The organism is Roseivirga sp. (genome assembly GCF_034669765.1).
GTDB lineage: Bacteria > Bacteroidota > Bacteroidia > Cytophagales > Cyclobacteriaceae > Roseivirga.
This window is the reverse complement of the sequence record NZ_JAXMOQ010000005.1, coordinates 230,687-346,029: the sequence shown is the minus strand read 5'-3', so window position 1 is coordinate 346,029 and position 115,343 is coordinate 230,687. Positions and strand designations below refer to the sequence as shown.

Here is a 115,343-nt window from a genome sequence, read left to right as displayed (position 1 = left end):
AATTCCGAAGCCATGGTAGCACAAAGTCTGGCGACTTCTCTTGAATGCTGAAGTAAGTTTTGGCCATAAGAAGACCTAAATCTCATTCGACCTACCAGTTTGATGAGTTCTGGGTGGAGGCCATGAATACCTAAGTCAATCACTGTTCTTTCACCAATCTCTACGATTTCTTCCTCAATATTTTGAGTGGTTTTGGTTACGATTTCTTCAATTCTTGCTGGGTGAATTCTGCCATCAGTTACAAGCCTATGCAAAGAAAGTCGAGCGACTTCTCTTCTTACCGGATCGAAGCCAGAAATGATGATCGCTTCAGGAGTATCATCAACAATGATTTCTACCCCAGTAGCGGCCTCTAGCGCACGAATATTTCTACCTTCTCTACCAATAATTTTACCTTTTACATCATCGCTTTCAATGTGGAAAATGGATACACAGTTTTCAACTGCATGTTCCGTGGCGGTTCTTTGAATGGATTCAATGACAATCTTTTTGGCTTCTTTCGCTCCTGTGAGCTTGGCCTCATCAATAATGTCTTTAATGAGCACAGATGCCTTTGATTCAGCTTCAACCTTCAAGGTTTCCATCAGTTGTTCACGCGCCTCATCAGCTGAAAGTTGAGCAACTTTTTCTAGCGCTCTCACTTTTTCATCAACCTTTTTTTCAAGGTCTTCTTTACGTTTTCTGACAATCTCTAGCTGTGCTTCTACATTCTCTTTTGTGCTATCAACTTCAGCTTCTTTTCGCTTTACCTTTTCGAGCTGAGTATTGAGTGTAGCTTCTTTTTGCTTTAGCTTGTTTTCGTTGGTGATGATTTGATTTTTCTTGCGATTAACCTCTTCTTCAAACTCAGATTTAAGCTGTAGGTACTTTTCTTTGGCCTCAAGAATTTTATCTTTTTTGAGGGTTTCGGCTGTAAGTTCAGCCTCTTTCATGATTAATTTGCCTTTTTCTGCAAGTTCTTGAGCAGCCTTCGTGTTAACCTTTTGTAACAGAAGTCTTCCTATGAACACCCCTATAGCCAACGCTCCGATGGCCGTAATGAGGATTGTAACTGTTTCTCCCATATGTGAATCTATAGGTAGAATTGGAAGTGTACTGAAACGTAATCTAAATCGGTATTTAAAGAATTAGGAGAGGGCTGTTTTAATTATGTTTTCAAGCTGATCCAACTGGCCAGAAGTTGTAGAATCTATTGACGCTACTTCACTTTCCACTTTCATCTTTGCGATCATACTATCGAATGCTACCATGGCTAAGAGATCTTCTTTGTCATCTATGCCAAACTGGTCTTTAAAAGATCGTAATTTCTCATTTATTAACTTGCCTGCATTACGTACCCTTTGCTCCTCTTCAGGTTTAACTTTCATAGGGTACTCCCGGTCCCCAATTTTGATTTTTATTGATAGAATGTCTACCATATGATCATACTACTCACTTAAATGAGTAATACATTTATCTATTTCCTTAATATACTCGTTTAACTTATGTTTCAACGCTGTAGACTCTTCCTTTTCTACGGTTGTGTTTGATACAATTTTAGTGATTTTATCCTGATTTTTAAAATCAGCAATTTGAGTTCGAAGATCAATTACTTGCCCTTTTAGCTCAGAGTTTTGGTTTGTTAGCGCTTTGTTTTCCTGTTTCAATACTTCATGCTTGCTCACCAGTTGTTTTAACTGCTGTTGCACACGGTCTAGACGTTCAAAAAGCGATAATTCTGCCATCTTATTTTCTTATTACTGCCCCAAGCTCGCGCTCAAAACCTTGCATTAATCGGCTCATACTTTTGTCAATGACTTTGTCAGTCAATGTCTTTTCTTGGTCTTGAAGATAGAAACTAATGGCATAGGCTTTTTTACCCGCATCAATTTTGCCGCCTTCATACACATCAAAAACAGTGATTCGATTGATCAATGATCGCTCAAGCTTTTCTGCTAACTTCCTAATGTCATCAAAATTTATGGCTTTATCAACAACTAATGACAAGTCTCTTTTTACCTCAGGGTATTTAGAGATTGGCTGGAAGGTAAATTCAGAAGTATAAAATTTTTGAATATAGTCCCAATCGAAATCTGCAAAGAATACTTCGGTAGAAACATCCGTTAATTTGGCCACCTCAGCGTTCACCTTTCCCAAGTGTACGATTGGTTTTTGATTGGTGGAAATTGTTAATCCATATCCGAATAACTCACTTTCAATTTCTTGGTTTTCAATTTTATGAATACCGAATTTGGCTAATAATTTAAGCACAATGGCGGATAAATCATGAAAGTTCACCTTTCGGTTTGGTGATAGCCAGCTCTCAGGGGTGGTATTTCCTGTTACAAACAACGAAAGCCTAGAGCGCTCTACATATTTTTCTTTTATGAAATGATAAGTGGTTCCAAACTCGAAAAGTTTTAAGTCACCGTTTTTACGTTTTACATTTCTGTCGATAACCTCAAGGCCATGGAATAAAAGTGTTTGACGCATCACGTTTAAATCTTCACTCAAATAGTTAAGTATTTTAACGTTGTCGTTTTCATCAATGGCAGCAGTAGCATTCGAATAACCATCTTTAGTAAGTGAGTTGGTTACGATTTCGTGAAACCCTGCGCCAGCTAACAAACGAGAGGTTTCTTTTTTGATTCCATCGGCATCTTTAGCTGGAAATTCTGAAAGGAAAGAGCTGCTTAAATGCTCATCAATCTCAATATTGTTGTAGCCGTAAATTCTCAATACTTCTTCCACAATGTCGGCTTCGCGCTGAACATCTACACGGAAAGGAGGAACAATAGCGGTAAAGCCAGTTTCAGTTTCATTCTGAATCTGAATGTCTAAGCTTTCAAGAATAGACTTGATTCTGTCATTTCCAATTGCCTTGCCTATTAAGCGGTCGATATTCGCAAACTTAACCTCTACTTCGAAGTCCTTAATCGGGGCTGGGTAGAAGTCCGCTATTGGTGACGAAATTTCGCCTCCAGCGAGCTCTTTAATAAGCAATGCAGCATACTTTAAAGCATGAACTGTAATGTTTGGGTCAGTTCCACGCTCGTATCGGAAAGAGGCATCGGTTTTTAACTGATGCTTCTGTGCACTTCTTCGAATGTAGTCAGGAGAGAAATAAGCACTTTCTAAAAATACGTTTTGAGTGGTTTTCTTAACACCTGATTTTATACCACCAAATACACCAGCGATACACATTCCACCAGCCTCATTACAAATCATCAGGTCCGTATCGGCTAGTTTTCTTTCTTTCTCATCTAGGCTTGTGAATGCCGTTCCTTCTGGAAGTGTTTTTACAGTTACTTTATCTCCTACAATTTCATCCGCATCAAAAGCATGCATTGGTTGACCAAGACTATGAAGTATATAATTGGTAATGTCGACCACATTATTCGTGGGCTTGATTCCAATTGAATTCAATCTAGTCTTTAACCAATCGGGCGAATCGGTTACGGTAACCCCTGTAATCGTAAGGGAAGAATACCTTGGGCAGGCTTCCGTATTTTCAACAGTTACTGGAATGACTCTTTTCTCATTGTCTACTTTGAAATTTTCAACGGAAGGAAATTCAACTTTTCTATTCAGAAGTGCCTTTAGGTCTCTGGCCACACCAATATGCGAAGCACCATCTGCTCTGTTTGGTGTTAATCCAATTTCAAAAACAAAGTCAGATTCTAAATTGAAATAGTCTGCGGCAGGAGTGCCGTTGGGTAAATCTGTATCAAGCACTAAAATGCCATCATGCGATTGACCAAGTCCTATTTCATCTTCGGCACAAATCATACCTTCCGAAACTTCGCCTCTAATCTTGGCCTTTTTTATTTGAAATGAATCGCCAGAGCTTGGGTATAAAGCTGCACCTACGGTAGCAACAATTACTTTCTGACCTGCTTTTACATTTGGAGCGCCACAGACAATTGGAGAAAGCTGTTCTCCTCCAATATCAACGGTGGTTACACTTAGTTTATCTGCGTTGGGATGTTTTGCACAAGTGATGACTTCACCAATGACCAAGCCTTTCAGGCCACCTTTTACAGATTCTACTTCCTCCCAAGTTTCTACTTCGAGTCCAGAGCCAGTTAAAAGTGCTGCAATTTCTTCTGCAGATTCAGTGATTTGAATATATTCTTTAAGCCAGTTAAGGGAAATCTTCATGCTGATAATTTACTTGTTCCACCAAATTTAGGTGAAAGAGCAAAATTAATGATTTAAGCTTTCCAACAATGTGCTTAATGGTTTTTGTAGAGCTTTTCGCCTGCTTTAATTGGAACTTTCATCAAATTTTCGGCAGGAGGGATAGGGCAGCTGTAGTCTGGGTTGAAGTGGCAATACGGATTGTAGGCTGTGTTGAAGTCTACAATGATGGAATTGGTGCCGTTTTCCGTCAAATCGATGTATCTACCGCCACCATAAGTTTCGTCTCCGCTGGTGTCATCGGCAAACATTAAAAATAAGCGGTTTGGGTTTACATCGTCCCAGTCTTTGTATAGTAATAGCTTTTGTTGCTTGCCTTCTAGTTCGAATTGTGCGTGTGCGTATGGAATATACTTTTCTTGTTCGCCAGTAGTAGTGGTAATGAAGACAGGTACCTTCTTTTTTATTTCAACCAAACGCGCTAAGATTTTATAATCTTCATTTACGGGGTAATAGTTGAGCTTAGTGAAGATTTTCTTCTCTTCATCCAGTAGGGGAGAACTTGAAGCGAGCATGCGCTTGTCTTTGTCTTTTCGTTCTGTTTCAATTCGTGTGGTATAATCCTCAGAACTTTCTCCGATGGCAAGAAAGTTGAATACCGTGACACCCAATAGCAAAACAATCAAAATAACGAAAATGGTGCTCCTTTTCATGCTGCAAAGTAAGGTTGAAAAGGCTGAAACTCAAATGTAAAGTTGATTTAAGTGTGGGTTAGATTAAGCTCTCATCTGTGAAGCTATAGTAACCGTCATCGGTAAAGATGAGATGGTCTAAAACGGGTATTTCAAGTAATTCTCCGGCATTCTTAAGTTTTTCAGTGAGTTTAATGTCTGCTTGGCTTGGCTTTAGGTTACCTGAGGGGTGGTTGTGAACAAGGATAATTCCACTTGCCAAATCTTCTAATGCCTTTTTGAAGATCACTTTAGGGTCTGCCACTGTGCCTGAAACTCCACCTAGGCTAATTACCCTTTTCTGAATAACCTCATTATTTCTTTTGAGCATAATTACCCAAAATTGTTCAACAGGCTGATCCGTCAATTCGGGCTTCATAAGCTCGTACGCGTCTTTTGAATTGGAAATTTTTAGTTTTTTAGCCGATTGAAACACTTTTCTTCTTCTGCCTAATTCTAAAGCACTCACAATAGAAATAGCCTTGGCTTCACCAATCCCTTTGAATTGCTGTAGGTCAGTGACCGATTCTTTGGCCAATGTGTTGAGGTCATTGTTGGAGTTGGAGAGAATTTTTTTCGAAAGATCAACGGCACTTAACTCACGAGATCCTGAACCAATAAGAATGGCTATTAATTCGGCATCGGATAATGCAGACTTGCCTTTCAGTAGGAGTTTTTCACGCGGGCGATCTTCTTCAGCCCATTTAAGAATATTCAGACCTTTTTCCATTTTATATTAGAATGGGAAGACTGAATATAATAAAAATGGATGAATATTAAATATTGGGCAACAAAAAAAACCGAACCCTGAAGAGTTCGGTTTCAAGTATTTTTATTAATTAACCCTTAAAGGCTGTTTACCAGCTTGGTTAATTTTGATTTGTTATTGGCAGCTTTGTTTTTATGGATGATATTGGTTTTAGCCAATTTATCCACCATTCCAATAACCTTCTTCAATAACTCTTGAGCCTCAGCTTTATCAGAGGTATCTCTCAATCTCTTGATGTAAGTACGAGTGGTTTTGTGCTGATAACGGTTTCTCAATCGTTTAGCCTCGTTCGAACGTATTCTTTTTAATGCAGACTTATGATTTGCCATGTATTTATTACTTACAATTTCTCAAATTCGGGACGCAAAGATAAGTCTTATAATAATATTTGCAAACACTAATGTTGAAATTTACCAAAGAGCCAAACAATAATTATTCTCAATGATTGAGCTGCTTACTATTTGTCAATGCGAGTGCAATTTTACCGATTTGTTCTGCCAGGAACAAGTAGAATGTTGAATTCAGAAGTTCTTTTCTCTAAACCCATTTTCTTTTTGGCACGATAATGGAAATGTGAGCCTGTAATGCATTAATAAAATGGTCGACCCTTGTTGAAAACTTAAATATCAAGGTTATGAAAAGAGTAATACTGTTTGTAGGAATTATGGTGGTTGGGCTTTTTGCCGAAGGAGAGATACAGGCTCAGAGGCGAAGTAATGATAGCCGAAACAACCGAGGTAAAAGTAAAGTTGAAAAACGAGATGATAATCGTGGAAGAAACGATGATCGTAAGAAAGTTTACAACACTAGAACTACCCGAAACGGGAGGACAGAAACTGTAGTGAAAAAAGTGGTGGTTCGAAATAACGGCTACCGTTACACAGATTCAAGAAGAGACAATAGTTGGAAAAGAGTTAACAACTCATATTACGACTATGATTTTAGAAATGGAAGACGGAATGTAGTTTATAGAAGTGCTGCCCCTAGCAGCAGACATATTTGGGTAAATGGCTACTGGGAATACAATAGAAGGCTGAGAAGGGATGTTTGGGTTTCTGGTCACTGGACTATGAAACGTGACTATCACCGATGGCAAGATGGTCGCTACAGCGTTATAGGTGGTATTCGAGTTTGGATACCTGGTGTGTGGATTCGAGTTTTCTAAAAGCCGACAATTGATAAATGAAAAGAGGCGCCATTGGCGCCTCTTTTCTTATACGTGAACGTGTCTTTCTGCGTGATACGATGACCTGACCAATGCGCCAGATTCTACATATTTGATTCCTCGCTTCAGTCCTTCTTCTTTAAAGAATTCAAACTTATCAGGGTGAACGTATTCAATTACTTCATGGTGCATTTTGGTAGGCTGCAAATATTGACCTAAAGTCAGAATATCAAGCTTCACTTCCGCCAAGTCGTCCATCAATCTGAACACTTGTTCATCAGTTTCACCTAAACCTAGCATAGCGCCTGATTTGGAGCGTTTGCCGTATTCCTTAATGCGTTTTAATTCTTCTAAGCTTCTAGCGTATTTGGCCTGTGGGCGAACTCTTCTGTAAAGTTCTTCAACAGTTTCCATGTTGTGCGAAACCACTTCCTGACCCGCATCGATCATTCTGTATAATGCATCCCAGTTCCCTTTAACATCAGGAATAAGTGTTTCTATGGTTGTTTCAGGGCTTAGTTTTTTTGTTTCTACTACCGTTTGGTACCAGATTTCTGCGCCTCTGTCTTTAAGTTCATCTCTATTAACAGAGGTAAGTACTGCGTGCTTAACTCCCATCAACTTAATCGCTTCAGCTACCCTTTTAGGTTCTTCAGTATCATATTCTGGCGGACGGCCTGTGGCTACCGCGCAAAATGAACAGCTTCGAGTACACACGTTACCTAAAATCATAAAGGTGGCTGTGCCTGCGCCCCAACATTCACCCATATTTGGGCAATTACCGCTTTCGCAAATGGTATGAAGCTTATATTGATCAACCAGTTTACGGACTTTGGCGTATTCTTCCCCAATAGGAAGTTTTACACGCAACCAATCCGGTTTTTTTCTTCTGGTTTCTTTTTCTTTGGAAATTACTGGTAGTTCAATCATCCTTTTCTCCTCTGACTAACAATACCACAAAGGTAAGGCAAAGGTTCCGAAATGGTATAAAAGTAGCTTATCTTCTTTTTCCAAAATAAACGGCAATGAATGCGGCAGAGTAAACATTCTTATTTTCGGCCTCTGGAAGGATGTTGATTTTACGTGTGAAGGCCTCTACAATAAAGCCTGCCTGAATGCCAAAAACCCTGTTTTTTGTAGAGTTGGTTTCGAAGGTCATTGAGGTTTTGAAATGAAGCCCTGGTACAAACTTTGATTGAAAGAGCCCTTTTAATATCCCAGTTGTTCCATTAATATTATTCACAGAGTGTATGTTTGGGTCATACTGTTCCTTCTTTCCTCTATAATTTACATAGTAAGGCGTTTCTAAGCCAAGTGTGGGGCCTGCAGAAGCCATAGCCGATATTCTTACCCCTTGTTGCTGTGATTTTTGAAATAGCACTTTCTCTCTTCCGTAATAAGGACGTATTGAAATAAGGTAATTAGATTTTCCGATCACAAAACTATTTCCAGTAATAGTGGTTTGTCGCGATTCTCTTGAGTGTCGTGTATTAGCCAGCTCAACACCGTAATGTGCTAAATTCTTTTTGTCAAATGAATTTGAGTGTCGCCAGAATAGGGAGCTTATAAGGCCGCTGTTGGAAGCATGAGAGGCTCCAAACACATTTTCAATTTCATACTCCTCGTCTTCAAGTCTTGCGTCAAAGCCAAAGCTTGACTGACCAAAACTAGCGTTATACATAAATGATAACAAGACGACTATAAAAACTTTGGCACTAATTTGCATACTTGGCGTTGTAGCTCTGTTTGAGATTGCTAAATTAACGAAAAAAAATACTGCTTAGTTTATGATCACTGTGAAATCAAAGTATACGGGAAACTTAAGTACCGAAGCTGTTCATGTAAAATCTGGGAATGGTATTGTTACCGATGCCCCTGTAGATAACAATGGGAAAGGCGAGGCTTTTTCTCCAACCGACCTTGTGGCGGCCGCATTGGGTAGCTGTATGATGACTGTAATGGCCATCGCGGGCGAAAAGAAAGGCCTTAACATGAAAGGAATGAATGTAGAGTCAACAAAAATAATGAGTGCGAATCCTCGCAGAATCTCAGAAATTATACTTGACTTTTTTTGGGAAGACTGCCAACTGAATCAAGAGGACAGAGATTGGGTAAAGAATATTGGTTTGACTTGTCCCGTAGCACAAAGTTTACGAGAGGATTTAAAACAGACTATTGAGTTTCATTTCTAAGTTTAAGCTACTTGGATAGAAACAAAAATGCCTCATTGATTATCAATGAGGCATTTTTTATTATAATTGAAGCTGATTAGTTAAGCTTCTTATACTTAATTCTGGTTGGCCCTGTATCTCCTAAGCGTTTCTTGCGGTTTTCTTCATACTCTGAATAACCACCTTCAAACCAATAAACTTGAGAGTTACCTTCAAAGGCTAGAATGTGCGTACAAACTCTATCTAAGAACCACCTATCGTGAGAAATGATTACTGCGCAACCACCAAAGTTGTCTAAACCTTCCTCTAATGCTCTTAGTGTGTTTACATCAAGGTCGTTGGTAGGTTCATCGAGTAATAGGAGGTTTGCACCTTGTTTCAAGGTAAGTGCCAAATGCACTCGGTTTCTTTCTCCACCCGATAACTGACCTACTTTTTTGTTTTGGTCAGTTCCGTTAAAGTTGAACTTGCTTACATAAGCCCGAGAGTTCATTTCTTTTCCTCCGAGCGTAATCAATTCATTTCCTCCGGTGATTACTTCCCAAACCGATTTGTTAGGATCGAGATTGTCGTGCTCTTGGTCAACATAGGCAATGTCTACTGTTGGTCCAACAATAAATTCCCCTTGGTCTGGCGTTTCTTTTCCAGTAATCATGTTAAAAAGGGTGGTTTTACCAGCACCATTTGGTCCAATAATTCCAACAATACCGCCTTGAGGAAGTGAGAATTCTAGGTTCTCATATAAAAGTTTATCTCCGAAAGCCTTGGCTACATTATGTGCTTCAATCACTTTCGAGCCTAACCTTTCCCCTGGTGGAATGTAAAGCTCCAATTTGGCTTCTTTTTCCTTACCCTCCTGACCCAATAGTTTGTCATAAGCGCTCAAACGGGCTTTGGCTTTGGCTTGTCTGCCTTTAGGCGACATTCTCACCCATTCCAACTCGCGCTGTAAGGTTTTCTGTCTTTTCGATTCAGTTTTTTCTTCACCAGCCAGTCTTGTTTGCTTCTGATCTAACCAAGAAGAGTAATTCCCTTTCCAAGGAATTCCTTCGCCTCGGTCTAGTTCAAGAATCCATCCTGCCACATTATCAAGGAAGTAGCGATCGTGAGTTACTGCAATTACGGTTCCTTTATAGCGCTGTAAGTACTGCTCAAGCCAATGCACAGATTCTGCATCCAAGTGGTTGGTAGGCTCATCGAGTAATAATACATCTGGCTCTTGAATCAACAAGCGGCACAAAGCAACTCTTCTTTTTTCTCCTCCAGAAAGGTTTTTGATTGAAGCATCTGATGGAGGCGTTCTTAGTGCGTCCATTGCCCTTTCCAGCCTGCTGTCTAAATCCCAAGCGTTGATGTGATCTAGTTTTTCCTGAACCTTTCCTTGCTCTTCAATAAGCTTGTTCATTTTGTCTGGATCATCAAGAATTTCGGGGTCAGCAAATTTTGCGTTGATCTCTTCAAACTTGTTCAGCAAATCAACTGTTTCTTTTGCGCCTTCTTCTACTACCTGTTTTACCGTTTTATTTGGATCAAGCTGAGGCTCTTGTTCTAGCATGCCTACGCTATACCCAGGTGAGAAAACCACTTCGCCTTGGTATTCTGTGTCTACACCAGCAATAATCCGAAGGAGAGAGGATTTACCCGAACCGTTAAGTCCAAGCACACCAATCTTTGCTCCGTAAAAAAACGAGAGGTAGATATTTTTTAAGACTTGCTTCTGTGGGGGGTAAATTTTATTGACCCCAGCCATTGAAAAAATAATTTTTTCGTCACTCATAGTCTATATCGTTCTATTTTGACGCAAATATGCTAAAAATTATGTTTGGGAATTTCTTGCTGAGGTTATTTAGCTAATTTCGGGCAAAATTCAATCTTAGCGTTTTGGAAGAAAAGGAATACGGATTTATCAAAGAAGGCAAGGTTTTCAGAAAAGCATTTCTCGATTATGCTGATAAAGAGATAGGGGAAGTGAAGGAAACTGAAGAGGCCGCAGTGCTTTATTATACCGAACGTTTTGCATTGGCACAGACCAAAGTGAATGAGGTAGAAGAGAAAATCAACGGGACTGAAAACAAGGGTTCTTACCTTATGAAGGTACTTCATCTGAAAGAAACCTTGTATGATTTTGACGCGATCGGTGATTTTGAAGAGCTCTATCGCAAATTGGATTTGTTGGAAGAACAATTGAATAGCTTTATTCATCAGAATCGATTGAAGAATCTGGAAATAAAAACCGCCTTACTGGCTGAGTTAGAGGAAGCCGTGAAAAGCAGTGAGTGGAAATCTGCAACTGTCGAAGTAAAGGAAGTACAGCGCAGATGGATTAAAACGGGTGCTGTTGACGATGCTGAGAAAGAACGAATAGAAGGAGGCTTCAAAGCAATGTTGGATGGCTTTTTCGAGCGTAGGGCTGCATTTTATGCTGATCTCGAAAAGATGATGAAGGAGAAGGAAGCCAACTATGAGGAGTTTCTTGATGGGGCCGAAAAGCTCAAAGAGATTGAAAGTTATGCTGTTCTGGTTGAGAAAATCAGAACACTGAAAGAAGAGTGGAAAGACTTAGGTAGAATCAAGGCCGAAGTTCGTACTGAGTTTTGGAATAAGTTTCAGGCCATCATTAAGTCGGCTTTAGCGAAAGCAAAAAAAGAAGGGAAGGCCAAGGTTGGAAACAAGAAGGAAAACCTAGAAAGCCGCACCGAGTTTTTGAAAGAATTGGCGGTGCTGAATGAGAAAATAGCGCCAGTGGCCAATGTAAAAGAGCTGAGAGATAAATGGAAGCATTTGGGGCCTGTAAGTAGGTCTGAAATGGATAAACTTCAGGGAGAATTCCTATTCTTGATCGACCAAATAGCCGAAAAGCAGTTCATTGAAAGCTTGATGTATAAGAAACTCAAAGGCAAGCAAAACGAGGCTGATAAAGAAAGAGTTAGATTGAAAATTGCTTATGATTTACTTCATAGAGACAGGGCTGAGCTTTCTACTTTTCAAGAAAATTTAGAAAAATTTAACACGAGTTCGGGTTTAGATAAGCTGATTGGTGGCAAGCTTGAACTCCAAGAAAGGAAGGTAAAAGTAAAAGAGGAGATTTTGCGACAGTTTAAAGCTGGCGCATAGCTTTAAAAGTCAGGTAGTTGTCTTTTTGAAAGGGCCTCTTTTTTAATAATAAAATAATTGGGTACATAGGTTTGATTTTTAAGGTTTAATTCATTCTTTTGCACGCCATTAAAAAAGATAAGAAATGTATTGGACACTTGAACTAGCTTCTTACTTGGAAGACGCCCCTTGGCCTGCGACTAAAGATGAGTTAATTGACTTTTCTATTAGATCGGGAGCCCCACTTGAGGTGGTTGAAAACCTCCAGGAATTAGAAGACGATGGTCAGCCTTATGAAAGTATCGAAGAGATATGGCCTGACTATCCCACAAAAGACGATTTCTTTTTTAACGAAGATGAATATTGAAAAGCAACCCCGGTAATTCGGGGTTTTTTTTGCTTCATACTTTTTTGCCTCTTAAAAATTAAGTCGGCAATTTCCTTCTGGATCATTACCGCTAAGATTACGATTGATATTTCTTATATTTCTAGTCGGTCAGTAAAACCTTCATCGGTTTTACTGCGCTATTTTTTGAAATAAAATGGAATTGAATGAATCTAAACCTAAAGTCTAAAGAACAACGAACCTATGATGCAATAGTCGTTGGCTCTGGTGTAAGTGGTGGCTGGGCTGCAAAAGAACTCAGTGAAAAAGGCCTCAAAACCGTGGTGATTGAACGTGGTCGTAAAATTGAACACATCAAAGATTATCACACCGCCAACATGGACACTTGGGATTTGCCCAACCGCGGCAGAACCAATCCAGAAATAATCGAAAAAGATTATCCGAAACAGGATAGGACAGGATACACCACCAATGTAGCCCATCGTCATTTCTTTGTAAAAGATTCTGAACACCCTTATCAGGAAGAAAATACACGCTTCGACTGGATGCGCGGTTACCATTTGGGTGGCCGATCCCTTACCTGGGGACGCCAAAGTTACCGGCTCAGTGATATTGACTTTGAAGCCAATAGTAAAGATGGTTTTGGGGTGGATTGGCCCGTTCGGTACAAAGACATTAAGCCTTGGTACGACTATGTTGAGCGTTACATTGGTGTTAGTGGTGAAAAACGTGGCTTTAAGCAACTGCCTGATGGAGAGTTTCTCCCTGCTATGGAAATGAACTGCGTTGAAAAGGATTTTCAGAAGGCGGTAGAAAGCAAATGGAATAACCGTTGGGTGACTGTGGGGCGAACAGCTCACCTTACTGAAGCTTTAAACGTAAATCAGCCTGACCACAAAAATCCAGGCGCTCGAAGCCAATGCCTCATGCGAAATCGCTGTATGCGTGGCTGTCCGTATGGAGGCTATTTTTCCAGCCTTTCTTCTACCTTACCTGCCGGTGTGGCCTCTGGAAACTTGACTGTGATAACAGATCAGATTGTAAGTGAGGTCATTTACGATGATAAAACAGGAAAAGCCACAGGAGTAAGAGTCATCGATCAGAACACCAAGGAGCAAACGGAATTCTACGCAAAAGTAATTTTCTTATGTGCTTCGGCCATTGCTTCTGCAGCCATCTTAATGCAGTCTAAAAGTGAGCGTTTCCCGAATGGAATGGGTAACGATAGTGGTGAATTAGGGCATAATATTATGGACCATCACCTTGGCGTTGGTGCCAGTGCGAGAGTAGACGGTTATGAAGATAAATATTACAAAGGCAGAAGACCGAATGGTCTTTACATTCCTCGCTTTAGAAACTTAGGAGGGGGTTCCGATGTCAAAAACTTCGTCAGAGGTTATGGTTATCAGGGCAGTGCTTCCCGCCAAGGTTGGGGTAGAAATATTGCCGAAATGAATAATAAACGCGTTGGGGGAGCCGTGAAAGATGCTTGGATGACACCCGGAGGATGGACCATTGGCTTCATGGGTTTTGGTGAAACACTTCCGCAGCATAAAAACCATATGCGACTTGACTATGAAAACTTGGATGCTTGGGGAATGCCACAAGTGATTTTTGATGCTGGGAATTTTCACGAGAATGAATATGAAATGCGGAAAGATATGGCCGCCTCGGGAAAAGAAATGTTAGAAGCAGCAGGTTTTAAGAATGTGGGGAGTTATGACAATGGGCCAAATATGGGCTTGGGTATTCATGAAATGGGAACGGCCAGAATGGGGCACGACCCAAAAACTTCGGTACTGAACAAGTGGAACCAAGTTCATGCTTGTAAGAATGTGTTCGTCACCGATGGTTCTTTCATGACCTCATCGGCATGCCATAATCCATCTTTGGGTTATATGGCCTTTACCGCGAGGGCTGCAAATTACGCTGTAGATCAAATTGAAAAAGGAAATTTATAAACCATGGAAAGAAGAGAAGCATTAAAAAACTTAGGATTCGGATCGATGGCTTTATTTACCTCGACAGTTTTTTTTGGCGCATTACAGGGTTGTTCTTCTGCCACCGAAATGGATTGGGAGCCAGCCTATTTAAGCTCAGAGGAGGTAAGTCAACTGGGGAAAATTTGTGAAGGAATTATGCCCAAAACAAGTACACCGGGGGCAATTGAAGCAGGTGTACCTAGTCATTTGGATTCCGCGCTAGCGAATATCTATAGAGACCGAGAGTCAGAATATTTTAAAAAAGGACTCGATGTTTTCGTAGCTAATTTTAACACAAATCAGGACGTAAGTTTTGATAAGGCTACGACTGAACAAATGACTGATGTAATTAATAGTTACTTTGATAATTATCAAGCAGATCCAGAAATTCTCAGAAACTATCGCGCTGAATTTAGAAAGGAAGGAGATAAAAATGATGCCTTTGTGGAAACCTATTTCGTGACTAATGTGGTGGATTCCACCATTTGGAGTTATTTTTCTTCAGAGTTGGTAGGAAAAGAGGTGATGGCATATGATCCTATTCCTATGAAGTATGAGGGGTGTTTACCTTATGAGCCTGGGCAAAAAGCTTGGTCGAATGTTTAAGAATTTAATTCCGCTCCGAAAAGTGCGGAATTTTTTTTGTTCAATTAAAGCTCAATCACTTCGTTTTGAATGGCCCATTTTACGAGTCCAACAGAGTTTTTGAGTTCTAGTTTGAGCATAATATTTCCTCGGTGACTTTCAACTGTATGCGTGCTGATGGAAAGTTCGTCTGCGATTTCAGCGGTGGTTTTTTCTTGACAGATCAGCTGAATGATCTGAATTTCGCGTTTGGTCAGCAAGTCCTTTTTTGAAAAACTGCTCGATGATTTTTTATTGTCCGCATCAAAGAAGGTAGACATCAGCATGGGGTCGAAGAAATTCCGTCCTTGCATTACTTCCGAAATAGCTGTTAGAATATTGGCTTTGCTCGAGTTTTTAAGGAGAAAACCGAATGCCCCATTTTTGATCATGCGTTTAGCAAGCCTAGGGTTATCATGCATGCTCAAGGCAATCACTCGAATATTTGGGTAGTGTTTATTGAGGTATGCTGTACACTCTAAACCATCCATTTCAGGCATATTGATGTCCATCAATACTAAGTCAATAGCTTGAGATTCTACTTTGGTAATTACTTCTTTCCCGTTTGATGCTCCTCCTTTAAACTCAAGGTGGTCAGTGGTGCTGATGATGGCCTCTAAGCCATCAATAATTACTTGATGGTCGTCTGCTACTAAAACTTTAACCTTATCCATGCTGCAATGGGATGTTTATTTTGAAGCTTACACCTTTTCCTTCTATGCTATCAAATGTGAGCTTACCCTTCAATATATCGATTCGCGAAGCGATGCTTTTGAGGCCCAATCCATTCTTAACTTTCGTTTTGTCAAAGCCAATTCCATTGTCTTTGTATTCAATTATATATTCTTCCTTCAGTTTCCCCATTTTAACTTGAATGCTCGAAGCTTTGGCATATTTGAGGGTGTTGTTTACTAATTCCTGGATCACTCGATAAATAAGTACCTCACTGGATTCTTCAAAATCGCCTTCTTCATAACTTAGTTTTTCCTGAATTTCAATTTGAGTTGAAGCAGTTACATTATCAAAAAGGTCTAACATGGCTTCTTCTAGGCCTAATTTGCTTAAACTGGCGGGTACCATGTTATGCGAAATTCTGCGTACTTCGGAACAGGCATTATCAATTTGACCCAACGAACTTTGAAAAGCTACTTTGTCCTCTATTTTGTCTTCAAAATTACTCAAGCGCATTTTTACACTGGTAAGTAGAACACCAATTCCGTCATGCAAATCTTTGGCTACTCGCTTTCTTTCATTTTCTTCACCCAAAATCATAGCCCTTAAGTTTTCTAACTTTTTGCGTTGGATGGTTCTTGAGAAAAGGAGGTAGCTAATGATCAAAAGCATAATTAAGCCAACCGCAATTCCTCCAAAAATTTTAGCCCTTTGGGTAGCGTAGAAAGCAACTTCCTCAGCCTCATCTAGCTGCTTGTCGGTTCGGTAGTCTTCAGTAATCTTAGCTACAGATTGGGTTCTTTGTTTCGCTAAAAAACCTACTACCGTGTCGTAACGAAGTTTTTGATAGGCCAATGCATTTTTATAATCCTCCAGCCCTTCGTAAGCTTTAGAGAGTTGGGAGTAGGCCGCCATATATTTTTGCCAATCTCCATTAGACTCTAGCAGCTTGATATTATTCTCCAAGAGCGGAATGGCTTCAGAAAAACGTTGTTCACTTATCATGGCTTGGGCCATGGAGTTAGCTGTATTGATTTGGGAAATTACCTGATGAGTCTGGTCATACATAACTTTAGCTTTTTGTAAAAAGTATAATGAGCTATCATTCTGTTTCAATATGTTATAGGCCGTGCCCATCATGTAGTTCAGGTTTGCCAGAAATGAAGTGTCGGTTTTATTGGTGAGGAGAGACAAGCCTTTACGGTAATTATTCACGGCCTCCCTGCTTTTCCCAGTTCTGAATAAGAAGTTTCCTAATGAATAATAAGACTTATGTATTTCGGACTTTAGGCCATTTACTTCTCTGATTTTTTTTGCCCGATTTATAAAATCAAGCGATTGGTCATTTTCTCTGAGGGTGAGGTAAATTCCTCCTACGTTGTCTAAAATATCAGCCTCTAGCTTTAAGTATTCTGATTTTCCTTCCAGTATTCTCAATAAGTCGGTATAAACCAGAACAGCACTATCATACTGATTGGTTACTGTTAATAATCGCCCTTTTACCTTGTCAAATTGGATTCTACCTTCTTCTGAGAGCGAGTTTTTTTCTACCTGTTTTAGAAAGTAAATCGCAGAATCGGTATTTGAAAGCGTAAGGATTTCTGCCAGTTCAATAGCTGTACTTGGTTGGCTATTTTGAGCATATGTTTGCTTTAGGCTATCGATTTTTAGAGACTGCCCAAAAATAAAAAGAGGTGTAATCACGGTTAAAGCGATTACACCTAACAATATCCTATTTATGTACTTAGACATTAGGCTGTTGGTGGAGGAATGTTGACATCACATTCTTCAGTAAAGAACTCGGGCATAAATTCCAATGAAGAGTTTCCTGTTAAGGCAAGTCTATTATCTCTATTGGCAAGGTTGTATTTAATTTTATCCGATTCACTAATGTTCATTTTAAATTTAAGGGTTTCACGTCCAAGGTTCACGTTAAAATAATAGGTTGCCCTAATTACAGAATATCCAACATCTTCCTTGAAATTTGATTTAAAACTCAAAGTTGAATTAGGTGGCATTTGGTCAAAAACATGACCATTTTTATACCCTTCTTCGCTGAATACGTCTAGATTTTTAAAGATGTATAGAAAGTGCATTGGCACATATACTTCACCAGCAATCACGGGTCGTTTTGGTGCGAAAATAATAAAAGGCATATGCGTAATAACGTCCTTGGGTAGATCTCTGAACGTTTCCATTTCATAGCCCATTGGGATCTTTTTTATTTTTCCATCTTTCATCTTGAATTTATTTATTGAATTTATATGCTTCAGTGAATATTTCTTACAAAATATGTATCCATACACTTGGTCACAGAAATAAGAGAAAACGATTTCTGATTACAATATAAACTTCGTCTAGCGGAAAACCACTAGTTTTTTTTTCAGTCTAAAACCTTGAGAGAACTGGGCGGTGGTTTGATGTACTTTGACTTGACTAAAAACAGAGACTTATGCATCACCTAGAACTACGTCTGGATTTCACGGCTAGGGAATTCGAGATCATCAACCTTCTGGCTGAAGGGAATAGCGCAAAAGAAATTGCTGATGAGTTGTTTGTATCTATTGATACAGTGAAAACTCACAGAAAGAATATTTTAAGAAAATCAGAAGCACGAAACACAACGGATTTAGTTGTGAGGTGCATTCGCACAGGAATAATTCAATAATTATATCATGACAGAATCACATACAATTTTGGTAGCCAAGAAAGATGGAAGTCGTCAAGGTGTAAAGGAGTTAAACAGACAGCATTTTCCATTTGGGAGTTTGCTAAAAACCATTAATACCCATTTTGAATTGCTTTTATTTATTACCGTTCTCGTCTCAATCTTGGTGAAATCAATTTTTTAAAGGTAACTATTCTTAGTAGTGTGAGAGTAGGGAGTCGAGGTGTTTGACAGGACAACCTCAACCAGTCAACCAGAGGGCATTTTCTACCGAAGATGCCCTCAATTTTTACAACTCCCTCAGCCAAATGTTTCTGAATCTTACTGGATTTCCATGGTCTTGTAGAATGATGGCGCCATCTCCATGGGCTGGGTTTTTAGGGAAACCGATGTACTCTGTGGTACCTAAAAGTTGCTGGTGGTTTTGAATCACCACACCATTGTGGATTACCGTAACATAACCATCGGATACTTTAATCCCGTCTTTGTTGAATTGAGGGGCTTTATAGATGATGTCATACACATTCCATTCACCTGGGGCGGCTGTAGCATTCACCAACGGAATGCTTTGCTTGTAGATAGAGCCTGCTTGTCCGTTTGAATAGGTTTTGCTTACATAGCTGTCTAAAACTTGCACTTCGTAGCGCTCTTGTAAGAAAATGCCAGAGTTTCCTCGGCCTTGGCCTTCGCCTACAATTTCTGTAGGTGCACTCCACTCAATGTGTAACTGAATATCGCCAAAAGCTTTTTTAGTCATGATGTCACCAGCTCCTTTGGCTACTTCCATGTAACCGTTTTCCACTTTCCAGCCTGCGGGCTTGTCTTCGTTACGAGACTTCCATTCATTGAGGTTTGAACCGTCAAAAAGAACAACAGCATCGGATGGTGCACCTCCATTTTTTGAAGGATTAACTTTTTGAGGAACGGGCTCCCATACTTCTGTCGCTTTAGGGTCGGTGATTTGCGCAGAAGCCGACATTTGTGCCAATAAAAAGATGATCACCGCAAGGGCATGTGTTCCTATAAATGCTTTGGTAATCCATTTTTGAGAAAAAGCCAAAATAGGAAAAGGAGTATTGGTTTGGGTTATTTTCATGTTAGTCTAGGCCTAAAAGTTTTTTAAATTCTTCATCGTTAATTCCGGAATCAGCGAAATCATCAAAGTTCTTTTCTGTAGCTTCAATAATGAACTGGTCAATGTATTGAGCGCCTTCTCTTGCGCCTTGCTCAGGCGATTTTATGCAGCACTCCCACTCTAATACTGCCCAGCCATCATAGCCATGTTGGGTAAGTTTTGAGAAAATGCTTTGGAAATCTACTTGGCCATCACCAATAGAGCGGAACCGTCCTGGGCGTTCTCTCCAATCTTGATAACCTCCATATACTCCCGATTTTCCTGTTGGGTTAAACTCGGCATCTTTCACATGGAACATACCAATAAACTCATGGTAATGGTCGATGTATGTCAAGTAATCCAATTGCTGAAGTACAAAATGGGAGGGATCATAAAGCATTTTTACACGGTTGTGTTTGCCAGTAGCCTCATAAAACATTTCGAAGCTGATGCCATCGTGAAGATCTTCGCCAGCATGTACTTCATAGCAAAGATCTACTCCGTTTTCGTCAAAATGATTGAGGATAGGCAGCCATCTGTTGGCGAGTTCAGCAAACCCTTTTTCGATTAAACCAGCGGGACGTTGCGGCCAATTGTAGAAATAAGGCCAAAGCAATGCGCCTGAAAATGAGGCATGAACTTTTAAACCCAAATTCTTAGAAGCGACAGCCGCTTTTTTAACCTGGTCTATTGCCCAAAGATTCCGCTGTTTGGCGTTCATTCCTTTTGGTGCAAAACCCTTAAAGAGTTCTTCATAAGCAGGGTGGACGGCCACTAATTGCCCTTGCAAGTGAGTAGAAAGTTCACTGACTTCTAAACCATGGTTGGCCAAAGTGCCTTTAAGTTCATCGCAGTAGGTTTTGCTTTCGGCTGCTTTGTCAAGGTCAATCAAGCGGGCATCCCAAGTTGGAATTTGAACGGCTTTATAACCCAAATCACTTGCCCATTTCGCAATGCTATCTAAAGAATTGAAGGGGGCTTTATCGTCTGCAAACTGCGCCAAGAAAATGGCTGGTCCTTTAATTGTCTTCATGCTCATCCACTATTTCTGTCCAACTATTTCCGTTTTGGGTAGATGCCAAAACCGCCTCAATAAATTTCATTCCCCTTACGCCATCATGAATGGTAGGGAAAGCGCCTTTCTTGTATTCTTCACCTCGAATGGCTTTTGCCGCCCCGTTGTAGATATTGGCCATGGAATCAAAAATTCCTTCTGGATGGCCAGGTGCCATTTTTGTGCTTTCTTTGGCAAAATCGCTGTTATAAACATGGCCCGGTTTGAAAACCTGCACCGGCTTATCTTCTTGTAAAAAGTAAAGGAAGTTAGGGTTTTCTTGTTCCCATTTCAGCGCTCCTGTTCTACCATAAACCGCTATTTTGAGATTGTTTTCTTCCCCCGTAGCAATTTGACTAGCCCTTACCATGCCTCGAACCCCATTTTCAAAACGCAATAAAGCCGTTCCGTCAATATCTAATGCGTTGTCATCGTATAAGGTGTTTAAGTCTGAGAGTACTTTCGTGGTTTTCAAACCGGTGGTGTACTCTATCATGTTAAAGGCATGCACGCCAATGTCACCCATACAACAGCTTTGCCCTGCTTTTTCGGGGTCTAACCGCCACACGCCTTTACGCTTTTCTTTATCATGAATAACTGGGTTAATCCAGCCTTGGTAATATTGCGCATCTACTTTTTGAATGTCGCCAATCATGCCTTCAGCAATCATGGTTTTCATTTGGCGTACCATTGGGTAGCCTGTATAAGTATGCGTTAAGGCAAAAACTACTTTATGTTTGGTTACTAATTGCTCTAACTCAATAGCTTCATCAGCAGTATTGGTAATAGGCTTTTCACAAATGACATGGAAGCCTGCTTCAATTAATTGCTTGGCCATAGCATAGTGAAGAAAATTGGGTGTGACAATTACTACCACTTCAATTCTCTCCGGCTTTGGTAAGTCATTTTCGCCATCAATAAAAGCATCAATATTCGCATAGCACCTAGAAAGATCGAGGTCTAATGTACTAGCGAAATCCAACGCTTTTTGATGATCGGTGTCGAAGGCACCACCCACTAAGCTGTACTTTTCACCCATATAGGCGGCAATTCGGTGTACTACGCCAATAAAGGAGCTGCTGCCGCCCCCAATCATTCCTAACTTAATTTTGTTTTGACTCATTTTTCTTCGTAGTGTATTTCTTCATTTTTGAAGGTGGCTGCAAAAAGCAAGAATACCAATACTGCGAAACCAGCAGGGAGTAACCAAATGTTCTTCCACTCATGAACATCGCCAACGGTATAGAATTCTGAGATTTGGCCAGCGACCCAAAAACCGATGAGCATACCTACACCATAGGTGGCCAAGGTAATTAGACCTTGTGCAGAACTCTTGAATTTCTCACCTGCTTTTGAGTCGGTATAAATTTGACCTGAAACAAAGAAGAAATCGTAGCAAATACCATGTAAGGCAATTCCTGTAATCAGCATAACAACGAGTTCGTCCGAGTTGCCAAAAGCAAACAGCACATAACGTAAGGCCCAGGCTAACATTCCGAAAAGGAGGGTCTTTTTGATTCCGTATTTTTTAAGGAAAAGAGGAAGTAAGAGCATAAACAACACCTCCGAAATTTGTCCAATTGTCATTTTTCCAGTTGGATTACTTACACCAATTTCAGCCAAAAATGGATTGGCGTTTTGATAATAGAAGGCCAATGGAATACAGATAAGCACTGAAGAAAAGAAGAATACAGCGAAGTTCTTATTCGTTAAAAGCTTGAGTGCATCCAGCCCTAGAATTTCTTTTAAAGTTATTTTTTCACCTTTGACTACACGCGGAGGAGTTTTAGGCAACGTGAAGCTGAATACCCCCAAAATGCCCGATGCGATTGCGGTCATTAAAAAAGTGTTTTTCAACATGCCTGAAGCGATCGATTCTTGTGAGTCCCATGAGAACACAAAACTGATCACGAGACCTGCAAGTATCCACCCAATTGTTCCCCAAACTCTAATTCTTGAAAACTGCTTTGAAGGGTCGCTCATGGTTCTGAATGCCACTGAGTTTACCAAAGCTAGGGTAGGCATATATAATACCATATAGCCAAGCACATAAGGATAGAAAACTTCGAACTCTGTGGTTTCTGCCATTAAATACATCAATACAGCTCCGGCAAGATGGAGAATGCCCAGAATTTTTTCAGCATTAAAATAACGGTCTGCTATTAAACCAATAATGAAAGGGGCAATGATGGCACCCCAAGATTGAGTGGAAAAAGCTTGGGCAATTTGGCCATCTGTGGCATTGATATTATTACCTAAAAAAGTGCCAAGGGTAACAAACCATCCTCCCCAAATAAAAAATTGCAGAAACATCATTACGCTGAGGCGCGTGGTAATGCCAGAGTTGCTTGCATTCATAGTCAGTATATTAGATTGAGTAGTACAAGGTATTAATCTTTCGATAAATCTTTGATGCGCACTTTCCTGAATTGAATAGGGTGACTTTCACTTTGAAGTGCGATATAACCCTTGGTCAGTGGAGTGTCATTTACTTTCGCTTCGGGTTTAAAGCCAGTTACCATTCCATCGCCCACAACAGGTTTGGCGTAATGAATTACGGTGTCACCTTCCACAATATGCGCGATGTATTCATCGCCCATCACCAATAAATCTATGTTTACCCATTGGTCGCCATCAAAAGTAGGCCCGTCAATGGTTTGGCAATGTTGTGTAATCAGTTTTCCGTCCATTTCTACATGCGTGCCAGGGGTACATAAGTTACCAGTTGGACGAGGGCCATCACCTAAGCCGCCTAAAAACTGAGCTTCTAGTGAAATCGGGAAGTCTTGGTTGAGACCCATGCTTTCTGCAGACTGAGAATGCAGCATCACCCCGCTATTCCGGGTGGCCCAGCCTTGTCCGCCATTGGCTTGATCACCAATAAATCGGTATTCAATATGTAATAGATATTTTGAAAAGGGTTTTTCGAAAAAAAGCACGCCAAAACGATTATCGAAGGACTCATATGCATCGTAGGCCACGGTAATCATCCCGTCTTCTACCCTGAAAGTGTTCCCGAAATTGTCGCCAGCTTCGTAGCCCCGTATTTTGGGTGTCCAGCCTGTTAGGTCTTTACCGTTGAATAAGTCTATCCATTCGTCTTCCTTTTGGCAAGAAGATGCAATGAAAATAATGGCCAGTAGTAGTGTTAGTTTGGAATGCTTCACATCAAAAAATTAAGCCAATAAGTTAATGATTTTCCACACCAATTCAACCGCAAATTATGCGTTCAGAATGGCATTGGCCATAATTAAATCTTCTGCGGTGGTGATTTTTATGTTCTTGTAGTCTCCGGGAATCAAGTTGATTTTTTCTCCCATGTGCTCTAGCACTGATGCGTCATCGGTAAAGGCATGATCTTCTTTTATTTCGAATGCCTTCTTAATCAATTGAATTTGAAAAGTTTGTGGGGTTTGAATGAGTTGATATTGGTTTCTGTCCACCACCTTATTGGTGTCCCCTTCAATAAATCGAATGGAGTCTTTGAGCGGAACGCTGGTTACCGCATTCCCTTTGTCAGCCGCTACTTTAAAAGATTCTTTAATAATTTCCGTGGTAACAAATGGACGGACTCCATCATGAATAGCCACCAAACCATTTCCGTGAATGGCGTTGAGGCCATTTTTTACTGATTGAAAACGGCTATTGCCACCATTGACGATTTGGTGCTTGATGGTGAATTTATGCTTTTCACAAAGCCCTCTCCAAAAGGGAACTTGAATTTCGGGCAGTACTAAAATTAGCTTTAAACTTGCAAAGGCCGAAACGTATGCTTCTATGGTGTGCATCAGAATGGGCTTGTCGCCAATTTCAATAAACTGCTTAGGAATATCAGACTTCATTCGGGTACCACTCCCTCCAGCTACTATGATGGCGTATTTTTGCATATTCTAAATTTACGAAAACGAATTAATTGCTCATTACCTCAGAAATGTTTATCTCTGTATCAATGGGTTTATTCAAGGGCAGAATTTAGTGAATATGATTACAGATAAAAAACTTCGACAATTACTTTTAGAGAAAAGCCAAAAGAGCAAATGGCCTTTGCAATTGGCGATGTTCACCATTGTGTTTGCGTTTATATTGGCGTTTATAGAATTTGCCACATATGGATTTACTATGGAAGGGCACACGAGTAACGATTTGTTGAAGGTTATGGCTAGGGGAGCAGTTGTGGCTTTTCTTATGACAGTGGTTCGCTTTGCCAGAACCAATTACCTACTCAAGAAATACAAAGTTGAGTTGGACGCCTTTGAAAAAAAGCAAGCCGAAGTCGACAAGCTCTTCTAATAACAGAAAAGCCTTCCCCAGTATAATACCAGAGAAGGCCTTTGTCTAAAGTCTATTATCTAAACTCTAATTTCTACACATTAGATAATCAACATGGCATCGCCATAGCTGAAGAATCTGTATCCTTCTTTTTGAGCTACTTTATAAGCATTCATTATTTTATCATAACCAGCAAAAGCGGCTGCTTGCATTAACAAAGTAGATTCTGGCAAATGGAAGTTTGTAATCAAAGAGTTACAGATTTTGAATTCATATTCAGGGAAAATGAATTTGTCAGTCCAAGCTTCGTTGGCTTTTAAACGGCCACCAGCAGAAACAGACGATTCCAAAGCACGCATTGAAGTTGTTCCAACTGAACATACTCTTTTCTTATTGTCTAAGGCCTTGTTTACAGCATCGGCAGTAGGTTGAAGAATAGCGTAGTTTTCAGAATCCATTTTGTGCTTTGTTAGGTCTTCAACATCAACCTGACGGAAAGTACCTAAACCAATATGGAGTGTTATTGAAGCAATGTCAACACCTTTAATCTCTAAGCGTTTCATTACTTGTTTTGTAAAATGCAAGCCTGCTACTGGGGCGGCTACGGCACCTATGTTCTTCGCATAAATGGTTTGAAAACGCTCTCTATCTTCTGGCTCGGTTTCTCTCGTAATTGTACGCGGAAGTGGGGTTTCGCCTAAAGTGTCGATAGTTTTGTAAAATTCTTCGTCAGTTCCATCAAAAAGAAAACGGATCGTTCTACCTCTTGAAGTTGTGTTGTCGATTACTTCGGCCACCAATTCGCCTTCTCCAAAATAGAGTTTATTACCTACTCTAATTTTTCTAGCGGGGTCTACAAGAACATCCCAAAGGTGCATTTCTGGGTTGAGTTCTCTTAACAAGAAAACCTCGATTTTAGCGCCTGTCTTTTCCTTCTGGCCATAAAGACGAGCAGGGAAAACTTTGGTATCGTTGTTCACCAGCACATCGCCTTCTTCAAAATAGTCTACAATATCCTTGAACATCTTGTGCTCGATCTCTCCGGTATCGCGATGCAAAACCATTAATTTTGACTCGTCTCTGTTTTCGGTAGGATACTTTGCAATCTTATCTTCAGAAAGCTCGAATTTAAATGCTGATAACTTCATTCTTTATTTACTAGCGTTAATTGCGTTTTTTCAAATAGCTGGCAAAGATAATAATAAATGACTGAGTGTCATAGACGAGGGGAGTATATAATTGTCGAATCGTCAATAGCTTTTGATAATCTCATTTTAGAGATAAAAGGTCTGGCCATTCAGGCGGACAAAAACCCGATCAAGAACAAGAATGATCTTTTTAACCAAAATGCATTGATAGCTGTTTACTTTTTTCGATTCTTTGCGTTTGTAAAGAAACTACAGAAGTCACTAATTTAAAATACGCAACACGTGGGAATGTTTTTAAAGCTACTTGGAGAAAGCATTAGGTTTGCTTGGCAAGTACTGTCAACCAACTTACTTAGAACGATGCTCTCCTTATTGGGGGTAACTATTGGTATCATGCTGATTATAGCGGTGTTTACGGTAGTGGATTCCTTAGAGAAAAACATTAAGGATAGTTTTTCCTTTTTGGGCTCTAATGTAGTGACTGTTGATAAAATGAATTTTGTACAGCGCGATCCCAATGTTCCTTTTTATATCTATTTCAGAAGGCCTTCAAATACTTATGATGAGTTCGAATTCTTAAAGTCGAACTTAAAGAATGCCAGTAATGTCGCTTTTTTTGGTATTCGAAGCAGTACCATGAAGTATAAAAGCAGTAGCATTAATAGTATTAACATCTATGGAGTAAGTAATGAGTACAAGGATGTATATGAGGTTGATATCCTTAATGGGCGCTATTTTACTACACAAGAGATTGAAGGAGGTCGAAATGTGGCCATTATTGGTGATGAGGTAGCCAATTCTTTATTCCCGTTCGAATCTCCAATTGGCAAAAGTATTACGAGCCGAGGTCAGAAATTAGTAGTGATTGGTGTATTGGCTAAAGAAGGTAAAAGCCTTTTGGGAACGCCAAGTAGTGATGAAAGAATCTATATTCCCTATAAAATGTTCACCAAGATGTTTTACGTGGGAAGGTTTGGTGTGAGTCCTTCGATTGCGGCTAAAGGTTATGTTGAAGATATTGGCTTGGTAGAACTTCAGAATGAAATGGAGGGAATGCTAAGAAAAGTAAGAGGACTAAAGCCAAAAGAAGAATCAAACTTTGCTCTGAACCGACCTGAAGCCATTGCAGATGCCATCGGACAAGTATTTGATATTGTTGGCTATGCAGGTTGGATTATCGGTGGTTTTTCAATTCTAGTAGGAGGTTTTGGTATTATGAACATTATGTTTGTTTCGGTACAGGAGCGGACCAAAATCATCGGAATTCAAAAATCATTGGGTGCAAAAAACTACTTTATCCTTTTTCAGTTTCTGTTCGAGGCCATTTTCCTATGCCTTATTGGAGGAGCAACGGGAGTTCTGATTGTGTATTTTCTTACATTCATTCCAGCGGGCGGACTTGAAATTTCGCTTAGTATGAAAAACATATTACTTGGTGTTGTGGTGTCATCAGTGATTGGTGTGGTGTCTGGAATAGTGCCATCTGCTAAGGCGGCTCGATTAGATCCAGTGGAAGCCATGAGGGCGGGTTAATTACCCTAAACTATAAGACATAAAAAAGGCCGAATTGCATAATGCAATTCGGCCTTTTTACTTTTTTCTAGTCGTTATTTTTTTTCTGGTTTTTCATCAGCTACATCTTCACCATTAATTCTGGCTTTGATTTTTCTTTCCAGCTCGTCCATTAATTCTGGATTATCCTCTATTAAGGATTTAACAGAATCACGACCCTGTCCAAGCTTTTCTCCATTGTAGGAGAACCAAGAGCCTGCCTTTTTCACAATCTCCATTTCAACACCAATATCGATTATTTCACCAGCCTTAGAAATTCCTTGGCCATACATGATATCGAACTCAACTACTTTGAACGGAGGTGCTACTTTGTTCTTCACTACCTTAACCCTGGTTCTGTTACCTAGAATATTGTCGGCACTTTCTTTAATCTGCCCAATTCTTCTAATATCAAGTCGCACAGAAGCGTAGAATTTTAGTGCGTTACCACCAGTAGTCGTTTCTGGGTTTCCGAACATTACACCAATTTTCTCTCTCAATTGGTTAATGAAAATACAGCAACAACCTGTTTTGTTGATTGCTCCTGTTAATTTTCTCAAAGCTTGAGACATCAACCTGGCTTGTAGCCCCATTTTGCTATCACCCATTTCTCCTTCTAGCTCCGCCTTAGGGACCAAGGCAGCCACGGAGTCAATAACAATAATATCTATGGCCCCAGAACGAATAAGGTGCTCAGCGATCTCTAAGGCCTGCTCACCGTTGTCTGGTTGAGATATGAGTAAGTTTTCAGTGTCAATACCTAGTTTTTCAGCGTAACCTTTGTCAAATGCATGTTCTGCATCAATAAAAGCCGCAAGACCTCCCTTTTTTTGTGCTTCTGCAATACAATGCATAGAAAGGGTGGTTTTACCAGAAGATTCTGGTCCATATATTTCAACGACTCTTCCGCGAGGGATTCCGCCAATTCCTAAGGCGATATCTAATCCCAAAGAACCGGTTGAGATAGAAGGCAAATCAACCACCTTATCATCGCTTAGTTTCATTACAGCACCCTTGCCGTATGATTTTTCGAGTTTATCTATGGTTAATTGTAATGCTTTTAATTTTTCAGACTTATCACTCATTATTGATTGGGTATTTTGTTCAGAATAGTTTGTGAAGATAGTGGGAATGGTTTCAATTCACAACTCAACTTTTCAATAAATAAGGCTTATTTTCGTGTGAATATTTGGTATGAAGAAGTGGTTAAAAAGGATTGGTTTAGGTGTGATCGCATTGATCATCATCTTTTGTGTATGGAACTTTCAGTTGATCAGATATGGCTTATTTCAACTGAGAGGGCAATTACATGTAGTGAATAATACTATTCCGCTTGATGAGTACATCGCCAATCCATCTACTCCAGATTCACTTCGGCAAAAGGCACTTTTAGTAGATCAAATCAGATCTTTTGCTTTCGATTCGCTGGCAATTAATTACTCTGATAATTACACCGAAATATTTGATCAGCAAGGCAAAGCATCCATGTATGTAGTGACGGCCTGCGATCCCTACAGTTTCACGCCTAAAACCTGGAAGTTCCCAATTGTAGGCAATTTCCCTTATAAAGGATTTTTCGATCGACAAAAGGCGGTGGACTTGGCCAATGAAATTAAAGCGAAAGATAGTTTAGATGTAGGGCTAAGAACTGCTGGGGGCTGGTCTACCTTGGGATGGTTCAAAGACCCTATTCTTTCCAATATGCTAAATCGCTCTGAAGGAGATTTGGCAAGTTTACTTATCCATGAGCTTACACACGGCACCTTATTCGTGAAAGACTCGGTTACCTTCAATGAAAATTTAGCTTCGTTTATTGGCGACAGGGGAGCTATTATGTACCTCAGTTCAAAATATGGAGAAGGTGCTCCAGAGGTACTTCAATATCAAAGTGAAATTGTAGACGAAGAACTCTTCAAGGCATATATTCTGGAGGCCGCTAAATCGTTGGATTCACTTTACACTTCCATGAAAGATTTGCCAATAGTGGAGAAAAAGGAATTGAAGAAAAATAAAATTGATCAGATCAGAACAAACTTTGGTAGGCTTGGTTTTAAGTCAGAAGTGTACAAAGGTTTTTTTGAGACTTATGTACCTAATAACACGTTTTTTATGTCCTATTTGAGGTATAATTCGCAGCAACAAGTGTTGAGAGACGAATTAAATTTAAAGTATCAAGGTGATTTAAAACGTTACCTTGAGTACCTTAAATCAAAGTATCCTTCACTATAATCTAAGTTTTTGGTATGGCGTTTGTCAATGGGAGTATAAAAAATGGAATGAAGCACTTACTCCTAATACTTTTTCTTTCTATATTTTCTTTACAATTGACCGCCCAAGGCTATCCGTTGGCCAAAGAAAGACCCTTTAATTCGGGTGAAGAAATTGAGCTAAAAGCAACCGTTGGTTTTATAAAAGCCGCAGAAGCTCAGTTGAAGATTAGCGACATTATCTATACCATGAAAGGAAGGCCTACTTTCAAAATAGATGTCTTTGCAAACACATCAGGACTTTTTGATTTCTTTTCGCCAGTGAGAGATAACTGGGGTACTTATTTTGATACAACCCGTAATGTGCCTCATCAATTCTATCGCTTTATTTCTGAAGGTCGATTCCGCAAAAATGAAATCCTTTATTTCGATCAGACCGATAAGAGAGTGACTGTTGCCAAACTTGAGAAAGAGAACAGGCAGCTCAAAGAAAAAATTGAGCATGATATGACCACCAATGAAATGCAGGACATGGTGAGTGGATACTATTATTTACGGATGATTGATTTTGATAAAATTAAGGTAGGTGAGATCATCACCATCAACACCTTTTTTGATGACAAAGAAAAGCCCTTTAGTATCAAATTCATGGGTAGGGAAGTAGTGAAAACTAAACTGGGAAAGGTGAATGCTTTGATTCTAGTTCCGATTATGAAAAAAGACGGTCTTTTTGAAGAAGATAACACGTTAAAGGTGTGGTTGTCGGACGACCTCAATAAAATTCCTTTAAAGTTTCAAGCAAAAATATTTGTCGGCTATTTAGAAGTTGACGTCAAGAGTGTAAAGAACTTGCGACATCCTTTATCGATTGTTCAGTAAAACTTGTTTTTTTTAAGATTGGGCACTTAATTTTTAGATATATTTGCTCATATCGAACTGAGGTAAATACTAATTTTTTGAATTATGGGTGCTAAGCAAAACCACCGAGTACTAGTGGTAGACGATGATCCGGATATCCTTGAGCTATTAAAATACAACCTTGTAAAAGAGGGCTACGAAGTGAAAGTAGCCGAAGACGGTAAAAAGGGAGTACAAATCGCAAAGACATTTCAACCGGAATTGGTTTTGTTAGACATTATGATGCCCCATCAAGATGGAGTAGAAACTTGTCGACAAATCAGGGAACTCCCTGAGATGGTGAATGCCCATATTACTTTCCTAACCGCTAGGGCTGAAGAGTATTCTGAGGTTGCTGCATTTGATGCTGGAGCTGATGATTACATCACCAAACCAATTAAGCCCCGCGCTTTAATGAGTCGTATTAGCGCTCATTTCAGAAAGGAAAAAAAGGGAAAATCTACACCAAAAGTAACTGTTGGAGATCTTACCATTGACAAGACAAGCTACACAGTGACCATACTAGACAACCAATTCACGCTTCCTAAAAAGGAGTTTGAATTACTTTATTTCCTTGCTCAAAACCCGAACAAAGTTTTCAGTCGTGACGACTTATTGCAGAACATCTGGGGAACCGATGTGTATGTGTTGGCCAGAACTGTGGATGTTCACATCCGTAAGGTGCGTGAGAAAATAGGAGATGGATACATCACCACAGTCAAAGGAGTTGGCTATAAGTTTGAATCTAATTAATAATGCTTTTTAATTCCAAGGCAGTTGCATTGCTTTTGGCCTTTGTTGTAGGCCTTATTACCACAGCTTTTCTGTCTTTGGTTTCGGAAATACCAGTTCAGGCACTCATTGTTGGGGGCCTGATTTCGTTTGCGGCTACCTATATTTTCACCTACGTTACCTTCGAATTTCTGGTATTTAAGGAAATCAGTAAGATTTATGAAGTACTGAATAAAATCCGTAGGAAGAACTTCTCATTTATTGAAGAGGAAGAAGAGCGAAAGCATCTTAACCCGTTAAAAAGGATCAATCAGGAAATTTTCACCTACGCTATGGGTAGGCAAAGAGAGATTGAAGAACTTAAAAAAGTGGAGACTTTCCGAAGAGAGTTTTTGGCGGATGTAAGCCATGAATTAAAGACCCCCGTATTTGCAGCACAGGGTTTCGTGCATACCCTATTGGATGGCGCAATTGATGACAGTAAAGTAAGAATCAAGTTTTTAAAAAGAGCAGCTAGAAGCTTAGACAGCCTAGATGCTTTGATTCATGATTTGCTCACCCTTTCTCAGATAGAATTAGGTGAAACCAAAATGCACTTTGAGCATTTCAATATTGTTGAAATGGCCGGTGAAGTATTGGATCAGTTTGAGAATAAGGTAGAAAGGAAGGGGCTGTATATTGGTTTCGATCAGGAATATAACCACCCAATTTTCGTGTATGCCGATTCCGAAAAAATTTACCGTGTGCTTACAAACTTGGTGTCCAATGCCAATAAATATACGGATGAGGGCGAGATAATCCTTGGGTTTAGCGTTTCGTCAGGCCATGTAAATGTGTCTGTGAGAGATACGGGAATGGGCATTCCCCCAGAAGATTTGACTAGGGTTTTTGAGCGCTTTTTTAGGGTTGAGAAAAGTCGATCTAAAGGAAGGAAAGGAGGGACGGGTCTAGGCTTGGCCATTGTAAAACACATCATGGAAGCCCATAATTCTAAAGTATCGGTGATAAGTACCTTCGGTAAGGGGTCTACGTTCAGTTTTAAATTACCTTTGTCGAAAGAAGAAGACTTAGATCCGATAGATGAGGACGATTTTGAATCTGAGGATTAAGCCCATTACCCAGACTTTAGCCATTCATGAAAATTAAATTTGAAGATTTAATCTGCTACGAAAACGATCATTTTTTGGTGATTAACAAGCCAGCACACATGGCTTCTCTTGATGATCGAAATGACCCTAGGAATGTTCAAAAACTTGCCAAGGAGTATTCAGAGCACCTTTCGGTTTGTCATAGATTAGATAAAGATACTTCTGGCTGTCTACTCTTGGCTAAAGGCCCAGAAGCCTATCGCCATGCTTCTATTCAGTTTGAGAAAAGGAACATTAACAAAGTTTACCATGCTTTTGTAGATGGGCTTACTGAGTTTAGAGAAGAACGAGTAGCACTGTCCATTTTACCTTTGGATAAGGGTATTGTGGTGATTAATAAAGAAAAGGGAAAAGAAGCTGAGACTTATTTCACTACGCTTGAGAATTTCAAGGCAAATTCACTCATTGAGTGTAGGCCTATTACTGGAAGAATGCACCAAATTAGAATTCACTTGGCTACTTTAAAGGCGCCAATTATTAATGATGAAATGTACGGTGGGAAACCATTATTTCTTTCTCAGCTCAAGAAAAAATTCAATTTGAAAAGAGAAGAGGAAGAAAGACCCGTAATCCAACGTTTTGCACTCCACGCTTACGCGCTCTCTTTCAATAATTTTTCTGAACAAATTACTGTAAAAGCAGATTATCCTAAGGATATGCAGGTGTTATACAAACACCTTAAGAAATACAGGTAACAGATTATTATGAAGTCAGGTTTTTTTGCTTTCCTTATTTTAGGTTTAAGTTTCTCTATTCAACTCCTCGGACAAACACAAACAACACTCCAAGGCTATGTTTATTCGGCCAAAGATCAACAACCATTGATTGGTGCCACTGTGAGTTTGGCTGAAACTAGTTTGGGTGCCGTTACGGATGCGAATGGCTTCTTTAAAATTGATAAGGTGCCCACGCAAACCTATAAAGTAGAAGCGAGGTTTGTGGGTTTCAAACCTCAGGTTAAATTCAATGTGATTGTCCGCTCTGCGGGTAATGCCGAACTGATCTTTGAGCTAGAAGAGGTTCAAGATGAGTTAGGAGAAGTAGTAGTGACAGCCAGTCCTTTCCCTTCCAGAATAGAAAACCCAAACTCCATTCAGAATTTATCCAGAGAAGAAATTGCTACTTATCCTGGTGGAAATAATGATATAGCCAAAGTAGTCCAGTCTTTGCCTGGTGTTTCTGGTTCAGTAGGCTTTAGAAACGACATTATTATTAGGGGAGGTGCCCCAAGCGAAAACGTATATTATTTAGATGGCGTTGAGATTCCTAACATCAACCATTTTGCTACACAAGGGAGTGCTGGTGGCCCGGTGGGTTTGCTCAATGTGTCGTTTATTGAAGATGTAACGCTCAGCACAAGCTCATTTTCTGCTAAGTACGACAATGCGCTTTCTGGGGTATTACAATTTAATCAGCGCAATGGAAACTCACGTAATAGGAACGTCAATTTCAGATTGGGTGCTAGCGAAGCTGCATTAACTTTTGAAGGGCCATTGGTTTTACCAAAGGAAGACGAACAAGCAAAAACTACTTTTATTATTTCTGCGAGAAGATCATACCTGCAATTCCTTTTTAAATTAATTGACCTTCCGTTTTTACCAGATTACTGGGATTATCAGTATAAAGTAGATCACAAGATTGACGATAAGAATGAGATCTCGTTGATCGGTGTAGGCTCTATTGACGATTTCAGTGTGAACATTCCTGATGACATTACACAAGAACAACAGGCTACTTTAGATCAAATTGCCATTATCAAACAGTGGACTTCAACTTTGGGCTTTAGCTGGAAGCGCAAGATGAATAATGGTTTTTTAAGAACAACCCTCAGCGCAAATGTGTTAAATAACGAGTTTGTGAGGTATGAAGATAATATTGCCGAAACAGGTTTACTGTTCAGTAATAACTCCAGAGAAACAGAGCAAAAATTAAGGGTTGAAGCTACCAAGTTCTTAGGTGATTGGTTATTGTCATATGGCTTGAATCTGCAAAAGTCGGCTTATGAAAACACGACTTTTGACAACGACAATGGGCTTAGCTTTAATTCTGAAATAGACTTTTTTAAGTATGGGCTTTTTGTGCAGGCTGCAAAAGCATTTTTTAACAATAAGCTGGAAGCATCTTTTGGAATTAGGAATGATGCTGATTCATTTACCGATAATGGCTTTAATGACATCGCACACCTGTCGCCACGTCTTTCCTTGGCTTATCGTTTATCTGAAAAATTCACACTTAACGCTGCCACTGGTCGCTATTTTAAAATACCTCCTTATACCATTTTGGGCTTCCAAAATAATGCTGGTGAATTTGTAAACCAAGGTGCCGATTACATTCGGACGGATCATTATGTATTGGGTTTAGAGTATCTGCCTAGGCTATCTACCCGGTTCACTATTGAAGGGTTCTATAAGCGCTATGCAAACTACCCCGTATCCATCAGAGACGGAGTTTCTTTGGCTAATTTGGGTGGAGATTTCGAAGTATTTGGTAGCGAAAATATTTCCAGTATCGGGAAAGGTCGTGCCTATGGAGCGGAGCTTTTATATCAGCAAAAGCTGAACAAACGATTCTACGGGATATTGGCTTATACGCTATTTTGGAGCGAATATACCGACTTGAATGATACAGGCTACCGCCCAGCATTATGGGATAATCGTCACTTACTGACCTTTACAGGTGGTTATAAACTGAATAGTAGCTGGGAGCTGGGAGTCAGAAACCGTTTTTTGGGTAAAGCTCCTTTTGTGCCTGTGAATATTGAGGCTACTGAAGATTCATACCCTACGATCATTAACGATTATGATAGACTTGGAGACGAGCGTTTAAGGGCTTACAACTCTTTGGATGTTAGGATAGACAAGAAATGGAATTACAGCAAATGGTCTTTGAACTTGTTTGTTGAAGTAACCAATCTTTTGGGTAGTAGATTACCCCGATCTCCTCAGTATGGCCTTGACTTGGATGATAATGGTGAAGTGATTATGCCAAGAAATTTGATTGAAATCCCAGATACCAATAATGGTTCTACGATTCCCACTTTTGGTGTGGTGATTGATTTCTAGCCTACTTTAATCCAACAATGTAGATTTCAAACTTGGGGTTGGTGAGGTCTACCTTTTTTCTTCTTACGAGTTTCATGGTATATCCTGTGACTACAAGAATACCTGCTGTAGTTGTTGTGCTGCGGTCGAGTGAGAATTTTTGGCCATCTACAACGGTGTGATTGAACAAGTCAATAGCCATTAGTCCAATCCCTAAAGTTGGCAAAAGGGTTTCAGATGCCCTCAGAAATTGTGATCGGTTAGATTCAGCACCTCTTACATCAATCTCTGTAATTTGGCTTGTATGAAGAATGTTATTTTCTAAAACCAAAGTGCTGTCCGCAAATTCAGTGATTCGGTCACTAAAGTAAACCTCTTGGCCTTTTTGCCTGTACACAATTTTAGAGCCTACAAAGTACTCATACTTACGCATTGATCCTTTCTTTCTCACGACCAAATAGGTTTGAGAAAAGACTACCTCAGATACAAATAAAAGGCAGATTACAAGGAATGGCCATTTTGCTTTCATAAGGTTGCAATTAAAGAAAAAAACTGGTTAAGGGATGTTAAATTAAACCTTTAGGGTCCAATTAAATTTATCTTCTACCTTACCTGTTTTAATTCTATCCAGTTCGAAAAGTACTTTATTCGAAAATTCTCTTTCTGCGATTGGTCCCAAATCATATACTTCATCTTCGAAACCAATCCGAGCAATATGAGCAATAGTAGCGGCAGTGCCGACTCCAAAAGCTTCCTGAAGCGTGCCGTTTTTAGCCGCTTCGACGATCTCCTTTACAGGCACCTTACGTTCTTCTACCTTCATGCCCCATTCGCGTGCTAAAGTCAATACACTGTCTCTAGTGATTCCTTTTAGAATGGTTCCACTAGCCGGAGCAGTGATTATGGTATTGCCGATAATGAACATGACATTCATTGTACCCGATTCTTCAATGTACTGGTGCGTTTCTGCGTCTGTCCAAATCAATTGGTCAAAACCTTGGGCTTTGGCCATTTTTGCTGGGTAAAGGCTGGCAGCGTAGTTTCCACCTGCTTTAGCAAAACCAGTTCCGCCTTGGAAAGCTCTTGAAAACTTAGTTTCAATTTTCACATTGACGGGCGCAGAGTAATAGGCGCCAACAGGACAAGTGATAATCATAAACTTGAAGGTATCAGATGGTCTAATTCCGATGTATTCGTCCGTTGCAAAAATGAAAGGGCGAATGTACAAAGAAGTGCCAGGTACTGAAGGCACCCATTGGCTGTCAAGTTTAATTAGGGTTGTTAATGCTTCCATGAAAAGCTCTTCTGGCAATTCAGGAATACACATTCTTTCAGCAGAAATGTTTAATCTTTTGGCATTGGCCTCTGGCCTAAAAAGTAATACTTCACCATCGTCATTTTTGTAAGCTTTCATACCTTCAAATACCGTGATGGCATAATGCAAAGTATTATTTGCTGGACTTACAGAAATGTTTTGATAAGGTACAATTCGGAAATTTTTCCATTCTCCATCCCTATAATCCGCTTCAAACATATGGTCAGAATAAATCTTCGCAAATGGGATATTGTGAACGTCAAGTGTACCAATACTGGATTGATCTACCTTGTTTATCGAAATATCAATTGTGTCTGTCATGTACTAACGGGTTAATGGGGAATGAATTCAAATTTACGAAACTTCAAGGTTTGATCAAATAGGTCTAAACCGTGAAATGTTCTAATTACGAGCATGTGTAATTAGTTATACAAAATATTATTCCGTATAAATTCTTAGAACAGAATATAATATCGTAAAATTTCTTTGTGTATAAAAAGAAAGGTGTTTTTATCGAGTTTCTCGAAATGCGAGTTTAAACCTTGAAATAAGTAAATACTTACTTATTATTTTCTAGGTTCCCACTTTACCTCTTCAATGCCAAGCTCTTGCGCCATTTTCCTTCCTAACATAAAAAAGAAATCTGAAAGCCGATTGAGGTACTGAATCACTAAAGCATCCACTGGCGATTCGTCATTTAGGGCAATACAAATACGTTCGGCCCTGCGGCAAACACATCGGGAGACATGGGCGAATGAAACTGATGGATGACCGCCTGGCAGAATGAAATTCTTTAATGGCTCAAGGTGTTTTTCCATCTCGTCCATTTCTTTTTCAAGTAATTCAATGTCTGAAGGAAGAAGGTCGGGCTTCACCACTTTGTCTTTTCCTGGTTCTGTTGCCAGTTCGGCCCCAAGGGTGAAAAGTCTGTCTTGAATTTCCTTTAGTAAATCCAATCTCTTTTCATTCACGGGTTGATCACGAAGAACTCCTAAGAAGGAGTTAAGTTCGTCTACTGTTCCGTAAGCTTCAATTCGGAGATGTGCCTTAGAAACACGAGCACCACCCAATAATGAGGTGGTGCCTGAATCTCCTGTTTTTGTATATATCTTCACAATAATTAGTGTGCTGCCGCTGCTTCAGCTGCTGCTCTTTCAGCTGCCTCTTTGATTGGATTGCCTCTAGTAGGCGTTTCGTTCACTGTGTCAGTTTCTATCAAACCATCTCTCATTCTAACAATTCTGTGAGAGTACTGAGCAATATCATCTTCGTGCGTTACCATGATAATGGTGTTGCCTGAGTCGTGTAGTTTGGCAAACAGGTCCATAATATCATAAGAAGTTTTGGAATCAAGGTTACCAGTTGGCTCATCGGCCAATAAGATTGAAGGGTTGTTTACCAATGCTCTTGCAATTGCAACTCTTTGACGTTGACCACCTGAAAGTTCATTAGGCCTGTGATGTGCTCTATCCTTCAATCCAACACCGTCTAAAGCTGCTAAAGCTTTTTCTTCTCTTTCAGATTTGCTATAACCAGCATATATCAAAGGAAGTGCAACGTTCTCTAATGAACTTGCACGGGGTAAAAGGTTAAATGTTTGGAAAACGAAGCCAATTTCTTTGTTTCGAACTTCGGCCAATTCATTCTCGGTCATGTCACTCACATCCATTCCGTTTAGAACATAGCGTCCACCAGAAGGTGTATCAAGACAGCCGATCATGTTCATCAAGGTAGATTTACCAGAACCAGACGGCCCCATGAAAGAAACATACTCTCCTTGTTTAATTTCAATAGTTACCGATTTCAGGGCGCGAATAGTTTCGCTTCCCATTTGATAAATTCTAGAAATATCTGTTGTACTGATTACTGTTTTCATATTCGTATGACGGATGTATGTTCAATAAAGTTTAAATCAAGACTAAAAAAATAATCAAAAGTTTAATCCCAACTCAATAATTAATAGGAATCAACAAACAAAACAACGCAATCTAGAGCGGCTATCAATATTTATTCCTTGAGCGGATACTCAAATGGATTGAAGGGTTTATTGTCGAGTCAATTCAGTCGTTCTGGCTAAGAGCCCTTTGTTGAATAAGTTTTTCTTTTTGCTCGAACTCCCTTTTGATGCGCTCAAATTCGTCTTTGCTGGCAAAAGTTGATAGTGTTTCTAAGGCAGAGTTCCCAAAAAACGAAAGTCCCACATCTAATGTCTGATAAATGTAGGCTTCATACAAAAGCACACTCCTATTGTTTACAGTTATCGCTTGCTGAAGTAATTCGTATATTTTTTCAGGTAAGGTATCCTTCGCCCTGAGCGATTCTATTGCCTTAAGGGTTCCTGTCTCATCAAAAGCGTTTTCACTAGCCAAGTCGAATAGGAATTCCTTTTTTTCTTCTTCAGATAAGTCGTCTTGCTGATTTTCGAATTTCTTTAATTTCTGCTGAAGCCCAGTGGAGGGTTGGTCGATGGTTTTAGCAAGAAAGTCTGAATAGGTAGTAGCAATGATGTTTCGGTCGAAGTTATAGGATTGCGCTTCACCTAGAAACACAAAGCTGAGTTCATACGCCCCTTGTTGATAAGCCCAAATGGCTTTCATGTAGCTGTAAAGTCCTGTGTTTTGGCCATATGAAGCAATGAGTTCGTCTAACAGATTAAATGTATCATTTACTTCTCCAGAATTGTAGAGCTGAATTGCCTTTCCTAACATTAAATAATCTTTAATGGCTACATTTCTAGGGTAGGCAATATATAAGTCAAAAACCTCTATAAGTGCTTTTTTGCTTGTTTTTGAATTGAGTGCAGCATTGTACAAATAGTAAAGTTCATCAAGTAATAAGAAAGAGTCTGCAGCAATTTTTAGCTTTAATTCCGGCTGAATGTTTACGGCATTAGCAAATGCTTGTCGGTTAGTAAGGGCATGAAGATCTCCATATTTGGCAGTGCTTTGTAGTATTGAATCAATGTCGAGACTTTCTTTTAGCGATAAGCCTAAAGCCAGCAAGTTGCTGGCAATGACAGGAGTTGATTCGTTTTGATAAGCCTTGTCAAGCAATAATAAAGCAGTATCTAAATGAGCAAATTCATAATGAGCGATGGCCAAATTGTTCATCACCCTTTGGTCTTCCAATCCATTTTCTATTTCTTTTAAGGAAAGGAGTTTATTAAAGAGTTGATCTTGATCGGAGTAATATTGAGCAAGGGCCAATGCTGGTTTATGGTTTTCACTCCTAAAAATGGATTCTTTAAACATTTTGGTAGCTTGAGCAGGGTTTCCATTTGCTTTTTCAATCATGGCCAAGCCATAATTAGCCCGAACACCATAGTAGTCATAGAATAGCGATTGCTTATAATATTGCTCAGCCAAAAGATCGTTTCCAATTTTTTCAGACAATGCACCCAATGCATTGTATTGCCCAGCTTTTATCTGGTAATAAGGTCGGTATTCTAAAAAGAACAATATACCAATGAGTGAAAATATTACAGCAAGTCTGGCAGTTAACAAGGGTGCCCTTTCTCCTCTGAAAAAGAATTTCCAAACGGGTTTATTGGCCAGTAAATCCGGTGTAAAGTTCATGAAACAATACGCATAATACAGTACAGCAAAGGCTAAATGAGGTGCTATAATCACCATTTGGATGGCCGTGGTTAGTGAATCGTTTGCGGTGATTTCAGCATAAGCTATTACCATTAAAGTAATGGCTGCAAGAGCAGGGTAAAGAAGATTCTTAATTAATGTAAAAGGAATCTGAGATTCAACCACAGCCAGTTTGGTTTTCAAAACATAATAGCCTGAAACAACGGACACTAATAAGATGGTGTAAGGATTAATCAGGATGATGTCCAATGAAATCTGTCCAGTAAGATTAAAAAACAGCAAGGCGAGCACCAGTATGTAAATTGCACCAATCACTAGAAAGTGGGTCAAGGCATTTTTACCCGATGGTGCATTTTGTGTAGCAATCCTGAAGAGGTAAAAGAAATTGTCGCCAGCCACAAAGAAAATGAACAATACGGCCAAAATAAGCGGAGCGAGTAGGCCATAAGAAAGCCATACAAATGCAGGGTGGGCAATAGGTGACAAAAACAACACAGCCAAAGTGAAAGCACCAAATAGGATAAAAGATGCTGTTAACCTTACTTTAAAACTGATATTGGGTTTAATGCTCTGAAAATAATAACTCAAGAATAGAAAGCTGCCAATGAATACATATCCGAAATATTGATCGTTTATGGCCAGTTCGTCTAAACCAAAGTTAATGGAGACAAACACCATGATGCCCGCACAAATTAAATACCAGTAGCGCTCCAGGTAGGTGATGGTAACCGTAATGACCACAAAACCAATGAGTGTAACTGCGAACAGCATATATTCTGGCCATTCTAAGAACAGATAACGCCCGGTTTTAAACTGTTGCCAAATTACAATCTGATCAAGTTCAAAGCCCATTGGCTTACCATTGATGGAGAAGTATTCTAAAAACAGGGGTGATTTAACGTAGTCCGTGTCAGTGATCCATGGCAAAACAAATTCATCTCCTATAAAAAATGTAGATAGAAGCAGAAGCCCTGCAATGGCAACTGTAAACCAACTGAAATGGCTAAAATATTTAAAAAGAGGATGGTTGTTTTGATTTTCCACTGGTGTTATTTTAACACTTTGGGCACTTTGAAAAACTGAGTATCCTTCATCGCGGCATTGTTTAACGCCTGTTCCTGTGTAATGCTAATTTCCGCTTTGTCTTTTCTGAAAACATTCACTTCTTCCGTCATGTGGGTCAGCGGCTCAACGCCTTCTGTGTTCAGCTCATCCAATTTTCCCACCCATGTTAGTATTTCGCTCATGTCATTCAAAAGCTGAGCTTCTTCTTCAGGCTTAATGTTGAGCCGGGCCAAATGAGCCACTTGATACAATGTTTTTTTATCTACCTGCATGGTGTGTCAGTTTCAATTCTTCTTCTATTACCGAACGTACTTTAGCCATTAAATCTTGCATCGCCACATCATCGGTACCCTTAGGCCAAATGGGTTTGTGCACTTTAAGCGAAATAGTGCCTCTGTGCATGGTTAAAGGTTTTTTATCAGGTAAAAGTAGATGATTGTTGTGAATTGTTACTGGCACTATTGGGATTTGTTCTTCCACGGCTATTTTAAAACTACCCTCTTTAAAGCGGGCCAATTCGGGTGGATTTTTACTTAAAATACCACCTTCGGGAAAAAAGGCAATGCTATAACCATTTTCAACGGCTTCCTTACATTTTACCCAACTGGCATGTCGGTCTCTTAAGCTGTCGCGGTCTACCAAAATATGGAGTTTACCATACATATAGCCCCAAAGTGGAATTTTACGCAGCGAGCTTTTGCCAATAAACTTAAAGTTATGGTTAATGAGCCCCATGGTAGGAATGTCCAAAAAGGAGAAATGATTGGCACAGAAAATATAGCGTTGTTTTCGACTTAGCTTTTCCTCGTAAATAATTTTTGAACGGTTTAAAAAAAGAAAAAAGAAGAGCAGTCTGGCCCAAACATGGTTGAGAAAACCAGCAGTTTTTTCCAGTGGTTTTACAAAAATGGCCAGCAGAAAAAAGGGTAAGAGAATAATGAAAACCAACGCAAAAATAACGAGGCCGTAGATAGAATAAATTTTAGTGAGTGTTTTCATTGTGCTTAAGGCTGCGAAGATAAAACAAAATGAGTTCTGGCTCAGCGAAATACTATTAAGATTGGGGAAAAGGTGTTTTGGAGAGTGCTTAACCCACTATAGAAAGAGAGGCTTGTTTAATAGCAATCCAGCTTAATCTGCTTACGGTTTTGGTAAAAACTTAGGCTTTGGTTGTTATACTTTTGGCAGATTTGATCGAGCGCTTGGGTCACTCCTTTTTGCATGGTGATGGAGCCACAAATCATAATTGAACCATGGTCATTCAGCGTTTGAGCAATAAACGGGGCATCTTTTTCTATGAGGCTTTGCACATAAATTTTATCGCAACATCGGGAGTAAGCAGGTTTGAATGCCGCCAATTGATCATTGGCCAAGGCCCCTTCTATCGTTTCTTTGTAAATGTCGAATGAGTTGCCTGTTCTACCGCCCCAATACAGATGAATTTCGTGTGCTTTACCGTTGCGGTTAATCATGCCCAAGAAAGGTGCAATGCCTGTTCCATTACTGATCATGATGGTGCGCTTTGCCTTTTTAGGGAAGTGAAAGGTTTTGTTTTGAAGCAGAAAACCATCGAGTGAATCGCCTATTTTTAGTTCGTGCAAAAGCGTAGAGCATAAACCTAGTTCGTGTTTTTTTACACTGAGCAGGAGATTACCATCCTTCGATTTCCCCAGTGAATACAAACGCTCGCGAGTGCTGTTTTCAGGGTAAATGGCCAATAAATCTCCCGATTCAAATTTATGAGCCCCTTCAGGTTTTAACTCAATGAGTGCAGTATTGTCTTCTACATTGGAGGAAACGGCACGGTTGACTACCGTGAATTTCTGTGTCTTTTTTCGAGTAATTAGGTTGTCCACTTTAGGTAATTCAATGGTCAAGCCGACCTTTTTCGCCCAAGGATTTACCCATTCACTAAAAGCTTCAAAGGACTGATTGTTGACGGTATGCACTTCGAGCAATTGAGTGCTTAAAGGATGTTTCCTCAATAGGTCATAAGTATCAAAAGCGAACTTGCAAAACTCTGGGTAGGCCAATGAACCAAAACCCACTACTGAAAAACTGAAGTCGTTTTTGGGCCTAAATTCTTTAATGAAAAGCTTCTTGAATTGAGCCGCATTGCTTGGCGCTTCGCCCTGGCCATAAGTAGCCGTAATCACCACCAAATGCTCCATTTTCTTAAAATGACTCAGTTTGTTCATGTCGATGAGGTAGGAAGTTTGCTTGGCAGCCAGCAGTTGGTCGTGCAGTATCTTGGCATACTTCCGTGTGGTTCCTCCTTCGGAACCTACAAGAATTATATACTTACACTGATCTTTTGAATAGGGGTTTTTAATTCTGGCAGCTTTCCTTTTTAAGGTAATGGCAAAGCCTGAATAGATAAAGAAGGGTATGGCTAAACTGGCCAATCCTAAAATGATTGACCAAACAATTGTTCCTTGGCCAGTGTGCAACATCATGGCCAATTCAGAAAACAAGGCTATAAAAGGGTAGGGCTGTTCGCTTAACGCTTCACCCGTAAACTGATTTATGAGGACTTCCTTTTTTTGCAACTTTAAGAGGAAGTAATCTTCTACATCATCACTGAACGGAAATTCTATTGATCTGAAATTTTCTAAAGTGTTTTGATTGAATGCCTCAAAGTCTGCTGTGTTGATTTTTGGGCTGGCTTCAATGGTATCATAATCTACTGCATGACTTATGTTCTCTTCAGGAATGATAGAAAACCTAAGCAGCGATAAGTAAGTGCCAGAAAGTGAAATGACGACTAATGGAATAAGGGTCAGCCTACCTAAAATCGTATGGTAATCGTGAAGAAAACTGGTTTTTACCAGTTTGTTAAAGAAGTGTTTAATTCCGCCTTGGCGTCTTAATATTAGGGCCAGACCTGAGGTAGCCATAAGGAAAAGTAAGAAGGAAGCTAGTCCTATAAAGAACCTACCAGTGGTGCCTAGAAAAAGAGAACGGTGGAGGCTGATAGCGAAATTGAAAATGGCGGCCTTTTCTTTTAGCTCACCTATTTTTTCTCCAGTAAATGGGTCGATATAGAAATTCTCGCTTCCACTTTCGCCAATTACAGAAGCCGTAATAAAACCGTTTTTGTCTGACGAAATTCTGAGCACTTCCTCGTATTTCCCTTCCATATTACTGAGTAACTCGGCAATAGTAAGCTCAGAAGCCCCACTGGGTTGGTAAGGTTGCGCCTTTTCGATAATGGGTTCGAAGGCCAAAATTACCCCGGTAAGGGAAGCGATAAGAAGAAATAAAGATGAAGATATAGCCAGAACTAGGTGGCTATATCTCCAAAAAGAAATGGTCATAAAGGCTTGTGATGGATCTTAATTTGGAATGATACGAACGTAACGGATGTATCCTTTTCCCTCGATTTTACTGTTTACGCTTTCTGCGTTTAGACTCAATTCTGCATCGGTTACATGGTAGTCTTGATTCTCCACAGCTGACTCAAATCTGATTTTATAGCCTGCATCAATTTTTGTCTCGTCAATTTCGAAAGCTAAAACCTGTCGTTCTCCGTTGCCAATGCTAGCGCCAGTAATCCCGTCTAGTTTTTCGTTTTTTTCTTGAGAAAAAGCCCACCAGTTTTTAATGTCGCTATACCATTCATTGTCATCGCCTTGCACGTATAGAGTGCGCTCGTACTCGCCTTCTGGGTTCATTAATGAAATAGCTACATAGGCGTCTTCACCAGTATAATTAATCATTTGCACCAAGCATTTGTATTTCACGCTTCCAATGTCAGAGGTGAAAGCCATGGCCAAAACTGATCCTGCAATCAATAATATCTTCGTTCCGAATTGCTGTATATTCAACATCTTACTTCGCTTTTAAGAATCCTAAATCCACTTGGCTGTTGTTTAGCTTTTCGTTCTCTTGAGCCAAGTCGTAAGCCGTTTCTTCAAACTCAGTCGTGCTGTTTTTATCCGCTCCAATCGAGATCAGGTATTTCAAAATTTCATCGTCTGCAGCTTTCATGGCGGCAAGGTGTAGAACGGTTGCTCCTTCATTGTTTTTGGCGTTGACATCGATTTTCATGGCATGTACCTTTTTTAGTAAATCCAAGTCGCTTTTGTCAATCGCTAAATGGAAAAGGGTGCTTTTATCGCCTTGCTTTTTATTAAGGTCAAGTCCTTTTGCTCGAAGTGATTTCAATTTTTTGTCGAAGTCAGCACTGTTGTTTTTGCTGTATGCACCGATCAAGTATTGGCCTAAGCTGTTGCCTTTCTCATCGGTTACCTTCACATCAGCACCTTTAGAAATAAGGTAATCTACTACTTCAGCATTGTTGCGCATTACCGCCATCGTCAGTGCTGATTGTCCTTCTTTATTTGTGTGGTTAACGTTTTTGGTTTTCTCCGCTAGGAAAGAAACCATTTCTAAATTGTTTCTACCTGCTGCATTGATCAAAGGAGTATTCCCGTTTGAATCCGTATCATTCACATTCAATCCTTTGCTTAAGAAGTAATTGTAGACGGCTAGGCTGCTGTTAGAAGCCGAAATCCTATGTAAAGCCGAAATACCTTCATTGGTTTTTACTGCTGGGTTTAAGCCTAAACCTTCAAGGTATTTGAAGTACTCCACAGTATTTTCACGGTTACTGCTCGCCATCAAGATTGCGTTTTCGCCAGTCACTTTATTCTCACCGTATTTTACTCCACGTTGAACCAGTTCTTCTAATAGCTCGATGTTTCCACTGCGAGCGGCATAGTTGAATAGTCCGTTTCCATTTTCATCAAGGTCATTCAAATCGAAACCTCTCAATTGGAAATAATCCAACATGCCGTAGTTAGTGAGGCGAGGAATAAGTATGTGAAGGATGTTCTTACCTTCAGCTGTTTTCTGGTTTTTGAGATCCACACCATTGGCTTCAAAGAAATCATAGATTTCTGGTGACTGCTGACCGCCCGCAGCTGCAAATTGTGCCACAGTGTAACCATGTGAATCACGAAGGTCTGTTTTTGCTCCTTGCGACATGAGGTATTCCATTACCTCAATATTCGCACGAGAAGCTGCCCAGAAAATGTAAGTTCTTGAATCGTGTGTTCTCTTGTTGACCGAATTTCCTTGCTCCACCAAAAACTGCACGGTTGAAAGCGGATTTGAGTTCAGTATGGCGTAAGTAGTGGCATCAAAACCACCACTATTGGCTTCAAGTACGGAGTGACCTTTGGCCATATCGGCTTTTATGGTTTCTATACTTGGTTTGGCCGCCCAGTATTTCGATTGAATAAAGGGATTGTCGCCTTGTGCAGCGGCAAAGTTTAAGCTTGCCATCAACAGCATGGCCAAGACTAAGGTTTTTATTTTATTGAGGATTCTCATGGGGCTATTATATGTTGTAGTGGAAGAAAGCGGGCTTTCTCCTCCTTGTTCTTATTTAGACTTATTACAAATAGAATGCAAATATAGAGTCCAGACTTTATGAACCAAGGGGGAAATGCAGCATAATTAGAATTTCACTAGTACTAGTGATTGGGGAGGTTAAACTATAGAGAATCACTCCCCAAACCATAAGTCTTTCGCTTTCCACATGGCGGGATTGCGGTTTTCTTTTTTCCAAATTACAGAGAGTGTTGTCCGTTGAGGAATGTTCTTCAACTCAATAAACTTTACGTCTAAATCAAAACCATACTGCAGGGCGCTTGGGATAATCGCCACGCCAAGCCCACGTTCTACCAGTTTAAAAATGGTTTGGGCATGTACCGATTTATGCGATACCGTGGGAGTAAAACCCTGATCTTCGCAAATACTCATGATCATGTCGTAATAGAGTGGACTGTATTCGCTGGAAAATAGAATGAAATGCTCGTCTGCCAATTGCGCAATGTTCTTGAATTGCTTTGCATTCATGGGGTGGTTTTTGGGCAACACGATAGAAAAAGTATCTTCTAAAACGGGATGCATGTGAAACTCTTCAGGCACCCTGGAGAGCCGTACAAAACCGAAATCAAGCTCACCCTTCTCTAGTTTTTCAACCTGAGCCTTATTCGACATTTCCTCCAAATTCACCTTTACTTCGGGCAACTGGGCATTCATTTTCACCATTAAGTCGGGCACTACATTCTGCATGGCAGAACCAATAAAACCAATTTTGATTTCACCCTGTTCGCCTGAATCAATTCTCTTTAAATCCTTTTTAACTCGTGCTAAATGGTTGTTTAGAAAAAGAGTTTCGTGCATTAAATGTTCTCCAGCGGTGGTTAAGCTTACTTTTCGTTTGGTACGTTCAAATAACTTCACCCCCAAAACTTCTTCCATTTGGCTGATCTGCCTGCTCAAACCGGGTTGTGAGATGTATAGCTTTTCTGCCGCTTTTCTGTAGTTAAGTTCTTCGGCTACCGCCATAAAATACTTGAGGTGTCGAAATTCTAATTGATAACTCATGGTTATTAACTATTGATAAAAATGGTATTTATAATTATTAAAGCTAAGACTTACTTTCGTATTAGAAAACAGGTTTCTAATACGCCCCTAAGGATCTCCTATTTTACATCGCTCTAAACTACTAGCTATGTAGATTCCTTAGCGGGTTTTTTTGTTTAAAAGAGCATTCATGGAAAGACATATATTTTTATACGGTCAAGGGCACTTAACCGTGGGCAAAGCCCTTGCCATCTGTGCTGGAGAAATGATAGGAGACTTGAGTGCAGCAACTCGAGCCAAGGTGGTGAAGAGCCAGCAAACAGTTGAAGAAATTGTAGCCCAAGGGAAGGCGGTATATGGAATTAACACGGGTTTTGGCCCACTGTGCACTACCCTTATTTCCGAAGAGAAAACGAAAATTTTGCAGGAAAACATCCTAAAAAGTCACAGTGTTGGAGTGGGTGACTCAGTTCCTGATGACATCTCGAAATTGATGTTGATTCTGAAAATGAATTCCTTATCGCAAGGTTATTCTGGTATTGCCGAAACGACCTTGGATCGCATCAAATGGCATATTGATAATGATATTATTCCTGTAGTGCCTAGCCAAGGTTCTGTAGGAGCTTCTGGAGATTTGGCTCCATTGTCTCACCTCTTCCTTCCCTTAATTGGTTTGGGGGAAGTTATGGAGAACGGAAAAAAGTATGATACACTTAGTGTATTGCAAAAGCACGGTTTAGCACCATTAGAATTGGGCCCGAAAGAAGGTTTGGCACTGATTAATGGCACGCAATTTATTTTGGCCTATGCGGTGAAAGTGGTAGATAGGCTGCATAACTGTCTCGATCATGCCGATTTGATTGGCGCTATGATGGTAGAGGCACTGCTAGGGTCTTCGAAACCTTTCAGACCGGAGTTACACGAATTACGTCCCTTTAAAGGGAATCAACATGTGGCGGCAAGAATGACGGCTTTGCTCAATGGTTCTGAAGTGATGGGTTCACATGCCAATTGCACAAGGGTACAAGATCCCTATTCTTTGCGCTGTATTCCGCAGGTGCATGGGGCTTCGCGAAATGCGTGGGTACATTTAAAAGAGCTAGTTGAAATTGAACTCAATTCAGTTACCGACAATCCCGTGATTTTCGATGTAGAATTGACCATTAGTGGTGGGAATTTTCACGGTCAACCTTTGGCCATGGCTTTGGATTACGCCTGCTTGGCTGCTTCGGAAATTGGTAATATTTCCGACCGAAGAATTTATCTTTCCCTTGAAGGAACAGTAGAAAATGTGCCCAAATTACTAATGAAGGAAACTGGAATTAATTCAGGCTTTATGATTCCGCAGTATACTACAGCGGCCTTAGCAAGTGAGAACAAAGGATTGTGTTTTCCAGCCAGTGCCGATAGCATTCCAACTTCATTAGGCCAAGAAGACCACGTAAGCATGGGGTCTATTGGGGGAAGAAAGGCGTATCAAGTCATCGGGAATGTAGAGAAAATATTAGGCATCGAGCTGCTATGTGCCGCACAGGCACTTGACTTTCATCGTCCCTTAAAATCGAGTAAAATCATTGGCGAAATGCATGACTTGGTGAGAAAACAAGTTACTCATGCCACAGTAGATAGGGTTTTCGCCTTGGACATAGAAAAAGCAATTAAAATGGTGAAGGAAGGTGTAATACTTTCGGTCGTTCACCAAGAAGAGAATTACAGTACACTCAAAACCAACCATCATGAATTATTCGAAGTTTATTGAGCAATACGCCAATCACCCTCATTATAAAGCGCCAACGGGCAATCAGCTTCATGCCAAATCATGGCAAACCGAAGCGCCATTACGCATGCTTTTAAATAACCTTGATGCCGATGTCGCTGAAGACCCTTCAAAATTGGTGGTATATGGAGGAAATGGGCAAGCTGCAAGAAACCCAGAAGCCCTTAAGAAAATTATTGAATGCCTTTTGAAACTGGAAGACGACCAAAGTCTTTTGGTGCAATCGGGCAAGGCGGTTGGTATTATTCCAACCCACCCTCAAGCACCGCGTGTATTGATCGCGAACAGCAATTTGGTGCCAGAATGGGCGAATTGGGAGCATTTCAATGAATTGAAAGAACGCGGCTTGATGATGTATGGTCAAATGACGGCTGGTAGCTGGATTTACATCGGGAGCCAAGGAATTCTTCAAGGAACGTATGAAACTTTTGTTGCCTGTGGCATCAAGCATTTTCAAGGTGACTTGAAACATAAACTGGTGGTGACTGGTGGTTTAGGTGGAATGGGGGGCGCTCAGCCTTTGGCCGCTACTTTGGCTGGAGCTACTTTCTTGGGGGTTGACAAGGACCCTGTTCGAATTAAAAAACGTTTGGACACGCGCTACATCGATAAAATGACTGATTCCTATGAAGAAGCCAGAGATTGGGCTTTGGATGCCAAGGAAAAGGGAGAAGCGATTTCCATCGGTTTGGTAGGCGATATTGGTGATGTGCTCGAAAAACTTTTAGCTGATAATGTGATTCCTGAAATCCTTACGGATCAAACTTCTGCCCACGACCCAATCAACGGTTATATCCCTAATGGCTATACTTTGGAAGAAGCGGATAAATTGAGAGCCGAAGATTCTAAAGCCTACAAAACCAAGTCACTGAAGAGTATGGCCAGGCACGTTGGTTTTATGCTAGAAATGCAAAAACGAGGTTCCATTACCTTCGATTATGGAAATAATTTGCGTGAATTTGCTCGTCAGGGTGGAGAGGCCAATGCCTTCGATTTCCCGGGTTTTGTCCCAGCTTATATTCGTCCTTTGTTCTGTGAAGGAAAAGGCCCTTTCCGTTGGGCTGCACTTTCTGGCGACCCAGAAGATATTTATACTACGGATCAGGCTTTGATGGAAGCTTTCCCTGAAAATCATCATTTGATCAATTGGTTGAAGCAAGCTAGAGAACGAGTAGCCTTCCAAGGTTTGCCATGTAGAATCTGTTGGTTGGGCTTGGGCGAGCGTAAAAAAGCAGGGCTTATTTTCAATGAATTGGTAAGAACAGGAAAAGTAAAAGCGCCAATCGTTATTGGTCGCGATCACTTGGATTGTGGCTCTGTGGCTTCGCCTAACCGTGAAACCGAAGGCATGTTAGATGGTAGTGATGCAGTGTCGGATTGGACATTGTTGAACCTGATGGGCAACACCAGTGGAGGTGCTACTTGGGTTTCTTTCCATCATGGTGGAGGTGTTGGAATGGGCTATTCGCAACATGCAGGTATGGTAGTTTTGGCCGATGGCACCGAGCGTGCAGAGAAATGTTTGGAGCGCGTACTTCATATTGATCCCGCAATGGGCGTTATTCGTCATGCAGATGCAGGCTACGACCTCGCTCAAGAAAAAAGCGATGAGTTTGGTTTGACGCTTTAACTGTGACCTGAACAAATAGGGTTTGTTGAACCTTTTCATCCTGACTCCAAGACTTCGGAGGAAGGAACTAATAAAAGACAAATACAATTTTGACATGAACACCTACAAACTAATCGGTCCATTTAAGCAGGTTTTGCCCATGACTGGCTTGCCTTTGAATGGTGCTTTAAAAGACGAACAACTCAATTTTTTAGAAGGCAAAGTGGGGATTCTTCTGCAAGGAGAAACCATTGCCAAAACTGGAGATTTCGATACGCTTTTAAACGAAGCCAAAATCATTGGTGCCGAAGTAGTGGAGCTCGATGGCGATTTTGTGGCCTTGCCGGGCTTTATCGATTCGCATACCCACATCTGCTCTTCGGGCAGTAGGGCACGTGATTATGCTTTTCGAAATTCAGGAAAAACCTATTTGGAAATGGCTGAGTTGGGCGGTGGGATTTGGTACACTGTCACCCAAACTCGAAATGCTTCGCAAAAGGAATTGGAGGCCGGAATTGCTGAAAGATCCAGTCGTCATTTGTATGAAGGGGTCACCACTATTGAAACCAAAAGTGGCTATGGACTGACGGTAGATGAAGAGTTGAAAATGCTGCGCGCCATTCAAGCGGTGAATAAAAAACATGCTGTTGATTTAGTGGCAACTTGCTTGGCAGCCCATATGCATCCAAAGGATTTTAAAGGTTCGAAAACAGAATATTTGGAACTAATCAGTTCAAAATTGTTTCCGATACTGAAGCAAGAAAATCTTGCAAATCGCATCGATATCTTTGTGGAATCGGGTGCTTTTTCGCCCCAAGAAGCAAAACCCTATTTAGAAAAGGCCAAAGCAATGGGCTTCTCGATCACCATTCATGCGGACCAGTTTTCAACTGGAGGAAGTCAATTGGCGGTGGAAGTAGGAGCAGTAAGTGCTGACCATTTAGAAGCCAGCACAGATAAAGAAGTTGAAATATTAGCAAAGAGCAACACGATTGCCACCGCACTTCCTGGTGCTACTTTGGGTTTGGGTTGTGCTTATACGCCTGCCCGTAAATTATTGAACGCGGGTGCTTGTTTGGCCATTGCCAGCGATTGGAATCCGGGTTCGGCCCCAATGGGAGACTTACTCATGCAGGCTGCGGTTTTGGGTGCGGTAGAAAAGCTCTCCAATGCCGAAGTATTAGCAGGTATTACGGTTCGTGCAGCAGCGGCTTTGGAGTTGACGGATCGAGGAACTTTGGCAGAGGGTGCTCTAGCCGATCTGGCTATTTTTCCTTGTAATAATTATCAAGAAATCCTTTATCAACAAGGCAAACTGAAACCTGCAATGGTATATAAAAGAGGTCAAAAAGTCTGAACCTATGAATGCACTGAAACCCGCAGACCTGTCGCTTTGGAAAGGAAGAAAAGATGAAAATCTTGGACGGCCTAACTACTGGTATGAAATGGTGAAGGCATCCTCGTTGGAGGAGTTAAAACCTTCTGTCTATAAGCAATTGGCCATTTTAGGCTATGTTGTGGATGAAGGGGTAAAGCGGAATCAGGGTAGGGTTGGAGCGATAGATGGACCTGATGCCATTCGCAAAATGCTGGCCATTCTTCCAAATCATTTTCAATGCCCAACGGATATTCTAGATTTTGGAAATTTAGAGTGTACAGATGAAGATTTAGACGCAACACACGGTCATTTAAGCACGGCCGTAAGTCAATTGTTGACCCAAGGTGCTTTCCCTGTTTTATTGGGTGGAGGCCATGATATTGCTTATGCACATTATGCTGGAATTCGCAAGTTTTTAGATGGGCAGGGGAAAGATCAAACCATCGGAATTATCAATTTAGATGCACATTTCGACCTAAGAAGTAATAAAAATGGCAATACTTCTGGAACGCCTTTTTTCCAAATCGCACAAGATTGCAAAGCCAAAAATCAGGCATTTGAATATTGTTGTTTGGGTATTCAGCGGTCTGCGAATACGCAAACGCTTTTCAATACTGCAGATGAATTGGGAGTTACTTATTTGGAAAACACTGAGTATACAATAGAACACTGGGCTGAAGTAAAAAACTGCTTGAATGACTTTCTTCAAAAGGTAGATCAGGTTTATTTGACGATCGACTTGGATGGTTTTTCATCGGCTTATGCGCCCGGAGTGAGTGCCCCTTCGCCAATGGGATTTGCCCCTGATATTGTACTCAAAACGCTTGATGTATTAACAGAGTCAGAAAAATTGATTAGTATAGATTTTGCTGAACTCAGTCCCAAATATGACCAAGATAACGCCACAGCAAGATTGGCTGCCAGGTTGGTACATTATCTGGTTTCACGATAAGCTATTTTCCCTAAATATTTTTAGGTTTCCTATTCAATCATTATTGTGGTTTAGCTTTTTCATGCCCTCTCATTCACCAATGGTTTTCTAACATTATTGGCAGATATGTGTTTCTATTACATTATTGGATTTTTTATGATGGGTATAAAGACATGGTGGAAATTACTAAAACAGGCATTTAAGGGCTGGAATGAGGATGAGGCTTTTCGTCAAAGTGCTATTGTGGCCTACTATTCTATATTTTCACTTCCTGGACTTTTGATTTTACTCATCTCCATTGGAGGTGCGGTATATGGGCAAGAAGCGGTTCAAGGCCGTTTGGTAAATGAAATTTCAGGAATGATTGGTTATGATGCCGCGCAAAGTATAGAAAACATGGTTGCTAGCTCATATCAAAGTGATTCAGGTTTTATTATGCGTGCTGTCGGAATTGGTATTTTGCTTTTTGGTGCGACTACGGTTTTCTTCCAGTTGCAAAAGTCACTCAATAATATTTGGCGAGTTGAGCAAAAGCCTAATAGCGGAATTAAGAGACTAGTTTTTGACAGGGCGTATTCATTGGGGCTTATTTTGGCGATCGGCTTCTTACTTCTTATTTCTCTGGTAATATCCGCTGTATTGGCTGCCATAAGTGAGTGGATGAGCCGTCAGTTTCCAGATTATTTACTTGTAATAGTGAATGTGCTGGATTTTGCGATTACTCTGGGAATCGCAACTGTGCTTTTCGCCCTAGTATTTAAAGTACTTCCAGATGTAAGTGTAAGTTGGAGAAGTGTATGGTCGGGCGCGTTTTTTACGGCCATAATGTTTATCATTGGTAAGTTTATTTTGAGTTTTTATTTCGGGCAGGCCGAACCTGCTTCTTCCTATGGAGCAGCGGGGAGCATTGTACTAATTATGCTTTGGATCAATTATACGTGCTTAATTATGTTTTTTGGAGCTGAGTTTACTCAAGCTTTTGCTCAGCACAAAGGCTATAGGTTTAAGCCAGCAGAACACGCCAGATGGAAAGCACAATATGAGAAGGATGAAGAAAAGTCTGATTAAAAACCTAGACCACTTTTAATAAATAATCCTGAATCATTTGAAGGGTTTCCGTTGGGCGCTCATGCATCGCCATATGGGCAGTTTCTGGTAAAATATAACCATCCACTTTTGCTCTCTCTTCAATATGTTTTTCGGCCATATCTAAAGGAACACGACTGTCGTTAGCACCTCCAATAAACAAGGTTTGAAACGGAAGATTCTTCCAAAGTTCAAATCTGTCTTTCCGAATTTTCATTGCCAAGGTGTAAGCAATTATAGTATCTAAAGGGCTTTGTAAGCCGATTGAAGTGGCCAGAGCGATTTCTTCCTTTAACTCCTCTTTTCGTTTTGAATAAAAGAGTGAGGGAATGAAAGGCTCAATGAATTTTGGGACAGGGTGTTTTTTCAGAAATAAAATGGATTTATTTCTTCTGTGCTTGGCCTCTTCATCATCTGCAATGGCGGTTGAATTGAACAAGCCTAGTCCTTGAATAAGCGTAGTATGTCTTTCGGCCAAGGCCAAGGCTACATAACCACCTAAAGAATGCCCAATAACCACACATTTCTCTACCTTAATTTCAGATAGAAAACCAGCCAATTCATCAGCTACTTCTTCTAAAGTAATGTCTTTTTCCGGTAATGGAGATTCCCCAAAACCAGGTAAGTCGGGGCAAATGATTTGATAATGTTCGGTAAGGCTCTTTGCATAAGGGAACCACATAGACTTGCTTTCACAAAAACCATGAAGTAGAATAACTGGAAAACCTTCGCCTTGAATTGTTGCCTTAATTGTTGGCATGTTGAGTTTTTGCCTCTTTCACGCCCATCAGTTCACGAACTGCATTGGCGATTCCCGCCTCATCAAAGTTACATTCGGCATGTAATTGTTCTTGAGTGCCATGTTCAATAATGGCGTCAGGAATACCTAAACGTTTAATTTGTGCACTATAATTATTGTCGGCCATGAACTCGAGAATGGCACTACCGAAACCACCCATTACACAGCCGTCTTCAACGGTAATCACTTTTTTGAAATTCCTGAAAATGTCATGAAGCAGCTCTTCGTCTAGAGGTTTTACAAAACGCATGTCGTAATGCGCTGGAGCCAAACCTTCTTTGCTTAATAGTTCTCGTACAGTGGTTATATAATTTCCGATATGGCCAATGGTAAGCACAGCCACATCTTTTCCATCGGCTATTTTTCTACCTGTACCAATAGTAACCTTCTCCATTTGGGTACGCCATTCGGGCATTACACCTTGGCCTCTTGGGTAACGCACAGTAAATGATTCACCCTCTCGAGGAAGTTGAGCGGTGTACATTAAATTTCTTAGTTCTGCCTCATTCATTGGGGCGGCAATAATCATGTTTGGAATGCAGCGCATGTAAGCAATGTCATACGCGCCATGGTGGGTGGGTCCGTCTGCACCAGCAAAACCAGCCCTGTCTAAAAAGAAGTTTACGGGTAAGTTTTGAATACATGCATCATGAATCACTTGATCGTAAGCACGTTGCATGAATGTGCTGTAAATATTACAGAATGGAATGAGCCCTTGAGTGGCTAACCCAGCTGAAAAAGTTACTGCATGTTGCTCTGCAATTCCAACATCAAAAGCCCTGTCTGGCATGGCTTTCATCATTATGTTCATTGAAGAACCAGAAGGCATGGCGGGAGTAACGCCCATGATCTTGTCATTCTTTTCAGCCAACTCTACTAAAGTGTGACCAAAAACGTCCTGATATTTAGGTGCTTCTGGCTTGTCGCTTACTTTTTTGAATACTTCGCCCGTTACTTTATCAAACTTACCTGGTGCATGCCATGTCGTTGCATTTCCTTCTTCGGCAGGTTTGTAACCTTTGCCTTTCACGGTGACGCAATGAAGAATTTTAGGGCCTGGAATATTCATCAGGTCTGTCATTACGCTGGTAAGATGATGAACATCGTGTCCGTCTACTGGGCCAAAATACCTAAGGTTGAGCGACTCAAAAAGATTGCTTTGTTTTAAAAGCATGGTCTTCATTGAGTTTTCTACCTTCGATATAATTTCTTGTGCGCTTTTTCCGAATTTAGAAAACTTACTCAGCAGTCTCCAGACATCATCTTTTACTTTATTATAAGTATAAGAAGTGGTGACGTCTGTTAAATAATCTTTTAACGCCCCAACATTTGGGTCGATGGACATGCAATTATCGTTGAGGATAATGAGCAGGTTGCTATTAGAAACCCCAGCATGGTTCATTGCTTCGAAGGCAAGACCTCCTGTCATGGCACCATCACCAATTACTGCAATATGGTGGCGGTTATCTTTTTTATATTGGTTGGCCATGGCCATACCTAATGCTGCCGAAATTGAAGTGGAAGAATGGCCTACTCCAAAAGCATCATACTCGCTTTCTTTTCTTTTTGGGAAACCGGAAAGTCCCTTATAAATACGGTTCGTGTGGAAAGTATCTCTTCTTCCGGTTAATATTTTGTGCCCATAAGCCTGATGTCCAACATCCCATGTCAATTGGTCGGTGGGTGTATTGAAAACATAGTGTAGGGCTACAGTGAGCTCTACAACTCCTAAAGAAGCACCAAAATGGCCTCCGTAAACAGACACGTTGTCAACTATAAATTGTCTTAATTCATCGCATACCTGAACAAGGTCAGCCTGATCTAATTTTTTAAGATCATCAGGTGAATCAATTTTACTAAGCAGCTTTCCCGGTTGTATCAGCATTTGATATTGGACTAAATGAATTAAGAACTTAACTACGCAATAATTGTTTGAGCCGGACTTTTTGAAACAACAAAATTAGAAAATATTTTGAGTTAGCCGGCTTCATTCTCCTAATCCTTATATATTTGATTCATAACAATTCATAATCCTTGAGTTTCGAAATCAAACTTCCGCTTTTTGAGGGTCCATTCGATCTTTTGCTCTTCTTTATTCAAAGAGATGAGCTGGACATTAATGACATCCCGATCAACAAGATAACTAAAGATTTTTTGGATTACCTGCATCATTTGGAACAATTAAATGTGGAGGTAGCAAGTGAATTTATTTTGGTGGCGGCCACTTTAATGCGCATTAAGGTGAAAATGTTGTTGCCTCGCCCTGTATTGGATGATGAGGGGAATGAAGTTGATCCAAGGGACGAGTTAGTAAGGCATTTGCTCGAATATAAAAAGTACAAGTCTGTGGTGGAAACGCTTGTCCAAATGGAGAGCGATCGAATGCAGATGGAGTCGAGGGGTAATGTTTTGCGTGAGCTCAAAAAGCTGTCGGAAGGCAATGATGTTGAATCCGAAATGCAGGATTTGGACTTATATAAATTACTTAAAGTTTTTCAGAAGGTGATATCTCGATATGAGGTAGAGCAGAATAAACCTAAGCACGAGGTAGTACAATATCCTTATACCATTTCTTCGCAGCGCGATTTTATAATGGCTAAACTTGGTGAAACTCCACGGATTTCGTTTGTGGAATTGATTGAATTAGAGCCCAATAAAATTGCTGTAATTTTCAACTTCCTTTCCATATTGGACCTGCTTCAACTGAGAGAAATCACAATGCATTTGGGTGAAGGGTTCAATAATTTTTGGATCGAAAAGATTGAAGGCGAGTTCGTAGAGCAATAATGGATGTAGATTCTAAAAAAGCACTTCGTACGCTTAACCCCAGAAGTGTTTGGCTCCCTGTAATCATCGGTTTGGCCATTGTGACCTTTGTTGCTTTTCGTGATGATAAAATTAATGAAGCAACATTACAGTCTATGCTGCGGATTTCAGTTTTGGCAATTGTTTTGGCTTTCATTTTTCTTATTTCCAAAGACCTTTTAAATACAGCTAGGGTAAAATTAGTAGGGAGTGGGTCATTTACATCAAAGGACGCTCTGCGGATTGTTTTACTCTGGGAGTTTGCCGTGGCAGTAGTGCCTCCAATCATTGGTCCCATTGCTGTAATCGTATATATTATACATAAACATAAGGTAGATGTGGGGAGGGCCTTGGCTTATGCCTTGCTGTTGGCCATGATGGACAACATCTTTTTTCTTACTGCTTCGCCAATAGCTTTGTTATTTACGGGTGGCGCTGCATTGCCAAAGTCTGAACTTATACAAAGTGAATTGGGAGGGAGTTTGTCGTACTTTTTTTACCTGAGCTATGGATTAATTGCTTTTTATGTTTCATTTAAAATTTCCGCCTTATTACTGTTTCCTTCTGTGGTTAAAAAGCTTTTACACAGGCTGGCGCAATTGCCTTTCTTAAAAAAATGGCGAGGCCGCTTGTCAAATAGGGCAGATGAGCTTTTTGAGGTTTCAAAAGAATTAAGAGGTAAGTCAGCTGCTTTTTGGCTAAAACTGGTTGGGCTTACTTATGCGATATGGATTGTCAAGTTCGGGGTGTTGAATATGCTAGTGGTAGGTTTTGTTCCTATCAGTATTGATGATCATTTCCTTATCCTTGGCCGACACCTCATTATGTGGTTAGTGCTGCTCGTTTCTCCAACGCCAGGTAGCGCAGGAACAGCCGAATATATCTTTCCGGCCTTTTTCGGTGATTTCTTGGGTGAATATACCTTTGTAGCCAGTTTGATCTGGCGTCTCATCAGTTTTTACCCTTACTTAATCATTGGTGCTTTGATTTTGCCAGGCTGGATTAAGAAGTTGGTGGTTAAAAAAATAAAAAAAAGCGACCATAAGCCGCTTTTCTATTCTAATAAGGAATTGAATCCTTAGAATTTTTCGAACTGAGAAAAGAAGAAACTTCCTTCAATTGCTGCGTTTTCGTCAGAATCCGAACCATGTACTGCGTTAGCAGAAATAGATGTTGCGTATTTTTTTCTGATTGTACCTTCTTCTGCGTCAGCAGGGTTAGTTGCACCAATTAGTTTTCTGAAATCAGCAACAGCATTGTCTTTTTCAAGAATTACAGCTACGATTGGTCCAGAAGACATGTATTCGCAAAGCTCACCATAGAAAGGTCTCTCACTGTGTACTTCGTAAAATTTACCCGCAATTTCTGCTGTCAATTTTACATACTTCATTGCTACGATTTTGAAGCCACCTTCTTCAATCATATTTAAAATTCCACCAATGTTACCTGCTTCTACAGCGTCAGGCTTAACCATTGTAAACGTTCTATTTGTTGCCATGCTAATTATAGGATTGTTGTATTTTCTTAATTTGGCTGCAAAAATAGAAGATTAATTCGGATGCTCTAACCTGATTATGAATATTTTAACTTATTTATCAATAGGTTAATCACTGTTAAATCATTGTTTTAGAAGCTTATTCTTATCAACTTTGTCGGCTGACTGGTATACTGCTTTTGCAGTATTTGTTGTTAATGGGAGACATAAATTCTTTAATCAAACAGCTGAATACCCCAAATAAAATTGTGATTACTACACATCACAAGCCTGATGCGGATGCTTTAGGTTCTTCTTTGGGGATGGCTAACTACCTTATTAAGAAGGGGCACAACGTTAAGGTGATCACACCAAGTGATTACCCGGGATTCCTACATTGGATGAAAGGGAACGATGACGTTTTGGTCTATACTGATAAGAGCTCAGATCAAGTACAAAATTTTATTCACGAGGCCGATACCATTATTGCACTCGATTTTTCTGTATTGCACAGAATTAACGAGATGGGAGAAATGGTGAGAAATGCCAAAGCCTTTAAAGTAAACGTAGATCACCACCTGGAGCCAGAGGATTTTGCAGATTATAGGTTGTGGGATACCAAAGCGGCATCAACTTGCGAGCTTTGTTTTGAACTAATTGTGATGATGGGCGACAAGGCCTTGATTGACAAGGATATTGCAGAATGTCTTTATGCAGGAATAATGACTGATACAGGCGGCTTTCGTCATCCGAATACTACTCAAAATGTACATGAGGTGGTAGCTGAATTGATTGGAATAGGGGCCGATAACGCCAAAGTAGCCAAGAAAATCTATGATACTAATTCGCTCAATAGGCTTAAGTTTTTGGGATTTGCTTTAAGCCAAAAGCTTGAAATACTTCCTGAATTTCATACCGCTTATTTTGCCATTTCCAATGAAGAACTCAATCAGTTTGATTCCCAAACTGGTGATACCGAAGGTTTAGTGAATTATGCACTTTCACTTGAGGGAATTGTATTGGCGGTCTTGTTTAAAGATAGTAGTGATGGAATAAAAATGTCGTTTCGTTCTATTGGTGAGTTTCCAGCAAACGAAATAGCATCTAAGTATTTCAATGGAGGTGGACATAGAAATGCCGCAGGTGGAAAAACCGATGGAACTCTAGTAGAAACAGTAGATAAATTTAAGTCTGTTTTGATAGATTACAAACCTTTATTAGATAGCGAAAAGAATAAATAACCCTATAAATTGCCCTTCATTGTGGCATCGATTTAAGAATAAGGACTAGATATGAATCAGATGAAAAAATACTTTGTGGTAATGATCGCCTTAGTTGGGCTCTCTAGCTGTAAGAAAGAGATTAAGTTTATTGAATCGGAGCCAGGTGTAGCATACAGGTTAGTGGACGAACGCGAAGGTAAGAAATTAGGCCCGAACCAAGCCATGATGTTAGACCTCAAGAGCGTGTATAAGGATTCTGTTGTGATCAACCCTAAACCTATTGGAGGGTTCGTTATCAATCCAGTTACTGGAGTGCCGCCTATGTTGGGTAAAATACTCCAACCCTTGGGTGAAGGTGATAGCGTGCAGATCAAGTTTCATTTAAATCAGTATTCAATGTTGACTGGAATGCCTATTACTCCAGATTTGGATACGGCTGAATCTGTTTTCATGAACATTCGAGTGCTTGAGATTAATGATGAGCAAGCTTTTTCAGAGCGTATACAAGTTGAAATGGAAAAAGCCATTGCTATTCAAGCAGAAAAGGATAAAGTGATCATTGAAGAGTATTTAGCTGAAAATAACTTGAAAGCGGAAAGTACTGAAGAAGGCCTTTATTATATCATGAAAAAGGAAGGTACTGGAGCTAAACCTCAAACTGGTCAAACAGTTTCAATAGAATATGTGGTTCAATTATTGGACGGTACGTATATCGATACCAGTGATAAATCCGTTGCAGAAGAGCATAACTTTTATAATCCTATGAGAGAACCTTATGAGGCTTATTCTTTTCCTTTGGGACAAAAAGCTGTGATTGATGGTTGGGATGTGGGTATTCCGTTATTGAATAAAGGAGGGAGCGCTATTTTCTTTGTCCCTTCAAAATTGGCTTATGGGCCAGAGCCAAGGCCAGGTAGCCCTATTCCTCCAAATGGAATTTTAATGTTTGAGCTTGAGTTGGTTGACATTAAGAATTAAAAAAATAAAGAATCAATTAATGAATACGATTAGAGCATTCTTGGTATTGGGTATTGTGGCATTAGCTTTTAGTGCCTGTAAGCCAGATGAGATTTTTGATGTTGAGGAGCAATTTACTAGAGATACTGTTCTAATTGAGCAGTACTTAGCTGATAGTAGCCTTGTAGCAGAAAAGGACGAGAGCGGTATACGTTACGTCATTAAGGAACAGGGAACTGGAGCGAACGGAAAGTTCGGCTCAACTGTATTGGTGAAATATACGGGCTATTTACTTGATGGATCTACGTTTGATACGAATATTGGCAAGGAGGTATTTGATTTTGTTATTGGTCAAGGCTCTGTAGTTCAAGGGTGGGATATTGCCTTTAAGTTGTTCAACAAAGGAACAGAAGCCACCATATTCATTCCTTCTAAGTATGGGTATGCAAATATTGGAAACTTGTTTATTCCAGCAAACTCAGTATTGGTTTTTGATGTGCGTGTAGTAGATTTATTAGGAAACGAATAGGTTTTACTTAACGATATTTAAAAGGGATCACTTTTCAAAAGGTGATCCTTTTTTATTTTCGGATTTCCTAAATGGGTTCTTTAGCCCTTCTTAAAATACAACTTCATGAGTTCGTTTTCCAGTAATAGGCTTTCCCAGGTCATATTACCATTGCTAAATTGAATTTTCCAACGGGTTCTTGTGTCTTTTTCATCGCTGATTAATGTGAGTGTCGGTGAATATGAATCGATTTGCCAGATGCCTGTTTCCACTAAGATCCCTTCTGTATCAAACTTTTTGTAGCGCCTGTCCCAATTAAAGCTATAAGTAATGTTTTCAAGCAGATATTCGGCAACCACACTGCCTGTAGTCGGGTGTATACCATTCGGAATACTAATTTCCCAAGTGCCAACAATCATGTCCCAAGATGCCATGGGCTTTTGGTTTACGGTGACCAAGGTTATACTCACTTTATTTCCTTCTTCAATTCTCTCCCAAATCATTTTTTCATTTTGAAATGAAACATTAAAAGGACCGTAAGAGTCAATCCCTGCATCAGTGGATTGAATCAAGGCTTTTTGTTGGTCATCATAAACCCAACTGCCCAAGTTATTTTGAAGCCACCCATTTCCCGAAGTAAAAGTGCCGTTTTCTTCGAATGAAATCCATTTCATAATAGGCGTTAAATCTTCATCTCCAGCAATCACCTTTTCAATCACCCATAAACCAGTGACGGGCAAGGGAGAGAATGAAATATTACCTGTTTTTTCACTTACAATCTGAGAGACATTCTGCGAATGGATTGGCTTGGTAAGGATCAGTAAAAGAAAAAGGAAGTATTTCATCAATTCTAAGATTTGGATATTACATCAGTGAAATTAGAGGATTTGACCTGTTCCTCAAAATTCATTCTAAGCCCTTAAATTTTCTTTATCTTCGTTTTTAAATTGAAGAAATATGAAAAGAAAAAATATAGCACTTTTCGCTGCGATGGTCATGGGCTTTTGGGCTTGTCAATCGGGTGAAAATGTAACTGAAGAAAAAGTAGTCATTGATACACTCACCATTGACCGTCACTTGAGCGTACTTGCTTCGGATGATTTTATGGGAAGAAAACCTTTCACAGAAGGGGAAGAAAAAACGATTCATTATTTAGAATCAGAACTAAAAGGAATGGGTTTGAAACCTGGGAATGGGAAAAGCTATTTTCAGGAAGTGCCTTTGGTAGAAATTACGGGCATACAATCTCCAACCATGACCGTAACAGGGCAGGGAAAATCAATGAGTTTCAAAACTGGTGACGATGTAGTAATCTATACCGAAAGAGTGGAGGAAGAAGTTGCTGTTAAAGATTCTGAATTGGTGTATGCAGGCTTTGGTATTGTAGCGCCAGAGTATGGCTGGAATGACTATGAAGGACTGGACGTAAAGGGAAAAACGGTTGTTGTTTTAGTGAATGACCCAGGTTTTGGGTCAGGTGACAGTACTCTGTTTAAAGGAGATCAAATGACCTATTATGGCCGTTGGACTTATAAATATGAAGAGGCGGCTCGACAAGGTGCTGCTGGTGTTTTGATTGTGCACGAAACCATACCAGCGGGTTATCCTTGGTTGGTGGTGCAAAGTTCTTGGACAGGTGCAAAGCTAAATTTAGACGCTGCCAATCCGCCATATAAATGTGCTATTCAAGGATGGATTACTAGAAACACAGCGGTTCAGTTGTTTCAAGCAGCAGGAATTAAGGACTACTCTAGCTTGGCCAAAACAAAAGGTTTCAAACCCATAGCCATGGACTTGAAAGCCTCTATGAGTGTTAAGAATGAAATCAAAAGAGACATGTCGCATAATGTTGTGGCCATGGTTGAAGGAAGCGAAAGGCCAGATGAGTACGTTATTTATTCAGCTCATTGGGATCATTTGGGTGTGGGTGCGCCAGTAGATGGTGATTCTATTTATAACGGTGCACATGATAATGCCAGCGGAACAGTGGGTTTGCTTACGATAGCCGAAACATTCGCTAAAATGGAAACTAAACCTGAGCGTTCGGTGGTATTTCTGTTCGTAACTGCAGAAGAACAAGGCTTGCTTGGTTCTGCTTATTATGCTCAGAACCCGCTTTTCCCGCCAAATCAAAGTGTTGCCAATATTAATATCGATGGTCTTCCGGCCTATGGCGAAATGAAGGACTTGACCATTACTGGTTATGGACAGTCTGAGTTAGATACTTATGCGAAGACTGAAGCCGACAAACAGGGACGTTATGTAATTCCTGACCCTGACCCAGCAAAAGGTTACTTCTTCCGTTCCGACCATTTCAGTTTTGCCAAAATAGGAATTCCAGCTTTATATGCTTCGGGCTCTTATGAGTCGAAAGAAAAGGGAGTGGAATTTATTGAAAAGAAAACACAAGAGTACTTGGCCATTCAATACCACCAGCAGGCAGATAATTACTTGCCTGAAGAATGGGATTTAAAGGGGATTGCCCAAGATGCGGCCTTACTTTTCAATGTAGGTAAGAGGTTGGCCAATGAAACTTACTTTCCTAAATGGAGTGAAGGTTCAGAGTTTAAGGCAAAACGAGATGAAGATATGAGCTTGAAAAAGAAGTAAAAAATCTTTTTTCACATAGTTAAAACAAAGGCCGATTGATTAACTCAATCGGCCTTTGTTTTAAGTTATTTTTTCACTTCCAGCAGTTTGATTTTAAACTTTAAGTTTGAATTGATAGGAATTCGATCCTTTTGTAAATCTTGATAGCCATAAACTGAAGGGATTAAAAAAGTGCCACTGCCACCTTCTGTTAAAACCTGAGTAGAGATATCAAAACCTAAAATCACCATGCCTGTGCCTACAATAAAACCAAACCTCTCATAGGTTCTGCTGGAGCTAAAGATGCCGTTGTCTATTGCGGTTTGCTCTACGTTGGTGTCTATAAAAGAGCCATCTAAGAGTGTGAGTTCGTAATTGACATAAACAGTATCTCCTAAAGCCACTGTTTTTCCATTTCCTTCTTCATCAATAATGTACCTAATATCTGTCTCATGAATTTTTACGGTCAAATTATTGGTAGCAACATAACTGTCGATTGTTGCGATGTCAATGGCTAATTGTGCATTAGGGTCGTAAGGCTCAAAATCATTTGAACAAGATTGCAGCACCGCGCCAATCATCAATATTCCCAACAGAATTTTTATTCCTTTCATAATTATTCTAAATGCCCTTTATGTGGCATGGTTAATTTTTTTTAATCACTTGTTAAACGCAATAGACACCTTGTTTAAGCAAGAAGTTGGAATAGTTCCTAATTAAAAGATGACGCAAATATATTGGAAGGAAACGAATAAGAAGGTATTAGGCCCTTTTAACTTTCTTGGTAAGGAAAACAGGTAGACAAAGAAAAACAGCTACGGTAGAAAACATTAGTCCACCAATGGTGCCAATGGCTAAGGAGAACCAGAAAGCTTCATTTTCGCCTTCGAGTAAAAAAGGAATTAAGCCAAAACAAGTAGACAGTATGGTCAGCATAATAGGCTGTGCTTTACCAATTACTGCTCTTAAAACCGCACGATTATATTTTTTCAACCTAGTGTTATTGAGGTCATTCACAATGAAAATAGCCGCATTTACCACTAAGCCTCCAAGCATTACAAAAGCCGCATAACCTCCTTGATCAAAAGAAAAATCGAACAAAGAGAAAATGAGAAAGAGTCCAATGAACGAAGTGGGGATGGTGATAATGATAAAGAGAGGTTGTTTTAGGTTTTCAAATAGAATGGCGCAAATTATAAAAATGCCAATAATTAAATAGCCTAATAAGCCATATTGTTTTGTTTGTTTGTCAAAACGAAATAATCGGTCTTGGGTGTCAATTTGGTAGCCTACGGGCATAATAAGTTTCATTTCTTCGATCATCTTATCTCGGTATTCGGCTCCAAATTTTCCCGAGCCCAAATATTTAAAGCCTAACTGCCTTAAATACTGTCGGTCTTCTTTATGTATTTCATTGGCGGCCTCTTCAAAAACCATGGTAGCGTAGTCGTTGATTTTCACCAAGCGACTGGTGTCGATGGGAAGGGCCTCTTCCATTAAATCATATTTAGAAAAGTCTTTGGCATTCATGGCCTTTACAAAAATAGGAGTACGTTCATTGTTCAAATTGGCTGATGAAGATGATGAGTTTGGTAAAGTGTAATCGATCAGCGCGTTGGTGACGGCTCCTCTGCTTATACCTGCTTTGGCCATGCGGTCTACATCAAAGTAGAGTACATACTCATTCCCCTTTACTGCCCCATAGCGATATCCAATTTGTTCATTGGTTTTTACTTCTTGTATCCTTTTGTGGTTTTCTAATTTTAGGGCTAAGATGTCAGCTTGTCGGCTTAATTCATCATAATTATAGCCTCGCATTCTAATGCCAAACTCTTGTGATTCACCTCTTTCCCCTCCAATGCTGAAGCCCTGTCCTACACCCACTATTGACCACTGAACGCCCGTTAAATCTACAGACCTGGCCTGTAAACGCCCTTTGAGCTGATAAGGCAATGCGGAGAATTCGTATTCCGGCTCAAAAGTGATTTGCACACTACCAGTTCTGTTATTTACACGGGTAATGTATTTATCTATGCCCTTAACTCCGTCCACGAACTCTTCCACTTTTCCAATTACATAATTGGCATCTTCCAATGTGGTACCCATGGGTAATGTAGCCCTTACCGTTAACTGGGTTTGACTAACATCCCTGTATAAATAACCTTGATAAACTTCGGTGGCAAATTTCCTCATGGCCCCCCCTAGAATTTTGTCTGTAATAGGGCGAATATCATCTTGATATTTGTCGCTTCCAATTGTTTTATTGTACCATTCTTGGCCTTCCCATTGTATAGGCATTTTAAACACCGGCAAACCGAAACCAAGAATAACGAGAACGATAAAAGACTTTCTGTACCGAACTATAAAGCCAATAGATTTAGAATAGCCCCTAAACCATTTTACTTTCCTGCGGAGTTGACGGGTACTCAATAACTTGCTCTTTTGCATATCTTTTTTAAACAAAAGCTGGTAAAGGGCAGGGGTGAAAAATAAGGCTATGAGTAATGATACCGCTAAATTAATGGCCACTACAATTGAAAAATCAGTAAGGTTTCTTCGGTCTTCTTCGGGTAGCAGCAGTACCATTAAAAGCGCCATGATGGTGGTTAATGAAGCGGCCAAAAGTGCTACAAAAATACCTCGATTTTTCTTTCGGTACATGTGGTCCATCATTACAATAGCATTGTCTACAATTAGGCCAAAAGAAATGGTGAGCCCGGCTATGGAATACATATGAAGCTCAATATCTAGGGCAAATAGGATAATTGCAGTTATGCAGAGGTTGACCGCGATACCCATGAAAAGAGTTACTAGGTATTTAGGGTTTCTATTGATCAGGAAGATGAAGACCAAGAGTATTATAATGGAAAGAGACGTTCTTTGGTAGATTTTATCCATCTCCTTGTTAAGGAACTCTGTGTCGTCTTGTTCTAATAGAATGTTTAGGTCACTTTGTACTGTGGATTGCAATTCCTCAATTCGGTCTCGTATCTGTTTGGCCAATACAATTTTATTGACACCTTCCCGAGCATAAATCTGTAAGTTAATTGCGTTACGGCCATTGATTCGGGTGTAACTTCTCGGCTCTTGCTCTTCTAAATAAACCTTGGCGATATCCTTTAAATAAAGTTCTTTGCCTTCAATATTGCTGATTACGGCTTGTTCTAAGTCTTCTAAACTTGTGAGTTCTGAGGAGCTTCTGAAGTAGAACTGCTGACCCGCAGGGTTCTTGATCATACCAGGGTAATTTCTGTCTTGAAAAAGGTTAAGGCTACCTACAATGTCACTTTTGGAAAGCCCATACCTCATTAACAATAGAGGATCAAAATCAACCGTGATCTGCAATTCGTTGGCTCCAGTTAATTCGGTTCTTTTAATTTCACTAATGGCAGATAGCGGTTTCAGAATGTATTCGTCTACATCCTTTTTAATTTTGTAAGAAGCATAAGGGCCATTAATAGAATAGAGTAGTATAGGGGATTCCGATTGGTTTTGTGTTTCACCACCACGTTGCTCAACCATGGGGTAACTCATGGTTTCTGGTAACTTCTTATATATGTTCCGAATCAATGAATTGATCTCGAATTTACGGAACTCCATATCCTCTCCTTTATCAAAGGACAGTTCAATGCTTCCGGTGCTATACCTAGAAACACTAGTGACTTTGTTTACACCTTCAATTTGGGAAATAGCGTTTTCAAGCGGTGAAGTTGCCAAACGTTCTACAATATCGGGCGATGAATCTGGTAGACTATATGAGATAGTAATCGCAGGTTTGGTGTAGCGCGGGGTAAAGTTTACGTTTAGCTTTGGGATAAAAGCAATGCCAATCATCGCTAAAACCACAAATACTATTACCATTCGAAAAGGTCGCTTCATCTTGAAAAATAATAAGGCCTCAGATATTCAACTTGAAATAAGTCTTTATTAGGTTGAAATGAAAATAAAAAACATCATAAATTTAGTAAACTTTAAATTAAAGCAAATGCAGACTACTATAAAATTAGGTGTATGACTTTTATTTTAGTTATAACTACTATATTTGGTTTGAACCAACCTTAGCTGCTACATGATATTTATGAAAACGAGATTATTGGCTGTTAACTTAACATTAATACTGTTGTGGTTAGTCTCCTGCTCTTCAGCTAAGGAAGAAAATACCATTCTTTTCGATGAATTAGAACCAGATGAATTTCATGGTTTTTTATCTAGTGCCGAAGTCCAGCTCATCCCTTTGGCTACAGATGAGACCGTGATTGGTGATTTCAACATGTTTAGAAAGGCAGACAATGAATATTTTGTCTTTTCTGGTCAAGAAGGTAAAGTGCATCGTTTTAGCGATTCCGGTACTTTTCTGAACACCATTGGTCAAATTGGTGACGGCCCAACAGAGTACAGGAACCCATCTGGTTTTGTGGTATCTGGCGACAGTTTGGTCATTCTCTCACAAGGCAAAGGGTCATCTCTTTCTTTTTATTCAAAAACAGGCGAGTTCATAAAGTCCATTTTTTTTAAGGAAAGCACTTACCCCTCTTTTGAGTTGGCGGATTTCGGCTATGTGTTTTCAACGGGCAGCAACACGGTATTTGGAAATAAGCACAACCTCCACAGCCGGAATTTTAAAGGGGAATTGATCAGCAAGTTCTACCCTATTATTGATAGGGCTATGTTTTCTATTGGAACTAATAATTTTGGTAGGAATGAAAATGAAAGCCTTTATTTCGAACCATTTAATAATCAAGTGTATAAGATTGAAAAGGATAGCCTGATCCCGACTTATAAATTCGATTTTGGAAATTTGAACTTGAAAGAGAACGCTTTTGAAAGCGAGGATCCATATGAGAATTTTCAAAAAATAATGAATAACGGAACAGCCTTTATTCTGGCATATGTTGAATCAGAAAACTATGCCTACTTCAATATTATGCTTCAGAAAAACCCGGATAAACCAAAAGCATTTCATCTATTGCTGAATAAGAAAACAGGCGCATCTAGGCTGATCAAGAGTATGGAAGAAACTGCTCCAGCATTTCAGTTTATAGCGGGAGATCGTTTGCTTTTCCTTTTTCATGCTGGGGATATACTGAATTTAGCGAAGGAAAATCCAGCGCTCTTTGGTAAACGTCAACCAGTGATTGATGGCGTTAAACAGGATGACAATCCAATAATAGTAATTACTAAAATTGAGTTCTGATGAAAAAATTACTTTTCTTACTATTGCTTTTTGCCGCATTGAGTTTTTCTTGTTCTTCAGGAACAAGAAAGTTGATTCTGCCAGAATTGCCTGTGGTTTCAATTCATCATAATGCTGAAAACGAAAAATCTCCTTTTGTGTTGACCCAGAATACTTATGTTGCTTATATCTATAGAAAGTGGCAGAAGGATAACCTTTACAGAATCGAATTGGCGGTAGCTGATTGCATCAAAAAAAATATGGATTACCTTATTTATGTAGAAGCAGATTCGGAAGCTGAGGTTAAACAGTGGTTGACGGAATTGAACTACAAATATTCTGTAGTTGTGGATGAGGAATCTCTTTTTAGAGAAGCGAATGGGGAATCGATAGAGGGCTATAATGGTTATATTATAAATAAGGAGAGGGAGATTTTGGGCAGCCCTAGAATTCGATATCGCCCATAGAATCATACACTCTTATGGAGTAAGCTATTGATAATGAATAATTGAAAAGATGGTAGCTATATTTAGCACTAATTTTTATCTTAATATTAAATATCTACCGAATTAGTTTTTTGAAATCATATTTTAACATTATTTTGGTCTATTATGAAGCGACTTTTTTTTATATCTGTATGTTTTCTATTGTGTTTAGCTTGTAAAGACCAAAAGGTAGAGGTTGAAGAGGTTGACCAAGAAACCTTAAGAAAGCAAGTTCAGCCCACAGAGGTAAAAGTAGCCACTGCGGAATATAGACCATTTGAATTCTTAGTCAGCGCTACAGGTACCATAGAGTCTGAATATGAACTCGAAATTATTTTTGAAGGGAGTGGCTATTTACAAGAACTCAGTATTGGAAATGGGCAAAGGGTAAAAAAAGGGCAGGTAATCGGCCAGTTACAAAATGAAAAAGAAAAATTTGCTATCGAAAAGGCAGAAACCGCCTATAAGAAGGCATTAGTGCAATTTAAAGATGATTCATTAGGTTATAGTCGCCATAATGATGAGATGCTAAGTAATTTGTCATTAAAGTCTGGGTTAGTGGATGCGGAAATAAATCTTCGCGAAGCAAAAATCAATTTAGAAAACACCATTATTAAATCACCCTCTGATGGTATAATCGTTGATTTGGCATCCAAAGAAGGAAGTCTTGTGTCGGCAGGAAAAGTACTTTGCTCTATTTATAATGATAAAAACCTGACCCTTACGGCAAAGATATTAGAGCCGGATTTTGGGTATATCAAGCGTGGTCTTGTGGCCGATATTTTTCCATTAGCCCGCAGAGATCAGGCTTTTTTGGCTACCGTAAATGAAATTAACCCGAGGGTAGATGAAGACGGAATGGTTCAAATAGAATTAAAATTGAATCAATCAGAAGGGCTTTTGCCGGGTATGAGTGCAAGTGCTATTATACGTGTTCCGCAGGAACGTCATATTATTGTTCCGCGAGAAGCGGTGGTAATTAAACAAGGGAAGTCGGTGATCTTTACCGTAGTGAATGGAGAATCCCAGTGGAAATATGTAGAGATAGGGCTTGATAACGGAACGGATGTTGAAGTGCTCGATGGCCTCAAGGATGGAGACCAAGTCGTGCTTACCAATAATATTCAGTTGGCGCACGCTGCTAAGGTTAGCATTGCCCAAGCTGATCTCACCAATTCTAACCAGTAAGCAATGGTTAAATTTTTGATCAACCGACCTGTAGCGGTATTTCTCAGCTTTATTGGCATCTTGTTTTTTAGCTTTCTGGCCTTACAAAGATTGCCAGTTTCCTTATTGCCTAATATTGAGGTGCCTGCTATTATTGTGAAGGTAAACTATCCCAATAATCCACCCAGTATTATTGAAAATAGTATTCTCAATCCAATTCGCACTTCCTTAAATACGCTTAATAGCTTAAAGTCTGTTGAAAGCATTGCCAATAGCGAAACCGGAATGCTCAAGTTGCAATTTGAGTTCGGTACCAGAATGGACTTGGCTTATATTGAGATCAATGAAAAAATAGATAGACTTCAGGAAAACTTACCACGCGATATGGATAGACCGCAAGTGGTGAGAATCAATACTTCGGACATTCCAATTGCCAGAATTCAAGTGATCCCGAAAGAAGGCATTGATTACACGCAAACCTCAGAATTGACAGATCGTGTTTTAAAGAAAAGAATTGAGCAAATCACTGGGGTTTCAATTGTGGATGTTAATGGTTTTCAAGGCCAGTTCATAAGTATCACGCCTGATTTAGAAAAAATAAGAGCCCTCGGTCTTTCAGAGCAACAGATTGATCAAGTTTTACAAGGGGCCAACCGAGATTTGGGAAGACTCTCTGTAAAGGATGGCCAGTACCGTTATTTTGTTCGAATAGCCAATCGATTGGATAATATAGGTGAGATTGAAAACCTTCCCATCATAAATAGAGAAGGCGATGTAATTAAGCTAAGTGATATTGCCGAAGTCAGTTTTCAGTCTGACAAAAGGCAGGGTTATCATTTGAGCAATCAGAAAGAAGGCTTGGTGGTTACCGTGCATAAACAAGCCAAGGCAAAAATGACTGAATTGACTCCTTTGCTTTACGAAGCGGTGGAGAATTTCAAAAAAGATTATCCTCAAACGGACTTTGAGCTTACCCAAGATCAATCTCTTTTGCTCAATGCTGGAATCGACAATTTAAAGACTAGCCTTATCTATGGAGGTATCTTTGCCTTTGCGGTGCTGTTCCTTTTTATGGGGAATGTCCGCATGCCAATTATGATGGGAATTACGCTTCCCATTTCCCTGTTGATAAGCTTTTTGTTTTTTTATGCCTTTGGCCTATCTGTAAATATTATTTCATTAAGTGGTTTAGCACTTGGCTTGGGAATGTTGATCGACAACTCAATTATTGTGATTGATAACATTACGCGTAAAAGGAAGGATGGGTTGGAGATAAGAGAAGCCTGTATACAAGGCGTGAATGAGGTAATGACTCCGCTGATTAGCTCTGTATTAACTACTTTGGCGGTATTCGTGCCATTGGTTTTTCTGAATGGACTTTCTGGCGCTTTGTTTTACGATCAAGCACTTTCGGTCGCTATAATTCTGGGTACTTCCCTGATGGTGGCTTTCGTGTTGTTACCACTCCTTTATCGAAAGTTTTTTGAAAATCTAAAAAGACCCATTAAGGAGGATAGTTTGATCTTTAAAGGGGTTTTGAAATTGTACAAATCAATTTTTAAAGTGGTTTGGCGATTTAAAACCTTGAGCCTTATTTTATTGATAGCGTTAATTCCTCTGGCCTATTTTATGATCGTTGGAGCCCATAAAGAAGGTTTGCCTGCCATTGATAAAACAGAAACTTTGGTCAAAATTCAGTGGAACGAACCATTGGATGCTGAAGAAAATAAAAGGCGGGTTTTAGACCTTCTTGAAAAAACAGCGGCATCTACTCCAAGTGAATCAGATATTGGACTGAAGCAATTTCTCTTAGCCGAGCAGAGTAACTCGATTGAAAGCGCAGAAGTGTATTTTAATTCTGAGTCTACTGAGGCGAAATTAGATTTGGAGCAAAAGATAACGGCCTTTTTAGAAAACACTTATAGAACGGCTTCTTTTCAAGTAGAAGATGCTCCAAATGCTTTCGATCAGATTTTTAGCTCAGACCAGAAGTACTTTATTGCAAAGTGGAAAAGACTTTCTGGTAGCGAGAGTCTTGATGAAGCAATGCTAACAAACCTTGAAAAGGATGTGGTTGCCATAGTAAACGAGAAACCAAGGTCAGGAAATGGGTTCCAGTTCGGTGAATCTATGGAAGCTGTTATCGATAATAAAGCCTTGTCCTTTTACGGCATTTCTGAAAACTCCATGAAAGATGCGCTTTCAAAAGCATTAGATGGCTATATGGTTACAGAAATTAGGCGATTTGGAGAAGTAACTCCAATCTGGATTCAACGAGGAACGGAAGATTTTAGAAGTAAGCTCAATGGTATTTCCGTTCAAGGCAGAAGCAATCAAATGTATCCGCTTTCTAACTTTGTGAAATTCGAATACATTAAGGATATCAAGGCGGTTACAGCAGATAAAACCGGAATCTACCAAAGTTTAGAATGGGAGAACCTTGATGATGCTTCCATTGATAGACTACAGGAGCAATTGCCTGCAAAGGCTGCTCAATATGGGCTCTCTGTCGATTTTGATGGCGCTTATTTTCAAGGCAGAGAAAACCTTCAGCAGTTGACTTTCATTTTAATGATTTCTGTATTACTACTCTATTTTATTTTAGCAGCTCAGTTCGAATCACTGGTTCAACCTTTAATTGTAATTCTTACACTACCGCTTGGTGTGGCTGGTGCGCTATTAGTATTAATGATTGCTGGAGGAACCCTGAATGTGATGTCAGCCATTGGTATTATCGTAATGTTGGGAATTATGGTGAATGACGCCATCCTAAAAATTGATACTATCAACAGATTGAGGGAAGAATTTTCGTTAAGTTACCCAACAAATACCAAGCGTCAGGTATTACAGAATGCCATTGCAAAAACTGGTCAAATAAGGCTTAAGCCCATATTAATGACCTCGATTACTACCATTTTGGCATTATTACCAGTAGTGTTTTCAAGTGGTATTGGTGCCGACCTTCAAAGACCGCTGGTTTATACTGTCATAGGCGGCTTGACCATCGGTACTTTCACAGCCTTGTTCTTTGTGCCTCTCTCTTATTGGGTAATCAGTAAGAAGAAGGGCTAAATTTTCTAAATAAGATCATTTGGCGTAGTTTATAGATGGTTGAGTTCTTTAAACTCAGATTAGCCGATTATCCAAAAATACATCCATACAGCACAACCTAATCAGGGAATACGGTGTCTTGATTGTTAAACATCACATACCAGTAAGTAAGAAAATTATGGGGCTCTCATAAATATACTTGCAATTGATCTTATATGTTTTATATATTTGGCTCGATCGTACATAATATTTAATTATTCAAAGTATAAATTGTAAATTATGTATAATGGCGAGTGAGTTTTTTTAACCTGAAATATGAAGTATATCCCTCTTTTAGTTCTACTCATACTTATCCAGTTGAAGGGTTATGGGCAGCAATACAGCCTTAAGGATTTTAATCTAGAAGGAGATATTAATAATTGGTACAGTGCACGTTTTGATTCGGTGAATATCAAACCGATGACAGGACCACTCCCAAACTTAGCTTCGCAACGACCAAAGGTCAATGCTTTCTTCACTGAGAATACGTTAGACTGGATGAAGGCTAGTATTATGTATGATAACCAACTCTACAGCAGCGTTCGAATGAAATATAATATAGAACAGCAGGTAGCATATATCTCACATCCATTAACCTATCAAACGGTAAGCTTAGACCAAAAGCTAGTTAACTGGTTCAGAACACCAGCAGGAGTTTTTAAACCCAAGAATGAAGCAACTGGCTATTACCTTATAATCTTTGAGGGGGAACAACTTTCTTTTGTTAAAGAAAGTGCTAAAAAGCTAGATATTAAGGACCGAGAATTTGAATACACACGGACCGATGAGTTTTATTTATTAACGGGTAATGAGAGAGTGCGAGTTAAGAATAAAGGGTCTTATCTGAAGCAATTTCCATCACATAAAAAGGAGATCAAGAAGTTTATCCGATTAAAAGAGTCTCGCGAGATAAAAAGAATAGGTAAGGAAAATTTCCTGATCCACTTGGCCAAGTACTGTGATAACCTTTCCATCCAATGAGAAAAATAATAGTACTCAGTTTATTGGCTTTAAGTCTCAATGGCTTTGCTCAGCAAAACGAACCATCCTTTTCGGGGAGCTATGAAAGCGCTTCGTTAGAAAAAGTTATTTTAGATATTGAAGCCCGACTGGCTTATACTTTTTTCTATAAAAATGACTGGATTGATTCATTGCAGTTCACAGGTACATTTAGTCAAACGCCTGTAGAGGATGTTCTAAGTAGACTTTTTGAAAACACTTCTGTTCGGTACTATTTGCAAGACAGAAAAATATATTTGACCAACGGGATCACTATTATATCTACTCCTGAAATAGTGAGTAGTGTGTTGACCCAAGCTAATAAACGAAAAGAAGAAACTGAGATAGAAGAGGGTAAAGAACTGCTTTTTACTAAGGAATTTAAGGGAGAAACACAGAATAGTAAAGACTTAGAAAACTTTGTATTTGAAGTAGGAAGTCGAGCGCAATTCAAAGCAGGTAGTAATTCTACCCTTGTAGGCTATATAAAGGAGAGTATCACTGGAGAGCCGATAGAGGGAGCGCTTGTATATACTCCCGATGGGAATAAGGGGACCACTTCAGGGAGGGATGGTTTTTATTCCCTGACCATAACAAATGGGAAACACGAAATTCAGGTCCAGTTTACGGGAATGAAAAGGGCTAGGAGAAACCTGATCCTCTTTTCAGACGGGCAATTGGACATAGGGATGGATGTGGATGTGATTGCTTTGAATGAGGTAATTGTAGAAGCAAACAGAGGGGCAAATATAGAGCGATTGACTACGGGCGTTGAAAGGCTTAACGTAGAACAATCCAAAACAGTACCTGTAGTACTGGGGGAGAAAGATATTTTAAAAGTGGCCACCACATTTGCAGGTATTCAAACCGTGGGAGAAGGAGCTGCAGGCTTCAACGTGAGAGGGGGGAAATCTGATCAAAACCTATTCTTATTCGAAGGTGCTACAGTATACAATGCTTCTCACTTCATGGGATTCTTCTCTGTTTTCAACTCTGATGCGCTTGAGGGGATGGATATTTTTAAAAGCGGTATTCCGGCTAACCGTGGAGGGAGGTTGTCTTCCGTTTTTGAAATAACAGCTAAAACAGCCAATAAAGAAAAGGTTGTTGTGGAAGGAGGTATCTCACCGATTACTTCACGAGTTACTGCTGAAATTCCAATATTAGAAGGTAAATCTTCTCTTTTGGCGAGCGGAAGAGTCACCTATTCTGATTGGATTCTTCAGAGTATAGCGCATTCAGACTTCAAGGGTAATAAAGTGTCTTTCAGTGACTTTATTGTCAAATATGACCATGAAGTTGATCAGGACAATAAACTATCACTTTCTGCCTACCTGAGTAAAGATGACTTCCGATTGAGCTCTGATACGCTCTTCTCATTCTCAGATTTTTCTTATATCAATGAAATGGCAACGGCCAAATGGTTACACAGGTTCAATGAAACTATGGATGCGTCCCTAATAGCAACTTACAGTAAATACACCTATGATTTCGAGGCAACCCAATTGGTGAAAAATGCTTTTGCACAAGATTTTGGAATAAAAGAATATGGAGCTAGGCTGGATATGAATAAGGATATCCAGGTGGCTCATCAGTTCAATTTTGGGCTTGAAGCAAAACGGTATGATATCAACCCTGGTTCCAAATCACCAGTCGGAGCAGAATCAATTGTCGCTCCCGTTGCATTAAGTCCTGAACAAGGAATTGAAGGAGGGGTTTATTTTTCAGATAAACACGAAGTGAGTGAAAAACTGAGCTTTAATTATGGGCTTAGGTATAGTTTCTTCACCTACCTTGGGCCAGGGGTTACTAGCCTGTATTTGGAAAATGCCCCGAAAAACGCAGACACCAAAACTGGAGAAACACTCCACGAAAAAGGAGAGTTTATAAAAACATACCAGGGGCCTGAGCTACGATTAGCCGGAAGGTATATGTTAGGGGAGAGCCGTTCAGTGAAAGTCAGTTACGATAAAAGCAGGCAATACTTACATGCACTATCCAACAGCTCCTCACTTTCTCCTACTGATATATGGAGACTCTCGAACAGTTACATAAAACCTCAAACGGGAGATCAGGTATCAGTTGGCTATTACGAAGACTTCATGGATGGTGAACTAGAGACCTCTCTTGAATTGTATGGGAAGAAACTCGATAACCTATTGGACTTTAAAACTGGTGCGGACTTCTTATTGAATGATAGGATAGAATCTATAGCGCTTCAAGGCCCTGGTAAATCATATGGCTTGGAACTTTCTTTAAAGAAAACAACAGGGCGATTGAATGGTTGGTTTAACTATTCATATGCCCGCACATTTATTAAGCTCAGTGGAGATTTTGATGAAGAGACGGTTAACAAAGGCGCATATTTCCCTACCAATTATGACAAGCCGCACACCATAAATCTGGTAAGTAATTATGAAGTGACCTCTAGGTTTACTGTTTCATACAATCTTGCATACAGTACTGGCAGACCAATCACATTTCCTACTGGACTTTACAAGCTGAACGGTGTCGAAATTCTCAACTATTCGAATAGGAATGAATTCCGAATCCCAGACTATTTCCGTATGGATTTGGGGTTCACCCTAAAATGGGGGCATAGAATTACCAAAGGAACGCATTCATTTTGGTCAGTTTCAATCTATAATCTGGTTGGTAGAAAAAACCCATTCTCTCTTTATTTTGATTTAGAAGACGGGGAGGTAAAGGGCTATAAACTATCTGTATTTGGCTCACCAATTCCGACCATCTCTTACAACTTTAAATTCTAATGGAGATGACACAAACTGACAAAAGAACAAATCGTTACCTGGCCATACTTACGCTGCTTTTAGTAACTGTGGGGGTGTTTGCTCAAGCGCCAAACGTAAGAGAGCGAGTGTTCATTGATGTCAATGCACATGATTTACTGGTAGGAGAAACACTTCAGTATTCAGCTTTCTGTTTGAGCAATACCACAAACAAACCCTCATCTCTAAGTAAGTACCTCTATGTTGAGTTAGTTGGGGAAGGTGGTGTTATATTCCAACGTAAGCACCAGCTCGAAAACGGGAAGACTAGTGGAGAGTTTTTTGTGCCATCAAGTACTCAAACCGGTCAATACTACCTTGTTGCCTACACGCGCTGGATGCGAAACTTTGATGATGTAGCACAAGCACCGCTTGTATTTATTAATCCATATCAAGGGCATATAAACGCAGATATTGTAGCGACTGACGTGGAAGTGGAATTTAGTACCGTTTCTGGTGCTTTAGTTACAAATGCTAGCAATAATGTGGTTTTTAAAGTTCATCAGGGAGATAAACTACTTTCAAGGAAAGGACGGGTAATTAGTGAAGGAGGGAAGCAAATAGCGGACATATTTAGCGATATTAATGGCATCGGAGCTTTTGAAATTATTCCTGAAAAGGAAATAAACTATCAATTGCTTCTTGAAAATCCCGAGGGTGGGTTTCAGTTTTTTGACCTTCCAATATCTACGGATACTGGAGTAGGGCTTAATATTTTACATAGCGATGATCAAATTGAACTGACACCGATTGGAGAGGTCAAGTCTGGTCGGTTATATATTAAACATCAAGGGAAAGTAATTATCGAACGAGATGTTCAAAGTACCTACCCAATTAGAATAAAGAGAACTGAACTACCTCAAGATGTCTTAAGTGTTTCTTTTAAAGATGCTCAAGGAATATCAAGGTTTGTAGCTCCATTATTCAACACAAAATTGGAACAGGAGGCCTCACCAACAGTACTGGATTCTCGATCGCCTACAGTAATGGAACAGCACCTTGCTAAAGGAAGTTATAGTGTATCTATCCGTAAAACTTTTGTAAGTCAGCAACCACAGCTCCATTCTATCTTTTCCAAAGAAGGCTTGAGTTTGCCTGAAAACCTTGACTATAACGAGCTACAGCGTGCATCGAGTTTTGAGACAATAGAGAATAAACCACTGCCAGAATATATTTCTTTCTTACCAGAATATCGCTACCAATTACTTGAGGGCATATTGAAAACGGAGAGAGATACGGTTTCTGTTGTTAATAAAAACGTTGTGCTCAGCTTAACAGGAGAAAATACTTTAAATATGTCTGTAGCAAGAACAGACCGTGAAGGAAGGTTCTTGTTGGAGTATCAAACAGTGAACAGAGGGAAAACAACTTCTGCCCATCTTACTATGCCAGAGTTCGATAACGAATATTCCTTTGAGTTAAGTAATGGTTTTAAAGAGGAGCATCAATTAAATTTCTCTCCCATTGTCATAGATACTGCCCAGCTTGTAGACATTAGAGAAAGGAGTATTATCAGCCAGCTGGAAAATGCTTATTTCACTCCCTCTATTGACTCCTTGGGAATTGAAAACAACATAACAACCGCAATTAACTCTTTTACAGCACATTATGAATTCGATGATTATGTAAGGTTCAGAACGTTGAAAGAACACTTTGTAGAGTACATTCCGGTGGCTGGTGTAAGAGAGAAGCGTGGGGAGAAACGTTTTGTGGTCCATATTTTAGATCAGTCCCTCAATTCTGAAATGGAATCACTTGCGTTGTTAGATGGGGTGCCTGTTAATCCTTCTGACTTGCTGGAATTCAGTCCGTATCGTATAAAAAGTGTTGATGTGGCTAATAAGCGCTACTTCTTCGGGTCTTTGATTGCAGACGGAGTGCTTAGTTTCAAAACTATTGAAGGTAACTTGGGAGGCTTTGATATTACGTCCAACCATTTGGCTTTCGATTTACTGACACCTGAGGTGAAAACTCCACAACGAGAGACAGACTATATGAAAGACCTACGAATTCCGGATTCAAGAATTCAACTGCTTTGGTTGCCAGATTACACGGTAAATCAGGAAGGTACTCAACAAATTCAGTTTAATACATCTGATGTTCAAGGAGATTTTGAACTAGTTATTGAAGGCTTTACAGAGGAGGGAATTCCAATCTCCATTATTAAAAAATTCATGGTGAAAGCGCATACAAATGAAAAAGGGTAACTTCAAAATATCAGTAAAAACCCTCCTGATCTGGTTGGTGGTATTGATTACTACATCATGTATTGAAGAGTTAGAAAGAACATCCTTCACCTATGAGAAATTATTGGTAGTAGATGCCAATATTTCAGATCAGGCAAAAGCGCATGAGGTTCGCTTAACTTATACTTCTCCAGTAGATGGAGATACGGATGATCTCTTGAATACCGTTTCAGGTGCAGCTGTTTGGTTAGAAGATGACTTGGGTAATCGCATTGATTTCACTGAACAAAGTTCTGGTGCTTACTTTTCTCCTGATACTTTTGCAGGAGTATCTGGAAGTAGTTACGCACTATTTATTACTACAAACGAAGGAAAGAGGTATCAATCATCATTTGAAAAACTAGTTCAGGCACCAGAGATAAGTGAAATTTATAATCGCTTTGCAGTAGAATCAACGGACCAAAAAGGAGGTGCTACACCAGGGGTACAGTTTTTTATTGATGTAAAAGATGCTGATCAAAGCACTCAGTTTTATCGTTACGAATGGGCTGATACCCATCAGATCAAGGTTCCCATTATTAAAAAACATGAAGCCACCGCCTACTACGTAGGGTTAGCTATGTTCTATAGAATTACACCTTTTGACGAAGATGTACAGGAGTGCTACAGAGAGAACCGTTTCAATGAACTCATTCTGGCCACCTCTGTTAACAATATTAATGGTGAGTTGAATGAAATACCAGTGAGCTTTTCCGCAGCTACTGACTTTGATGTAACCACAATGTACTCAATTGAAGTAACTCAGCGAGCAATAAGTGCTCAGGCCTATAGCTATTATCGAAAAATCAAACTCTTCAATGAATCGAACGGCTCATTGTTTGATAAACAGCAAGGTATAATCGTTGGTAATATTTATTCCATCGACTCACCTGATGAGCAAGTACTTGGTTATTTTGAGGTGGCAGGAGCCAGTAGCAAAAGAGTATTTCTAGATCCTTCTGAACTAGATCCAGAAGTGTATGAATATGTAACTAGGCCTTGTGAAACGTATTCACCCATAGAGTTTGACGGATCATTAACAACCTTTTATGAGGCAACGGATCTTCCTGAGGAAATGAGAGGTACTGTAATTCCAATACGTGAACTTTATGAGCTCTATGATATCCAAGAAGGGACGCCAGTTATATATTTGGCTCATCGTTTTTGTGCGGACTGTAGACGAAGAGGTAGTATAGGTAAACCAGTGTGGTGGCAATAGAGTACTTTGGGTAAAGAATAGTTTTTCAGTGTAGAGTTCTCACAAAATGGCTCTTCCATTCTCACTTAGTTGAAAGAAACATGGAAAAGAACAGAAGAAGAAAAAATATTAACAACAAAAGAGTACCGAAGTTCTGGCTAATATGTTTGGTCGTTTTCACTGCTACTGGTTGCATTGAAGATCTGGAAACGGCATCCTTTACGTACGATAAACTATTGGTAGTAGATGCCAATATTTCCGATCAGGCAAAAGCCCATAGGGTTCGCTTAACTTATACTTCTCCAGTAGGTGGCGATGTGGATGACCTCTTAAATACTGTCTCAGGTGCAGCAGTTTGGATAGAAGACGATTTGGGTATCCGCGTTGATTTCACTGAACAAAGTGCTGGTTCCTATTTTTCTCCTGACACCTTCGCTGGAGTTGCTGGTAGAAGTTATGCACTGTTCATTTCTACACATGAAGGAAAACAATATCAGTCATCATTTGAAAAGCTGGTTCAAGCACCAGAGGTAGACGAAATTTATAATCGATTTGCTATGGAACCAACGGATCAAAAAGGTGGATCTACCCCAGGGGTTCAGTTCTATATTGATGTAAACGATGCTGATCAAAGCACTCAGTTTTATCGTTACGAGTGGACCGATGCCCATCAGATTATAGTTCCACACATTAAAATGTGGCAAGCAAATGAAGTACGTGTTGGGGTGTCTAAGGAATATGAGCTTACCCCTTTTGTTGAAGATGTACGTGAGTGCTACAGAGAGAACAGGTCCGATGATCTGATACTGGCCACTTCGATTAATAATATCAATGGTGAACTGAGTGAAATACCAGTGAGCTTTTCTCCATCGACAGACTTTACCATAACTACCATGTATGCTATTGAAATAACTCAGCGGGCAATAAGTCCTCAGGCATATGTCTACTATCGAAAAATAAAACTCTTCAATGAATCAAACGGTTCACTTTTCGATAAGCAGCAAGGTGTAATCGTGGGTAATGTTAAGTCCATCGGTTCTGACGATGAACAAGTCTTAGGTTATTTTGAAGTTGCTGGGGCTAGTAGTAAACGAGTCTTTCTAACACTTTTTGACTTAGATCCAGAAGTGATGGAATATGTATCGAGAACCTGTGAAGAATTCTCCGTAGTAGAACAATATTTTGGGTCATTGGCAAGGTTTTATGAAGCTGCGGATCTTCCTTATGCCGAGAAAGCAGCCGCAATTTCAATACGCAAGCTTTATGACCTTTATGATTACGATCCAGTTTCTGGGGAGAAATTTCTAGCCCATCGCTATTGCACTGACTGTAGGTCAAAGGGGAGTCTTGGAAAGCCAGATTGGTGGCAATAGAGTAAATTTAATAAAGAGTATTTTTAGTGTAGAGGTCATCTAAATGACTCTTCCAGTCTCGCTTAGTTGAAAGAAATATGGGAAATCGCATGCCAGTGAAAATGATTTCTTTTAAGGCACTAGCTGTAGCATTGTTGTTGTTTTCTGCTACTGCTTGCATTGAGGAAATAGACACTAACTCTGTTACCTATGAGAGATTATTGGTAGTAGATGCCAATATATCAGATCAAGCAAAAGCCCATGAAGTCCGTTTATCTTACACCTCTCCAGTTGATGGAGATGTAGATGATCTCTCTAATACCGTTTCAGGCGCAACTGTTTGGGTAGAAGATAACCTAGGTAATCGTGTTGATTTCCCTGAACAGAGTGCTGGCGCTTACTTTTCTGCCGATACTTTTGCTGGAGAGGCAGGAAGAAGTTATACGCTCTTTATTACCACGAGTGAAGGTAAAAGGTATCAATCATCTGTTGAAAAACTGGTTCAAGCACCTGAGATAAGTGAAATTTACAATCGCTTTGAAATGAAATCAATTGACCAAAGAGGAGGTGCTACACCAGGGGTTCAGTTTTTTATTGATGTAGAGAATGCAGATCAAAGTACACAGTTTTATCGTTATGAATGGACTGACGCACATCAGATCATGGTTCCATATATAAAAAAATATGAAGCCACCACCTACTACGTGGGGTTAGCTATGTTCTATAGAATTACCCCTTTTGATGAAGATGTGCAGGAATGCTATAGACAAAGTCAATTCAATGAGTTGATTCTTGCCACCTCAGCAAATAATATTAATGGAGGGTTGAGCGAAATACCAGTTAGATTTTCTGAAGCGTCTGAATTCGATGTAACCTCTATGTACTCAATTGAAGTTACTCAGCGGGCAATAAGTGCTCAGGCCTATAGCTATTATCGAAAAATAAAACTCTTCAATGAATCGAACAGTTCGTTGTTTGATAAACAACAAGGTATAATCGTTGGTAATATTTATTCCATCGACTCACCTGATGAGCAAGTACTTGGTTATTTTGAAGTGGCTGGAGCAAGCAGTAAAAGAGTATTTCTAGATCCTTCTGAACTAGATCCAGAAGTGTATGAATATGTAACTAGGCCTTGTGAAACGTATTCTGCCATAGGGTTTGATGGATCATTAACAACCTTTTATGAGGCAACAGATCTTCCTGAAGAACTGCAAGGGACGGCAATTCCGATACGTGAGCTTTATGAACTCTACGATTACGATCAATTAACGGGAGTCAAGTCTCTTGCCCACCGCTTTTGTGCAGACTGCAGAAGAAGAGGCGGTCTCGAGAAACCAACTTGGTGGCAGTAGGCCACAATAGCTTTTTCTACCTAATCCTATCTACCGACTTTACTAATTTCTCGTCTTTGCGGATAAAACGGTTGGCAACGGCATTCAACACCAAAGCCACTGCTGGTAAGAAGAATCCAAGCTGAAAGTTTCCTTGCACCTGAGGGTTCACTAATTCTTCAAACTGGTTCACCTTGAAGAAGCAAATACCTAAATAAGAAACCATTAGTAGGGAATTCAAAGCCCCAAGTTTCATTTGGGTAAGACGATTCTTGAACTGAAAAATAGAAAAGAGCGAAACTAAGGCTGCTAAAACAGCAAGTCCTGCAAGGTACCATGTACTCTGAGTCTCAATAATTACATCATCCGTTTTATCGGCAATACCTTGGCCAAAATCAATGATTTGCATGTCAATGGCAGAGAAAAGAATTCCTTTTGTTTTTTCTGGATTGGCCTCACCCCAAATATAATAGGCCAAAACCATACCCATACAAATAGAAACGCCTAATAAAAGAATGCTCTGAATTCGCTGTATCATGTCTTTTTTGAGTTAGGCTGCAAATATAACCAAATCACTTTGAGTTGGAAGTCATTAATTCATGAACTGCTCAGTTGATATTGTTTGTACCCCACTTCGCTTGACTAAACTCGTAAATCCTCTAAAACCTTTTTCCTTGCTATTTAATTTGAGTTAAATTCGTGTCTCGAAAATCACAAACCCAAATTCATTTATGGAAACCGCTTATATCGTTGATATCGTAAGAACCCCAGTAGGAAGATTCGGAGGCACATTGGCATCAGTTCGCCCCGATGATTTAGCGGCTCATGTCATCAAGGCTTTGATGGAGCGTAACCCTTCTTTTGACCCGAAATTTGTAGAGGATGTTATTTTTGGAGCAGCCAACCAGGCCGGAGAAGACAACCGTAACGTTGCTAGAATGGCCTTGCTTTTAGCAGGATTGCCCATTGAAACGGGTGGCGTTACCGTGAACCGATTATGTGCATCAGGTCTTCAGTCGATTATGGACGCTTCACGGGCGCTTATGTTGGGTGAGGCGGGCGCTTATATCGCTGGTGGTGTAGAGAGCATGACCAGAGCCCCGTTTGTATTGGGTAAATCGGAAACCCCATTTGGTAGGGCGACAGAAATGTATGATACTACTATTGGTTGGAGGTTTATTAACCCGAAACTTTCAGAATTACATTACCCTTATACAATGGGGGAAACGGCTGAAAACGTAGCTGAAAAATGGAAAGTGAGTAGAGAGGCACAAGATGAATTTGCCCACAACACGCAGTTGAAATACCAAGCGGCTCACGAAGCAGGAAGATTTATAAATGAACTGGCTCCAGTAGAGATTCCACAACGAAAAGGTGATGCAATCCTATTTGATAAGGACGAACACCCAAGACTTTCTTCTGTAGAAAAATTAGGGTCTTTGGCCTCTGCGTTTAAAAAAGGAGGTTCGGTTACGGCTGGCAACTCTTCAGGAATTAATGATGGAGCCGCAGCGAGCTTAATAGTAAATGAAGCTACCTTAAAGCAATTCGGTTTAAAACCAATGGCGCGAGTGGTGTCTATGGCCATTGCAGGTGTTTCTCCCGATTGTATGGGTGTTGGGCCAATTCCGGCTACACAAAAAGCATTGAAGAGAGCGGGGCTGACGATAAACGATATTGATTTGGCCGAAGTGAATGAAGCTTTTGCTGCTCAGGCCATTCCATGTGTTCAAGAACTTGGGTTGAATCCAGAGATTGTAAATGTAAACGGTGGGTCAATTGCTATTGGTCACCCGCTGGGCGGAAGCGGAACCCGTATTTCAACCACTTTACTTCATGAAATGCAGAAAAGAGAAAATGTAAAATACGGATTGGCCACCATGTGTATTGGTGTAGGCCAAGGCGCAGCCATTATTTATGAGAAATGTTAGTATAGAGAAATTAGTAGTTAGTATTTAGAATTGTGGCAAAATCGAAATCCTTCCAAGACCTTATATTTCATGATCTAACGTCTAACATCTATAATCTAATATCTATCTACTAAATTCTAATATTGTGAGATACTTCCTCGATATAAGCTACAAAGGAACCAGCTATCATGGTTGGCAATTCCAGAAGAATGCACATACGCTGCAGGCTGAGATAGAGAATGCAATTTCTAGATTATTAGGGGTGAAAACTCCCATTATGGCAAGTGGCCGAACGGATGCTGGAGTGCATGCCAAACAACAAATTGCTCATTTCGACACGGTTGAATCAATTGATGTTGAGAAATTGGAATTTAGACTCAATCGATTTTTTGCCCGAGACATTACCATTAACAGCATTGTGGAAGTTAAACCCGATGCACATGCGCGGTTCAATGCCAATGGAAGGGCTTATGAATACTATATTAACCAAAAAAAGAATCCTTTTTTACAAGAGGTGAGTTATTACTTTCCGAATCCTCTGAACGTGGAATTGATGAACGAAGCGGCTTCTAAATTACTGGGGACTCAGGATTTTGAAAGTTTTAGTAAAGTAAAAACGGAGGTAAATAATTTTATTTGTAACATCACTAAAGCCCACTGGCAAATAGAGAACGATTCTTTGGTGTTTCACGTTACTGCCAACAGGTTTCTGAGAGGTATGGTGCGAGCCTTGGTAGGTACCTTGCTCGAAGTAGGCCTCGAAAAAATGGCTGTTGAAGATTTTATTAAGATTATAGAACGAAAAGATCGAACTGCTGCGGGTAGGGCAGTGCCACCAAAAGGCCTATTTTTGTCGAAAGTTACGTATCCTAGTTCTGTATATAGCAACTAATCCTTTGGAAAAAGAACAAGTTAAAAGCGGTAATATTGTTGATTTTAGAGTGCTTAAGCGTCTTTTTCGCTTCGCGAAGCCTTATTTGAAGCAGTTTTATTTGCTTGTATTCCTTACCGTTTTATTGGCCGTTTTAGTGCCCATCAGGCCATATATTGTTCAGCTTTCTATTGATACTTATGTGCCGCAAGGAGATTATGCTGGTTTAATGACCATGCTAATCATTCTAGTCATTCACTTGGTTGTTTTGGCAATAGTTCAATATGCACACACCTATCTATCGGGCTGGGTGGGGCAAACCATTATTAAAGACATACGCATCAAGCTTTATGAGCACCTGCTCAAATTGAAGCTTAAGTTTTTCGACAAAACTCCTATTGGTCGGTTGGTAACTCGCAATGTTTCAGACATTGAAACCCTTTCGAATGTATTTAGCGAAGGAATTGCAGCCTTGATTGGTGACCTTCTTCAATTGGTGTTCATCATGGGTTTTATGTTCTACCTCGATTGGAGATTGACCCTGATTAGCTTGGCTACTTTGCCACTGCTTATTTTCAGTACTTACATTTTCAAAGAGAAAATCAAAGTCACTTTTAACGATGTTCGGAATGCAGTGTCAAACCTCAATTCTTATGTGCAAGAGCATGTAACAGGAATGAACATCGTTCAGATTTTTAATGCCGAAGAACGCGAATACGACAAATTTAAAAAGATCAATAAGGAGCACGAAAAGGCCCATATTAAGTCGGTACTTTATTATGCTATCTATTTTCCAGTAGCAGAAATTATCCAAGCTGCGGCCATCGGTATGGTGGTGTGGTATGGAGCGCGAGGGATTTTGAGCGATTCTGGAATCGGCCCAGGATTGATCATTTCCTTCATTATGTACCTTCAAATGTTCTTCCGCCCCATCAGAATGATAGCCGATAGGTTCAATACGCTGCAAATGGGGATTGTAAGCTCGAACCGAATATTCACACTCTTGGATAGTGATGAAAACATTACAGATGAAGGCACTTATATGCCTGAAAAATTCAAAGGCGATGTGAAATTCAAGAATGTTTGGTTTGCTTATAACGAAGAAGAATACGTTTTAAAAGATATTTCTTTCCACGTAAAGGAAGGCGAAACCATTGCCTTGGTTGGTGCTACGGGGGCAGGAAAGTCTTCGGTCATCAATCTTTTAAGTCGCTTTTATGAAATTAATAAAGGCAGGATTGAAATTGATGGACACGATTTAAAGGAATATGACCTTTCCGCTTTGCGGGAAAAAATAGGTGTGGTATTGCAGGATGTTTTTCTGTTTTCAGACACCATTCGACAAAATATTACATTGGGCAATCCGGATATTTCGGATGAAAAGATTCAAGAGGCTGCTGCTTTGGTAGGGGCTAAGAAGTTCATCGAAAGATTGCCTGGTAAGTATGATTACAACGTAATGGAACGTGGTGCCACACTTTCGGTAGGTCAGCGCCAATTGATTTCATTTGTTCGAGCCATGGTATACGATCCTCAAATTATAGTGCTCGATGAGGCTACTTCTTCTGTGGATTCAGAAACGGAGGAAATGATCCAACATGCCATTGAAAAGCTGATGACGGGAAGAACAGCCATTGTGATTGCGCATCGGCTTTCAACCATTCAGAATGCGGATAAAATTATTGTCCTTGACAAAGGTGAAATCAAGGAAGTAGGTAGCCATCAAGAACTTTTGGACAAAGGTGGATTCTATGCCAACTTGTATAAAATGCAGTACAAAGAAGTAACAACAGTATAAGTATGAAAAAGTATATTTTAATTGCTTTAGCAATTTTGGTAATCGGTGGAGGAGCATCTTACGTGTATTTGGGCGGATTGAATTCTGTGGAATTCACGGTTGAAGATGTGAATGATTATCATTTGGTGGGTAGAATGTTCCAAGGCCAAGCAGATGCCAAAGAAATTGAGGATTACTTTTTTGAGGCCAAGGATTTTGCCATTGGAGGCAGTATTGATGGAGAGTTAACCATTCTACATTACAACGATACAACTTTAGAGAAAAAAGAGATTAAGCTCTTTATTGGTGTTTTACTTAACAACGCTGCCGATACGCTTGATTTACCTGTTGGTTATACTTTGGTGAAAGTGCCTGCGCAAAAAACAATTCGCGCGACAATTTTAGCGAATAATGCCGTGATTCCTGGTCCAGAAACTATTGAGGCGAGATTAAAAGAAAAGGCCGAAGAAACTGGACTGATTCCTCAAACCTTTACCATTGAAAAGTACCTTTCGGCCAAGGAAATGGTGATTGATATGCCCGTGAAGAATTAAGCTTTAAGGCTTAATTCAATCCACTTCTTCCTGCTGTAACTGCTTGTCATAAAGTTCTTTATAAACTCCGTTTTTAGCCAGTAAAGATTCGTTGGTGCCTTGCTCAATAATTTCTCCATCGTCCAATACAATTATTTTATCGGCCAATTTCGCAGAAGAAACACGGTGAGAAATAATGACCGAAGTCCTTCCTTTCATAATCCGTTGAAGACTATTTAGAATGGTGTTTTCGGTATTGGTATCTACAGCCGAAAGCGCATCATCCATAATCAAGATTTTAGGATTCCGCACAATAGCCCTAGCAATGGAGGCTCTTTGTTTTTGCCCACCTGAAAGCGTGATGCCACGTTCTCCTAACATGGTTTCAAAACCTTTCGGGAATTCCTTAATATTGTCATACAAGTCGGCATCCTTGGCGGCTTGTATAATGTCTTCTTGAGAAATACCATCAGCACCAAAAGCAATGTTACTGCCAATAGAATCGCTAAAAAGGAAGACATCTTGCGGAACATAGCCCGTTTGTGATCTTAATTTCGAGAGTCGGTAATCTTTAATGCTACGGCCGTCAATAGATATTTCACCACCAGTGGTATCGTACATTCTCCCAATCAGGTTGGCGATTGTGCTTTTACCTGAACCTGTCGTGCCAATTATGGCAATCGATTCTCCTGCTTTTACTTCGAAACTAATATTCCTGAGGGCTTTTGTACCCGAATCGGGGTAAGTGAAACTCACGTTTTCGAACTTAATATTTCCTTTCACTTCGACATCCAAGTCCTTATCAGAAACAATGTCGTTTTTCTCTTTCAAGAATTCATTGATCCTTTTTTGCGATGCTGCGGCCATTTGGATAATACTTGTAATCCAGCCCAAGGCGGTTACTGGCCAAGTGAGCATGTTTACATAAATCACAAATTCGGCAATGTTACCATAACTGATTTTTCCATCAATCACCTGATTGCCGCCTATGTAAATGGTGAGGATCACACTCAGGCCAATCAAAGCCATAATCAAAGGGTGAAAAAGCGAGTTGACGAAAACGAGGCGGAGTGATTTGTGCTTATAGTTTTCGCTTTCTTTCAAGAAGTTTTTAACAGAATCTTTTTCGCGTACGAAAGCCTTAATTACTCGGATTCCAGAGAAGGCCTCTTGCGTAAATGTGGACATGCTGGAAAGGCTCTGCTGAATTTCTTCTGATCGTTTGTTGATCACATTATTCACGAAGTAAATACTTACAGAAAGTAATGGCAGTGGCAAAAGTGCATAGAAAGTGAGTTCAGCATTCACTTTGAGCATTTCATAAATCACCATTGGAAAAAGTACGAGCAGGTTAATACCATACATAATACCTGGTCCCAAATACATTCGAACCCGACTCACATCCTCCGAAATTCGGTTCATCAAGTCACCGGTATTGTTTTTTCTGTAGAAGCTAAGCGGAAGGTTTTGGTATTGAACATAGACTTCATTTTTTAAGTCATATTCAATTTTTCTAGACATCACAATGATTGTTTGCCGAACCAAGAAAAGAAAGAAACCTCTAAGTAAAGCCATTACAAGAATGATGATCCCAAGAATAACAACTCCAACTTCTAGCTTTGTGAAAAGGGTACCTCCTAAGCTACCACCTTCGAAAACATGATAAAGCGCAAAACTCTCTGTAACATAGTCGATTGCATAGCGCACCACCTTTGCAGGCCAAATGGCGAAGTAGTTAGATACGATCAAGAAGATGATTCCTAAAACAAGGAGCAGCTTATACTTGAGCAGGTATTTATTAAGGTGGCTTAGTTCTTTCACGTTTTGCTTAACAGAACAGGTTGCAATAAGGTTGCCTGTCGTCAGTTATTCTTTAGAATTCTTCAACTTTTCGCTTACTTTTGCCCACCAGTAGAAAAGGCCAAATCAGCGAAGGATGTGGCAAATATAACTTAAACTACAAATTGACAATAATGGTAGAGGTAAACGGAACAGAAAAAGTGGGAAGTATCTCAATTTTCGAACAAGCTGCCAAGCTAGGCCATGAGCAAGTGGTTTTTTGCCACGATGAACCAACTGGTTTAAAAGCAATCATCGGTATTCATAACACAGTATTGGGCCCAGCCCTAGGCGGAACCCGTATGTGGAACTACGCTACTGAAGAAGAGGCAGCCATAGATGTTTTAAGACTTTCAAGAGGAATGACCTACAAGGCGGCTATATCTGGGCTTAACCTTGGTGGCGGAAAAGCTGTAATTATTGGAGACCCTGCTAAATTAAAGAATGAAGCATTTCTTCGCAGGTTTGGTAAATTCGTAGATAGCCTTCAAGGTAAATATATCACTGCTGAAGACATGAATATGAAAACCAGCGATATGGAACATATCGGTATGGAAACGAAGCATGTAACTGGTTTGCCAGTGGAAATGGGTGGTAGTGGTGATCCTTCTCCAGTAACTGCTTATGGTGTTTATGTTGGAATTAAGGCAGCGGCTAAAAAGGCTTACGGTTCTGATTCACTAGCTGGTAAGAAGATTTCGGTACAAGGTGTAGGTCAAGTAGGGATGTACTTGGTTGAGCATTTGACTAAAGAAGGGGCTCAAGTTTTTATGACCGACATCAACCAAGACAGGTTGAAAATGGTTTCTGAGAAAACTGGTGCTACCGTAGTTGGAATGGATGAAATTTACGGTTTAGATGTAGATATTTATGCGCCTTGTGCTATGGGAGCAACCATCAATGACGATACAATCTCAAAACTAAAATGCTCAGTAATTGCTGGGGCGGCTAATAACCAGTTGAAAGATGAAGCACGTCATGGTAACATGCTCATCGAAAAAGGTATAGTATATGCTCCAGATTTTGTAATTAATGCTGGTGGTATCATAAACATAACTGGTGAGCTAAGAGGGTCGTATAGTAAAGATCTGGCCTATATGTGGACTGAGAAAATTTACGACACATGTACTAATATTTTGGCGAAAGCTGATCAAGACGGAATTCCTTCTCAAAAAGCAGCCATGTTATTGGCTGAAAAGAGAATCGAAGACGTAGGTAGAGTTAAACTTTCATTTTAATATAATGCAAGGGAGTTATTAAAAACTCCCTGCTACTTTCTATTTTTACCGTTCTTTAAAATTTTGTAATGCTTAACAGGAGATCACTAAGAGTAAAAGCGATGCAATCATTGTTCGCTTATGGTCAATGCAAAGAAGCCAACTATAATTTAGGTTTGGCGGAGATTGACGAGGCTTTCCTTCCAGATTTAAACTCTATGGAAGCTCAGGATCGTGATTTGCTTAAATCGCAGCGACAGCAGAGTAAAAGAGTGTATGCCAATAAGATCAACGGCAGTGCTCTTGACCCCTCAGAAGTAATTGGTGAAGAAGCCCAAAAGGCGGCCAATGATGCTCAGAAAACTTATTTAAGCAATCAAAGAAAAGATTACAACCACATGTTGTCTTCGATGATTCTCGATGCAGAGTCTTTGATTGATCGATTTTTGGAAGTGGTTAGTTTACTTATTGCATGGTCGGATCATTCAAAGGTGGAGGCAGATAAAAAATCTAAAATTTCTCCTGAAAAGATTATTGTAGGCGATTATAATTTTTCCAAAAACAAGGTGATCGAGTTTTTCAAAAACTCTTCTAAAGTTCAGGTAGCCTTGGTGAAAAGGAACATCAGTTGGGAAGACGAAGAGCAGAATGTAAAGAACTGGTATAAAGAAGTATTAAAGAAGGATGAGGTTTACAACGAATACCGTAGAACGGCCAACCCCTCTTTTGAAGAAGATAAGGCAATTGTAGATCACATTGTAAAGCAGGAGGTATTTAAAATCGATATGATTTTGGCCTTCTTTGAAGAACGAGATATTTTCTGGCAAGAAAACAAAGCAATTGCCCGCAGTTTGGTGAGTCGCTCAATTCGTGACCTCGAAGAATCTAGTTCACCTAAAGAGTTTGAGTTACCTGATTTTTCAAATAACTGGGAAGAGGACAAATCCTTTTTTGAGAAGATATTCAAGTCGGCTGTAGAAAACGATGAAGAATATAGTAAGATTATTGGTGCAAAAACGAAGAATTGGGAGGTTGACCGGTTGGCAATTACCGATCAGATTATACTCAAAATGGCAATTGCTGAAATGCTGAATTTCCAGAGTATCCCTGTAAAGGTTACTATAAATGAGTATATTGAGCTTTCAAAAAATTACAGCACTCCTAAAAGTAAGCAATTCATAAACGGGATACTTGATGTGATCAGTATAGAACTAAAAACATCAGGGAAGTTGAAAAAGAGCGGTAGGGGTTTAATGGATAATAAATAAACGTTAATGGGTAAAGGATCAAGCAACGTATTGGCATTTGTTATTGGCGCAGCCACAGGTGCTATTTTGGGTATTTTGTATGCCCCAGATAAAGGATCGAACACAAGAGACAAACTTTCGTATCAGCTAGATAAGTACAAGAAACAGCTAGAAGATTTGCTAGAAGATCTGATCAACGGAAAACATGAAATTGCTTCTGAGGCAAAATCAGAAGGTGAAAAAGTGGTTTCTGAAGCTCGTTTAAAAGCAGAACAATTATTAACAGATGTTGACAATCTGATTGGTCAGATTAAGTCTGGAGACAAAAACTAAATATAGAATTATGAAAACTAAATTATCTTTATTGAGTTTAGTGGCGTTGTTTTTTATCGCATCATCTTGCGGTAATTCAGAGATGGAAAAGCGACTTGCTACTTTGGAAAGAAGAGTAAATCAACTGGAAAATGGCGGAGTAGTAAGAAATAATGGTACACTGCCAACTCAAGCTCAGACTGTGTCAAATGTGCCAGAACAGAATATTAGTGCTAATGCGGCCTTTAAATGGGATCAAACACTTTATAACTTTGGTACAATCCAGCAAGGAGAAGTGGTAAACTATACGTTTAAATTCACTAACTCTGGAACTGAACCTTTATCAATACAAAGTGCTTCCGCTTCTTGTGGTTGTACAGTGCCTAGTTATTCAAGAGAACCAATTGCTCCTGGAGCAACAGGTGAAATTGTAGTTAGATACGATAGTAAAGGAAAGAATGGGCAGCAAAGTCCAGTAATCACAATTGTAGCCAATACTAACCCTAAACAAACTAGATTGAGTTTAAGAGGTTTTGTACAGACAGCAACAGCACCATAATTTTAAATAGTACAATGTTAAAAGGTATATTATTACAAACTCCTGCTCCAGCACCGGCTGGAGGTGGCTGGATTCAGCAATTACTTTTGTTTGGAGGTATAGCTGTAGTGTTTTATTTCTTTATGATTAGACCACAACAGAAAAAGCAGAAGGATCAGAAAAGTTTTATTAGTGACATTAAGAAAGGAGATAGAATTGTTACCATCGGAGGTATTCATGGAAGAATAGCCGAAATGGATGATGATACCATCACCTTGGATGTTGAGAAAGGTGCTAAAATTAAGTTTGATAAAAGCGCCATCTCATTAGAAGCGAGTAAAAAATTGGCAGGTAAAGCTTAAATGTGATTGAGAAGTGCTGAAGAAATAATTGAATTTCTAAAAAGGTCTTTCAATACGCCCAGTACAAAGGACGAAAAATTGAAGGTGGTAATATTATGCATAATAATATCTACCACCTTTTGGTTTTTCAGTGCCCTAAATAAATCCGATTATGTTACCCAAATCAACTACCCAATCAAGGTAGTTTATAATGATTCACTCTATGTAGCCTTATCAGACGTACCCAATAAACTTCCCCTTGAAGTAACCGGTGGTGGATGGGATCTGATGACCCGGTCCTTTGGTTTTAGTATGGAGCCACTGATTATTGAGGTAGAAAATCCTGTCAGAGAAAAATTTAAACTATCCAGTAGTTTAAGGCAAGATATAGCTCCCCGTCTTGATCCTGTAATCGTCAATTATATCATTGAAGACTCTCTTATTTTTAATATAGACGAGAGGATAAGTATGGATGCAGAGTTGCAGTTGGATAGTATTCAATTGAAGTTAGCCTCTAATCATAGAATTACATCAACGATAACGCTAGAGCCAAACCACATCAGAATTACTGGCCCTAAAAGTATGCTAGATACTTTAGTGAGACCGATTAAAATAGATATCGGGGATGCTGAGTTTAGTAACAGCGTAGATCAAAAAATAAGTATTAAGAATTTCGGTTCTAACCTTATTTCAACGAACATAGCAGAAGTGACGGTGAAATTTGAAGTAACTGAATTTATGAGGAAGGAGATAGAGCTTCCTGTATACCCTATTAACTTCAAAGGTAAAAATGGGAGGATTGACCCAGATAAGATTGTGGTGTCTTATGAAGTAATAGTAAATGAAGTAAGGAGCGTTGATTCACTAAACATGGTTTTAACTGCGGATTATTTCAATCTCAAAAAGAGTGATAATACGATTCCTATTGAAATTGCAATGAAACCCTCATTTATACTGAACCCTGTGTTATCTCAAAGCAAAGTTAAATTGAAGGATAATGAATGATGTTCTTACCGTTGGGGTAACTGGGGGGATAGGCTCTGGTAAAACAACTGTTTGCAAAATATTTCATCAGCTTGGCGTAAGCATCTATTACGCTGACGATCGAGGTAAATATCTGTTAAATAATGATGAGCTACTAAAAAGCCAAGTAATAGATTTATTTGGTGAGGAAAGCTATCTGCCCGATGGGGCTCTCAACAGAGGTTTTCTAGCCAATAGTGTGTTTTCTGATAAAACAGAGCTTGAAAAGCTTAATGCTTTGGTACATCCGGCCGTAGCTAAAGATTATTTAGTATGGGCGGCTCAGCAAAAAGGATCAATCTTGATAAAGGAAGCCGCTTTATTTATCGAAAATGGTTCTTATAAATCACTAGATAAATTAATCTGTGTTATCGCTCCTGAAAATGTTCGGGTGAACCGCGTTCTTATGCGCGATATGCAGAGAAACCAAAATCAAGTCTTAGACATCATTAGCAACCAAGTTGATGATCAAAAGAGAAGGGAGGTCTCGGATTATTTAATAGATAATGGTGGTGCTAAATTACTGATTCCCCAGGTACTGACTATCTATAAGACGCTTCAAAAGATTAGGGATTGATAAAAGAAGGCAACGAGATCTGATCTGCATAAAACTTCATCCTGCTATGCGAAAAATCTAGTAAATCAATTTTTTCAATTTTGTCTAGCTTGTGATTGTAGAAAACTTCTAGATAATAATCGTGAAGTAAGTATAGGTTTACCTTATAGCCATAGTATCGAATACCGACAATGAATTTACCATTTTGGTAAAGCTCTTTTACTTGGTCTTGTACATTCAATTCAAAGAAATCGAAAAAGGTATTTGCCATAACCTAAAATAATCAGTTGAGTACATGAAACCGAATTTAGGCATGCAAAGTATGGAATAATCTGCTGTCTCGTGGAATTAATGTTTTGTAAACAAACACATATGAGCCTTTCGATGAATAATCATTGTGAGGCGATTTAATGACATTTGGTGCTTTATTTAACTTGCGTATGGTTTCCATTGCGTCCTTAAAGCTGTCGTTCTCCCAATACCTCCAATGCTTACATGTCATGTCATGTCGAATTGTGGACTCGATATTCAGTAGGTCTTCAGCATTGGTCACTCCTATATTCCAAATCAAGTGCTGTTTAGTATAGAAAGTATTACCATCAATCCATTCTTTTATTTTTTGCACACAGTGGAGGTTTTGAGGAGATTTAAAAACATCCGATATGGTAAGAACTGTATCCATAGGTTGGGCCTAATTAATGGTATTAACAAAATGAGTCTCTTTACGTTCGTGGTATGAGTGAGAACACTTGAGAAATTAACGTGTTAAAAAACTAAAAATCAACTATTTATAGACTTAATTTATAAGTGGGGTGAAGAGAGATTTGATTCTTTTTGCCTTTTTCTAAGTATTCAGCAAAGAATAGTTTTTGAAGAGCATTTCACTGCGGATATAAAATTTATTTGGTAGAGTGATAGAGTTCCTTCGACTTAAAGTTTAGTTGTTTTTGACTAAATCCTTTTCTACCTTCATACTCGTAAGCAAGGGCTATATTCTTTGCTTATGAATCAACAGAGACACATCTAGATAGAGCTTCTTTCTGAAGTTAATATTCCTTATTCATTATAATAGGGTGTTAACGGTATTTGATATACGTGCCAGTATTCTGTAGTTTAAATTGTTGTTCATGAGAGCTCTAAACCAGGCTGATTTTTTGAAAATAATTGAAGGGAGAGATTATGAATTCCTCATTAATGGCTACCCTTTTGAACTAAAGGTATCAGTTTGCTTGTCGAACCAACAATTTCACTCTCAGCATGACTATCATTTCAAGAATTGTAGGTTGCCGAAACTCATAGTGACAGAGACTGATGTCTTCTCGCGTTGGAGTTTTGAAAACTGTCATTTTGATGAGTTGGTTATAGAGTCAAGTAACGTTACCAATATTGAATTTGAGAATTGTATTATCGATAGCCTTATGTACAGGTTTAATCAAAATGCAGGAGCTCTAAAAATAAATGCATGTAAGGTTAATCATTTGGAGTACCTCTCGAATTCAAAGTTTGATTTGCTCCATATTGGATGTAATAATCTGCTGGATAAGGTTAATATATTAAACAACGGATCAGAAAATACGGATGAGTCTGAGTTTTACCTCTGTCCTGAGAAGTTTAATGCCATTAGAATTGAAAAACTTACGGCATCCAAGTTGGAAATTGGCACCTTTGGAGAATACTCAAATTTATTTCTTAACGAAATCAGAACTGATCATTTGCTTTTGAGAAACTGTAACAGTAAAAGCTCCAAAGTGGTTTTTAAAAAGGTAAGACCTAAGAGCCAGAATAGAGGTGTGCTTCAATTTATGGACTCAACAATTGGTGCTTCAGTATTCGAGAATGATTTTTTCAAGTCCTTTTTTTCGGTTGAATATAAGAACAGTAGTATAGATAACTTTGTGCTTAAAGGCACCTGATCTAGAATGAACCATTTCAGATTGACATAAACATAAAGTTTTTTTCACAAATAGGTAGGCATAAAAAAAGAGAGCTACTTGCGTAACTCTCTCAATATTAAGGGTGGAAGATGGGACTCGAACCCACGACCCTCGGTACCACAAACCGATGCTCTAACCAACTGAGCTACAACCACCATTTAATTGGGTTTGCAAATGTAAGTGTTCGGTTTGAATATGCAAATACTCTGAACTCATTTTATCTGTCAAATTCTAATCTATTTCCCGAACCTATATTCTTGATTTCTCCATCAAACACTCTTTTACCAGAAACAATGGTGTTGGTGACGCTAGATTTAAATTGATGTCCTTCAAATGGAGACCAACCGCATTTTGACAGCACATTGCTTCGGCTTACTTGCCATGAGGAATTTAAGTTTACGATGGCAATGTCTGCATGGTAACCCTCTCTTAAATAACCTCTTTTATCAATGTCGAATAAGTCTGAAACAGCATGAGAGGTTTTTTCTACAATCTTTTCTAAGCTGATTTTCCCTTGATGATAGAGGTCTAGTAGGGCCAGTAAAGAATGTTGTACCAACGGACCCCCAGACGGAGCGCTGAAATAACTATTTGATTTTTCTTCCAGCGTATGTGGCGCATGATCAGTAGCGATCACATCAATTCTATTTTCTATCACTCCCTTTAGAATAGCATCACGATCGGAAGCTGTTTTGACTGCTGGGTTCCATTTAATAAATGATCCTTTTTGAGCATAATCTTGGTCAGAAAACCAAAGGTGATGAACACAGGCCTCTGCCGTGATTTTTTTCTCCTTCAATGGAATATCATTTCTGAAGAGTTCAAGTTCTCTGGCAGTGGAAATATGTAGGATATGAAGCCTTGCACCTTTCTTTTTGGCCAAATCGACAGCGAATGATGAAGATGCGTAACAAGCTTCTGCGCTTCTGATGATTGGGTGTTCACTCATCGGGACATCTTCTCCATATTGCGCTCTGGCCTTGGCGATGTTGGCTTGAATAATTTCTTCAGACTCGCAGTGTGTAGCAATAAGTGTTGGCGAATTCTCAAATATATTTTCTAAAGTCTTCTGATTATCTACCAGCATATTTCCAGTAGACGAACCCATAAATACTTTTACACCGCAGACTTTACGTGGGTCAGTTTTAAGCACTTCGTCCAAATTGTCGTTCGAAGCTCCCATAAAGAAGGAGTAATTGGCTAAACTGTTTTTGGCCGCAATCTGATACTTATCTTCCAGTAATTTTTGAGTTAAAGTGTTGGGTACAGTATTGGGCATTTCCATAAAGGAAGTGATACCACCAGCCACCGCTGCTCTTGATTCGGTATAAATTTCTGCCTTATGGGTGAGGCCAGGCTCTCTGAAATGGACTTGGTCGTCAATCAGTCCTGGTAATACATACTGGCCGCTGGCATCAATTACTTCATCGGCATTCAGGTGTTGAAGATCTTTATCGATTTTTTGAATAAAACCATTTTCTATAAAGATATCGGATTCGAAAATCTTGTTTTCATTGATCAACTTTCCGTTGAGAATCAGTATTGAAGACATGCTAGTGTTTTTTATTGTGTAACGGGTTAACGTAATTGCAAGTTATTACCAAATAACTCCTCCGCAATTTATGGCCGAAGAAAACATTTCGTTCGAAGAATTAAAATTGAGCCGTCAGTTTCTCAATGCCATAGATGATCTTAGGTATACCGAACCTACACCGATTCAAAAGAGAGCCATTCCTATTGCTTTGGCAGGTCATGATTTATTAGGAATAGCGCAAACGGGCACGGGTAAAACTGCCGCCTTTGTCCTGCCTATGCTTATGAAGTTGAAGTATGCGCAAGGAGACCATGCACGGGCGTTAATTTTGGCGCCTACCCGAGAGTTGGTCATGCAGATCGAGGATAATGCTAGGGAATTGGCGCGTTATACTGATTTAAGAATTGTCAGTTTATATGGTGGCTTAGGACCAAAACAGCAAATAGAGGCCATTGAAAAAGGGGTGGACATAATCGTAAGTACACCTCAACGCTTTCTGGACATTTATTTAAAGGGAATAATTCACACCAAGTTGATCAAAACAATGGTATTGGATGAAGCCGATAAGATGATGGACATGGGCTTTATGCCTCAGATCAAGAATGTACTTGAAGTAGTTCCGAGAAAGCGGCAGAACATGCTTTTTTCGGCTACCATGCATGATAAAGTTATTTTGTTAACAGAGGACTTCTTGGAGTTTCCAGAGAAAATTGAAATCGCGCCACAGGCTACAGTAATTGATACGATTGAGCAGCGCCTTTATGAAGTGCCGAATTTCAAGACTAAGATTAACTTATTGGAGCACTTTCTGAAAAGTGAAGCGCTTCAGCGTGTGATTGTTTTTACGAAGACAAGGACGAATGCAGACAACGTTTCGAAATTCATAGAGAGAAGGCAACTGGGGCCAGTGCGTGTGATTCATGCCAATAAAGGGCAGAATTCACGAATTAATGCTATGTCTGAATTTAAGGAAGGGGATATCCGTGTATTGGTTTCTACCGATGTTACCGCCAGAGGAATGGACATCAGCATGGTGAGTCATGTGATTAACTTTGACGTGCCTTTGATTGACGAGGACTACGTGCACAGAATTGGGCGAACAGGAAGGGCCAATAATGCTGGGATCGCCATCACTTTTGCCAATGAACTCGAAATGTTCTCTGTGGCTAAAATTGAAGCATTGATTCAGAATACAATTACACGGCACGATATGCCATCGGAAGTTTTAGTGGAAAAAACGCCCTTTGTAGAGGGGCAAGAGATGCTACGGGCCATAGATGACCTTAAGAAAAAGGATGATCCTGAGTTTAAGGGAGCATTTCACGAAAAAAAGAAAAGATTCTCAACCAAGGGCGGTAAGTCGTCCTCAAGTAGAACAAAGGGGAAAGGACAGCGTAAAGGAAAGAGAAAGTAAAATACTGGTCGGATTTTATTAAATTAACTGTTACATAAAAACTCAAACAACAATGAAAAAAATGATCACATCCGTTGGAATAGGGCTGGTTTGCCTTATTGCAGCACCAAACGCCAATGCTCAAAAGGATGGCGAATTCCATTTAGATAAGACTTATAGCATTGGAGCTTCTGGAACGCTTTATCTCAACTCAGAGGATGCCGAAGTAAGAATCACAGGCAGCAACAGGACTGATGCGCAGGTTAAAATTGATCGCACACAGCAAATTAAAGGCTTTACTTCCGGTAGGGCAGAGTTCAATGTTATTGTAGAAAACCGTGGTGATGATTTACATATAACTGAGCGTGAAAGAAGTGGCGTTAGAATTCAAATGGGCTCTATTAGAACCGATTATCGAATTGATATTGAACTACCAGAATCGGCTTCCATTCGCGTGAAAGGAGAGGATGATGATTATGTGGTGAGAAATGTAAATGGCAAAATTTACATGGAAACCGAAGATGGAGATATTGAAATTATTGATTGTCGAAGCAATGATTTTGAATTTAGACTAGAAGATGGTGACCTCAAGATTGATGGAGGAACTGGAGCCTTGAAAGTTGAATCTGAAGACGGAGATGTTGAAGTAAGAGGAGGAAGCTTTATTGATATCGACATTGATATTGAAGATGGAGACGTAATGCTTGAAACTTCATTATCAGATGATGGAAGATATATTATTAGAGGCGAAGACTCTTCGATTGAATTTGTAGTCTCCACCGGAGGAGGCGAGTTCTCAATACTCAAGGATGACGGTAGTGTTCGTGCATCTGGTGCGTTTGAAACTGTTCGCGAAACAGATCACCGCTCTGAGCTTAAGTTGGAAGGTGGTAAGGCTAATGTTGAAATTAGAACTGAGGATGGTAGAGTGAGATTGAGCAAAAACTAACTTGCTTCAAGAAAATAATAATGAAAGGAGTAGCGAGAGTTACGCCTTTCATTATATCTGACTTAGCCTTATTTCTTGATGATCCTCATCCCACTCCCATTCACTCACTAATGCGCCACCTAGAAAATAATTTCTATCAATTGGTGTCGAATGGTAATTCTGTTTAAGCGTAATGGCTTGGCCTTTCTCCAGCAATGGGCTCAGTCGGTTCAGGTAATTAATGTACTGAAGATCTCCAAACCCATAGTATTTTTGCCATTTTAGTAAAGCTCCGATGAGTGCTATTTCTGTGTTTTTCCCTGACTCAATAAGTTTAATGATTTCTTGTTCGATTAAATTAAGGCCCGATTTTGAAGAAGGAAAACGCATTAAATGTGCCTGAAAAGCTTTGGCCAAATAAGGAAATTCATTGGACGGAAGAAGTATGAAATTCTCCATGTCTTTAGGGTTATTGGAGCAAAAAGATTGAAAAGCATCAGAGGCGAAATTAAAATCGTTTCGGCCCAAAATTCTTCTCTGCTCAAATAGTTCAGGGTACCTTTCAAAGGACAGTTCACCCAAACCCATTAATTTTTCATATCCATCGACCTGGCCCACACAAATCAGAGAAATCTTTACATCTGCTTTGTCTTGTTGCTGAAACCAATGGAGTAGCGCCATTAAATTGATTTGGCAGAATAGATCATATTCAAACCAAAGAACTACCTCTTTATAAGCTTTGAAGTTCTGGATTTTCTTAAATTCATCAATTACCTTTTCATGATAATCGCTTGAACTGGTTTTAGTAAAAGCAGTCATAAAAGCCGCTCTGCTTTGCCAGAATTGATCTGTGCCAAAGGAATCGAGCACAAGCCCATCGCTTAAAACTTCACGCCAAATGGCTTTATCTCCATTAATTCCGGACTTTTGAAAGAGGTGAAGACTGCTATCGCCATTAAGAATATGTAAAGTGTTCTGCATAAAAAAAGGGTTACTCGAAAGTAACCCTTTTCAATTTTATTTCAATTATCAATCTTAACGATTGTAAGTCATGTCATCAGTTCTATCAACTGGAACTCTTTGATCACGGTTAGCCAAGATCCAAGCAGTATAAAATACCAATTGACCTCTTTGCGCCATTACATCAAATTCAATTTTATCAACAGTATCCGTTGGTCTGTGGTAATCAGCGTGAACTCCGTTAAAGTAGAAAATGATTGGAATACCTTTTTTAGCAAAGTTGTAGTGATCCGATCTGTAGTAGAAACGGTTTGTATCAGCCGGATCGTCAAACCTGTAATCTAAGTTTAAGCCAGTGTAAGTAATATTAGCATACTCAGAAACTACTTTCAAGTGACTAGAAAGCTTTTCAGAACCAATGGCATAAACGTAATTTCTGTCATTTTCATGCTCAGGGTCTACACGACCAATCATGTCAATGTTTAAGTTGGTAACCGTGTTTTCAATTGGGAAAATTGGGTTGTCAGCATAATATGCAGATCCCAAAAGTCCTTTTTCTTCACCTGTTACATTTAAGAAAAGAATGCTTCTACGTGGTCCGTTACCTTCTTTTGCTGCTTGAGCAAAAGCTTCAGCAAGCTCCATTACACCAGTAGTGCCACTACCATCATCATCAGCACCGTTGTTGATTACTGAACCATCTTCATTTTGGCCAATGTGGTCATAATGAGAAGAGATTACAATCACTTCGTCTTTAAGGTCAGTACCTTCTAGGTAAGCCATCATGTTTTCGGTAGAGATCTCAGCAAGTTTTTCTTTTACTTGAAAGCTAACAGTTGTTGCTTTAACAGAAGAGGGGGAGCTAGCTGCAGCATCTAATTTAGCTGTAGTTGACCCTAAAAGATCAGCAGCCATTGCTTTAGTGATGTTGAATACGATGCTCTCGTTACCAGTGTTTTCTTTGTTAGAACGAAGTCTTCCTTTCATTCTGAAAGCAGCTTGACGAGGTAATGTTTGCATGAATTGCTCATCATCAGCACTAGCTACAAAAATGGCTTTTACACCTGCTTCGATTAGACTTCTCTGAACCTCTCTAGAGCTTCCCGTTACAATAACTCCTTTGTCTTTAATGTCCATTCCAGAAATAGCAGAGCCATCGCCAATATAGACAGTAGACAATTTCATCTCTTTGTCCATGTTTGCATTGCCAGAGAAGATGAAATCCTTACCATTCATTTTCTTTTTGCCTTTTACTTTTACATAAACATCAGACCAGTCTGACTGGTACATGCTGAATTTTTGACGATAAGTGCCATTTACTGGGCCCGCCAAACCAATTTTTTTGTAGAAATCCTCTAAGAATCTCGAAGCCATTTTCTGGCCTTCAGTTCCAGTTTCTCTACCCATAAACTCATCTGAAGCCAAAACGCTAAGTTTCGCCTTCATGTCTTGTGGAGTGATTGTATTCCCGTACTTCATGGCAGTTTTATCTTGAGCCACTAAGCCTTGTGAAAACAAGCAGACCACCACCGAAAGTGTTAATAATCTCCTCATTGAAATGTATTGTTTAATGTTGCAGTTTTATTAATTCACCAAAGCTAGAAAAATATTTAAAAGTACTGTTGAACTGTTACTCAAATGGTATTCTTTTTTAGCTACTCTCTAAGGATATTCACACATAGTCTCTTACATTTGTGCTTCTTTTCAAAAGATAGATTTTACACCTTATTGGAATACTGGATATGACTAAGATTGATTTAAGGAAAACCCAAAAATTTGAAGATCGGCACAACGGTCCTGATCAGCAAGAAGTAGCAGAAATGCTTAAGGTAATCGGTTTACCAAGCATTGATGCATTGATTGAAGAAACGGTGCCAGCGGGAATCAGAATGAAGGAGCCATTGAACCTTCCTCTCCCTAAATCGGAGTTCCAGTTTTTGAAGGATTTGAGACAGATTGCTGGCCATAATAAACTCTTCAAGTCCTATATAGGAATGGGCTATTACGACACTATCGTTCCGGGTGTAATCCAAAGAAATATTCTTGAAAATCCAGGTTGGTATACTGCTTACACTCCTTATCAAGCAGAAATTGCACAAGGTAGACTAGAAGCCTTGATCAACTTCCAAACCATGGTGATGGACCTTACTGGAATGGCAATTGCCAATGCTTCTCTGTTAGATGAAGCCACGGCAGCAGCCGAAGCCATGTTCATGTTTTCAGGTTTGAAAAAGAGGGAAAAGAAAAATGCGCATACATTCTTTGTAGACGAAAACACTTTTCCTCAAACGATTGACCTTTTAAAAACACGTTCGATTCCAGTTGGAATCAATTTGGTGATTGGTAAAATCGAAGAGCTTGATTTAACTAGCGAAGACCTTTACGGTGTTCTTTATCAATACCCAGCGGGTGATGGAAGTGTAAGAGATTTCAAATCTTTTATTGAGACAGCACAAGCCAATAATGTATTTGTAACTGCTGCCGCAGATTTAATGTCGTTGGCGCTTTTAACCCCTCCAGGAGAAATGGGTGCCGATGCTGTGGTGGGGACTACACAAAGGTTCGGTGTGCCGATGGGCTACGGTGGGCCGCATGCTGCTTATTTTGCTACTAAAGATGAGTTTAAGCGTCAAATTCCAGGTAGAATTATTGGAGTTTCTATTGATAGCCAAGGTAACAAAGCTTATAGAATGGCGCTTCAAACCCGTGAGCAGCATATTAGAAGAGAAAAAGCGACTTCCAACATTTGTACAGCACAGGTTTTACTTGGCGTAATGGCTGGAATGTACGGTGTATATCACGGTTCAAAAGGAATTAAGCATATCTCTCTTAAAATTCATGGCTTCGCGCAGCTGTTAGAGAAAGGTTTGAACTCTCTTGATTTCAAACAATTGAATGAAGCTTATTTCGATACCTTAAGAATAGAGGCAGAATCTTCTGTTTCGGATAAAATCAGAACTATTTCTGAAGTGAATGAAATCAACTTCAGATACTTCGAAAATGGAGATATTGGTATCTCTGTAGATGAAACTACCAGAGTTGACGACATTCAATTGATCCTCGATGTATTTGCAGAGGCAAGTGGTCAGGTGGTTAAATTTGATTTAGACAGTGAAGCAGCTGGCTTGGAAGTTGAACTTCCAAAAGATTTAGAGCGTACTTCTGATTTCATGACACACCCAGTGTTTAATCAGTATCACTCTGAGCACGAAATGCTTAGATATATCAAAAAACTTGAGAACAAAGATTTGTCATTGGTGCATTCCATGATTTCGCTTGGTTCTTGTACAATGAAATTGAACGCTACAGCCGAAATGGTACCAGTAACTTGGCCAGAATTCGGGGGTATTCACCCATTTGCTCCTTTACATCAAACTAAAGGATACCAAATGCTCTTCAACGATTTAGTGGATTGGCTTTCTGAAATTACTGGTTTTGACGATGTTTCTTTGCAGCCAAACTCTGGTGCGCAAGGAGAATACGCTGGCCTTATGGTGATCAGAGCCTACCACGAAAGTAGAGGCGATACGCAACGTAACGTAGCCATTATCCCAACTTCGGCACACGGTACCAACCCAGCATCAGCGGTGATGGCGGGTATGAAAGTGGTATTGGTCGCTTGCGATGAACGTGGAAACATTGATGTAGAAGACCTTAAACTTAAGGTAGAACAAAACAGCAGTGAACTGGCTTGTTTAATGGTTACTTATCCTTCAACCCATGGTGTGTTTGAAGAAAGCATCAAAGATATTTGCCAGACTATCCATGACAATGGCGGACAAGTTTATATGGATGGTGCTAATATGAATGCTCAGGTGGGCTTAACGAGTCCGGGCCTAATTGGTGCAGACGTTTGTCACTTGAACTTGCATAAAACCTTCTGTATTCCTCACGGTGGTGGTGGACCTGGTATGGGGCCAATTGGAGTGAGATCGCACCTTGCACCGTTCTTGCCGGGTAGCCCAGTAGTAGAAAGTGGAGGAGAACATGCCATTACTGCGATTTCAGGAGCTCCTTGGGGTAGCGCAAGTATATTGACAATCTCTTATGCTTACATCGCGATGATGGGCGCTGAAGGATTGACAAACGCAACCAAGTTGGCCATTTTGAATGCCAACTACATTAAGGCCATTCTCGAAAAAGAATTCAAAATTCTATATGCGGGCTCAAAAGGACGTTGCGCACACGAAATGATCGTGGATTGCCGTGATTTCAAAGCCCATAAAATTGAAGTGGGTGATATTGCCAAGCGTTTGATGGACTATGGTTTCCATGCGCCAACGGTATCCTTCCCAGTAGCAGGTACTTTGATGATCGAGCCAACCGAGTCAGAATCAAAAGTAGAATTGGATCGTTTCTGTGAAGCGATGTTGAGCATTCGTCAGGAAATCCAAGAAGTGATTGATGGTATTGCTGATGAAGCGGATAACGTGCTTATCAACTCACCACATACGCAAGCAATGGTTTTGCAAGGGAACTGGGAAAGACCTTACTCACGTGAAAAAGCCGTTTATCCTGCTGAATATGTGAAAGAAGCCAAATTCTGGCCAACTGTAGCCCGCATCGATTCTGCCTATGGCGATAGAAACTTGATGTGTAGCTGTATTCCAGTTTCTGATTACGCTCCAGAAGAAGCTGCGGTATAAGCCAAAGCTTTGACTTAAAATACAAACGCCTCGTTACGAAAAGTAGCGAGGCGTTTTTTTATGCTTGCTGAAGTGATTGCTCGCTTCGTTGATATTTGCTGTAAAATTGATATGGGAGATAAAGGCTTGCAAAGAGAATAAATGAGATAATTAAGAAGGTTTCTGCTAGGTCAAACTTTTTAGAAGAAGCAACTGCACTATTTAGACGAAGCATGTTAAGCTGATCATTTAGCCTTTTCGATGGCCCTTCATAATTCATGTTTTCCATGTAAAATCGTGCTTCAATCGCTTTTGTTTTGAATTCTGAACCTTTCGAACCCAATAGAGACTGACTGAAAAAAAGAATAGAGAGACATAAGCACACTACACTTGCATAGCCTCCAATAAATGCGAGTTTCTTGATCATGGTGTTATATTTTTTGGTGGTTAAAAATTTTAAGTCGTTTTCAATTTGAATGGCATATTCAGGCATTACTTTTTCCTTGGCATTTGAGAAGGCCGTAGTGAAGTCTATTTGTCTATCTTCTACAAGTATTTCTACTTCGCAGGAAAGGTGGTCTACTAAATCATCGATTAGTTCGAGGTTTGTAAAGCCCTGTTGGAGCAAATAGTTTCTGATCTGCTGTGTTTGCGTAGCGTTAATCATGATACTGAAGGTTTTTGTTTCCCAAAAAGTAAGTACAGCGTAGATTGAAAGTCGGATAACTCTTGCATGGCAGGAGCCACTAAGCCCGTTCCTTTCTGGGTAAGCGAGTAGTACTTTCTAGTTCTGTTACCCACTAATACTGATTCCGTGGTGAGGAAGCCTTCTTTCGTTAATGCATGAAGCGTAGGGTAAAGCGAACCTTCCTTAATTAAGATTCGGCCTTCAGTTTTCTCTTTTACCTTTTGCACAATCTCGTAACCGTACATTCTTTCTTCTTCTGAAAGCAGCTTTAGAATAATGGGTTTAAGTATGCCTTTTAATAATTCTCTTGAATACATAGAACAATAATACATCATATTAAAATGTATACAAAAATTCTTTGAGAATTTTTTAGAAGAAGGGGCTGAAAACGCCAATCGAGGCTCCAATACTTGTATATTATCAACCATTCGAATAAATTTTGTTCAGAACTACATATTCAAATCAATTTTTACGTAGTTATGGTGCACAGAATAACAAATCCGCTTTGACGATATATACTGTTTTAACATTTGCCAATCCAGCAGTACTGTGGGGGCTTTTAGCTTTGGCTATTCCCGTCATCATTCACCTTTTCAATTTCAGAAGGGTGAAGCGCGTACAGTTTTCCAATATCGCCCTGTTGAAAAAGGTGAAGGAAGAAAGCTCTTCTAAGCGCAAACCAGTGGAATTGCTGATATTACTTTCAAGGCTCTTGTTTCTTGCCTTCTTAATTTTTGCCTTCGCACAGCCCATTTTCAAAGACAATGCCAACGATCAGGAATTATCTGATGAAGTACTGATCTATCTCGACAACTCACTGAGCATGGACATGCCAGTAAGCTCGCAGCAAAGTGCCTTCGATCGTGCTTATTCTTTATCTGCTGGTGTGGTGGACGCTTATCCTGAGTCGGCCAAGTTTAAGTTTTTAGAAAACGGCTATGGAAATTCTTTAAACACCAGTTACACAGCTTCTACTATTAAAGATAGGTTTACTGAGTTGGAATTATCTGGGGTGGGAAGAAGTATGGATGAAATTCAGTCTAGAATTGCGGCCAGTGGCTTCCGTGGAGATGTCTATTTGGTTTCCGATTTCCAGAAGAACAAAGAAAACGAATTGAGGAGCGTTGCCAACGATAGCCTTCGTAACTACTATTTAATGCCAATTGAAGGTGAGAATAACAGTAACCTCTATTTTGACACCGCTTATTTAGAGAATAGCTTTTTGCTAGGCGCAATGAAAAACAACCTTAAAGTAGTGCTCAGAAACGAAGGGACAGAAGATTTTGAAGATGTGAATGTAAGATTGTTCTTTGACGATCAACTGTCCAGTACCGCTTTGGTCAATGTATCCGCCAACGGAATTAAAGAGCATGTGTTTGAGATAGACCAATCTGCTACGGGATTGGATAAGGCAAAAATCACCCTTGATGACCCCAAAGTGATATTCGATAACGAATATTTTTTAACCCTGAATAATATTGAAAGGGTGATTGTTCATGAAGTAAAAGGCTCTGATTCTAATGATTTTATAGAACAGCTTTATGCAGATAACGAACTGTTCAATTATCAGGCTTTCAACGCCAATAATATTGACAATAATGAATTGCTGCAAAGCGATATTATTATTCTTAATCAGCTTTCTGATTATTCGAATCAGCTGATTTCGGCACTAAAAACCTTTTTAGAAAAGAACGGAACGGTGTTGATCATTCCATCTGCCGAAAGTAACTTCCAAACTTTCTCTCAATTAGGACTTACTATAAGGTTTGATTCTGATGAACGTTTAGGCTTGGGGCAGCCAAATTTTCAGAATCCGTTTTTTGATGGCGTTTTTGAAAACACGAATGAGGCCATCGCCATGCCAGAAGCTTCCATCACTTATCGATTGATCAATAGTGAATTGGGAGTATTGAACTTTAAGAATGGAAGAGAGTTTCTTTCTAAAGCAGAATTGCCTTTAGGGAACGCCTATGTTTTTTCGAGCGACTTTAGTTCAGAAGCTACCAGTTTCCCTAGTCATTCTCTTTTTGTTCCCGTCATGTATAAGCTGGCTTTGGGCAGTAAAATCAACCTTTCTAAGCTTTATTATCTGACGGATGAGCAAACCATGGTATACCCATTAGAAGAAAATTTAACAGCCAACGATATTGTAACGCTTTCAGATGGAGAGAACATTATTACACCAGACCAACGCGTTTCGGGTAAAAATTTGATCATGGAAATCCCTAAAGATGAACTGAAGGCTGGTCATTACACCATCATGAAGGGCGAGACGGCATTAGGCACCATTGCCTTCAATCAGTCTAAGGGTGAATCCTCTGTGGAACGCCATAGTATTGATGAATTGGAAACCATAGCGCAGGCCAAAAACATTAATGTAATTCAGGCGGAAGACGGGATAGAAGTTAATCGCGAATTGACGGCAGGCATAAAAGGAATCAATCTTTGGAAATATGCTTTGATGCTTGGGCTTCTTTTTCTTTTTGCAGAAGTAATTTTAATCCGATATTTGTGATATGGAAATTTTAATCCGTGCTGCCAAGGTAATCGATCCTTCCTCTCCACATCATAATTCGATCAAAGACATCCTTATTCAAGATGGTGTCATTACAAAAATTGAAAACCAGATTAGTTTCGATGGAACTGTAATTGAGCATGAGAACCTGATGGTTTCACCAGGTTGGTTCGATATGCGTGCTCATTTTACTGATCCAGGAAAAGAACACAAAGAAGATTTAGAGTCGGGTTCTGCAGCTGCGGCTACTGGTGGCTTTACTGATGTAATGCTGCTGCCCAACACCGATCCAGTGACTTCGAACAAAAACAGCATTAGCTATTATCTAAAGTGGAACAAAGGTGCTGATGTCAATTTGCACCCTGCTGCTGCCATAACATTAGGCTGCCAAGGCAAAGAACTTACGGAAATGATTGACTTGCACACCGCAGGCGCAGTCGCTTTTACAGATGGTATTGAACCGATTTGGCATACAGACATCCTTTTAAAGAGCTTACAATACCTCCAGACTTTTGATGGTGTCTTAATCAACCGACCTGAAGATAGAATGCTGACTGCCTTTGGTACGATGCACGAAGGACAGGTGAGCACGATCTTAGGAATGAAGGGCATGCCTGAATTGGCGGAGGAAGTAATGATCGACCGGGATTTGGAACTGCTGAAATACGCGGGAGGAAAAATCCACTTCAGTTTGATTTCTTCAGCGGGAGCAGTAGAAAGAATTAGAAAGGCCAAAGCCGAAGGGCTAAATGTAACAGCAGATGTTGGAGTTCACCATTTGATTTTCACTGATGAGAATTTAATGGATTACGACACCAGTTTTAAAGTAAACCCACCTTTCAGAAGCGAAAAGGATAGACTGGCTCTGATTGAAGGCTTGAAAGATGGAGCTATTGATGTGATAGTAAGCGATCATCAGCCGCACGACCAAGAAAGTAAGCAGTTGGAGTTTGACTTAGCTGACTTTGGAATCATTGGGCTTCAAACTTTTTACCCTGCCTTACTTAGTGCTTTGGGAAATAAAACTGAAGACTGTATTGAGAGAGTTACAGCTGCTCCAAGAAAGATTTTGGGAATAGATCAAGCCTACATTTCAGAAGGCGGTGGATCTCTAACGATTTTCTCACCAAGTGTGAAATGGAATTATAACGGAAAAACGAATAAGTCTAAATCAGTGGCTTCTCCATTCTTCAATCAAGAAATGATGGGCAAAGTGGTTGGAATAGTTAATAACGGAAGGTTTATTTCTAATGATTAAAGTCAATCCTAAGCTTACTCGCCTGTCTCTTAAGTATGGTGTTGTAACAGCGCTATTCACCATTATCGCATTTTTGGTATTCTATTTTATGGGGCTTCAGCCTTGGCGTAATCTGCTTTCTTTTTTACTGGATATTATGATCATTGTGATCTTCCTTTTTCTAGCATTAAAGGATTATAAGACCAATGTGGGTGACGGAGAATTCAGGTTTTATCATGGAATGACCATCGGTTTTATTGTATACGTTACCACTGCAGCAGTTTTTGCACTGTTCTATTTGATTTTCATTTATTGGGGGAATCCCGATTTCTTGAGTGAATACATCATTACTGCGCAGGAAGATTTGGTAAACAGAAAGGACATGATTGTAACCGCATTAAGTGAGGAGAGCTATTTAGAACAGTATGAAATGATTGCCAAAACCTCGAAAAACGTTTTAGTATTCGATGTTTTTATCAAGAAATTACTCATTGGGATAGTTGTAACACCAATTTTCAGTATCATTTTGCGGTCTAGTCGCGCTTGATATAGTTCGCTAATCCTGAAAATGATTCGCTTAAGTAAATTGAATCTTAACATTCATAAATTCTCTATTACTTCCTAAAAATTATTAATTTCAATTCATCAACCTTAAAATTAGAAATTATGGAAGAACAAGTAACAGGTCGCCAGATAGGGGTAAAGTTCGGAGTTATCTTCGGCCTTATTAGCACCCTATACACTTTAGCCATGGCCATGGCACGAATACAGCTGCCGTTTGTTGGTATGTTTATTCAATGGGCAATTGTAATCGGAGTTTTTGTTTTTGCTTGTAAAGAGTACAAAGCAAATAATGGCAATATTATGTCATTCGGAAAAGGTTTTGGAATCATTATGATGGCATCACTAATTGGTGGCTTAATTCGTTCGGTAGCAAGTTATGTTTACTTTATTGTAGATCCTGCGTATTTGGATTTCGTTAAAGAAGCACAACAAAACAGTCCGTTCGGTCCTCCGCCAGATCAATCTTCCACTCAAGGAATGGAAGGAATGATGGCATTCTTTACAAGCCCAGAGTTTATGGCCATCATGTCTTTTATTATGGCTATTTTCGCAGGATTAATCTTTGGCTTGATTATATCAGCCGTAATGAAAAACGAGGAAGACGAATTCTAGAAAACATTGGTACAAGTTTCAGTAGTAATACCGCTTTATAACGAAGAAGAGTCGTTGCCTGAACTAGTAAATTGGATAAGCCGTGTCATGATTGAACACGGCTTATCTTATGAACTGGTCATGATAGACGATGGAAGTAATGATGGTTCTTGGGAGCAAATCCAAAAGCTGTCTGTAGATTTCCCTATCAAAGGATTGAAATTCAATCGCAATTATGGAAAATCAGCTGCACTCAATGTTGGATTCAAGCATTGCGAAGGCGATGTGGTCATTACCATGGATGCCGATTTGCAAGACAGCCCTGATGAGATTCCGGAATTATATGCCATGATTAAGGAAGGTTATCATTTGGTCTCTGGCTGGAAGAAGACGCGCCACGATCCAATTTCTAAAACCATTCCTTCTAAATTTTTTAATCGAATCACTAGAATTTTATCAGGCATTAAACTCCACGATTTCAACTGTGGTTTAAAAGCCTACGACCATAAATTGGTAAAAACGCTAGAGGTTTATGGCGAAATGCACCGCTACATTCCAGTAATTGCCAAGCGTAATGGCTTTACTAAAATTGGAGAGAAAGTAGTAGAGCACAGGGCTAGAAAATACGGGACAACCAAGTTTGGTTTGGAACGCTTTATTAATGGCTTTCTCGATTTGATTTCCATTTCCTTTGTGTCGCGTTATAAGAAAAGGCCAATGCACTTTTTTGGTACTTTGGGCACTTTATCTTTTCTGGTAGGTTTTGCTTTCGTTGGTTGGATCTCATGGCAGAAAATTCATGCCATCTATATTTCAAAGAGTAATGTGTATAGAGACGTGGTCGATCAACCACTTTTCTTTTTAGCCATTGCGGCTATCATTATCGGTGTTCAGTTGTTTTTAGTAGGTTTTTTGGGCGAAATGATGACCATGAACTCTCAAAACAAGAACGACTATATACTTGAAGACCACATTGGTTTAGAAAAAAAATGAGATGTTTTTCGGTAGTCATACCTGTTTTCAATCGACCTGGCGAAGTGGATGAACTCCTTAAGTCCTTGACACTTCAAACCTACACTAACTTTGATGTAATTATAGTGGAGGATGGTTCTACTGAAAAATGTGACCAAATCGTTGAGTCTTATCTAAGTCAACTTTCCATTCAGTATTTGTTTAAGGAAAACTCAGGCCAGGGCTTTTCAAGGAACTATGGTTTCGAAAGAGCCAAGGGTGATTACTTTGTAGTTTTCGATTCAGACTGCCTTATTCCTGAGGACTATTTTGAGAAGGTAAATCAGTTTTTAGATCATACACCTCTGGACGCTTTTGGAGGTCCTGATAAAGCGCATCCTTCTTTTTCCCCATTACAGAAAGCCATTAGCTATTCCATGACTTCACCTTTTACCA

The 115,343-nt window shown here is 39.7% G+C and carries 105 protein-coding genes and 1 tRNA gene (2 of these 106 running past the window's edge); 58 read left to right on the top strand and 48 right to left on the bottom strand.

Annotated elements, in window-relative coordinates:
• The 7 genes from rny to rpsT form a co-directional block, all read right to left on the bottom strand.
• Positions 1-1,064, bottom strand: the 5' portion of a protein-coding gene (gene rny / locus VOI17_RS12395; RefSeq protein WP_323757537.1) for a ribonuclease Y. The gene continues 502 nt to the left of window position 1, outside the view; only the first 1,064 of its 1,566 coding nucleotides appear in the window; it begins with the start codon at positions 1,062-1,064; its stop codon lies off the left edge, out of view.
• A gap of 63 nt (positions 1,065-1,127) precedes the next feature.
• Positions 1,128-1,367, bottom strand: a complete 240-nt coding sequence (locus VOI17_RS12390; protein WP_416376053.1) for a cell division protein ZapA — start codon at positions 1,365-1,367, stop codon at positions 1,128-1,130.
• 60 nt (positions 1,368-1,427) lie between these two features.
• On the bottom strand, positions 1,428-1,724 hold the full coding sequence (locus tag VOI17_RS12385) for a hypothetical protein (protein WP_323757535.1): 297 nt from the start codon (positions 1,722-1,724) through the stop codon (positions 1,428-1,430).
• A 1-nt stretch (position 1,725) separates the two neighbouring features.
• Positions 1,726-4,140, bottom strand: coding sequence for a phenylalanine--tRNA ligase subunit beta (gene pheT, locus VOI17_RS12380; RefSeq protein WP_323757534.1), 2,415 nt, complete (start codon positions 4,138-4,140; stop codon positions 1,726-1,728).
• A 74-nt stretch (positions 4,141-4,214) separates the two neighbouring features.
• Positions 4,215-4,832 carry a DUF1684 domain-containing protein gene (locus VOI17_RS12375; RefSeq protein WP_323757533.1) on the bottom strand — a complete coding sequence of 206 codons (618 nt, stop codon included), beginning with the start codon at positions 4,830-4,832 and terminating at the stop codon, positions 4,215-4,217.
• A gap of 58 nt (positions 4,833-4,890) precedes the next feature.
• Entirely contained in the window at positions 4,891-5,580 is a 690-nt protein-coding gene (gene radC / locus VOI17_RS12370) for a RadC family protein (protein WP_323757532.1), read from the bottom strand.
• 116 nt (positions 5,581-5,696) lie between these two features.
• The gene (rpsT, locus tag VOI17_RS12365; RefSeq protein ID WP_068416315.1) at positions 5,697-5,948 is read right to left on the bottom strand and encodes a 30S ribosomal protein S20; all 252 of its coding nucleotides are present in this window, start codon (positions 5,946-5,948) and stop codon (positions 5,697-5,699) included.
• A gap of 305 nt (positions 5,949-6,253) precedes the next feature.
• Between rpsT and VOI17_RS12360 the strand changes: the two genes are divergently transcribed.
• Positions 6,254-6,784 carry a hypothetical protein gene (locus VOI17_RS12360; RefSeq protein ID WP_323757531.1) on the top strand — a complete coding sequence of 177 codons (531 nt, stop codon included), beginning with the start codon at positions 6,254-6,256 and terminating at the stop codon, positions 6,782-6,784.
• Between the two features lie 48 nt (positions 6,785-6,832).
• On the opposite strand, the gene lipA is transcribed toward VOI17_RS12360, so the two are convergent.
• Both lipA and VOI17_RS12350 read right to left on the bottom strand, forming a co-directional pair.
• Positions 6,833-7,714, bottom strand: coding sequence for a lipoyl synthase (gene lipA, locus VOI17_RS12355; RefSeq protein WP_053223562.1), 882 nt, complete (start codon positions 7,712-7,714; stop codon positions 6,833-6,835).
• 67 nt (positions 7,715-7,781) lie between these two features.
• Positions 7,782-8,465 (bottom strand): hypothetical protein, encoded by a 684-nt coding sequence (locus VOI17_RS12350; protein WP_323757530.1) that lies wholly within the window; start codon positions 8,463-8,465, stop codon positions 7,782-7,784.
• 106 nt (positions 8,466-8,571) lie between these two features.
• Here VOI17_RS12350 and VOI17_RS12345 point away from each other — a divergent pair, with 106 nt between their 5' ends.
• Positions 8,572-8,976 carry an OsmC family protein gene (locus VOI17_RS12345; protein ID WP_323757529.1) on the top strand — a complete coding sequence of 135 codons (405 nt, stop codon included), beginning with the start codon at positions 8,572-8,574 and terminating at the stop codon, positions 8,974-8,976.
• A gap of 76 nt (positions 8,977-9,052) precedes the next feature.
• Here VOI17_RS12345 and ettA read toward each other — a convergent pair whose 3' ends face one another.
• A complete protein-coding gene (ettA, locus tag VOI17_RS12340; RefSeq protein WP_323757528.1) occupies positions 9,053-10,732 on the bottom strand; it encodes an energy-dependent translational throttle protein EttA in 1,680 nt (559 codons plus the stop codon).
• 104 nt (positions 10,733-10,836) lie between these two features.
• Between ettA and VOI17_RS12335 the strand changes: the two genes are divergently transcribed.
• The 4 genes from VOI17_RS12335 to VOI17_RS12320 all read left to right on the top strand — a co-directional run bounded on the left by VOI17_RS12335 (position 10,837) and on the right by VOI17_RS12320 (position 14,982).
• Complete coding sequence (locus VOI17_RS12335; protein WP_323757527.1) at positions 10,837-12,069, top strand: DUF349 domain-containing protein; 1,233 nt, start codon at positions 10,837-10,839, stop codon at positions 12,067-12,069.
• Between the two features lie 124 nt (positions 12,070-12,193).
• A complete protein-coding gene (locus VOI17_RS12330; RefSeq protein WP_015329640.1) occupies positions 12,194-12,415 on the top strand; it encodes a DUF2795 domain-containing protein in 222 nt (73 codons plus the stop codon).
• Between the two features lie 185 nt (positions 12,416-12,600).
• A complete protein-coding gene (locus VOI17_RS12325; RefSeq protein ID WP_323757526.1) occupies positions 12,601-14,355 on the top strand; it encodes a GMC family oxidoreductase in 1,755 nt (584 codons plus the stop codon).
• Between the two features lie 3 nt (positions 14,356-14,358).
• Positions 14,359-14,982, top strand: a complete 624-nt coding sequence (locus VOI17_RS12320; protein ID WP_323757525.1) for a gluconate 2-dehydrogenase subunit 3 family protein — start codon at positions 14,359-14,361, stop codon at positions 14,980-14,982.
• A 44-nt stretch (positions 14,983-15,026) separates the two neighbouring features.
• Here the strand turns inward: VOI17_RS12320 and VOI17_RS12315 are convergent, their stop codons facing one another.
• From VOI17_RS12315 to VOI17_RS12305, 3 genes are read right to left on the bottom strand one after another with little or no spacing between them, the layout of a single operon-like run.
• Entirely contained in the window at positions 15,027-15,674 is a 648-nt protein-coding gene (locus VOI17_RS12315) for a response regulator transcription factor (protein ID WP_323757524.1), read from the bottom strand.
• Positions 15,667-17,424 (bottom strand): tetratricopeptide repeat-containing sensor histidine kinase, encoded by a 1,758-nt coding sequence (locus VOI17_RS12310; RefSeq protein WP_323757523.1) that lies wholly within the window; start codon positions 17,422-17,424, stop codon positions 15,667-15,669. Before VOI17_RS12310 ends, VOI17_RS12315 begins: the two co-directional genes overlap by 8 nt.
• Entirely contained in the window at positions 17,424-17,912 is a 489-nt protein-coding gene (locus VOI17_RS12305; RefSeq protein ID WP_323757522.1) for a hypothetical protein, read from the bottom strand. Before VOI17_RS12305 ends, VOI17_RS12310 begins: the two co-directional genes overlap by 1 nt.
• 212 nt (positions 17,913-18,124) lie before the next feature.
• Between VOI17_RS12305 and VOI17_RS12300 the strand changes: the two genes are divergently transcribed.
• Positions 18,125-18,340 carry a response regulator transcription factor gene (locus VOI17_RS12300; RefSeq protein WP_068416285.1) on the top strand — a complete coding sequence of 72 codons (216 nt, stop codon included), beginning with the start codon at positions 18,125-18,127 and terminating at the stop codon, positions 18,338-18,340.
• Between the two features lie 7 nt (positions 18,341-18,347).
• Positions 18,348-18,524 (top strand): hypothetical protein, encoded by a 177-nt coding sequence (locus VOI17_RS12295; protein ID WP_323757521.1) that lies wholly within the window; start codon positions 18,348-18,350, stop codon positions 18,522-18,524.
• Positions 18,525-18,629: 105 nt separating this feature from the next.
• On the opposite strand, the gene VOI17_RS12290 is transcribed toward VOI17_RS12295, so the two are convergent.
• From VOI17_RS12290 to VOI17_RS12265, 6 genes are all read right to left on the bottom strand, one after another.
• A complete protein-coding gene (locus VOI17_RS12290; RefSeq protein ID WP_416376055.1) occupies positions 18,630-19,319 on the bottom strand; it encodes a 3-keto-disaccharide hydrolase in 690 nt (229 codons plus the stop codon).
• Positions 19,320-19,437: 118 nt separating this feature from the next.
• Positions 19,438-20,487, bottom strand: a complete 1,050-nt coding sequence (locus VOI17_RS12285) for a sugar phosphate isomerase/epimerase (RefSeq protein ID WP_323757519.1) — start codon at positions 20,485-20,487, stop codon at positions 19,438-19,440.
• Positions 20,474-21,631: a Gfo/Idh/MocA family oxidoreductase gene (locus VOI17_RS12280; RefSeq protein WP_323757518.1), complete on the bottom strand. Its 1,158-nt coding sequence runs from the start codon at positions 21,629-21,631 to the stop codon at positions 20,474-20,476. Before VOI17_RS12280 ends, VOI17_RS12285 begins: the two co-directional genes overlap by 14 nt.
• Positions 21,628-22,866 carry a nucleoside permease gene (locus VOI17_RS12275; protein ID WP_323757517.1) on the bottom strand — a complete coding sequence of 413 codons (1,239 nt, stop codon included), beginning with the start codon at positions 22,864-22,866 and terminating at the stop codon, positions 21,628-21,630. The genes VOI17_RS12280 and VOI17_RS12275 overlap by 4 nt, the downstream gene beginning before the upstream one ends.
• 32 nt (positions 22,867-22,898) lie before the next feature.
• Positions 22,899-23,675 (bottom strand): DUF1080 domain-containing protein, encoded by a 777-nt coding sequence (locus VOI17_RS12270; protein ID WP_323757516.1) that lies wholly within the window; start codon positions 23,673-23,675, stop codon positions 22,899-22,901.
• 54 nt (positions 23,676-23,729) lie between these two features.
• Complete coding sequence (locus VOI17_RS12265) at positions 23,730-24,395, bottom strand: 2-C-methyl-D-erythritol 4-phosphate cytidylyltransferase (protein ID WP_323757515.1); 666 nt, start codon at positions 24,393-24,395, stop codon at positions 23,730-23,732.
• Positions 24,396-24,489: 94 nt separating this feature from the next.
• On the opposite strand from VOI17_RS12265, the gene VOI17_RS12260 reads away from it, so the two are divergent.
• The gene (locus VOI17_RS12260) at positions 24,490-24,798 is read left to right on the top strand and encodes a hypothetical protein (RefSeq protein ID WP_068416274.1); all 309 of its coding nucleotides are present in this window, start codon (positions 24,490-24,492) and stop codon (positions 24,796-24,798) included.
• 80 nt (positions 24,799-24,878) lie between these two features.
• On the opposite strand, the gene queA is transcribed toward VOI17_RS12260, so the two are convergent.
• Positions 24,879-25,925, bottom strand: coding sequence for a tRNA preQ1(34) S-adenosylmethionine ribosyltransferase-isomerase QueA (gene queA, locus VOI17_RS12255; RefSeq protein ID WP_323757514.1), 1,047 nt, complete (start codon positions 25,923-25,925; stop codon positions 24,879-24,881).
• 288 nt (positions 25,926-26,213) lie between these two features.
• Between queA and VOI17_RS12250 the strand changes: the two genes are divergently transcribed.
• Positions 26,214-27,458: an ABC transporter permease gene (locus VOI17_RS12250; RefSeq protein ID WP_323757593.1), complete on the top strand. Its 1,245-nt coding sequence runs from the start codon at positions 26,214-26,216 to the stop codon at positions 27,456-27,458.
• A 74-nt stretch (positions 27,459-27,532) separates the two neighbouring features.
• Here the strand turns inward: VOI17_RS12250 and recA are convergent, their stop codons facing one another.
• Positions 27,533-28,561: a recombinase RecA gene (recA, locus tag VOI17_RS12245; RefSeq protein ID WP_323757513.1), complete on the bottom strand. Its 1,029-nt coding sequence runs from the start codon at positions 28,559-28,561 to the stop codon at positions 27,533-27,535.
• 109 nt (positions 28,562-28,670) lie between these two features.
• Here recA and VOI17_RS12240 point away from each other — a divergent pair, with 109 nt between their 5' ends.
• From VOI17_RS12240 to VOI17_RS12215, 6 genes are all read left to right on the top strand, one after another.
• The gene (locus VOI17_RS12240; protein WP_323757512.1) at positions 28,671-29,705 is read left to right on the top strand and encodes an aminopeptidase; all 1,035 of its coding nucleotides are present in this window, start codon (positions 28,671-28,673) and stop codon (positions 29,703-29,705) included.
• Between the two features lie 47 nt (positions 29,706-29,752).
• Entirely contained in the window at positions 29,753-30,562 is an 810-nt protein-coding gene (locus VOI17_RS12235; protein ID WP_323757511.1) for a DUF3108 domain-containing protein, read from the top strand.
• Between the two features lie 84 nt (positions 30,563-30,646).
• Positions 30,647-31,333, top strand: a complete 687-nt coding sequence (locus VOI17_RS12230; RefSeq protein WP_323757510.1) for a response regulator transcription factor — start codon at positions 30,647-30,649, stop codon at positions 31,331-31,333.
• Positions 31,334-31,335: 2 nt separating this feature from the next.
• Positions 31,336-32,421: a HAMP domain-containing sensor histidine kinase gene (locus VOI17_RS12225; RefSeq protein WP_323757509.1), complete on the top strand. Its 1,086-nt coding sequence runs from the start codon at positions 31,336-31,338 to the stop codon at positions 32,419-32,421.
• Between the two features lie 26 nt (positions 32,422-32,447).
• Complete coding sequence (locus VOI17_RS12220) at positions 32,448-33,155, top strand: RluA family pseudouridine synthase (protein WP_323757508.1); 708 nt, start codon at positions 32,448-32,450, stop codon at positions 33,153-33,155.
• A 9-nt stretch (positions 33,156-33,164) separates the two neighbouring features.
• Positions 33,165-35,522, top strand: coding sequence for a TonB-dependent receptor (locus tag VOI17_RS12215; RefSeq protein WP_323757507.1), 2,358 nt, complete (start codon positions 33,165-33,167; stop codon positions 35,520-35,522).
• Position 35,523: 1 nt separating this feature from the next.
• Here VOI17_RS12215 and VOI17_RS12210 read toward each other — a convergent pair whose 3' ends face one another.
• The 11 genes from VOI17_RS12210 to VOI17_RS12160 all read right to left on the bottom strand — a co-directional run bounded on the left by VOI17_RS12210 (position 35,524) and on the right by VOI17_RS12160 (position 47,876).
• A complete protein-coding gene (locus VOI17_RS12210) occupies positions 35,524-35,952 on the bottom strand; it encodes a hypothetical protein (RefSeq protein WP_323757506.1) in 429 nt (142 codons plus the stop codon).
• 120 nt (positions 35,953-36,072) lie between these two features.
• Complete coding sequence (locus tag VOI17_RS12205) at positions 36,073-37,137, bottom strand: branched-chain amino acid aminotransferase (protein WP_323757505.1); 1,065 nt, start codon at positions 37,135-37,137, stop codon at positions 36,073-36,075.
• Between the two features lie 245 nt (positions 37,138-37,382).
• Positions 37,383-37,931 carry a cob(I)yrinic acid a,c-diamide adenosyltransferase gene (locus tag VOI17_RS12200; protein ID WP_323757504.1) on the bottom strand — a complete coding sequence of 183 codons (549 nt, stop codon included), beginning with the start codon at positions 37,929-37,931 and terminating at the stop codon, positions 37,383-37,385.
• Positions 37,932-37,936: 5 nt separating this feature from the next.
• A complete protein-coding gene (locus VOI17_RS12195; protein WP_323757503.1) occupies positions 37,937-38,692 on the bottom strand; it encodes an ABC transporter ATP-binding protein in 756 nt (251 codons plus the stop codon).
• Positions 38,693-38,876: 184 nt separating this feature from the next.
• The gene (locus VOI17_RS12190) at positions 38,877-41,456 is read right to left on the bottom strand and encodes a hypothetical protein (RefSeq protein WP_323757502.1); all 2,580 of its coding nucleotides are present in this window, start codon (positions 41,454-41,456) and stop codon (positions 38,877-38,879) included.
• 5 nt (positions 41,457-41,461) lie between these two features.
• Positions 41,462-41,749 carry an Asp-tRNA(Asn)/Glu-tRNA(Gln) amidotransferase subunit GatC gene (gene gatC, locus VOI17_RS12185; RefSeq protein ID WP_323757501.1) on the bottom strand — a complete coding sequence of 96 codons (288 nt, stop codon included), beginning with the start codon at positions 41,747-41,749 and terminating at the stop codon, positions 41,462-41,464.
• The gene (locus tag VOI17_RS12180; protein WP_323757500.1) at positions 41,736-42,476 is read right to left on the bottom strand and encodes a lysophospholipid acyltransferase family protein; all 741 of its coding nucleotides are present in this window, start codon (positions 42,474-42,476) and stop codon (positions 41,736-41,738) included. Before VOI17_RS12180 ends, gatC begins: the two co-directional genes overlap by 14 nt.
• Before the next feature lie 116 nt (positions 42,477-42,592).
• Positions 42,593-44,794, bottom strand: a complete 2,202-nt coding sequence (locus VOI17_RS12175) for a PepSY domain-containing protein (RefSeq protein ID WP_323757499.1) — start codon at positions 44,792-44,794, stop codon at positions 42,593-42,595.
• Between the two features lie 18 nt (positions 44,795-44,812).
• Complete coding sequence (locus VOI17_RS12170; protein ID WP_323757498.1) at positions 44,813-45,307, bottom strand: DUF2271 domain-containing protein; 495 nt, start codon at positions 45,305-45,307, stop codon at positions 44,813-44,815.
• 1 nt (position 45,308) lies between these two features.
• Entirely contained in the window at positions 45,309-46,814 is a 1,506-nt protein-coding gene (locus VOI17_RS12165) for an ankyrin repeat domain-containing protein (protein ID WP_323757497.1), read from the bottom strand.
• Positions 46,815-46,988: 174 nt separating this feature from the next.
• Complete coding sequence (locus tag VOI17_RS12160; RefSeq protein WP_323757496.1) at positions 46,989-47,876, bottom strand: LysR family transcriptional regulator; 888 nt, start codon at positions 47,874-47,876, stop codon at positions 46,989-46,991.
• Positions 47,877-48,045: 169 nt separating this feature from the next.
• Here VOI17_RS12160 and hutH point away from each other — a divergent pair, with 169 nt between their 5' ends.
• The 5 genes from hutH (at position 48,046) to VOI17_RS12135 (ending at position 54,618) form a co-directional block, all read left to right on the top strand.
• The gene (gene hutH / locus VOI17_RS12155) at positions 48,046-49,614 is read left to right on the top strand and encodes a histidine ammonia-lyase (RefSeq protein ID WP_323757495.1); all 1,569 of its coding nucleotides are present in this window, start codon (positions 48,046-48,048) and stop codon (positions 49,612-49,614) included.
• On the top strand, positions 49,592-51,262 hold the full coding sequence (hutU, locus tag VOI17_RS12150) for a urocanate hydratase (protein ID WP_323757494.1): 1,671 nt from the start codon (positions 49,592-49,594) through the stop codon (positions 51,260-51,262). Before hutH ends, hutU begins: the two co-directional genes overlap by 23 nt.
• A 94-nt stretch (positions 51,263-51,356) precedes the next feature.
• Positions 51,357-52,598 carry an imidazolonepropionase gene (gene hutI / locus VOI17_RS12145; protein ID WP_323757493.1) on the top strand — a complete coding sequence of 414 codons (1,242 nt, stop codon included), beginning with the start codon at positions 51,357-51,359 and terminating at the stop codon, positions 52,596-52,598.
• Between the two features lie 4 nt (positions 52,599-52,602).
• Positions 52,603-53,571 (top strand): formimidoylglutamase, encoded by a 969-nt coding sequence (gene hutG, locus VOI17_RS12140; RefSeq protein WP_323757492.1) that lies wholly within the window; start codon positions 52,603-52,605, stop codon positions 53,569-53,571.
• Between the two features lie 135 nt (positions 53,572-53,706).
• A complete protein-coding gene (locus VOI17_RS12135) occupies positions 53,707-54,618 on the top strand; it encodes a YihY/virulence factor BrkB family protein (protein ID WP_323757491.1) in 912 nt (303 codons plus the stop codon).
• Between the two features lie 4 nt (positions 54,619-54,622).
• Here the strand turns inward: VOI17_RS12135 and VOI17_RS12130 are convergent, their stop codons facing one another.
• Entirely contained in the window at positions 54,623-55,396 is a 774-nt protein-coding gene (locus VOI17_RS12130; RefSeq protein WP_323757490.1) for an alpha/beta hydrolase, read from the bottom strand.
• On the bottom strand, positions 55,383-57,320 hold the full coding sequence (gene dxs, locus VOI17_RS12125; protein ID WP_323757489.1) for a 1-deoxy-D-xylulose-5-phosphate synthase: 1,938 nt from the start codon (positions 57,318-57,320) through the stop codon (positions 55,383-55,385). Before dxs ends, VOI17_RS12130 begins: the two co-directional genes overlap by 14 nt.
• A 149-nt stretch (positions 57,321-57,469) precedes the next feature.
• Here dxs and VOI17_RS12120 point away from each other — a divergent pair, with 149 nt between their 5' ends.
• Positions 57,470-58,222 carry a segregation and condensation protein A gene (locus tag VOI17_RS12120; protein ID WP_323757488.1) on the top strand — a complete coding sequence of 251 codons (753 nt, stop codon included), beginning with the start codon at positions 57,470-57,472 and terminating at the stop codon, positions 58,220-58,222.
• The gene (locus VOI17_RS12115; RefSeq protein ID WP_323757487.1) at positions 58,222-59,322 is read left to right on the top strand and encodes a lysylphosphatidylglycerol synthase transmembrane domain-containing protein; all 1,101 of its coding nucleotides are present in this window, start codon (positions 58,222-58,224) and stop codon (positions 59,320-59,322) included. The genes VOI17_RS12120 and VOI17_RS12115 overlap by 1 nt, the downstream gene beginning before the upstream one ends.
• Here VOI17_RS12115 and VOI17_RS12110 read toward each other — a convergent pair.
• The gene (locus VOI17_RS12110) at positions 59,319-59,738 is read right to left on the bottom strand and encodes a nucleoside-diphosphate kinase (protein ID WP_323757486.1); all 420 of its coding nucleotides are present in this window, start codon (positions 59,736-59,738) and stop codon (positions 59,319-59,321) included. The genes VOI17_RS12115 and VOI17_RS12110 overlap by 4 nt on opposite strands.
• 194 nt (positions 59,739-59,932) lie before the next feature.
• On the opposite strand from VOI17_RS12110, the gene VOI17_RS12105 reads away from it, so the two are divergent.
• Genes VOI17_RS12105 through VOI17_RS12095 form a run of 3 tightly spaced genes read left to right on the top strand, consistent with a single transcriptional unit; the run spans position 59,933 to position 62,423 of the window.
• Positions 59,933-60,955: a bifunctional oligoribonuclease/PAP phosphatase NrnA gene (locus VOI17_RS12105; protein ID WP_323757485.1), complete on the top strand. Its 1,023-nt coding sequence runs from the start codon at positions 59,933-59,935 to the stop codon at positions 60,953-60,955.
• Positions 60,956-61,015: 60 nt separating this feature from the next.
• On the top strand, positions 61,016-61,915 hold the full coding sequence (locus tag VOI17_RS12100) for an FKBP-type peptidyl-prolyl cis-trans isomerase (RefSeq protein ID WP_323757484.1): 900 nt from the start codon (positions 61,016-61,018) through the stop codon (positions 61,913-61,915).
• 19 nt (positions 61,916-61,934) lie between these two features.
• Positions 61,935-62,423: an FKBP-type peptidyl-prolyl cis-trans isomerase gene (locus VOI17_RS12095; protein WP_323757483.1), complete on the top strand. Its 489-nt coding sequence runs from the start codon at positions 61,935-61,937 to the stop codon at positions 62,421-62,423.
• A gap of 80 nt (positions 62,424-62,503) precedes the next feature.
• Here the strand turns inward: VOI17_RS12095 and VOI17_RS12090 are convergent, their stop codons facing one another.
• The gene (locus tag VOI17_RS12090) at positions 62,504-63,247 is read right to left on the bottom strand and encodes a hypothetical protein (RefSeq protein WP_323757482.1); all 744 of its coding nucleotides are present in this window, start codon (positions 63,245-63,247) and stop codon (positions 62,504-62,506) included.
• Between the two features lie 112 nt (positions 63,248-63,359).
• Between VOI17_RS12090 and VOI17_RS12085 the strand changes: the two genes are divergently transcribed.
• The gene (locus VOI17_RS12085) at positions 63,360-65,012 is read left to right on the top strand and encodes a M28 family metallopeptidase (RefSeq protein WP_323757481.1); all 1,653 of its coding nucleotides are present in this window, start codon (positions 63,360-63,362) and stop codon (positions 65,010-65,012) included.
• A gap of 65 nt (positions 65,013-65,077) precedes the next feature.
• Here the strand turns inward: VOI17_RS12085 and VOI17_RS12080 are convergent, their stop codons facing one another.
• Together VOI17_RS12080 and VOI17_RS12075 are read right to left on the bottom strand one after the other, a co-directional pair.
• A complete protein-coding gene (locus tag VOI17_RS12080) occupies positions 65,078-65,605 on the bottom strand; it encodes an FKBP-type peptidyl-prolyl cis-trans isomerase (protein ID WP_323757480.1) in 528 nt (175 codons plus the stop codon).
• A 148-nt stretch (positions 65,606-65,753) separates the two neighbouring features.
• Complete coding sequence (locus VOI17_RS12075; protein ID WP_323757479.1) at positions 65,754-68,870, bottom strand: efflux RND transporter permease subunit; 3,117 nt, start codon at positions 68,868-68,870, stop codon at positions 65,754-65,756.
• Between the two features lie 199 nt (positions 68,871-69,069).
• Between VOI17_RS12075 and VOI17_RS12070 the strand changes: the two genes are divergently transcribed.
• From VOI17_RS12070 to VOI17_RS12025, 10 genes are all read left to right on the top strand, one after another.
• Positions 69,070-70,185, top strand: a complete 1,116-nt coding sequence (locus VOI17_RS12070; protein WP_323757478.1) for a 6-bladed beta-propeller — start codon at positions 69,070-69,072, stop codon at positions 70,183-70,185.
• Positions 70,185-70,631: a hypothetical protein gene (locus VOI17_RS12065; protein ID WP_323757477.1), complete on the top strand. Its 447-nt coding sequence runs from the start codon at positions 70,185-70,187 to the stop codon at positions 70,629-70,631. The genes VOI17_RS12070 and VOI17_RS12065 overlap by 1 nt, the downstream gene beginning before the upstream one ends.
• A gap of 144 nt (positions 70,632-70,775) precedes the next feature.
• Entirely contained in the window at positions 70,776-71,837 is a 1,062-nt protein-coding gene (locus VOI17_RS12060) for an efflux RND transporter periplasmic adaptor subunit (RefSeq protein ID WP_323757476.1), read from the top strand.
• Between the two features lie 3 nt (positions 71,838-71,840).
• Positions 71,841-74,888 (top strand): efflux RND transporter permease subunit, encoded by a 3,048-nt coding sequence (locus VOI17_RS12055; RefSeq protein WP_323757475.1) that lies wholly within the window; start codon positions 71,841-71,843, stop codon positions 74,886-74,888.
• 294 nt (positions 74,889-75,182) lie between these two features.
• Positions 75,183-75,887, top strand: coding sequence for a hypothetical protein (locus tag VOI17_RS12050; protein ID WP_323757474.1), 705 nt, complete (start codon positions 75,183-75,185; stop codon positions 75,885-75,887).
• Positions 75,884-78,676 (top strand): carboxypeptidase-like regulatory domain-containing protein, encoded by a 2,793-nt coding sequence (locus tag VOI17_RS12045; RefSeq protein ID WP_323757473.1) that lies wholly within the window; start codon positions 75,884-75,886, stop codon positions 78,674-78,676. Before VOI17_RS12050 ends, VOI17_RS12045 begins: the two co-directional genes overlap by 4 nt.
• Positions 78,677-78,681: 5 nt before the next feature.
• On the top strand, positions 78,682-80,901 hold the full coding sequence (locus VOI17_RS12040) for a hypothetical protein (RefSeq protein ID WP_323757472.1): 2,220 nt from the start codon (positions 78,682-78,684) through the stop codon (positions 80,899-80,901).
• On the top strand, positions 80,888-82,138 hold the full coding sequence (locus VOI17_RS12035) for a DUF4249 domain-containing protein (protein ID WP_323757471.1): 1,251 nt from the start codon (positions 80,888-80,890) through the stop codon (positions 82,136-82,138). The genes VOI17_RS12040 and VOI17_RS12035 overlap by 14 nt, the downstream gene beginning before the upstream one ends.
• An 80-nt stretch (positions 82,139-82,218) precedes the next feature.
• Positions 82,219-83,490: a DUF4249 domain-containing protein gene (locus tag VOI17_RS12030; protein ID WP_323757470.1), complete on the top strand. Its 1,272-nt coding sequence runs from the start codon at positions 82,219-82,221 to the stop codon at positions 83,488-83,490.
• A 77-nt stretch (positions 83,491-83,567) separates the two neighbouring features.
• A complete protein-coding gene (locus VOI17_RS12025) occupies positions 83,568-84,824 on the top strand; it encodes a DUF4249 domain-containing protein (protein WP_323757469.1) in 1,257 nt (418 codons plus the stop codon).
• Positions 84,825-84,840: 16 nt separating this feature from the next.
• On the opposite strand, the gene VOI17_RS12020 is transcribed toward VOI17_RS12025, so the two are convergent.
• Positions 84,841-85,341: a DUF4293 domain-containing protein gene (locus VOI17_RS12020; RefSeq protein WP_323757468.1), complete on the bottom strand. Its 501-nt coding sequence runs from the start codon at positions 85,339-85,341 to the stop codon at positions 84,841-84,843.
• A 193-nt stretch (positions 85,342-85,534) separates the two neighbouring features.
• Between VOI17_RS12020 and VOI17_RS12015 the strand changes: the two genes are divergently transcribed.
• The 4 genes from VOI17_RS12015 (at position 85,535) to VOI17_RS12000 (ending at position 89,915) form a co-directional block, all read left to right on the top strand.
• Positions 85,535-86,734, top strand: a complete 1,200-nt coding sequence (locus VOI17_RS12015; protein ID WP_323757467.1) for an acetyl-CoA C-acyltransferase — start codon at positions 85,535-85,537, stop codon at positions 86,732-86,734.
• Positions 86,735-86,858: 124 nt separating this feature from the next.
• Positions 86,859-87,605 carry a tRNA pseudouridine(38-40) synthase TruA gene (gene truA / locus VOI17_RS12010; protein ID WP_323757466.1) on the top strand — a complete coding sequence of 249 codons (747 nt, stop codon included), beginning with the start codon at positions 86,859-86,861 and terminating at the stop codon, positions 87,603-87,605.
• A 4-nt stretch (positions 87,606-87,609) separates the two neighbouring features.
• Positions 87,610-89,382 carry an ABC transporter ATP-binding protein gene (locus VOI17_RS12005; RefSeq protein WP_323757465.1) on the top strand — a complete coding sequence of 591 codons (1,773 nt, stop codon included), beginning with the start codon at positions 87,610-87,612 and terminating at the stop codon, positions 89,380-89,382.
• 2 nt (positions 89,383-89,384) lie between these two features.
• Positions 89,385-89,915, top strand: coding sequence for a hypothetical protein (locus VOI17_RS12000; RefSeq protein WP_323757464.1), 531 nt, complete (start codon positions 89,385-89,387; stop codon positions 89,913-89,915).
• Between the two features lie 15 nt (positions 89,916-89,930).
• Here VOI17_RS12000 and VOI17_RS11995 read toward each other — a convergent pair whose 3' ends face one another.
• The gene (locus VOI17_RS11995) at positions 89,931-91,715 is read right to left on the bottom strand and encodes an ABC transporter ATP-binding protein (RefSeq protein WP_323757463.1); all 1,785 of its coding nucleotides are present in this window, start codon (positions 91,713-91,715) and stop codon (positions 89,931-89,933) included.
• Positions 91,716-91,867: 152 nt separating this feature from the next.
• Between VOI17_RS11995 and VOI17_RS11990 the strand changes: the two genes are divergently transcribed.
• The 7 genes from VOI17_RS11990 to coaE all read left to right on the top strand — a co-directional run bounded on the left by VOI17_RS11990 (position 91,868) and on the right by coaE (position 96,988).
• Positions 91,868-92,971, top strand: coding sequence for a Glu/Leu/Phe/Val dehydrogenase dimerization domain-containing protein (locus VOI17_RS11990; protein ID WP_323757462.1), 1,104 nt, complete (start codon positions 91,868-91,870; stop codon positions 92,969-92,971).
• Between the two features lie 68 nt (positions 92,972-93,039).
• Positions 93,040-94,218 (top strand): transcription antitermination factor NusB, encoded by a 1,179-nt coding sequence (gene nusB, locus VOI17_RS11985; RefSeq protein ID WP_323757461.1) that lies wholly within the window; start codon positions 93,040-93,042, stop codon positions 94,216-94,218.
• Positions 94,219-94,224: 6 nt separating this feature from the next.
• On the top strand, positions 94,225-94,530 hold the full coding sequence (locus VOI17_RS11980; protein WP_323757460.1) for a YtxH domain-containing protein: 306 nt from the start codon (positions 94,225-94,227) through the stop codon (positions 94,528-94,530).
• A 10-nt stretch (positions 94,531-94,540) separates the two neighbouring features.
• A complete protein-coding gene (locus tag VOI17_RS11975) occupies positions 94,541-95,068 on the top strand; it encodes a DUF1573 domain-containing protein (protein ID WP_323757459.1) in 528 nt (175 codons plus the stop codon).
• A 14-nt stretch (positions 95,069-95,082) separates the two neighbouring features.
• On the top strand, positions 95,083-95,409 hold the full coding sequence (gene yajC / locus VOI17_RS11970; RefSeq protein WP_323757458.1) for a preprotein translocase subunit YajC: 327 nt from the start codon (positions 95,083-95,085) through the stop codon (positions 95,407-95,409).
• 6 nt (positions 95,410-95,415) lie between these two features.
• Complete coding sequence (locus VOI17_RS11965; RefSeq protein ID WP_323757457.1) at positions 95,416-96,393, top strand: hypothetical protein; 978 nt, start codon at positions 95,416-95,418, stop codon at positions 96,391-96,393.
• The gene (gene coaE, locus VOI17_RS11960; protein WP_323757456.1) at positions 96,386-96,988 is read left to right on the top strand and encodes a dephospho-CoA kinase; all 603 of its coding nucleotides are present in this window, start codon (positions 96,386-96,388) and stop codon (positions 96,986-96,988) included. Before VOI17_RS11965 ends, coaE begins: the two co-directional genes overlap by 8 nt.
• Here coaE and VOI17_RS11955 read toward each other — a convergent pair.
• Positions 96,978-97,238, bottom strand: a complete 261-nt coding sequence (locus VOI17_RS11955; RefSeq protein ID WP_323757455.1) for a hypothetical protein — start codon at positions 97,236-97,238, stop codon at positions 96,978-96,980. The genes coaE and VOI17_RS11955 overlap by 11 nt on opposite strands.
• A gap of 36 nt (positions 97,239-97,274) precedes the next feature.
• Complete coding sequence (locus VOI17_RS11950; protein WP_323757454.1) at positions 97,275-97,649, bottom strand: hypothetical protein; 375 nt, start codon at positions 97,647-97,649, stop codon at positions 97,275-97,277.
• Positions 97,650-98,094: 445 nt separating this feature from the next.
• Between VOI17_RS11950 and VOI17_RS11945 the strand changes: the two genes are divergently transcribed.
• Positions 98,095-98,880 (top strand): hypothetical protein, encoded by a 786-nt coding sequence (locus VOI17_RS11945; RefSeq protein WP_323757453.1) that lies wholly within the window; start codon positions 98,095-98,097, stop codon positions 98,878-98,880.
• 101 nt (positions 98,881-98,981) lie between these two features.
• Here the strand turns inward: VOI17_RS11945 and VOI17_RS11940 are convergent.
• Positions 98,982-99,057, bottom strand: a tRNA-His gene (locus VOI17_RS11940).
• A gap of 61 nt (positions 99,058-99,118) precedes the next feature.
• Complete coding sequence (locus tag VOI17_RS11935) at positions 99,119-100,453, bottom strand: dihydroorotase (RefSeq protein ID WP_323757452.1); 1,335 nt, start codon at positions 100,451-100,453, stop codon at positions 99,119-99,121.
• Between the two features lie 70 nt (positions 100,454-100,523).
• On the opposite strand from VOI17_RS11935, the gene VOI17_RS11930 reads away from it, so the two are divergent.
• Both VOI17_RS11930 and VOI17_RS11925 read left to right on the top strand, forming a co-directional pair.
• The gene (locus VOI17_RS11930; RefSeq protein WP_323757451.1) at positions 100,524-101,849 is read left to right on the top strand and encodes a DEAD/DEAH box helicase; all 1,326 of its coding nucleotides are present in this window, start codon (positions 100,524-100,526) and stop codon (positions 101,847-101,849) included.
• Positions 101,850-101,901: 52 nt separating this feature from the next.
• Entirely contained in the window at positions 101,902-102,777 is an 876-nt protein-coding gene (locus VOI17_RS11925; RefSeq protein ID WP_323757450.1) for a DUF4097 family beta strand repeat-containing protein, read from the top strand.
• A 51-nt stretch (positions 102,778-102,828) separates the two neighbouring features.
• Here VOI17_RS11925 and VOI17_RS11920 read toward each other — a convergent pair whose 3' ends face one another.
• A complete protein-coding gene (locus VOI17_RS11920) occupies positions 102,829-103,737 on the bottom strand; it encodes a hypothetical protein (RefSeq protein WP_323757449.1) in 909 nt (302 codons plus the stop codon).
• Between the two features lie 54 nt (positions 103,738-103,791).
• Positions 103,792-105,270: a M28 family peptidase gene (locus tag VOI17_RS11915; RefSeq protein WP_323757448.1), complete on the bottom strand. Its 1,479-nt coding sequence runs from the start codon at positions 105,268-105,270 to the stop codon at positions 103,792-103,794.
• A gap of 188 nt (positions 105,271-105,458) precedes the next feature.
• Between VOI17_RS11915 and gcvP the strand changes: the two genes are divergently transcribed.
• A complete protein-coding gene (gene gcvP, locus VOI17_RS11910; RefSeq protein WP_323757447.1) occupies positions 105,459-108,362 on the top strand; it encodes an aminomethyl-transferring glycine dehydrogenase in 2,904 nt (967 codons plus the stop codon).
• Between the two features lie 58 nt (positions 108,363-108,420).
• Here gcvP and VOI17_RS11905 read toward each other — a convergent pair whose 3' ends face one another.
• Together VOI17_RS11905 and VOI17_RS11900 are read right to left on the bottom strand one after the other, a co-directional pair.
• Positions 108,421-109,008, bottom strand: a complete 588-nt coding sequence (locus VOI17_RS11905; RefSeq protein WP_323757446.1) for a hypothetical protein — start codon at positions 109,006-109,008, stop codon at positions 108,421-108,423.
• Entirely contained in the window at positions 109,005-109,346 is a 342-nt protein-coding gene (locus VOI17_RS11900) for a PadR family transcriptional regulator (RefSeq protein ID WP_323757445.1), read from the bottom strand. The genes VOI17_RS11905 and VOI17_RS11900 overlap by 4 nt, the downstream gene beginning before the upstream one ends.
• Positions 109,347-109,468: 122 nt before the next feature.
• Here VOI17_RS11900 and VOI17_RS11895 point away from each other — a divergent pair, with 122 nt between their 5' ends.
• The 6 genes from VOI17_RS11895 to VOI17_RS11870 form a co-directional block, all read left to right on the top strand.
• The gene (locus VOI17_RS11895) at positions 109,469-111,544 is read left to right on the top strand and encodes a BatA domain-containing protein (protein ID WP_323757444.1); all 2,076 of its coding nucleotides are present in this window, start codon (positions 109,469-109,471) and stop codon (positions 111,542-111,544) included.
• Position 111,545: 1 nt separating this feature from the next.
• Positions 111,546-112,802: a dihydroorotase gene (locus VOI17_RS11890; RefSeq protein ID WP_323757443.1), complete on the top strand. Its 1,257-nt coding sequence runs from the start codon at positions 111,546-111,548 to the stop codon at positions 112,800-112,802.
• Complete coding sequence (locus tag VOI17_RS11885) at positions 112,795-113,328, top strand: DUF4199 domain-containing protein (RefSeq protein ID WP_323757442.1); 534 nt, start codon at positions 112,795-112,797, stop codon at positions 113,326-113,328. Before VOI17_RS11890 ends, VOI17_RS11885 begins: the two co-directional genes overlap by 8 nt.
• A gap of 119 nt (positions 113,329-113,447) precedes the next feature.
• Entirely contained in the window at positions 113,448-113,957 is a 510-nt protein-coding gene (locus VOI17_RS11880) for a DUF4199 domain-containing protein (protein ID WP_323757441.1), read from the top strand.
• Positions 113,958-113,963: 6 nt separating this feature from the next.
• Positions 113,964-114,929: a glycosyltransferase family 2 protein gene (locus tag VOI17_RS11875; protein ID WP_323757440.1), complete on the top strand. Its 966-nt coding sequence runs from the start codon at positions 113,964-113,966 to the stop codon at positions 114,927-114,929.
• Positions 114,926-115,343, top strand: the start of a protein-coding gene (locus tag VOI17_RS11870; protein ID WP_323757439.1) for a glycosyltransferase. Its footprint extends 563 nt past the window's final position; 418 of the gene's 981 nt are visible here — the first part of the coding sequence; the start codon lies at positions 114,926-114,928; its stop codon lies off the right edge, out of view. Before VOI17_RS11875 ends, VOI17_RS11870 begins: the two co-directional genes overlap by 4 nt.

What these genes read in the sequence shown, in the direction of transcription:
- VOI17_RS11920 (WP_323757449.1), bottom strand. Translation starts at nt 103,737, where the DNA reads ATGCAGAACACTTTACATATTCTTAATGGCGATAGCAGTCTTCACCTC.
- VOI17_RS12110 (WP_323757486.1), bottom strand. Translation starts at nt 59,738, where the DNA reads ATGGCAACAAATAGAACGTTTACAATGGTTAAGCCTGACGCTGTAGAA.
- VOI17_RS12260 (WP_068416274.1), top strand. Translation starts at nt 24,490, where the DNA reads ATGATTACAGATAAAAAACTTCGACAATTACTTTTAGAGAAAAGCCAA.
- VOI17_RS12345 (WP_323757529.1), top strand. Translation starts at nt 8,572, where the DNA reads ATGATCACTGTGAAATCAAAGTATACGGGAAACTTAAGTACCGAAGCT.
- VOI17_RS12165 (WP_323757497.1), bottom strand. Translation starts at nt 46,814, where the DNA reads ATGAGAATCCTCAATAAAATAAAAACCTTAGTCTTGGCCATGCTGTTG.
- VOI17_RS11885 (WP_323757442.1), top strand. Translation starts at nt 112,795, where the DNA reads ATGATTAAAGTCAATCCTAAGCTTACTCGCCTGTCTCTTAAGTATGGT.
- coaE (WP_323757456.1), top strand. Translation starts at nt 96,386, where the DNA reads ATGAATGATGTTCTTACCGTTGGGGTAACTGGGGGGATAGGCTCTGGT.
- VOI17_RS12050 (WP_323757474.1), top strand. Translation starts at nt 75,183, where the DNA reads ATGAAGTATATCCCTCTTTTAGTTCTACTCATACTTATCCAGTTGAAG.
- VOI17_RS12325 (WP_323757526.1), top strand. Translation starts at nt 12,601, where the DNA reads ATGAATCTAAACCTAAAGTCTAAAGAACAACGAACCTATGATGCAATA.
- rpsT (WP_068416315.1), bottom strand. Translation starts at nt 5,948, where the DNA reads ATGGCAAATCATAAGTCTGCATTAAAAAGAATACGTTCGAACGAGGCT.
- VOI17_RS12300 (WP_068416285.1), top strand. Translation starts at nt 18,125, where the DNA reads ATGCATCACCTAGAACTACGTCTGGATTTCACGGCTAGGGAATTCGAG.
- VOI17_RS12025 (WP_323757469.1), top strand. Translation starts at nt 83,568, where the DNA reads ATGGGAAATCGCATGCCAGTGAAAATGATTTCTTTTAAGGCACTAGCT.
- ettA (WP_323757528.1), bottom strand. Translation starts at nt 10,732, where the DNA reads ATGAGTGACGAAAAAATTATTTTTTCAATGGCTGGGGTCAATAAAATT.
- VOI17_RS12305 (WP_323757522.1), bottom strand. Translation starts at nt 17,912, where the DNA reads ATGAAAGATGGAAAAATAAAAAAGATCCCAATGGGCTATGAAATGGAA.
- VOI17_RS12045 (WP_323757473.1), top strand. Translation starts at nt 75,884, where the DNA reads ATGAGAAAAATAATAGTACTCAGTTTATTGGCTTTAAGTCTCAATGGC.
- VOI17_RS12315 (WP_323757524.1), bottom strand. Translation starts at nt 15,674, where the DNA reads ATGGATAAGGTTAAAGTTTTAGTAGCAGACGACCATCAAGTAATTATT.
- hutH (WP_323757495.1), top strand. Translation starts at nt 48,046, where the DNA reads ATGGAAAGACATATATTTTTATACGGTCAAGGGCACTTAACCGTGGGC.
- VOI17_RS11950 (WP_323757454.1), bottom strand. Translation starts at nt 97,649, where the DNA reads ATGGATACAGTTCTTACCATATCGGATGTTTTTAAATCTCCTCAAAAC.
- queA (WP_323757514.1), bottom strand. Translation starts at nt 25,925, where the DNA reads ATGAAGTTATCAGCATTTAAATTCGAGCTTTCTGAAGATAAGATTGCA.
- dxs (WP_323757489.1), bottom strand. Translation starts at nt 57,320, where the DNA reads ATGCTGATACAACCGGGAAAGCTGCTTAGTAAAATTGATTCACCTGAT.
- VOI17_RS12035 (WP_323757471.1), top strand. Translation starts at nt 80,888, where the DNA reads ATGAAAAAGGGTAACTTCAAAATATCAGTAAAAACCCTCCTGATCTGG.
- hutI (WP_323757493.1), top strand. Translation starts at nt 51,357, where the DNA reads ATGAACACCTACAAACTAATCGGTCCATTTAAGCAGGTTTTGCCCATG.
- yajC (WP_323757458.1), top strand. Translation starts at nt 95,083, where the DNA reads ATGTTAAAAGGTATATTATTACAAACTCCTGCTCCAGCACCGGCTGGA.
- VOI17_RS12055 (WP_323757475.1), top strand. Translation starts at nt 71,841, where the DNA reads ATGGTTAAATTTTTGATCAACCGACCTGTAGCGGTATTTCTCAGCTTT.
- VOI17_RS12170 (WP_323757498.1), bottom strand. Translation starts at nt 45,307, where the DNA reads ATGTTGAATATACAGCAATTCGGAACGAAGATATTATTGATTGCAGGA.
- VOI17_RS12130 (WP_323757490.1), bottom strand. Translation starts at nt 55,396, where the DNA reads ATGCCAACAATTAAGGCAACAATTCAAGGCGAAGGTTTTCCAGTTATT.
- VOI17_RS12330 (WP_015329640.1), top strand. Translation starts at nt 12,194, where the DNA reads ATGTATTGGACACTTGAACTAGCTTCTTACTTGGAAGACGCCCCTTGG.
- VOI17_RS11980 (WP_323757460.1), top strand. Translation starts at nt 94,225, where the DNA reads ATGGGTAAAGGATCAAGCAACGTATTGGCATTTGTTATTGGCGCAGCC.
- VOI17_RS12075 (WP_323757479.1), bottom strand. Translation starts at nt 68,870, where the DNA reads ATGAAGCGACCTTTTCGAATGGTAATAGTATTTGTGGTTTTAGCGATG.
- VOI17_RS11925 (WP_323757450.1), top strand. Translation starts at nt 101,902, where the DNA reads ATGAAAAAAATGATCACATCCGTTGGAATAGGGCTGGTTTGCCTTATT.
- VOI17_RS12060 (WP_323757476.1), top strand. Translation starts at nt 70,776, where the DNA reads ATGAAGCGACTTTTTTTTATATCTGTATGTTTTCTATTGTGTTTAGCT.
- VOI17_RS12090 (WP_323757482.1), bottom strand. Translation starts at nt 63,247, where the DNA reads ATGAAATACTTCCTTTTTCTTTTACTGATCCTTACCAAGCCAATCCAT.
- VOI17_RS12375 (WP_323757533.1), bottom strand. Translation starts at nt 4,832, where the DNA reads ATGAAAAGGAGCACCATTTTCGTTATTTTGATTGTTTTGCTATTGGGT.
- VOI17_RS12100 (WP_323757484.1), top strand. Translation starts at nt 61,016, where the DNA reads ATGAAAAAATACTTTGTGGTAATGATCGCCTTAGTTGGGCTCTCTAGC.
- VOI17_RS12310 (WP_323757523.1), bottom strand. Translation starts at nt 17,424, where the DNA reads ATGTCTAAGTACATAAATAGGATATTGTTAGGTGTAATCGCTTTAACC.
- VOI17_RS12000 (WP_323757464.1), top strand. Translation starts at nt 89,385, where the DNA reads ATGAAAAAGTATATTTTAATTGCTTTAGCAATTTTGGTAATCGGTGGA.
- VOI17_RS12275 (WP_323757517.1), bottom strand. Translation starts at nt 22,866, where the DNA reads ATGAATGCAAGCAACTCTGGCATTACCACGCGCCTCAGCGTAATGATG.
- VOI17_RS12095 (WP_323757483.1), top strand. Translation starts at nt 61,935, where the DNA reads ATGAATACGATTAGAGCATTCTTGGTATTGGGTATTGTGGCATTAGCT.
- hutU (WP_323757494.1), top strand. Translation starts at nt 49,592, where the DNA reads ATGAATTATTCGAAGTTTATTGAGCAATACGCCAATCACCCTCATTAT.
- VOI17_RS12225 (WP_323757509.1), top strand. Translation starts at nt 31,336, where the DNA reads ATGCTTTTTAATTCCAAGGCAGTTGCATTGCTTTTGGCCTTTGTTGTA.
- VOI17_RS12350 (WP_323757530.1), bottom strand. Translation starts at nt 8,465, where the DNA reads ATGTATAACGCTAGTTTTGGTCAGTCAAGCTTTGGCTTTGACGCAAGA.
- VOI17_RS12080 (WP_323757480.1), bottom strand. Translation starts at nt 65,605, where the DNA reads ATGAAAGGAATAAAAATTCTGTTGGGAATATTGATGATTGGCGCGGTG.
- VOI17_RS12040 (WP_323757472.1), top strand. Translation starts at nt 78,682, where the DNA reads ATGACACAAACTGACAAAAGAACAAATCGTTACCTGGCCATACTTACG.
- VOI17_RS11930 (WP_323757451.1), top strand. Translation starts at nt 100,524, where the DNA reads ATGGCCGAAGAAAACATTTCGTTCGAAGAATTAAAATTGAGCCGTCAG.
- VOI17_RS11880 (WP_323757441.1), top strand. Translation starts at nt 113,448, where the DNA reads ATGGAAGAACAAGTAACAGGTCGCCAGATAGGGGTAAAGTTCGGAGTT.
- VOI17_RS12020 (WP_323757468.1), bottom strand. Translation starts at nt 85,341, where the DNA reads ATGATACAGCGAATTCAGAGCATTCTTTTATTAGGCGTTTCTATTTGT.
- lipA (WP_053223562.1), bottom strand. Translation starts at nt 7,714, where the DNA reads ATGATTGAACTACCAGTAATTTCCAAAGAAAAAGAAACCAGAAGAAAA.
- VOI17_RS12085 (WP_323757481.1), top strand. Translation starts at nt 63,360, where the DNA reads ATGAAAAGAAAAAATATAGCACTTTTCGCTGCGATGGTCATGGGCTTT.
- VOI17_RS11935 (WP_323757452.1), bottom strand. Translation starts at nt 100,453, where the DNA reads ATGTCTTCAATACTGATTCTCAACGGAAAGTTGATCAATGAAAACAAG.
- VOI17_RS12265 (WP_323757515.1), bottom strand. Translation starts at nt 24,395, where the DNA reads ATGCAAAAATACGCCATCATAGTAGCTGGAGGGAGTGGTACCCGAATG.
- VOI17_RS11915 (WP_323757448.1), bottom strand. Translation starts at nt 105,270, where the DNA reads ATGAGGAGATTATTAACACTTTCGGTGGTGGTCTGCTTGTTTTCACAA.
- VOI17_RS12135 (WP_323757491.1), top strand. Translation starts at nt 53,707, where the DNA reads ATGATGGGTATAAAGACATGGTGGAAATTACTAAAACAGGCATTTAAG.
- VOI17_RS11990 (WP_323757462.1), top strand. Translation starts at nt 91,868, where the DNA reads ATGGTAGAGGTAAACGGAACAGAAAAAGTGGGAAGTATCTCAATTTTC.
- VOI17_RS12320 (WP_323757525.1), top strand. Translation starts at nt 14,359, where the DNA reads ATGGAAAGAAGAGAAGCATTAAAAAACTTAGGATTCGGATCGATGGCT.
- VOI17_RS12285 (WP_323757519.1), bottom strand. Translation starts at nt 20,487, where the DNA reads ATGAAGACAATTAAAGGACCAGCCATTTTCTTGGCGCAGTTTGCAGAC.
- VOI17_RS12205 (WP_323757505.1), bottom strand. Translation starts at nt 37,137, where the DNA reads ATGACAGACACAATTGATATTTCGATAAACAAGGTAGATCAATCCAGT.
- gatC (WP_323757501.1), bottom strand. Translation starts at nt 41,749, where the DNA reads ATGCAGGTAGATAAAAAAACATTGTATCAAGTGGCTCATTTGGCCCGG.
- VOI17_RS11945 (WP_323757453.1), top strand. Translation starts at nt 98,095, where the DNA reads ATGAGAGCTCTAAACCAGGCTGATTTTTTGAAAATAATTGAAGGGAGA.
- VOI17_RS12015 (WP_323757467.1), top strand. Translation starts at nt 85,535, where the DNA reads ATGGAAACCGCTTATATCGTTGATATCGTAAGAACCCCAGTAGGAAGA.
- VOI17_RS11900 (WP_323757445.1), bottom strand. Translation starts at nt 109,346, where the DNA reads ATGTATTCAAGAGAATTATTAAAAGGCATACTTAAACCCATTATTCTA.
- VOI17_RS12295 (WP_323757521.1), top strand. Translation starts at nt 18,348, where the DNA reads ATGACAGAATCACATACAATTTTGGTAGCCAAGAAAGATGGAAGTCGT.
- VOI17_RS12280 (WP_323757518.1), bottom strand. Translation starts at nt 21,631, where the DNA reads ATGAGTCAAAACAAAATTAAGTTAGGAATGATTGGGGGCGGCAGCAGC.
- VOI17_RS12240 (WP_323757512.1), top strand. Translation starts at nt 28,671, where the DNA reads ATGAAGAAGTGGTTAAAAAGGATTGGTTTAGGTGTGATCGCATTGATC.
- VOI17_RS12105 (WP_323757485.1), top strand. Translation starts at nt 59,933, where the DNA reads ATGGGAGACATAAATTCTTTAATCAAACAGCTGAATACCCCAAATAAA.
- VOI17_RS12220 (WP_323757508.1), top strand. Translation starts at nt 32,448, where the DNA reads ATGAAAATTAAATTTGAAGATTTAATCTGCTACGAAAACGATCATTTT.
- VOI17_RS12030 (WP_323757470.1), top strand. Translation starts at nt 82,219, where the DNA reads ATGGAAAAGAACAGAAGAAGAAAAAATATTAACAACAAAAGAGTACCG.
- gcvP (WP_323757447.1), top strand. Translation starts at nt 105,459, where the DNA reads ATGACTAAGATTGATTTAAGGAAAACCCAAAAATTTGAAGATCGGCAC.
- VOI17_RS11955 (WP_323757455.1), bottom strand. Translation starts at nt 97,238, where the DNA reads ATGGCAAATACCTTTTTCGATTTCTTTGAATTGAATGTACAAGACCAA.
- VOI17_RS12070 (WP_323757478.1), top strand. Translation starts at nt 69,070, where the DNA reads ATGAAAACGAGATTATTGGCTGTTAACTTAACATTAATACTGTTGTGG.
- VOI17_RS12390 (WP_416376053.1), bottom strand. Translation starts at nt 1,367, where the DNA reads ATGAAAGTTAAACCTGAAGAGGAGCAAAGGGTACGTAATGCAGGCAAG.
- VOI17_RS12360 (WP_323757531.1), top strand. Translation starts at nt 6,254, where the DNA reads ATGAAAAGAGTAATACTGTTTGTAGGAATTATGGTGGTTGGGCTTTTT.
- VOI17_RS12235 (WP_323757511.1), top strand. Translation starts at nt 29,753, where the DNA reads ATGAAGCACTTACTCCTAATACTTTTTCTTTCTATATTTTCTTTACAA.
- VOI17_RS12250 (WP_323757593.1), top strand. Translation starts at nt 26,214, where the DNA reads ATGTTTTTAAAGCTACTTGGAGAAAGCATTAGGTTTGCTTGGCAAGTA.
- VOI17_RS12290 (WP_416376055.1), bottom strand. Translation starts at nt 19,319, where the DNA reads ATGTCGGCTTCTGCGCAAATCACCGACCCTAAAGCGACAGAAGTATGG.
- VOI17_RS12195 (WP_323757503.1), bottom strand. Translation starts at nt 38,692, where the DNA reads ATGAAAACAGTAATCAGTACAACAGATATTTCTAGAATTTATCAAATG.
- VOI17_RS12175 (WP_323757499.1), bottom strand. Translation starts at nt 44,794, where the DNA reads ATGACCATTTCTTTTTGGAGATATAGCCACCTAGTTCTGGCTATATCT.
- hutG (WP_323757492.1), top strand. Translation starts at nt 52,603, where the DNA reads ATGAATGCACTGAAACCCGCAGACCTGTCGCTTTGGAAAGGAAGAAAA.
- nusB (WP_323757461.1), top strand. Translation starts at nt 93,040, where the DNA reads ATGCTTAACAGGAGATCACTAAGAGTAAAAGCGATGCAATCATTGTTC.
- recA (WP_323757513.1), bottom strand. Translation starts at nt 28,561, where the DNA reads ATGAGTGATAAGTCTGAAAAATTAAAAGCATTACAATTAACCATAGAT.
- VOI17_RS12385 (WP_323757535.1), bottom strand. Translation starts at nt 1,724, where the DNA reads ATGGCAGAATTATCGCTTTTTGAACGTCTAGACCGTGTGCAACAGCAG.
- VOI17_RS12160 (WP_323757496.1), bottom strand. Translation starts at nt 47,876, where the DNA reads ATGAGTTATCAATTAGAATTTCGACACCTCAAGTATTTTATGGCGGTA.
- radC (WP_323757532.1), bottom strand. Translation starts at nt 5,580, where the DNA reads ATGGAAAAAGGTCTGAATATTCTTAAATGGGCTGAAGAAGATCGCCCG.
- VOI17_RS12115 (WP_323757487.1), top strand. Translation starts at nt 58,222, where the DNA reads ATGGATGTAGATTCTAAAAAAGCACTTCGTACGCTTAACCCCAGAAGT.
- VOI17_RS12180 (WP_323757500.1), bottom strand. Translation starts at nt 42,476, where the DNA reads ATGAAAACACTCACTAAAATTTATTCTATCTACGGCCTCGTTATTTTT.
- VOI17_RS12215 (WP_323757507.1), top strand. Translation starts at nt 33,165, where the DNA reads ATGAAGTCAGGTTTTTTTGCTTTCCTTATTTTAGGTTTAAGTTTCTCT.
- VOI17_RS11905 (WP_323757446.1), bottom strand. Translation starts at nt 109,008, where the DNA reads ATGATTAACGCTACGCAAACACAGCAGATCAGAAACTATTTGCTCCAA.
- VOI17_RS11975 (WP_323757459.1), top strand. Translation starts at nt 94,541, where the DNA reads ATGAAAACTAAATTATCTTTATTGAGTTTAGTGGCGTTGTTTTTTATC.
- VOI17_RS12065 (WP_323757477.1), top strand. Translation starts at nt 70,185, where the DNA reads ATGAAAAAATTACTTTTCTTACTATTGCTTTTTGCCGCATTGAGTTTT.
- VOI17_RS11890 (WP_323757443.1), top strand. Translation starts at nt 111,546, where the DNA reads ATGGAAATTTTAATCCGTGCTGCCAAGGTAATCGATCCTTCCTCTCCA.
- pheT (WP_323757534.1), bottom strand. Translation starts at nt 4,140, where the DNA reads ATGAAGATTTCCCTTAACTGGCTTAAAGAATATATTCAAATCACTGAA.
- VOI17_RS12230 (WP_323757510.1), top strand. Translation starts at nt 30,647, where the DNA reads ATGGGTGCTAAGCAAAACCACCGAGTACTAGTGGTAGACGATGATCCG.